General features: G+C 71.2%; 91 protein-coding genes and 2 tRNA genes (1 of these 93 running past the window's edge). 42 read left to right on the forward strand and 51 right to left on the reverse strand.

The window, feature by feature from the left end:
* Nucleotides 1-653: 653 nt before the first annotated feature.
* Genes ACTOQ2_RS29570 through ACTOQ2_RS29580 form a run of 3 tightly spaced genes read left to right on the forward strand, consistent with a single transcriptional unit; the run spans nucleotide 654 to nucleotide 3925 of the window.
* Nucleotides 654-1769 carry a sensor histidine kinase gene (locus ACTOQ2_RS29570; protein ID WP_440103973.1) on the forward strand — a complete coding sequence of 372 codons (1116 nt, stop codon included), beginning with the start codon at nucleotides 654-656 and terminating at the stop codon, nucleotides 1767-1769.
* Between the two features lie 5 nt (nucleotides 1770-1774).
* Nucleotides 1775-2461 (forward strand): response regulator, encoded by a 687-nt coding sequence (locus tag ACTOQ2_RS29575; RefSeq protein WP_440103974.1) that lies wholly within the window; start codon nucleotides 1775-1777, stop codon nucleotides 2459-2461.
* Nucleotides 2462-2497: 36 nt separating this feature from the next.
* The gene (locus ACTOQ2_RS29580) at nucleotides 2498-3925 is read left to right on the forward strand and encodes a nitrilase-related carbon-nitrogen hydrolase (protein WP_440103976.1); all 1428 of its coding nucleotides are present in this window, start codon (nucleotides 2498-2500) and stop codon (nucleotides 3923-3925) included.
* Between the two features lie 53 nt (nucleotides 3926-3978).
* Here the strand turns inward: ACTOQ2_RS29580 and ACTOQ2_RS29585 are convergent, their stop codons facing one another.
* Nucleotides 3979-4341 carry a hypothetical protein gene (locus ACTOQ2_RS29585; protein ID WP_440103977.1) on the reverse strand — a complete coding sequence of 121 codons (363 nt, stop codon included), beginning with the start codon at nucleotides 4339-4341 and terminating at the stop codon, nucleotides 3979-3981.
* Between the two features lie 230 nt (nucleotides 4342-4571).
* Nucleotides 4572-5561 (reverse strand): NADPH:quinone reductase, encoded by a 990-nt coding sequence (locus tag ACTOQ2_RS29590; protein ID WP_440103978.1) that lies wholly within the window; start codon nucleotides 5559-5561, stop codon nucleotides 4572-4574.
* A gap of 518 nt (nucleotides 5562-6079) precedes the next feature.
* On the opposite strand from ACTOQ2_RS29590, the gene ACTOQ2_RS29595 reads away from it, so the two are divergent.
* Nucleotides 6080-6760, forward strand: a complete 681-nt coding sequence (locus tag ACTOQ2_RS29595) for an NADPH-dependent F420 reductase (RefSeq protein ID WP_440103980.1) — start codon at nucleotides 6080-6082, stop codon at nucleotides 6758-6760.
* Between the two features lie 140 nt (nucleotides 6761-6900).
* Nucleotides 6901-7188: a hypothetical protein gene (locus ACTOQ2_RS29600; protein ID WP_440103982.1), complete on the forward strand. Its 288-nt coding sequence runs from the start codon at nucleotides 6901-6903 to the stop codon at nucleotides 7186-7188.
* A 253-nt stretch (nucleotides 7189-7441) separates the two neighbouring features.
* Here the strand turns inward: ACTOQ2_RS29600 and ACTOQ2_RS29605 are convergent, their stop codons facing one another.
* The 6 genes from ACTOQ2_RS29605 to ACTOQ2_RS29630 all read right to left on the reverse strand — a co-directional run bounded on the left by ACTOQ2_RS29605 (nucleotide 7442) and on the right by ACTOQ2_RS29630 (nucleotide 14636).
* Nucleotides 7442-9586, reverse strand: coding sequence for a CotH kinase family protein (locus ACTOQ2_RS29605; protein ID WP_440103984.1), 2145 nt, complete (start codon nucleotides 9584-9586; stop codon nucleotides 7442-7444).
* Nucleotides 9577-10422: a polyphosphate polymerase domain-containing protein gene (locus tag ACTOQ2_RS29610; RefSeq protein WP_440103986.1), complete on the reverse strand. Its 846-nt coding sequence runs from the start codon at nucleotides 10420-10422 to the stop codon at nucleotides 9577-9579. The genes ACTOQ2_RS29605 and ACTOQ2_RS29610 overlap by 10 nt, the downstream gene beginning before the upstream one ends.
* A complete protein-coding gene (locus tag ACTOQ2_RS29615) occupies nucleotides 10419-11024 on the reverse strand; it encodes a DUF4956 domain-containing protein (RefSeq protein ID WP_440103988.1) in 606 nt (201 codons plus the stop codon). The genes ACTOQ2_RS29610 and ACTOQ2_RS29615 overlap by 4 nt, the downstream gene beginning before the upstream one ends.
* Nucleotides 11025-11409: 385 nt before the next feature.
* A complete protein-coding gene (abc-f, locus tag ACTOQ2_RS29620) occupies nucleotides 11410-13032 on the reverse strand; it encodes a ribosomal protection-like ABC-F family protein (protein WP_440103990.1) in 1623 nt (540 codons plus the stop codon).
* 415 nt (nucleotides 13033-13447) lie between these two features.
* Nucleotides 13448-13969 (reverse strand): phospholipase, encoded by a 522-nt coding sequence (locus ACTOQ2_RS29625; protein ID WP_440103992.1) that lies wholly within the window; start codon nucleotides 13967-13969, stop codon nucleotides 13448-13450.
* 304 nt (nucleotides 13970-14273) lie between these two features.
* Entirely contained in the window at nucleotides 14274-14636 is a 363-nt protein-coding gene (locus tag ACTOQ2_RS29630; RefSeq protein WP_440103994.1) for a YybH family protein, read from the reverse strand.
* Between the two features lie 164 nt (nucleotides 14637-14800).
* On the opposite strand from ACTOQ2_RS29630, the gene ACTOQ2_RS29635 reads away from it, so the two are divergent.
* Complete coding sequence (locus ACTOQ2_RS29635; protein ID WP_440103995.1) at nucleotides 14801-16303, forward strand: phosphoesterase; 1503 nt, start codon at nucleotides 14801-14803, stop codon at nucleotides 16301-16303.
* 203 nt (nucleotides 16304-16506) lie between these two features.
* Here the strand turns inward: ACTOQ2_RS29635 and ACTOQ2_RS29640 are convergent, their stop codons facing one another.
* Complete coding sequence (locus ACTOQ2_RS29640; RefSeq protein ID WP_440103997.1) at nucleotides 16507-18765, reverse strand: ATP-binding protein; 2259 nt, start codon at nucleotides 18763-18765, stop codon at nucleotides 16507-16509.
* 341 nt (nucleotides 18766-19106) lie between these two features.
* Between ACTOQ2_RS29640 and ACTOQ2_RS29645 the strand changes: the two genes are divergently transcribed.
* On the forward strand, nucleotides 19107-23369 hold the full coding sequence (locus ACTOQ2_RS29645; protein WP_440103999.1) for an nSTAND1 domain-containing NTPase: 4263 nt from the start codon (nucleotides 19107-19109) through the stop codon (nucleotides 23367-23369).
* Here the strand turns inward: ACTOQ2_RS29645 and ACTOQ2_RS29650 are convergent.
* The 3 genes from ACTOQ2_RS29650 to ACTOQ2_RS29660 all read right to left on the reverse strand — a co-directional run bounded on the left by ACTOQ2_RS29650 (nucleotide 23366) and on the right by ACTOQ2_RS29660 (nucleotide 31876).
* Complete coding sequence (locus tag ACTOQ2_RS29650; protein WP_440104001.1) at nucleotides 23366-26260, reverse strand: TIR domain-containing protein; 2895 nt, start codon at nucleotides 26258-26260, stop codon at nucleotides 23366-23368. The genes ACTOQ2_RS29645 and ACTOQ2_RS29650 overlap by 4 nt on opposite strands.
* Nucleotides 26229-29444, reverse strand: coding sequence for an ATP-binding protein (locus ACTOQ2_RS29655; protein ID WP_440104002.1), 3216 nt, complete (start codon nucleotides 29442-29444; stop codon nucleotides 26229-26231). Before ACTOQ2_RS29655 ends, ACTOQ2_RS29650 begins: the two co-directional genes overlap by 32 nt.
* A gap of 173 nt (nucleotides 29445-29617) precedes the next feature.
* Nucleotides 29618-31876 carry a hypothetical protein gene (locus tag ACTOQ2_RS29660; RefSeq protein WP_440104004.1) on the reverse strand — a complete coding sequence of 753 codons (2259 nt, stop codon included), beginning with the start codon at nucleotides 31874-31876 and terminating at the stop codon, nucleotides 29618-29620.
* A 398-nt stretch (nucleotides 31877-32274) separates the two neighbouring features.
* Between ACTOQ2_RS29660 and ACTOQ2_RS29665 the strand changes: the two genes are divergently transcribed.
* The 5 genes from ACTOQ2_RS29665 to ACTOQ2_RS29685 are packed head-to-tail and all read left to right on the forward strand — an operon-like array spanning nucleotide 32275 to nucleotide 38109.
* A complete protein-coding gene (locus ACTOQ2_RS29665; protein WP_440104006.1) occupies nucleotides 32275-33498 on the forward strand; it encodes an OmpA family protein in 1224 nt (407 codons plus the stop codon).
* A 24-nt stretch (nucleotides 33499-33522) separates the two neighbouring features.
* Entirely contained in the window at nucleotides 33523-34746 is a 1224-nt protein-coding gene (locus ACTOQ2_RS29670) for a hypothetical protein (protein ID WP_440104008.1), read from the forward strand.
* A gap of 17 nt (nucleotides 34747-34763) precedes the next feature.
* Nucleotides 34764-35579, forward strand: coding sequence for a hypothetical protein (locus tag ACTOQ2_RS29675; RefSeq protein ID WP_440104010.1), 816 nt, complete (start codon nucleotides 34764-34766; stop codon nucleotides 35577-35579).
* A complete protein-coding gene (locus tag ACTOQ2_RS29680) occupies nucleotides 35576-37174 on the forward strand; it encodes a hypothetical protein (RefSeq protein ID WP_440104012.1) in 1599 nt (532 codons plus the stop codon). Before ACTOQ2_RS29675 ends, ACTOQ2_RS29680 begins: the two co-directional genes overlap by 4 nt.
* The gene (locus tag ACTOQ2_RS29685; RefSeq protein ID WP_440104014.1) at nucleotides 37171-38109 is read left to right on the forward strand and encodes a hypothetical protein; all 939 of its coding nucleotides are present in this window, start codon (nucleotides 37171-37173) and stop codon (nucleotides 38107-38109) included. Before ACTOQ2_RS29680 ends, ACTOQ2_RS29685 begins: the two co-directional genes overlap by 4 nt.
* 73 nt (nucleotides 38110-38182) lie before the next feature.
* On the opposite strand, the gene ACTOQ2_RS29690 is transcribed toward ACTOQ2_RS29685, so the two are convergent.
* The 13 genes from ACTOQ2_RS29690 to ACTOQ2_RS29750 all read right to left on the reverse strand — a co-directional run bounded on the left by ACTOQ2_RS29690 (nucleotide 38183) and on the right by ACTOQ2_RS29750 (nucleotide 55375).
* Nucleotides 38183-40726: a tetratricopeptide repeat protein gene (locus ACTOQ2_RS29690; RefSeq protein ID WP_440104016.1), complete on the reverse strand. Its 2544-nt coding sequence runs from the start codon at nucleotides 40724-40726 to the stop codon at nucleotides 38183-38185.
* 20 nt (nucleotides 40727-40746) lie between these two features.
* Nucleotides 40747-41028 carry a hypothetical protein gene (locus ACTOQ2_RS29695; RefSeq protein WP_440104018.1) on the reverse strand — a complete coding sequence of 94 codons (282 nt, stop codon included), beginning with the start codon at nucleotides 41026-41028 and terminating at the stop codon, nucleotides 40747-40749.
* 14 nt (nucleotides 41029-41042) lie between these two features.
* The gene (locus ACTOQ2_RS29700) at nucleotides 41043-43166 is read right to left on the reverse strand and encodes a TRAFAC clade GTPase domain-containing protein (protein WP_440104020.1); all 2124 of its coding nucleotides are present in this window, start codon (nucleotides 43164-43166) and stop codon (nucleotides 41043-41045) included.
* Nucleotides 43166-45409: a GAP1-N2 domain-containing protein gene (locus ACTOQ2_RS29705; protein ID WP_440104022.1), complete on the reverse strand. Its 2244-nt coding sequence runs from the start codon at nucleotides 45407-45409 to the stop codon at nucleotides 43166-43168. Before ACTOQ2_RS29705 ends, ACTOQ2_RS29700 begins: the two co-directional genes overlap by 1 nt.
* A gap of 4 nt (nucleotides 45410-45413) precedes the next feature.
* The gene (locus ACTOQ2_RS29710) at nucleotides 45414-46583 is read right to left on the reverse strand and encodes a TRAFAC clade GTPase domain-containing protein (RefSeq protein ID WP_440104024.1); all 1170 of its coding nucleotides are present in this window, start codon (nucleotides 46581-46583) and stop codon (nucleotides 45414-45416) included.
* A 3-nt stretch (nucleotides 46584-46586) separates the two neighbouring features.
* The gene (locus ACTOQ2_RS29715) at nucleotides 46587-49103 is read right to left on the reverse strand and encodes a hypothetical protein (RefSeq protein ID WP_440104026.1); all 2517 of its coding nucleotides are present in this window, start codon (nucleotides 49101-49103) and stop codon (nucleotides 46587-46589) included.
* 4 nt (nucleotides 49104-49107) lie between these two features.
* Complete coding sequence (locus ACTOQ2_RS29720; protein WP_440104028.1) at nucleotides 49108-50691, reverse strand: Hsp70 family protein; 1584 nt, start codon at nucleotides 50689-50691, stop codon at nucleotides 49108-49110.
* Nucleotides 50692-51258, reverse strand: coding sequence for a nucleotide exchange factor GrpE (gene grpE / locus ACTOQ2_RS29725; RefSeq protein WP_440104030.1), 567 nt, complete (start codon nucleotides 51256-51258; stop codon nucleotides 50692-50694).
* A gap of 119 nt (nucleotides 51259-51377) precedes the next feature.
* Nucleotides 51378-52046 carry a vWA domain-containing protein gene (locus tag ACTOQ2_RS29730; protein ID WP_440104032.1) on the reverse strand — a complete coding sequence of 223 codons (669 nt, stop codon included), beginning with the start codon at nucleotides 52044-52046 and terminating at the stop codon, nucleotides 51378-51380.
* Nucleotides 52047-52440: 394 nt separating this feature from the next.
* Nucleotides 52441-52737 (reverse strand): hypothetical protein, encoded by a 297-nt coding sequence (locus ACTOQ2_RS29735; protein WP_440104213.1) that lies wholly within the window; start codon nucleotides 52735-52737, stop codon nucleotides 52441-52443.
* Nucleotides 52695-53924 carry a Dyp-type peroxidase gene (locus ACTOQ2_RS29740; RefSeq protein WP_440104033.1) on the reverse strand — a complete coding sequence of 410 codons (1230 nt, stop codon included), beginning with the start codon at nucleotides 53922-53924 and terminating at the stop codon, nucleotides 52695-52697. Before ACTOQ2_RS29740 ends, ACTOQ2_RS29735 begins: the two co-directional genes overlap by 43 nt.
* A 20-nt stretch (nucleotides 53925-53944) precedes the next feature.
* Nucleotides 53945-54625, reverse strand: a complete 681-nt coding sequence (locus tag ACTOQ2_RS29745) for a copper chaperone PCu(A)C (protein ID WP_440104035.1) — start codon at nucleotides 54623-54625, stop codon at nucleotides 53945-53947.
* Nucleotides 54626-54817: 192 nt separating this feature from the next.
* On the reverse strand, nucleotides 54818-55375 hold the full coding sequence (locus ACTOQ2_RS29750; protein ID WP_440104037.1) for an MFS transporter: 558 nt from the start codon (nucleotides 55373-55375) through the stop codon (nucleotides 54818-54820).
* A 339-nt stretch (nucleotides 55376-55714) separates the two neighbouring features.
* On the opposite strand from ACTOQ2_RS29750, the gene ACTOQ2_RS29755 reads away from it, so the two are divergent.
* The 3 genes from ACTOQ2_RS29755 to ACTOQ2_RS29765 all read left to right on the forward strand — a co-directional run bounded on the left by ACTOQ2_RS29755 (nucleotide 55715) and on the right by ACTOQ2_RS29765 (nucleotide 58341).
* Complete coding sequence (locus ACTOQ2_RS29755) at nucleotides 55715-56407, forward strand: DUF998 domain-containing protein (RefSeq protein WP_440104039.1); 693 nt, start codon at nucleotides 55715-55717, stop codon at nucleotides 56405-56407.
* Between the two features lie 78 nt (nucleotides 56408-56485).
* Nucleotides 56486-56860 (forward strand): YciI family protein, encoded by a 375-nt coding sequence (locus tag ACTOQ2_RS29760; protein ID WP_440104041.1) that lies wholly within the window; start codon nucleotides 56486-56488, stop codon nucleotides 56858-56860.
* Between the two features lie 212 nt (nucleotides 56861-57072).
* On the forward strand, nucleotides 57073-58341 hold the full coding sequence (locus tag ACTOQ2_RS29765; RefSeq protein ID WP_440104043.1) for an RNA polymerase sigma factor: 1269 nt from the start codon (nucleotides 57073-57075) through the stop codon (nucleotides 58339-58341).
* 169 nt (nucleotides 58342-58510) lie between these two features.
* Here ACTOQ2_RS29765 and ACTOQ2_RS29770 read toward each other — a convergent pair whose 3' ends face one another.
* Nucleotides 58511-59020 carry a winged helix-turn-helix transcriptional regulator gene (locus ACTOQ2_RS29770; RefSeq protein ID WP_440104044.1) on the reverse strand — a complete coding sequence of 170 codons (510 nt, stop codon included), beginning with the start codon at nucleotides 59018-59020 and terminating at the stop codon, nucleotides 58511-58513.
* A 97-nt stretch (nucleotides 59021-59117) separates the two neighbouring features.
* Here ACTOQ2_RS29770 and ACTOQ2_RS29775 point away from each other — a divergent pair, with 97 nt between their 5' ends.
* Nucleotides 59118-59795 (forward strand): DUF899 domain-containing protein, encoded by a 678-nt coding sequence (locus ACTOQ2_RS29775; RefSeq protein WP_440104046.1) that lies wholly within the window; start codon nucleotides 59118-59120, stop codon nucleotides 59793-59795.
* Nucleotides 59796-59865: 70 nt separating this feature from the next.
* Complete coding sequence (locus ACTOQ2_RS29780; protein ID WP_440104047.1) at nucleotides 59866-60387, forward strand: pyridoxamine 5'-phosphate oxidase family protein; 522 nt, start codon at nucleotides 59866-59868, stop codon at nucleotides 60385-60387.
* A gap of 16 nt (nucleotides 60388-60403) precedes the next feature.
* On the opposite strand, the gene ACTOQ2_RS29785 is transcribed toward ACTOQ2_RS29780, so the two are convergent.
* The gene (locus ACTOQ2_RS29785) at nucleotides 60404-61636 is read right to left on the reverse strand and encodes an FAD-dependent monooxygenase (RefSeq protein WP_440104049.1); all 1233 of its coding nucleotides are present in this window, start codon (nucleotides 61634-61636) and stop codon (nucleotides 60404-60406) included.
* Nucleotides 61637-61813: 177 nt separating this feature from the next.
* On the opposite strand from ACTOQ2_RS29785, the gene ACTOQ2_RS29790 reads away from it, so the two are divergent.
* The 3 genes from ACTOQ2_RS29790 to ACTOQ2_RS29800 all read left to right on the forward strand — a co-directional run bounded on the left by ACTOQ2_RS29790 (nucleotide 61814) and on the right by ACTOQ2_RS29800 (nucleotide 63273).
* Entirely contained in the window at nucleotides 61814-62365 is a 552-nt protein-coding gene (locus ACTOQ2_RS29790) for a TetR/AcrR family transcriptional regulator (protein ID WP_440104051.1), read from the forward strand.
* Between the two features lie 215 nt (nucleotides 62366-62580).
* Nucleotides 62581-62934, forward strand: coding sequence for an STAS domain-containing protein (locus ACTOQ2_RS29795; RefSeq protein WP_440104053.1), 354 nt, complete (start codon nucleotides 62581-62583; stop codon nucleotides 62932-62934).
* A 141-nt stretch (nucleotides 62935-63075) separates the two neighbouring features.
* Entirely contained in the window at nucleotides 63076-63273 is a 198-nt protein-coding gene (locus tag ACTOQ2_RS29800) for a hypothetical protein (RefSeq protein ID WP_440070509.1), read from the forward strand.
* A gap of 119 nt (nucleotides 63274-63392) precedes the next feature.
* Here the strand turns inward: ACTOQ2_RS29800 and ACTOQ2_RS29805 are convergent, their stop codons facing one another.
* Nucleotides 63393-63875, reverse strand: a complete 483-nt coding sequence (locus ACTOQ2_RS29805) for a MarR family winged helix-turn-helix transcriptional regulator (protein WP_440070510.1) — start codon at nucleotides 63873-63875, stop codon at nucleotides 63393-63395.
* A 131-nt stretch (nucleotides 63876-64006) separates the two neighbouring features.
* Here ACTOQ2_RS29805 and ACTOQ2_RS29810 point away from each other — a divergent pair, with 131 nt between their 5' ends.
* The 4 genes from ACTOQ2_RS29810 to ACTOQ2_RS29825 all read left to right on the forward strand — a co-directional run bounded on the left by ACTOQ2_RS29810 (nucleotide 64007) and on the right by ACTOQ2_RS29825 (nucleotide 66950).
* On the forward strand, nucleotides 64007-64375 hold the full coding sequence (locus tag ACTOQ2_RS29810; protein ID WP_440070511.1) for an HGxxPAAW family protein: 369 nt from the start codon (nucleotides 64007-64009) through the stop codon (nucleotides 64373-64375).
* 691 nt (nucleotides 64376-65066) lie between these two features.
* The gene (locus ACTOQ2_RS29815) at nucleotides 65067-65399 is read left to right on the forward strand and encodes an STAS domain-containing protein (protein ID WP_440104055.1); all 333 of its coding nucleotides are present in this window, start codon (nucleotides 65067-65069) and stop codon (nucleotides 65397-65399) included.
* Nucleotides 65400-65582: 183 nt separating this feature from the next.
* Nucleotides 65583-66266: a hypothetical protein gene (locus ACTOQ2_RS29820; protein ID WP_440104056.1), complete on the forward strand. Its 684-nt coding sequence runs from the start codon at nucleotides 65583-65585 to the stop codon at nucleotides 66264-66266.
* Between the two features lie 51 nt (nucleotides 66267-66317).
* Nucleotides 66318-66950 (forward strand): hypothetical protein, encoded by a 633-nt coding sequence (locus ACTOQ2_RS29825; protein ID WP_440104058.1) that lies wholly within the window; start codon nucleotides 66318-66320, stop codon nucleotides 66948-66950.
* Between the two features lie 107 nt (nucleotides 66951-67057).
* Here ACTOQ2_RS29825 and ACTOQ2_RS29830 read toward each other — a convergent pair whose 3' ends face one another.
* The 4 genes from ACTOQ2_RS29830 to ACTOQ2_RS29845 form a co-directional block, all read right to left on the reverse strand.
* The gene (locus ACTOQ2_RS29830; RefSeq protein WP_440104059.1) at nucleotides 67058-68191 is read right to left on the reverse strand and encodes a hypothetical protein; all 1134 of its coding nucleotides are present in this window, start codon (nucleotides 68189-68191) and stop codon (nucleotides 67058-67060) included.
* 161 nt (nucleotides 68192-68352) lie between these two features.
* Entirely contained in the window at nucleotides 68353-70596 is a 2244-nt protein-coding gene (locus tag ACTOQ2_RS29835) for a heavy metal translocating P-type ATPase (RefSeq protein WP_440104061.1), read from the reverse strand.
* Nucleotides 70597-70846: 250 nt separating this feature from the next.
* Nucleotides 70847-71869, reverse strand: coding sequence for a hypothetical protein (locus ACTOQ2_RS29840; RefSeq protein WP_440104063.1), 1023 nt, complete (start codon nucleotides 71867-71869; stop codon nucleotides 70847-70849).
* A 286-nt stretch (nucleotides 71870-72155) separates the two neighbouring features.
* The gene (locus ACTOQ2_RS29845; protein WP_440104065.1) at nucleotides 72156-74645 is read right to left on the reverse strand and encodes a GcvT family protein; all 2490 of its coding nucleotides are present in this window, start codon (nucleotides 74643-74645) and stop codon (nucleotides 72156-72158) included.
* A gap of 75 nt (nucleotides 74646-74720) precedes the next feature.
* Between ACTOQ2_RS29845 and ACTOQ2_RS29850 the strand changes: the two genes are divergently transcribed.
* Nucleotides 74721-75674, forward strand: coding sequence for a phosphotransferase (locus ACTOQ2_RS29850; protein ID WP_440104067.1), 954 nt, complete (start codon nucleotides 74721-74723; stop codon nucleotides 75672-75674).
* The gene (locus ACTOQ2_RS29855; RefSeq protein ID WP_440104068.1) at nucleotides 75671-77251 is read left to right on the forward strand and encodes an amino acid permease; all 1581 of its coding nucleotides are present in this window, start codon (nucleotides 75671-75673) and stop codon (nucleotides 77249-77251) included. Before ACTOQ2_RS29850 ends, ACTOQ2_RS29855 begins: the two co-directional genes overlap by 4 nt.
* Before the next feature lie 179 nt (nucleotides 77252-77430).
* On the opposite strand, the gene lipB is transcribed toward ACTOQ2_RS29855, so the two are convergent.
* Nucleotides 77431-78069 (reverse strand): lipoyl(octanoyl) transferase LipB, encoded by a 639-nt coding sequence (lipB, locus tag ACTOQ2_RS29860; RefSeq protein WP_440104070.1) that lies wholly within the window; start codon nucleotides 78067-78069, stop codon nucleotides 77431-77433.
* 15 nt (nucleotides 78070-78084) lie between these two features.
* Nucleotides 78085-78270: a PspC domain-containing protein gene (locus ACTOQ2_RS29865; protein WP_344743060.1), complete on the reverse strand. Its 186-nt coding sequence runs from the start codon at nucleotides 78268-78270 to the stop codon at nucleotides 78085-78087.
* Nucleotides 78271-78485: 215 nt separating this feature from the next.
* Between ACTOQ2_RS29865 and ACTOQ2_RS29870 the strand changes: the two genes are divergently transcribed.
* Entirely contained in the window at nucleotides 78486-80048 is a 1563-nt protein-coding gene (locus tag ACTOQ2_RS29870; RefSeq protein ID WP_440104072.1) for a M28 family metallopeptidase, read from the forward strand.
* A 96-nt stretch (nucleotides 80049-80144) separates the two neighbouring features.
* Entirely contained in the window at nucleotides 80145-81650 is a 1506-nt protein-coding gene (locus tag ACTOQ2_RS29875; RefSeq protein WP_440104073.1) for a M28 family peptidase, read from the forward strand.
* Nucleotides 81651-81858: 208 nt separating this feature from the next.
* Here ACTOQ2_RS29875 and ACTOQ2_RS29880 read toward each other — a convergent pair whose 3' ends face one another.
* The 3 genes from ACTOQ2_RS29880 to ACTOQ2_RS29890 all read right to left on the reverse strand — a co-directional run bounded on the left by ACTOQ2_RS29880 (nucleotide 81859) and on the right by ACTOQ2_RS29890 (nucleotide 84060).
* Nucleotides 81859-82491 carry a mycothiol-dependent nitroreductase Rv2466c family protein gene (locus ACTOQ2_RS29880; RefSeq protein ID WP_440104074.1) on the reverse strand — a complete coding sequence of 211 codons (633 nt, stop codon included), beginning with the start codon at nucleotides 82489-82491 and terminating at the stop codon, nucleotides 81859-81861.
* Between the two features lie 259 nt (nucleotides 82492-82750).
* A complete protein-coding gene (locus ACTOQ2_RS29885; protein ID WP_440104076.1) occupies nucleotides 82751-83572 on the reverse strand; it encodes a hypothetical protein in 822 nt (273 codons plus the stop codon).
* Nucleotides 83569-84060, reverse strand: a complete 492-nt coding sequence (locus ACTOQ2_RS29890) for a SigE family RNA polymerase sigma factor (protein WP_440070527.1) — start codon at nucleotides 84058-84060, stop codon at nucleotides 83569-83571. The genes ACTOQ2_RS29885 and ACTOQ2_RS29890 overlap by 4 nt, the downstream gene beginning before the upstream one ends.
* A 173-nt stretch (nucleotides 84061-84233) precedes the next feature.
* On the opposite strand from ACTOQ2_RS29890, the gene ACTOQ2_RS29895 reads away from it, so the two are divergent.
* From ACTOQ2_RS29895 to ACTOQ2_RS29905, 3 genes are all read left to right on the forward strand, one after another.
* The gene (locus tag ACTOQ2_RS29895; protein ID WP_440070528.1) at nucleotides 84234-85064 is read left to right on the forward strand and encodes an undecaprenyl-diphosphate phosphatase; all 831 of its coding nucleotides are present in this window, start codon (nucleotides 84234-84236) and stop codon (nucleotides 85062-85064) included.
* A 253-nt stretch (nucleotides 85065-85317) separates the two neighbouring features.
* Entirely contained in the window at nucleotides 85318-87123 is a 1806-nt protein-coding gene (locus tag ACTOQ2_RS29900; RefSeq protein WP_440104078.1) for a glycoside hydrolase family 15 protein, read from the forward strand.
* Nucleotides 87124-87330: 207 nt separating this feature from the next.
* Entirely contained in the window at nucleotides 87331-87798 is a 468-nt protein-coding gene (locus ACTOQ2_RS29905) for a DUF417 family protein (RefSeq protein WP_440104080.1), read from the forward strand.
* 198 nt (nucleotides 87799-87996) lie between these two features.
* Here the strand turns inward: ACTOQ2_RS29905 and ACTOQ2_RS29910 are convergent, their stop codons facing one another.
* Nucleotides 87997-89214 carry an extracellular catalytic domain type 1 short-chain-length polyhydroxyalkanoate depolymerase gene (locus ACTOQ2_RS29910; RefSeq protein WP_440104082.1) on the reverse strand — a complete coding sequence of 406 codons (1218 nt, stop codon included), beginning with the start codon at nucleotides 89212-89214 and terminating at the stop codon, nucleotides 87997-87999.
* Between the two features lie 319 nt (nucleotides 89215-89533).
* Here ACTOQ2_RS29910 and ACTOQ2_RS29915 point away from each other — a divergent pair, with 319 nt between their 5' ends.
* Together ACTOQ2_RS29915 and ACTOQ2_RS29920 are read left to right on the forward strand one after the other, a co-directional pair.
* Nucleotides 89534-92215 (forward strand): ATP-dependent RNA helicase, encoded by a 2682-nt coding sequence (locus ACTOQ2_RS29915; protein ID WP_440104084.1) that lies wholly within the window; start codon nucleotides 89534-89536, stop codon nucleotides 92213-92215.
* Nucleotides 92216-92333: 118 nt separating this feature from the next.
* Nucleotides 92334-93740, forward strand: a complete 1407-nt coding sequence (locus tag ACTOQ2_RS29920) for an amidase (protein WP_440104086.1) — start codon at nucleotides 92334-92336, stop codon at nucleotides 93738-93740.
* A 173-nt stretch (nucleotides 93741-93913) separates the two neighbouring features.
* Here ACTOQ2_RS29920 and ACTOQ2_RS29925 read toward each other — a convergent pair whose 3' ends face one another.
* From ACTOQ2_RS29925 to deoC, 3 genes are all read right to left on the reverse strand, one after another.
* Nucleotides 93914-94888, reverse strand: coding sequence for an aldehyde dehydrogenase family protein (locus ACTOQ2_RS29925; protein ID WP_440104088.1), 975 nt, complete (start codon nucleotides 94886-94888; stop codon nucleotides 93914-93916).
* A 182-nt stretch (nucleotides 94889-95070) separates the two neighbouring features.
* A complete protein-coding gene (locus ACTOQ2_RS29930; protein WP_440104090.1) occupies nucleotides 95071-96498 on the reverse strand; it encodes an aldehyde dehydrogenase family protein in 1428 nt (475 codons plus the stop codon).
* Nucleotides 96499-96507: 9 nt separating this feature from the next.
* A complete protein-coding gene (gene deoC / locus ACTOQ2_RS29935; protein WP_440070536.1) occupies nucleotides 96508-97446 on the reverse strand; it encodes a deoxyribose-phosphate aldolase in 939 nt (312 codons plus the stop codon).
* A gap of 365 nt (nucleotides 97447-97811) precedes the next feature.
* Between deoC and ACTOQ2_RS29940 the strand changes: the two genes are divergently transcribed.
* The 3 genes from ACTOQ2_RS29940 to ACTOQ2_RS29950 all read left to right on the forward strand — a co-directional run bounded on the left by ACTOQ2_RS29940 (nucleotide 97812) and on the right by ACTOQ2_RS29950 (nucleotide 102365).
* On the forward strand, nucleotides 97812-97973 hold the full coding sequence (locus ACTOQ2_RS29940) for a hypothetical protein (RefSeq protein WP_440104092.1): 162 nt from the start codon (nucleotides 97812-97814) through the stop codon (nucleotides 97971-97973).
* Nucleotides 97974-98097: 124 nt separating this feature from the next.
* Nucleotides 98098-100974, forward strand: coding sequence for a helix-turn-helix transcriptional regulator (locus ACTOQ2_RS29945; RefSeq protein WP_440104094.1), 2877 nt, complete (start codon nucleotides 98098-98100; stop codon nucleotides 100972-100974).
* 227 nt (nucleotides 100975-101201) lie between these two features.
* Nucleotides 101202-102365, forward strand: a complete 1164-nt coding sequence (locus ACTOQ2_RS29950; protein ID WP_440070539.1) for a cytochrome P450 — start codon at nucleotides 101202-101204, stop codon at nucleotides 102363-102365.
* A gap of 124 nt (nucleotides 102366-102489) precedes the next feature.
* Here ACTOQ2_RS29950 and ACTOQ2_RS29955 read toward each other — a convergent pair whose 3' ends face one another.
* From ACTOQ2_RS29955 to ACTOQ2_RS29990, 8 genes are all read right to left on the reverse strand, one after another.
* Complete coding sequence (locus ACTOQ2_RS29955) at nucleotides 102490-103059, reverse strand: TMEM165/GDT1 family protein (RefSeq protein WP_440104096.1); 570 nt, start codon at nucleotides 103057-103059, stop codon at nucleotides 102490-102492.
* Nucleotides 103060-103455: 396 nt separating this feature from the next.
* Nucleotides 103456-104493: a UDP-N-acetylmuramate dehydrogenase gene (locus tag ACTOQ2_RS29960; protein ID WP_440070541.1), complete on the reverse strand. Its 1038-nt coding sequence runs from the start codon at nucleotides 104491-104493 to the stop codon at nucleotides 103456-103458.
* 43 nt (nucleotides 104494-104536) lie between these two features.
* A complete protein-coding gene (locus ACTOQ2_RS29965; RefSeq protein WP_440104098.1) occupies nucleotides 104537-105868 on the reverse strand; it encodes a CysS/YqeB C-terminal domain-containing protein in 1332 nt (443 codons plus the stop codon).
* A 282-nt stretch (nucleotides 105869-106150) separates the two neighbouring features.
* Complete coding sequence (locus ACTOQ2_RS29970) at nucleotides 106151-106579, reverse strand: MaoC family dehydratase (RefSeq protein WP_440104203.1); 429 nt, start codon at nucleotides 106577-106579, stop codon at nucleotides 106151-106153.
* A gap of 1 nt (nucleotide 106580) precedes the next feature.
* A complete protein-coding gene (locus ACTOQ2_RS29975) occupies nucleotides 106581-107027 on the reverse strand; it encodes a MaoC family dehydratase N-terminal domain-containing protein (protein WP_440070543.1) in 447 nt (148 codons plus the stop codon).
* A gap of 319 nt (nucleotides 107028-107346) precedes the next feature.
* Nucleotides 107347-107511, reverse strand: a complete 165-nt coding sequence (gene rpmG / locus ACTOQ2_RS29980; RefSeq protein ID WP_030921771.1) for a 50S ribosomal protein L33 — start codon at nucleotides 107509-107511, stop codon at nucleotides 107347-107349.
* Between the two features lie 80 nt (nucleotides 107512-107591).
* Nucleotides 107592-107665: transfer RNA gene (locus tag ACTOQ2_RS29985), tRNA-Met, on the reverse strand.
* 212 nt (nucleotides 107666-107877) lie between these two features.
* Nucleotides 107878-107950: transfer RNA gene (locus ACTOQ2_RS29990), tRNA-Thr, on the reverse strand.
* Between the two features lie 595 nt (nucleotides 107951-108545).
* Here ACTOQ2_RS29990 and ACTOQ2_RS29995 point away from each other — a divergent pair.
* From ACTOQ2_RS29995 to ACTOQ2_RS30015, 5 genes are all read left to right on the forward strand, one after another.
* Nucleotides 108546-108857, forward strand: coding sequence for a hypothetical protein (locus tag ACTOQ2_RS29995; protein ID WP_440104100.1), 312 nt, complete (start codon nucleotides 108546-108548; stop codon nucleotides 108855-108857).
* Nucleotides 108858-109202: 345 nt separating this feature from the next.
* Nucleotides 109203-109451 (forward strand): hypothetical protein, encoded by a 249-nt coding sequence (locus tag ACTOQ2_RS30000; RefSeq protein ID WP_440070545.1) that lies wholly within the window; start codon nucleotides 109203-109205, stop codon nucleotides 109449-109451.
* Nucleotides 109452-109770: 319 nt separating this feature from the next.
* A complete protein-coding gene (locus tag ACTOQ2_RS30005) occupies nucleotides 109771-111063 on the forward strand; it encodes a PP2C family protein-serine/threonine phosphatase (RefSeq protein ID WP_440104101.1) in 1293 nt (430 codons plus the stop codon).
* Between the two features lie 110 nt (nucleotides 111064-111173).
* Nucleotides 111174-111578, forward strand: a complete 405-nt coding sequence (locus ACTOQ2_RS30010; RefSeq protein ID WP_440104103.1) for a YciI family protein — start codon at nucleotides 111174-111176, stop codon at nucleotides 111576-111578.
* A 27-nt stretch (nucleotides 111579-111605) separates the two neighbouring features.
* Complete coding sequence (locus ACTOQ2_RS30015; RefSeq protein ID WP_440104204.1) at nucleotides 111606-112844, forward strand: RNA polymerase sigma factor; 1239 nt, start codon at nucleotides 111606-111608, stop codon at nucleotides 112842-112844.
* A 137-nt stretch (nucleotides 112845-112981) separates the two neighbouring features.
* Here the strand turns inward: ACTOQ2_RS30015 and ACTOQ2_RS30020 are convergent, their stop codons facing one another.
* A complete protein-coding gene (locus tag ACTOQ2_RS30020; RefSeq protein WP_440070548.1) occupies nucleotides 112982-114043 on the reverse strand; it encodes an LLM class flavin-dependent oxidoreductase in 1062 nt (353 codons plus the stop codon).
* 209 nt (nucleotides 114044-114252) lie between these two features.
* Nucleotides 114253-114855: a TetR/AcrR family transcriptional regulator gene (locus ACTOQ2_RS30025; RefSeq protein WP_440104105.1), complete on the reverse strand. Its 603-nt coding sequence runs from the start codon at nucleotides 114853-114855 to the stop codon at nucleotides 114253-114255.
* 61 nt (nucleotides 114856-114916) lie between these two features.
* Here ACTOQ2_RS30025 and ACTOQ2_RS30030 point away from each other — a divergent pair, with 61 nt between their 5' ends.
* Nucleotides 114917-115343, forward strand: partial view of an FAD-dependent monooxygenase gene (locus ACTOQ2_RS30030; protein ID WP_440104107.1) — the 5' portion only. The gene runs 719 nt beyond the window's last position; only the first 427 of its 1146 coding nucleotides appear in the window; the start codon lies at nucleotides 114917-114919; its stop codon lies beyond the right edge, outside the window.

Below are 115343 nucleotides of genomic sequence, written 5' to 3' on the forward strand. Positions count from 1 at the left end.
TTGTGCGCGCTTCTGTTCACCCAGGCCGGAATGGGGCCCACCCGGGCCCATCCCTGCGGATTCATCACTTCCAACGAAACGAACCCCTCACGCCAGGCTCGGTCGGACCGACGATCACCTTCCCGTGGCCGGCCGTCGTTCATGATCGGGGGCGATCGGAGCCCCCGAGGGTCAGGGCGAGGTGGGCTCGTCCAGAGGGCTCACCCGGTTGCGTGCCACGACGGCCAGGGCGATGAAATCGCGAAAACGCGCGAACTCCTCCCGGTCCATCTTCAGTCTCACCCCGCCCACGACTGGTCGTCGCTCCGCCTGGCACCGAGCCGAACCTTGAACCCGTCGCCGTGCGGCTGGACGTCCCCCCGAGAAACGCCACGTGGTAGCGGCTGCTCTCGGAGAGACCCCGGTGAAAAATTTCAAGGGTCCTGCCGTCACGCACCAGGATGTAACTCATCGAACTGAAATTCCGCTGCCATAACTCCCACTTCGAACCCGTATGGATAATAATGATGCCGACTGTCCCATACGAGCGATGGCCGCACACCGGTGCGCGGCGTGACCACACCCCTTGAGGTGAGACAGGTACGGGCCGCATGACCGGAATGGTCACTCTTGAGAGTGAGGGCAGCGGGCGGACACATCCGGATAATGGACGGATGTTCGCGGCGGGCCGGGCCGGTAGGGCGGTCGACGGGGTGCTGGCGGCGGGCGTGGTCCTGGCCACGGTGGTGCCGCTCCTTCTGCCCGATCCCCCTCCGTGGTGGATCATCGGGCTGGGACTGCTGGCCTCGGCGCCGGTGGTGTGGCGCAGGCGGGCGCCAATGGTGGTGGCGGTGGTGGTCGGGGCGGCGATGTCGGTGCTGGTGACGTGGGAGAAGCCGTTCCTGCCCTTCGGGCCGCTGCTGGCCGTCTACACGATCGCCGACCTGAGTCCGGCGTGGAAGAGGCTGGCGGCGATTCCGGTGATCGTGGCGGCCGTGGGTCTCTCCCTGGTGCTGCCCAGGGAGAACGACGAGACCTTCCGTCTGGTGGGGACCGCCTTCGTCGCCGCCTACGCGCTGGGTACCAGTGTCAGGGCGAGCCGCTCGCGAGCCGCCGAGCTGACCGAGCGGGTACGGCGGCGGGAGCAGGAGCACATCGCGGCGGCGGCCGAGGAACGCACCCGGATCGCGCGCGACATGCATGACATCGTCACCCATTCCGTGGGCCTGATGGTGGTTCAGGCCGAGGCCGGGCCGGTGGTGGTGCGCGACGCCCCGGACAGGGCCGAGGAGGTCTTCGACGCGATCGCCGACACGGGAAGGGGCGCGCTGGCCGAGCTCCGGGGGGTGCTCGCCGCGCTGCGGGCCCCGGGCGAAGGTGACGGACCGGTGCGGGGCCGTACCGGCGAGCGCCTGGGCGAGTCACTTTTCCAGCCGCGTCTGGCCAACCTCCCCGCGCTGCTCGATCGCAGCGGTCTCGATGTGGTGAGCACGACCGCCGGTCCCCCGCGCCCGGTCGCCGGAAGCGTCGAGGCCGCCGTCTACCGCATCGTTCAGGAGGCGCTCACCAACGTGCGCAAGCACGCCGGTACGCATGCCGTGCGCCTCACCCTGACCTGGGGGGAGAGCCTGACGGTGGAGATCGCCGACGACGGGCGAGGGCCGGGTGAGGGCGGCGGGTACGGGCTGGCCGGGATGCGGGAACGGGCCGCGGCGTGCGGCGGGACACTCACCGCCGGGGCGGGACGCGACGGAGGATTCATGGTGAGAGCCGAGTTTCCGCTTGAATGACCCGCATGTTACGGGTACTCATCGCCGACGACCAAGACCTCTTCCGCGCGGGGTTCGGGCTGATCCTGGGGGCGCAGCCGGACATGGAGGTGGTCGGTGAGGCCGCCGACGGCGAGGAGGCGATCGCCGCGGCCAGGCGGCTCCGGCCGGACGTGGTCCTGATGGACGTGCGCATGCCGGGCACGAACGGCATCGAGGCGACCAGGGAGATCTGCGCCACCACCGACGCCAAGGTGCTCGTGCTGACCATGTTCGACCTCGACGAGTACGTCTACGACGCGGTCCGGGCGGGAGCGAGCGGTTTCCTGCTGAAGGACATCCGGCGCGACGAACTGGCCCACGCCGTGCGTACCGTCGCCTCGGGTGCGGCCCTCCTGGCCCCGGCGGCGACCAGGAGGCTGCTCGAGGACCTGGTGCGCAGGCCCGTCCACGGCATCGCCCCCCGGCTGGCGGCCAGGCTGGACGCGCTGACCGAGCGCGAGCGCGAGACGCTGAGGCTGGTCGCGCACGGCCTGTCGAACGCGGAGATCGCCGCCGCGCTCGTGGTCACCGAGCACACGGTCAAGACGCACGTCAGCCGCATGCTCACCAAGCTGGACCTGCGGGACCGGGTCCAGGCAGTGGTGTTTGCCTACGAGTCCGGGCTGGTGGTCGCCGGTGAGAGTGACAGCGGAGATCGCATCCGCGAGTGACGCGCCGGAGGGGTGCGGGCAAGCACGATCGTCGGCATGGAACGCATCCTCCTCCCCCTCGCCCTCACCCTCGCCTCGGCCGTCCTGACGCACCTCGGCACCGGTCTGCACCCCGTCTGGTGGCTCACCTGGCTCGCGCCGCTGCCCGTCCTGTTCCTGGCCCGCCGGGCGGGCAGGGGTACGACCCTCGCCGCAGGGACGCTCGTCTGGCTCGCCGGCCAGGCTCAGATGTGGCCGTACTTCACCGGGGCCCTTGAGATGCCGCCCCCGCTGGCCGCCGCCCTCATCGCCGGCCCCGCGCTCTGCTACGGCCTGGGCGTGCTGCTCTTCCGTACCCTGCTCACGCGCGGCAGGCCGCTCCTGGCGGCGTCGGCCGTACCGGCCGTCTGGGTCACCGCCGAGTACGTCATGAACCTCGCCGGGCCGCACGGGGCCTGGTGGAGCCTGGCGTACACGCAGGCCGACTTCCTGCCCGTGCTGCAGACCGCCTCGGTCACCGGGGTCTGGGGCGTCACCTTCCTCCTGCTGTTCGTACCCGCCTCCGTCGCGGTCCTGCGGCCACGCGCGGCGGTGGTCTCGGGGGTGCTGGTCGCACTTACGCTCGGCCATGGTCTCGTACGGCTCTCGACACCCACCGACACCGGAGGACGGAAGGTCGCGCTCGTCGCGACGGACGCCTCCGAGGATCTCGTCCGCCGGTACGGCGAGGCCGTGGACACCGCGGTGGCGCACGGCGCGGAGATCGTGGTGCTGCCCGAGAAGGTCTTCAGGACCGCCGACCTGCCGTTCGCCCGGCCGGGCGTGGAGGTGGTCGCGGGGATCGCCATGGAGACCAACAGTGCGGTGGGCTACCCCTCCGGCGTGCGCTACGACAAGCACCACATGATCCCCGGGGTGGAGCGCGGGTACCGGCCCGGCACCGGCCTGGCCTTCCTCGACGGCGACCGGCTCGGCCTCATCATCTGCAAGGACCTGGACTTCCCCGGCCTGGTCAGGAAGTACGGCAAGGCCGGCGTCGCCGCCCTGCTCGCACCGGCCTGGGACTTCGATGAGGACGCGTGGCTGCACAGCCGCATGGCGGTGGTGCGCGGCGTGGAGAACGGCCTGGCGGTGGCCCGTGCCGCGCGCGAGGGGCGGCTGACGGTCAGTGACGACCGCGGCCGGATCGTGGCCGAGCGCCACAGCGGCAGAACGGGCATGACCACGGTCACGGCCTCCCTGCCCCGGGAGGGCTCGGCCACTCTCTACACCGCCCTGGGGGACTGGGCCGCATGGGCCTCGGCAGGACTGCTGTTACTCGCACTCGGTGCGGCGGCCCGTACGAGATCCTCCGGCTCGGTCAGCGGGAGCCCGATCGGCGGGAGCGCGACGAGCCTGTCGACACCGAGCCCGGTGCGCGGGCCGGCGAATCGACCGTCCACCCCGGCGTCCGCCGTCATCGGCACGCCCCGGGAGGAGGGATGAGGCGGCGGTCCGCGCCCTATCCCGTGTCTCGCGGAAGACCGTCAGGACCACGATCACCTTGCTGGACGGCTTCCGGAAGGCCGGCCGCCAGGTCGTGCGGCCGAGAGCGACACGCGGCCCGTGCACACCTTCGGGTTGTTCACGCGGTCCCCGTCAAGGATGCCATCGGAGCGGAACGTCAGCGGCTCGTCGCCGCAAGGAAAAGATTCCACACTTCGAGTACTTTCGAGGTTGTCCCGCGCATTCATCGCAGTCATGGTCGCCGCCACGGTCGTGCTCGCCCCGGCCGGGCCGACGTCCGCCGGGATCTGGCAGCTCGCCGGCAGCTTCGAGCCGTCGACGAACCCGGCGTCCCGGCGGACCCTCACCACGCACGGCACATGCACCGGCCCCATCTTCAGCAACTCGACGAGCACGCTCCGTACGGGCAGCGGCCTGGTCTCCATCAGGGCCCACAACGGCGGCGACCGGTGCGATCGGCCGGACCATCCGCCTCACCCCGGTGAGCGTTCATCCCGGAGCCCGCTGCAGCGCCGGCGTCTGGACGGAGATGTGGAACGAATCGACCTCGTTCAATATCGAGGTCATCGACCCCGACACCGGGACGTACATCCCCCGCCTCGCGTCCCGTGGGAAACGGGTCCCGCTACGGAAGGACGACGATGCGCCCGCGGGGGTGGTGAGGTTCGGCGCCTTCCTGGAGACGGTGAGATCGGGCGGCCTCGGTGAGCGGCAGCCGTGTCCCGATCCGGGAGACCAGGGTGCCGCGGGCCAGGAGGTGGTTGATCGCCGTTGCCGCCGTGGCGAGCTCGGCCACGGTGGCGTTGCTGATCGCGAAGCCGCGGAGGCTGGCGTCGCGCGTGTACAGCTGTCCCACCGGCAGCACGGGGGTGGCGCCGAGACCGGCCAGGATGATCATCCGGCCACCGCGGGCGAGCAGGGGGACGGTCCGCTCCAGGTGGTGTCGGCCGGCGTTGTCCCAGAAGACGTCCACCCCGCCGGGAGCGAGTTCGGCGATCTTCCCGTACACACCCGGGTCGCGGTAGTCGACGACCTCGTCGGTGCCGCACCGCCGGCACCAGTCGAAGTCGTCCGGGCGCGCGGTCGCGACGACCCGCGCCCCCGCGGCCGCGGCGAGTTGAACGGTGGCCGTGCCGACCCCGCCGCCCGCGCCGGTCACGACGACCGTCTCCCCGATCCGCAGGCCCGCCTCCCTGAACAGGCCGATGTGCGCGGTGGCGGCGGTGTGCAGGCAGGCGACCGCGTTCTCCGGATCAACGCCGGCGGGCAGGTGGTAGAGCCGGTCGGCGGGCACGACGGCGTAGTCGGAGAAGGACCCCTGGCGACCGTCGAACCCCAGGCTGTCGCACCACACCGTGTCGCCGGGGGCGAACCCCGGCGCCGCCGTGATCACGGTCCCCACCAGGTCGCGGCCGATGACGAACGGGTACGGCAGGCGGGTCCGGTAGGCGCCGGAGCGGACGAAGGTGTCGACGTGGTTGACGGCGAGGGCCCGCACCCTCACCAGGACCTCCGACGAGCCGGGTTCGGGCACGGGGAACCGGCCGATCCGTATCTCGTCCGCCGGCCCGGGCCACGTGATGTACGCCGCGGTCATGGTCTCCGGGACGCTCATCATTCCTCCCCCACGTCGGCTTCCGCGTCGGCCTCCACGTCGGCCTCCACGTCGGCTTCCACGTCGGCTTCCGCGGCGGCGAGGTGCGTACGCGCTCACCCCCGCCTGCGATCACCCTCCTCGGCGTCGCCGAAGGCGCGGGCCGGAGACGAGATCGGCAGTGGCCTCTCGGGTTCCTCGAGAAGACGTGCGCGTGAGACATGGTGCCTGCCGTCTCGATCGACGACAGCGATCACAGGGCCGGTGTCCGCGAGCGTGGCGGTCACGCCGGCCGATCGAACCCCTCCACCAGGTGGTGAAGCTCCTCATGCGCATGCCCGGCGCTCATGACCACGAGTCTATGCAAGCCCTTCCGCTCGCGGCAGCGGCACCACACCCATGGGCTTCGGTACGGCCGGGATCGCCGCCCTTCGGCCCGCGCAGGTCTCGGCATCGAGATTTCGCGCCGGACGCGTTGCCCGCGGTCCATGGAAAAGCGGCGGGGAATGCCGGGTGCGGCGCGGAAGTTGGTGGTCGTCATGACAACTGTTGGATTCATCGGCAGCGGAAACATCGGTGGCACGGTCGCCCGGCTCGCCGTCGCGGCGGGCTACGACGTGGTGCTGAGCAACTCACGCGGCCCCCGGACACTGAAGGAACTGGTCGACGAGCTCGGGCCGAGGGCCGCCGCCGCGACCTCCGCCGAGGCCGCCGCGGCCGGCGACCTGGTGGTCGTCAGCATCCCGCTGCGGGCTTACCTCGACGTTCCGGTGGAGCCGCTCGCCGGCAAGACCGTCCTCGACACCAACAACTACTACTCCGAGCGGGACGGGACCTTCCCGGAGCTCGACGCCGGATCCGTCACGTCCAGCGAACTGCTGCAGCGGCACCTGACGATGTCCAAAGTCGTCAAGGTCTTCAACAACATCTACTTCCAGCACCTGCGGGCGCTGGCCCGGCCCTCCGGTGCGGCGGACCGCAGTGCCCTGGCGATCGCGGGCGACGACGGCGGCGCGAAGGGAGAGGTGACCGCGTTCCTCGACCGGATCGGTTATGACACCGTCGACGCGGGAGCACTCGCGGAGGGGTGGCGTTTCCAGGTGGGAACCCCCGCGTACGGCTTCGTCTACGCGGGAGGGATCGAGAACTTCTGGGAGTCGCCGGGAGTGCCCGTCGACGCCGCGACGCTCCGCGCCAAGCTCGCCGACGCTCAGCGCTGACACCCGGCCTGACGGCGTGGTCGCGTGCCGTCAGGCCGGCGCCGCGATCTCCATCGACCCCTTACAAGCGCGAGAGGACCAGCGCCCCGCCAGAGGGAACCGGCCGGGATGTACGGTGCGATGAAGGAGGATGACGCCATATGGCAGATGAGCAGATGACGACGATCGGCAAATGCTACGTATGCAAGCGCACCTTCGGTTTCATCCCCGCGAACGTGACGACCGTCACGATCGACCCTGAGAGCGGCCTTCCTCCCGGCATGACGGTGTTGGGCACCCTCCGCGAACCGACACCGGAGGCGACGGCCAGATCGGTCGAGGAACCCCTCTGCCCCAGCTGCCTGGACAGGGCGAAGCAGTTCCTGGAACTCACCCGTTCGCCCGCTCCCCCCTTCGAGAAGTGGCACAACAACCCTGATCCCGGCTGATTCCCGGGCATGGTCGAAGGCGTCTCGGGGAACGGCCGGAGATGATCGAGGGCTCCGAGCACGGCGAGGCCGAGTACGGGCCCACCCGGGCCGGGTGGGAGCGGCGTCGGCCGGAATGTTCGATTCCCTCCACCCGCTCCAACGCCGGGGCCCAGGCCCAGGTCGGGAAACGATCCCCGACCTGGACCCCGAGGTTTCTCGGACTCTTCGTCCCCACGGGTCGCCGGCGTTCAGCCGGTCGTGACCGATGCGGTCACGGGCCGGCGCAGGTCATCACCGGGGTGGCGGAGGACCCTCCGGCGGTGAAGCCGAAGGTCGTGCTCGCGCCGGCCGCGATCGAGCCGTTCCACGACTCGTTGCGCACCGTCACGTTCGAACCGGAGCCCGAGCGCACACCTCCCCACAGCTGGGTGACGGTCTGCGAACCGGGCCAGGCCCAGTTCACGGTCCAGCCGCTGATCGGCGCGTTGCCCGCGCGCACCGTGACCTCACCCTGGAAACCACCGGACCAGGAGTTGACCACCCGGAGCGTCGCCGAGCAGGCGCCGCCCGGCGTGGGCGTGGGCGTGGGAGTCGGAGTGGGAGTCGGAGTGGGAGTCGGGGTCGGGGTCGGGGTGGTGGTCGTACCGCCCCACCCCGCCGTCGAGTCCAGCCAGGCCGTGCGGCGCAGCATCCAGTCCCGCATGTACTGCACCTGGCCCTGCCACGTGGGCGCGGTCGGGGTGTTGAAGAAGCCGATGACCGGCGTCGAGAGGTTCGGCCAGCGTTGGAAGTTGCGCTGCGCGGCGTTGGGCAGCGGCCTGGCGAGAGCGTCGATCCTGCTCTGCAGGGCGGTGTCGGAGAGCAGGCCGCGGCGTAGGGTCTGCCAGCGCGACCTGACCTGGTTGACGAAGGCCGGATCCCGTAGGAGCTGGGTGAACCAGTCGTTGGCCAGCGGCTGCCGGGTCTGCTGGTACTGCCAGCCCGCGATCTGGTCGTTCTGGAAGAATCCGCCCACACCGAACGTGAGGTCGAAGTCCCACAACGGACCGGCGAAGATCTTGGTATCCCGATCCTTGTAGAAGTGGGAACTGCGGACGTACGCGTCCATGCTCCGGCTCAGCTCGTTGACGATCAGGTGGTCGATGAAGGAGTCGACGTCGATGTACGCCCGGTAGCCGGTGGCCGGGTCGGCGAAGTTCGGCGCCCGCAGTACGTTGTGGAACTCCTGGATGTGGTTGCGCAGCCAGTCCCGCTGCTGGGGCTGCAACGGGGACGGGTCGACCACTTCGAGGTAGTTCCAGCAGGTGGCCGCCGGCCCGCCGCACGGCAACGTCGGCTCCTCGGCGGCCATCCACTCGAACTTCCAGATGTATCCGCCCGTGATCTTCGGCAGGGTCGTGTCGTCCTCGTCCAGCTGCTTGAGGTCGAGACGGTCCTTGGAGTTCTTGATCGTCTCGACGATCATGTAGACGCCCATGTAGTCGCCGGCGCCCACCGGGCCGGCGTCGGTGTTGAGGTAGAGCTCCGCGAACGCGTACCGCGGGGCCTGCAGGCCCATCTCCCTGCCGAGGTCGTAGACGAATGCCTCCCGGATCAGCGACTTGTCGGTGAACGGCCCGCGCAGCACCCAGTCGGAGTCGGCGGGCATGCCGAGCACCGGATAGTCGGCGTCGTCGTTGTCGTTGTCCCAGAACTCGACGCGGTAGGGCGTCTTCTCGAACGTGGCCGACGACTGCCCCCGCAGCCGGAATCCGGCGCGGGTGGCGACCGCCGGAGCCGCGGCCAGCGACGTCGTCCCGCCGCCGCCCGGCTGGAAGATCATGGTGGTGGCGTCGAAGTACTCCCGGGCGGGCTTGCCCGCACCGTAGGAGTCGATCATGATCACCGGCAGGTCGTGCGCCGTGGCGGTGTCGCGGGCGGCGTACATCGCCGTTCCCGGCGCCCCGGACGCCGTCTGGCCGACGAAGGCCTGTGCCCGCAGCTGGGTGGTGCGGGTGAACCGCAGGGGTGTGCCCTGGTAGAGCGCCGACTGCGCGGTGGGCAGCCGCCCGTCGGTGGTGTAGCGGATCTGGGCTCCGCTGATCGCGGTGCTCAGCGACACCGTCACCTGTCCCTGGAAGGTGCCGCTCGGCACGGAGAAGGCGATGTCGCCGACCAGGTCCTCCGCCGCGGCGGCCGCGGCGACGGCTCCGGCGCCAGCGTTGGCGCTGGCGCTGGCGCTGGCGCTGGCGCTGGTATTGACGCTGGTATTGGCGTTGGCGGCCAAGGTGTCGGCGGCCGCGGTGCTCGCGATGTGACCACCCGGCCGGGCGCCGGAACCCGACTCGGCGATGGCCGGCAACGGGTGCGGGACGAGGAGCCCGGCGAGGAGCACCGCGGTGGCCGCGGCGCGGGTGCCGCGGAGGGTCAGACGCACGATGTCTCCTGTTCGGGTCGGGGGGAGGCGGGCAGATGGAAGATGGTGGGCACCGGATCCACCGACGACGCGGTGTCCCGGAAGTGGCGACGCAGCGTCCGCCGCCACGGCGCGTCGGGCAGGTCCAGGCGGAGAGCGGCCAGGCCGGTGGCGTACTTGGAGATGCGCGCGGGCCTCGTCCCCGCCTGCCACAGCATGCGGTCGACCGGCGTGGCGGCCAGGGTGGACTTGGTCTCGACCACGGCGAGGCCGGACAGCCTCAGCGTGGAGCCGGCGTCCCGCCAGACGAGCCCGGTGTCGATGGTGACCCGGCTCGCGGTGTCCGGCAGCAGCAGGGTGGCGCGGTGATACTCGGTGACCAGGATCGGGTCGAGGGGGTTCCCGGCGGCGGGAACGATCGACTCGCGGGCGAGCGCCTCGTCGACGAAGTCGCGCCCCAGGTGCACGGTGCCGCAGTCCTGCGGGTGGTACGGCAGCCGGTGTTTGGTGACGCTCCCCCGCGCTCCGCTGATCTTGACCTCCAGCCAGCACTGGTCGGAGTCGAGGTAGGTGCGGGTGCGCACCTTGAAACGCCGGCGCCTGCGATACGCTGCGCAGTGGTAGCTGGCCAGCCGCGGGGTGTCGAAGTACACCGACCTGTAGCGGAACGTACGCTCGCCGGCGATGTCCAGTGCCTGGGCGTACGGCGTGAGCCGCCTCAGCAGGCCGGGCAGTGTCTCCGCCGGGACGAGATACTTGCGGTCCACCCTGGTCTGCAGCGCGGCGCGGTCGATCAGTTCGGCGAGCCCGACGGGGGCCAGTCCCGCCAGGGCCGGCATGAGGGGTGCCGTGGTCATCGGTACGCTCCGGAATGGGCGGGGGCGACGGATTCGGTGGTCAGGTCGCGTCCGGTCAGCGCGTACCGGACGTCGACCACGGTGGTCTCGTTGACCATGTCGATCCGCTGGACGGTGACGGCGTGCACCCGGGCGTCGAGCAGTTGTTCCAGGTGCGCGACGAGCACGGCATGGTCGGTGATGGCCGAGTCGAGCACCAGGATCTGATGCCGGTAGTGCCGGAACAGCCGCCTGTGGTCGCCGAGGTACATCACCACGAGGATGAGAACCATCAGGCCGCCGCTGAGCCACACCGAGGTGGTGCTCAGCGCGCCGAGGATGCCCATGGCGAGGGCGGAGAAGTAGTACGCGACCTCGTGCTGGTCGAGTTCCGTCGAGCGCAGGCGAATGATGGACAGCACGCCGAACAGCGCCATCCCCAGCCCGAGCCCGGCACCGGCGTCGCTGGCGCTCAGCGCGCTCGCCACCGCGAGGACGCCGACGTTGACCCCCAGGTAGGCGACGACCAGATCGCGGCGGCGATGTCGTGGGAAGTAGAGCCCGAAGACGAGCAACATCACCGTGCAGATGTCGATCGCGAACAGGATGAGCTGTGACCTCACGTTCGTTCCTCCTGAACCGCTGCCGGGGTTGGCCGAGCACCGCCCGCTTCCTCGCAGGATCCGCAGGGCGGTCGCCGAAACTTTCAAAGTTTCAGATAAACTTTCGGGAACCCGGCCGGAACGATAAGTGCACTAAAGGTGTCGAGTCAATGAACTCCCCTGGCACACAGCACAGCCACCACAGCGCCGTTTCTTGTCGCCCTCGCGTCGCCGCGCACCGAAGAAAGAGTTTCTCCCTGTTCAAGGCCAATCACAGATCGGCACTACCGCTATCAGGCGAGAACAAAGGGCGACGCGGACCATGGTGCGCCCACATCATCCAGACTTGAAAGTTTCGGCGACACCTGTTCGAAAGGCGAGGGCAAAACCACCGCGCATGGCACTGTCACCGACTCTCCAGCAGTCGGCCCTCGGAGAGCCGCAGCCAGCGGTCGACCTTGATCTCCGCGAGGAAGCGTTCGTCGTGGCTGACCACCACGAACGCCCCTTCGTAGGCGCTGAGCGCGCTCTCCAGCTGGCCGACGCTGACCAGGTCGAGGTTGTTGGTGGGTTCGTCCAGCAGCAGCAGCTGGGGCGCCGGTTCCGCGTACAGCACGCAGGCCAGGGTGGCGCGCAGCCGCTCGCCGCCGGACAGCGCGCCGACCGGCAGGTGGACGCGGGAGCCGCGGAACAGGAAGCGGGCGAGCAGGTTCATCCGCTGGGCCTGCGGCATCGCGGGGGCGAACGTGGCCATGTTCTCCGCCACGGTGCGGTCGAGATCGAGCAGGTCCAGCCGTTGGGACAGGTAGGCGACCCGCCCGTCGGCCCGCCTGGCCCGGCCGCCCTCCGGTTCCAGATCGCCGTTGATCAGACGCAGCAGGGTCGACTTGCCGACGCCGTTGGAGCCGGTCAGCGCGATCCGCTCGGGTCCCCGGATCGTCAGATCGGCGCCCTCTCCCGCGAACAGGGCCCGCTCACCGTAGTGGACCTGCATCCGTTCGCCGAGGAAGACCGTGCGTCCGGCCGGGACGTTGGTACCGGGCAGTTCCAGCGTGATCCTCTGCTCGTCGCGCAGGGCGCGGCCCGCCTCGTCGAGCCGGGCCTTGGCGTCGTTGACCCGAGCGGCGTGGACCTCGTTCGCCTTTCCCGCCGACTCCTGGGCGTCGCGCTTCATCGTCCCGGCGAAGATCTTCGGCAGGCCGGCGTCCTTGAGGTTGCGGGAGGCGTTGCTGGCCCGCCGCGCCGCCCGCTCGCGGGCCTGCTGCATCTCCCGCCTCTCCCGCTTGACCTCCTGCTCGGCGTTGCGGACGTTCTTCTCCGCGACCTCCCGCGCGGCGCGCGCGGCCTCCTCGTAGGCGGTGAAGTTCCCGCCGTAGGAGCGGATCTCGCCCCCGTCGAGCTCGGCGATGCGGTCCATCCGGTCCAGCAGCGCCCGGTCGTGACTGACCAGCAGCAGGCAGCCGTTCCAGTCCTCCAGCACGCCGTAGAGCTTGCGGCGCGCGTCCAGGTCGAGGTTGTTGGTCGGTTCGTCGAGCAGCAGGACGTCGGGCTGCTTCAGCAGCTGCGCCGCCAGGCCGAGGGAGACGACCTGGCCGCCGCTGAGGGTGTGCAGGGGCCGGGTGAGGGAGAGCTCCCCGAGGCCGAGCCGGTCCAGCTGGGCACGGGTGCGCTCCTCGATGTCCCAGTCGTTGCCGATCGTGGTGAAGTGCTCCTCGCCGGCGTCTCCGGACTCGATGGCGTCCAGGGCCCTGATCACCGGAGCGATCTCCAGGACCTCGGCCACGGTCAGGTCACCGGCCAGCGGCAGGCTCTGCGGGAGGTAGCCGAGCACGCCCTGGACGGACGCGGTCCCGCCGCCGGGCCGGTACTCGCCGGCGATCAGCTTGAGCAGGGTGCTCTTACCTGCGCCGTTCGGGGCGACGAGGCCGGTACGGCCGCCGCCCACGGTGAAGGAGAGATCCTGGAAGACCGGGGTGTCGTCGGGCCAGGAGAAGGAAAGGTTCGAGCAGATGATGAACGCATCGGACATGCGAGAAAACCTCGTGTGGGACGCGGGCGCGCCGAAAGCCGCCCGGCAGGGGAACAGGAATCAGTGAAACGACGGCATGGCCACGGCGACGGCGCTCCTACGCGCCGGCCGGTGGCCGATCACTTCCGGTATCACCCGGAGATGTCGTCGTCACCTATCACTTCTGGTCTCCCTTGTGTCCTGTCACTCGCAGCCCATCATATTAGGTACGAACGGGTGCGAACGCGAGCCCCGGGGAGGCCCGCGAGGCGGGCGGCTCCCGCGGCGAGCCCGATCGTTCACATGGGCGAGGTGTCCCGCCGGGGCGAGACGGTCAGAGGGCGCGGACCGTCGTCGCGGTGCGGGCCGGCACGAGGCCGGCCCGCCACGGATCAGTGAGGGGAAGTGATCCAGCCCTCGCGGGGAGCGGGACGGGTCACGCCTCCGCTTCCTGGGTGGCCTGTTCGGCCGCCTGGCGGATCCGCTCGATCTGCGCCCCGGTGACGTTGAGCGTGCCGAATTCCTTGACCGCCTGGTAGTAGGTCCAGGCGAGGCTGTTGCAGGTGCCCCTGGGGATGGTGGAATATCCCGCGCAGACCTGCCTCATGTCGAAGTAGAACGCGTCGTCGATGCGTGCCTTGTTCGCCGGGAACTGGCTCACCGCCTTGTAGTTGCGGTAGCCGAAGTCGTGACGCCGGCACGGCGTCCTGAAGTCGAAGCCAAGTGGCTGGTCGGGGCTGCTCGAACACAGATCGGTCGACCAGTCGAAGGCGTAGTCTCCCCAGGCTCCCTGGTTCTGCCAGGCAGAAAGCCAGCTCGCGGCGCTGGCCGCGGTGGGCTGGCTGAAACTCGAAAGTGCGGCGAGCTTTTGCTCCAGTGTCACCGCATAGGCGGGCGGAGTTAATCCGAGTAGTGCGGTGAGGGAGAGGGCGGCGGTTGCGAGGGCGCGTTTGACCATGGACTCTGCCTTTGTCCGGGGGATACCTCTCGCGGCAGGACTCTGCCACGGCCTAACAATGAGGCGAAATACCCGGTGACGCCGGAACAGATCTTCGTCAACATCGGCGCGGATATTCGTGCACGGCAGCTCTTTACAATGTTTACAGATTCAAGTAAGAACCCCTTTCCTGCTTGGCGCGGGCAGGCGGCGGCCCGCTCCGCCTGGAGAGGGCCTGGAGAGGATCACCCGGTGGGGTGACCGCCCGCCGCCCGGAGCCCGCCCTCGCTCAAGGACGTTCGGCGCCGCTGCCGCCGCGCCTCGCTCAGGTGTCGAGGTGCGTGGCGTGTCCCTCCACGACGAGGGGACCGTCGAAGACGAGAACCTCGTTGACCAGGCGGCCGCTCGCCGTCCGGTTGCGGTAGTTGATCACCAGGGTGTTGATCCCGACGTAGGCGGCGATCATCTCGAACCGCAGGTCCGGGGCGCTCCTCAGGCCCGCGGCCCAGTACTCGCGCAAGGCGGCCTTGCCCCGGACCACACCTCCGGAGCCGGGGACCAGCGCGGCCGCGGTCGGGGAGGTGAAGAGCACGTCCTCGGCGAAGTGCGACAGGACGGCCTCGACGTCGTGGGCGTTCCAGTCCTCGATCCAGCGGTCGGCGAAGGCCCGAAGCTCTGCGTGGTCCATGGCCGTCATGGTGCCACGCGGCCGGCGGTTACCGCGCGGGGATGATTTCTAACCTTCTGAGGCAGTTGTTCTTCGTTGTCCCGTTCCCTGTTCATGTCGCGTTCAGCGCGACCTTCGAGACTCGCGGGTCGGGACCAAGTTGAAGATGACCGAAAGGCTTCATTGTGAAGGACCAGAACATCGAAGACCCCGAGCGCTCGTCGATCTCGCGGCGTCGATTGGTCAAGTACGCCGGCCTCGGGGCGACGCTGGTCGCCGCGAGCCCGCTGGCGACCGGCAGCCCGGCGTGGGCGGAGGCGGACCCCGAGCGCGGGAGCGAGAACCGCGGCAACTCCCGTGACCGGGTGTGGCGCGCCGGTGACCACCACGTGCACTCGGAGTACAGCGGCGATTTCGACACCTCGACGAACCCGCCGAAGTTCACCAAGGGCGGCGACGCCGTGTACCCGATCGTCACCAACGCGATCATGGCCAAGTACTTCGGTCTGAGCTGGGCGATGTGCACCGACCACGGCGGGCCGACGCACTCGAAGGTGAACCTTGAGCAGGCCTACCCCGACCTCCTGCGCTCGCGCGTGCTCGTGCCCGAGGTCCTCCAGTTCTGGGGGATGGAGTTCGACGCCCCGGCGCTGGACCACCACACGCTGATGATCCCCCACCACTCCGGTGAGGCACAGCAGCTGTTCGAGCTGGAGAGCCGCTTCGCCAAGCACGACGCGTTCCCCGCCGACCCCGGCCGCGACACCGAGGCCAAGATGGTGGAGTTCCTGAAGGCCGCGAAGGACATGCGGCAGAAGCCGCTGGTGATCGCCCACCACGCCTCGCGGTCGGCGCCCGGTCTCGGCGTCTACGGGCAGGACACCCCCCGGGAGTTCCGCAACGGCAACAACGTCGCACCGGAGATCTACGTCGGCTTCGAGGGTGCTCCCGGCCACCAGGCGGGCCCGCTCAACGGCGGCGCGCGCGGAGGGTACGGCAACCACCCGACCTACGGCGGCTTCGACCAGATGACGGCTCGCGTCGGCGGCCTCTGGGACTCGCTGCTCGGCGAGGGGCGTCGCTGGTGGATCACCGCGACCTCGGACTCCCACGTGCACTGGACGCGCGGCGGCGCCGACTTCTGGCCGGGCGAGTACAGCAAGACCCACGTGCTGGCCAGGCAGGACTACGCCGACATCATGGACGGCCTGCGCAACGGGCGGATCTGGGTCGGCACCGGCGACCTGATCACCAGCCTCGACGTCACGGCGAGCACCCAGGGCCGCCAGGCCACCACGGGTGAGACCCTCACCGTGAGCCGCCGCAACCGCACCGACGTCGACATCGAGATCAGGTTCCGGCCGCTGGAGGGCAAGAACGCCAACGGCGACCACCCGGAGGTCCGGCGCGTCGACCTGATCACCGGCCAGATCACCGGCCCGAGCGCCAACCTCGACGCCGACACCAACCCCACCACGAAGGTCGTGGCCCGGTTCGGCCCGCGCGACTGGCGCAGGTCGGGACGCGAGTACGTCATCCGCCACACCCTGCGCGACGTGCAGGGCGACTTCTACGCCCGCGTGCGCGGCACGAGCACCGACGAGGCCGAGCCGCTCGCCGACGGCAAGGAGAGCCCCTGGGAGGACCTGTGGTTCTACTCGAACCCGGTCTTCGTCCACTACCGCTAACCCGCCGTCCGGACGACCTCTTCCCAGAGGAGAGGCCCGCCCTCTTCACCGTGTCCGGCCGTTCAGGACCGCCGTGGTGGTGGTCCTGAACCCGTTCCCTTCGGAGCGGACCTGGCGAAAGGGCGGTTCCCGGGGCAGGGGCCCCCGCCCGATTCCCCGGCTCTGGGCCGCCGCGGTCGCCCGCGGCCGGTCCGGTGTCCCGCTCAGGATGCCACCGAGGGAGTGTGATCCTCCAAAGTCTCAAGCCGGGTACGCAGCAACCGGGCTCTCCCCTTCGCATGCACGGTGGAGTAGTGCGCGAGAGCCACCGTCCAGTGAATCCGTGCCTGTGCGTCGTCCCCGGATCGCGCGGCGAGGCTGCCGAGGTGGTCGTGAGCGCGGGCCTCCTCGAAGAGGCTGCCCCCGGATCGGCCGGATTCGACCGCGGCGGAGAACGCCTTCTCCGCCGCCGTCCATTGGCCGAGAGGGAGATACGCCTCACCGAGGCAGTTGAGGGTCATCGCGGCGTCGACGTGCAGCCCGAGGTCCTCGAAGATCTGCAATGCCTCCGGAAGGCGGCCGACGGCCGCGTGATACCTGCCGAGCTTCGTCTCGATGAAAGCGATGTCGCGAAGCATGATGGCTCTTCTGCGTCGGCTACCGTGGGCGCCGACGAAATCGAACGCCTGGAAACTCTCCCGGAGAGCCTCCTCGTGATCTCCCCGGTAGTGGTGGATCCAGGCGTGATGCGCCAGTGCCGTGCTCGCTCCGTACGCGTCGCCCAGTTCCTCGAAGAGGGTCATCGCCCGGTGGTAGTGCCCCGCCGCGGTGTCCAGGTCCCCGGTGTGCATGACCGCGAGGCCGAGATCGTTGAGAGTCCTCGCCTCGGCCTGCCGGGCGCCCGCGCGGCGGGCGGCGGCCAGAGCCCACGTGTGCGTCTCGATCCAGTCGTCCACCGGCTTGGTGATGAAAAAGAAGCCCCGCAGGCCGTAGGCGAGTTGCCAGCACCGATCGTCGAATCCGTGCCGCCCGGCCGCCTGGCAGGCGGCAACCGCGTTCCGCTGCTCGGCGACCATCCAGCCGAGCGCCGCTTCGTAACCTGAGAGGTCCGGTAGACCGGCGGGTTCGGGTGAGGGAAGCGGTTCCCGGTACCGTTCCGGCGTGATCACCCGATCCGCGCGGTCGACGGCGTGCAGGTAGTAGTCGATCACGCGGAGAAGTGCGCTCTCGCGCTCACCTGCGTCGAGTTCGGTCGTCGCCACCTGTTCGGCGAACGTCCGGACCAGGTCGTGGAAGCGGTGGCGGCCGGGTGCGTGGCGAACGAGAAGATTGGCGTCGACCAGGCGCCCCAGCGACCTCTCGGTTCCCTGCGGGCTTTCGCCGAGCAACGCCATCGCCGCACCGACCCCGAATTCGTTGCCGGTGTGCAGTGCCAGGGCCGTGAACGCCCGCTGGAGGCCGGGCGAGAGCGCTTTGAACGAGACACGGAACACGGCGGCCGCGTCGCGCTCGCCGTCGTCGATCTCCTCCAGGCGCTGCCGTTCGTCGGCGAGACGGTCATCGAGATCGTCCAGGCCGGTGACCGAGCCGGACCGTAACCGCGCCGAGGCGATGCAGATCATCAGGGGAAGCCGTCCGCATCGTTCGACGATCCGTTCCATGAGCGCGTCGGTCGCGGTGTCCGGGGTCGCGGTCGCGACGGCCCCCGAGAGCCGCAGGAGTTCCTTCGCCTCGTCGACCGGAAGCGGCGCGAGTTCGAGCCGCCATTCGCACTCCAGCGCGTTGAGCGTGTTCCTGCTGCTGACAATGATGTCGCAACCACCAGGCGACGACAGGATGGGGGCCACGTGCTGGGCGTCGCGGACGTTGTCCAGGACGATGAGCATCCTCTTGCCCGCGACACGGTCGCCGAACATCGCGGCACGCTCCTCGACGTGCGCGGGTACGAACTCCCCCGGCACGCCGAGTCGCCCCAGGAACCGGCCCAGCACCTCGCCGGCCGAAACGGCACGCGAACCGGCCTGACCGTGCATGTCGATGAAGAGAACCCCGTCCGGATAGGCGGTTTTGAGACGGTGGACCACCTGAAGCACCAGAGTGGTCTTGCCCACTCCGCCCATCCCGGTGACCGCGCAGACCGTTCCGGATCCGGAACGCCGCCCGGCGAGCAGGCGTTCGAGCTCGGCGACCTCCCGCGTACGGCCCACGAAGTTCGTCGGGTTCCTTGGCAGCCCCGACAGGGGCGCTCGCCTCGCCGGTTCCGGGGGCACAGGACGGTTCGCCCGAAACTGGTCCTCGGTCAGCACCACGATCACCGTGGCCATGCCGACGACCACGACGAGACCGGAGAACAGCCACCAGTTCCACGCGGTGGTGATCAGATTCGTCAGCACGCCGGCGACGGCGCCCAGCACGGGACCGCTCGCGAGAATCACGACGCGCTGCCGCACGCTCCGTGCGGCCGGCTTACCACCGTCATCCATGGCGGCGATCCCCCTGGTGGTTTCGCACTCGCTGACATCTCCCTCAACTGTAGGAGCCGGTGACTTCCGCGCCCAGACGACGGTGCCATCACCCGTCGCGCCTCGCCCGGTCCGCCCGCGCAGCAGGCCGTCGGCCCCGGATGACCACGCGAGCGCCGGCGGTGGAAACGCCTGCCCGGTGCGGAGCGATGTCAGGCTATATCTGCCTTCGGAGGTCCTGCTCTGTGTCGTCCACACCGAACCCCCTCTCCCCAACGGCCGCGCACGGCGGAGCGTCCGATCCGACGGAAGCCCTCGGAGAGAGAGCCGAGAACGGACCGGCGGGGAGACGACGGGTCTTCGTGTCGTACGCCCACGAATCGGAGAGGCACAAACGGCTGGTCAGGGACTTCTGTGACTTCCTGTCGGATCAGGGGGACCTCGACGTGGTCGCGGACGTGTTCGTCCCGGACGTCCGGATAAATTGGGCGAGCTGGGCCGAGGAGCAGATTTTGCTCGCCGACTTCGTCGTCGTCGTGGCGTCGCCGGTGTACCACCAGGTGGCGTCCCCCGTTTCGCCGCCCCTCGTCGACCATCGCGGGGTCAGGTACGAGATCGGGCTGCTCAAGGACAGGCTGACCGACGACGACGCCTGGGTGCGCCGGATCCTCCCCGTGGTGCTCCCGGGCGGGAAGGTCGAGGAGATCCCCGGTTTTCTCCTGCCGAGGGTGAACACGCACTATCTGGTTTCGAGGCCCTTTTCACGAGGAGCGGACGATCTGCTCGCGGCGTTGCGGTACAGGCACGGCGAGCCGTCAACGGCGCGGAGACCGCTCTCACCGCCCGCGCTCAAGGAGCACTGGTGGCCCGCCGTGCGCGGGTCCAGCACCAGCACCACCGAGTGGTACTTCACCGGCCGCGACCGCGCGATGTCCAAGGTGGCGGAGTTCACCCGGACGAAGGAGCAGGGACTCTGCGTGGTGACCGGCATGCCGGGTGTCGGCAAGTCCGCCCTGCTGGCCGCCGTGGTGCTGCGCAGCCTGCGGCCCAGCGACCTGCCGGGCGAGCTGCGAGCCGGCGTCCCGGACTGCGGTGTCGACGCCGCCCTGTTCGCGAGCGGCAAGAACGTGGGGGAACTCGTCTCCGGCCTCGCCGACGCGCTCGGCGCGCCGCGCCCGGATCCCGGCAACGCGGTGGAGACGCTGATGTACTGGCTGGAACAACAGCAGCCCCGCCGGTACACGGTCGTCATCGACGCGATCGACGAGGCCAAGACGGCTCCGACCGGCCCCGACGATCCGCCGTCCGGTCGTTTCGAGCTGATGGGACTGCTGAGCAATCTGGCGCAGCGGGTCCGGCTGGTCATCGGGGTCCGGCGGGAGCCGCAACGTACCGACGACCCGCTGATGGCCGTCCCCCCGCCGCTGCGGAGACTGTGGCCGCACGTCGTCGACCTCGACGACACGGAGAAATATCTGACCGCCACCGACGTGGCCCGCTACATCGCCCGCCTCCTGCGCGCCGACCCCCGGCCGAACGGCTACGGCCGGGGTGGGGGCTGGGACGACGAGGAACTACTGGACGTCGTCGGCCGCGAATCGACCCGCAAGGCCCGGGGAAACTTCCTGATCGCGCAGTTCATCGCCGAGGAACTGCTGGCGATGCCGCCGATCCAGGTCATGGTCCGCGGCTGGAGCGCTTCGCTGCACTGGCCGGACCGCCTGGAGGACTGGCTGGAGCACGACGTCGAGCGCCGCCTGCGCGGATCGGACCCGTGGATCAAGGAGCTCCTGGAGCCGATCGCCATGGCCGAGCGGGGCGGCCTGCCGGACGACCTCTGGCTGGCGGTGGCGAGTGCCTTCCAGAAACCGCGCGAGGTGACCGAACGCGATCTCGAACAGGCGCTGCGGATCCTCGGGTTCTTCCTCGATCAGACCGGCGGTGCCGCCCCGGCGTATTCGATGCGGCACGAGTCGTTCGTCAGGTACTTCACCGGCAGATGGCGCGAACGACGTGACCGGATCTTCTTCGAGACGCTGCTGGACAGGGTGCCGGTCGTAGACGGCGTACGGCAGTGGCACCGGGCCCGCGACTACGCACGCGCCAACCTGCTGACCCACGCGCGCAACGCCGGGCAGATCGAATCGCTGATCACCGAGGAGCCCAGGTGCCTGGCCGCGGCCGACCCGGACAGCGCCGTGGCGCCGCTGACCGGGCTCGCGGACCCTCAGGCCCGCCAGGTGGTACGGGTCTACCGCCGCGCGGCGTACGCACAGGACGGAACGTTCCCGGAACGCGTCGCGGCGCTGCAGTTCCACGCCGGCCTGCTCGGCGCCGTCACCGTCGCGCACGCCCTGGCCGCGGCGGAGCCGCCCCTGCCCTGGATCACCCCGTGGCGTGCGGGCGGCCCGCCGAGCGCGATCCCCCTTGGCGGTGCCGACCTGTCCTGGTGGGTCCTTCCCGTCGACGGCCCGCACGACGCCCCCGCCGCGCTGCTCGTCCGGCCCGACGGCCGCGGCCTGCTCGTGGACGCCGCGACCCAGGCGCCGCTCGGGCCGACGTTCACGATCCGCCCCCCGGGGACGGAGCCGCCGGACGCGGTCACGGCGTGGACCGAGCCGTCGCGGGACGTGCGGATCGCGGTGGCCGCCTCCGACGGCACCATCACCATCTGGACGGCGGCCGGGCAGGGGGCCTCCACCCACCCCACCGGCTCGGTGCGACCTGCGCATCCGCCGAACCGGCTGCTGGTGATCGGCGGGCCGCGCGGGCTGAAGCTGATGTGCCTCATCCGGGACGCGGACCCCGGCCTGAGCGTCCGGCCGCTGAACGAGACGGCCGCTCCCCTGGAGACGCCCGGCGCGGGGGTGGACTTCGTGGCACCGCTGGCGGCCACGGCCGCGACGGGTGCCGTGCTGACCGGAACGCGGACGGGTGTCGTCCGGCTGTGGCGGTTCCGGTCCAACGCCCTGCCCGAGGTTCACACCGAGCACGTGGGGGGCGAACTGCGCGGCCTCAGGAGCGCGGGCACCGCGGAGAGCGCGTGCGTCGTCGCGGACGTCGACGATGGCAGGCGGGTGTTCTGGATCGGCGCGACCGGCTCCCTGATCGATGAGGGCCTGCGCCTGGGAGCGGCCGGGCAGGTGTCCGCGATGGCGCTGACGGGTTCGGGCGACGGCGCCCTGGTGGCCACGGCGGCGAGTTATGGAACCATCACGATCAGGTCGCTGCGACCGGGCCACCCGCCACGGGAGATCGCCACGATAGACCTGGGCGGCCCGATCAAGAAACTGGTCTTCCTCGACGAGGCCGGGACGCTGATCGCGGGCGTGGGCTGGTCCGGCACGGTTCAGGTGTTCACCGTCGGCGGCGCCGTGGAGAGCCGTCTGGTGACCAGGCTGCAGTCCGGCGAACAGGTCGCGCAGTTGCTCGGGCTGGGGACCGGCGAGGACGGCCCGCTGCTGGCCACCCGCGGTCTGAGCGGGCTGACCAAGTTCTGGCAGGTGGACGTCGCGGGAGGAGCGGAGGACGGGGCGGACGCCCCCGCCGTCCGCGACGTCGTCTGTGCCGGGGTGGACGACGGGCGCGGGCTGGTGGTGGCGTCGGCCGATGGTCACGACGAGGCCTGGGTGTGGCACGCCGACCGGGCCGCGTCCACTGCCCACCCGATCGTCCTCGCGCACGGTGAACCCGTCGAACAGATAGCCGCCGCCGCGACAGGCCACGGCTCCGCGCTGGTATGCGCGGCGGGCGACGAACGTCTCACGCTCTGGTCGCTGGGGGCCGCCGGACATGTCGGCACCCCGCGCACCTGGCCCACCGACGAGAACCTCGTCGAGCACCTGGCCGTCGTCGCGACACCGGCGCTGCGGCTGGTGTGCGCGGCGGGGCCGGAGTTCCTGCGGATCTGGGACGCCCGGGGCGAGGAACTGTTCGCTCTTCCGGACGTGCCCGTGACCTGCCTGAGCCGGCTGCCCGCCCCCGACGGCGGGGTGAGCGTCGTGGCGGGCACCGATGACGTGGTCCATCTCGTGTCGGTGGGGCCCACCGGCGAGATCGACCACCGCGTCCTCGACCACGCCGAGGACGGCGAGCAGGTAGAGCGGGTGGAGGAGGTGGCGGTCGCACCGGTCACGATGGGCCGCCGGCTGCTCTCCGCCGTCGGTGATCTCGGCCGTGTCGTGGTCTGGGACCTGGACGGAGCGGACGGTCCCGAACGGGTGACGGCCCTGCCGCTGAACGTGCCGGGCGTCAGGACGGCCTGGGTGTCCGCGGCGGGGCGACCCGTCCTGGTCACCGTCGGGGCGGCCGGGCCGATCCGGTTCTGGGACGTACTCGGCCCCCACGGCCCCCGCCCCGTCCGGGAGGTGCCGGGCCCCGGGGGGCGGGTCAGCCATCTGGTGGTCGCGGAGAGCGCGGCGGGCACAGCGAGCACAGCGGGAACCGTGGCCTGCGCGTTCTCGTCCGGAACGGTGGTCTTCGTACGTCCTGACAGGTCACCCGCGGTCACCGCGAGGCTCAACTGCGACCTGGCGGGCATGGCCTTCCTACCCGGGCCTGACTGGTTCGTCGGCGCACACGGATCGGCGCTTGTCGCGCTGCGCCCAGGCCAGGCCCTCCCCTAGCCGGGCTCCTCCCCGTCGCCGCCTTTCCGGTCGAACCAGCGGGCGGCGCGCAGACCTCCTCGGATCATCCAGGCGGGCAGGCGCAACACGCCCTCGGCTATCACGGCCCTGCCGTACAGGTCGTTGTTCCGGCCGACCTCCCTGGGCAGGTCCCGGCGAACCTCGCGGATCATCTGGGTGGCGCGCGCATGCTGCCCGGACACCAGCAGAACGGCGGCGTGGTCCAGCTTCGACTGGAGCGTCTCGGGATGCACCGGCCCCAGCAGCGGGAGCTGCCGCTCGAACGCGCTTTCCAGGAGCATCGCGGCGCGGTCGAGCTCCGACAGCTGGAAGTGCGCCATCCCGAGCGCGTAACCGGCCCGCGCCGTCACCGGGTGTTCCGGCCCCAAACCGGCGCGGCAGTCGGCCTCGATCGGGGTGAGGAAGTCGCGGGCGGCCCGGGAACGGCCGAGGCGGACGAGGGTGAGCCCGCGCTGGACCGCGAGGGTGAGGGTCAGCGTGTTGTACGGGCCCAGCGACGCCGCGTGCCGGGTGTGCAACTCAGCCAGCCGCCGCTCCGCCTCGGCCCAGCCCTTGGTGTTCGGCCGCAGTTCCCACAGCTGGAGCGAGACGGTGGCATAGGCGAGCACCTCCTGGGCGGCCAGTGCCGTGACGTGCTCGGTCAGGCCGCGTTCGCGGTAGGCGTCCACGACCCGCTCCGCCGTGCTCCGGGCTTCGCCCTCCGCACCGGTCATCTGCTGCAGCCGGGCCAATTCGAGGGTGGCTTCCAGGAGGGTATCCGTCATCCGCGCTGTGGAACGGGCGGGGACGATCTCCCGGGCCAGGGTGAGCGCGTCCCGCAACCGGCCGCGCAACCGCAGGCTCCGTACCCGGGCGACTCGCGCGGCCACCGCCTCCGGCGTGGACACACCGGCAAGGCCGGAATCGGCTTCAACGGCCCGCCAGTGCTCATCCGCGTCACCGTAGCCGCCCAGCCCGTCCAGCGCCTGCGCGGCCAGGCGATGGGCGCGCAGCCGGTCCACGGACCCGCCGGGCAGCTCGCGCACCCGGTCGAGGGCCTGGAGCGCGTCGCCGAGGGCGCCTGAGTGATCGCCCGAGTCGTTCCTGGCTCCGGCGCTCATGAGGAGGTCGTCCGTCGTCATCGCGCCGGCTGTGGCGATCCGCGCGAGAAATCCCGCGGCGGCGGCGGCTTGGCCCAGGTCGAGGCGGAAGGCCGCGAGCGCGCGCAGCAGCGGCATCCCCAGGCCGTCGGGCAGATCCCGGCGGTCGGCGAGCGCAAGGGCGTGGCTCATCAGATGGGCTTGGCCCCGGGCATCGGCGGTCGCGGTCAGTACCGGGATCTGCCTGGCGGCCTCGAAGGCGAGTGCCCGGCCATCACCCGTGGCACGTCGGCGGGTGGCGTCCAACACCAGCGGGTGCACGCTCCACAGGCTGCCCGTCCGGGTCGCGAGCAGGAAACGCCGCAGCGTGCCGAGCGCGCTCCCGGCCCGCTCGGCCGCGTCGGCGGGCGAGGTGCCCGCGGCGGCGCCGAGGACGGCCGCGACCAGCTCGGCGGGCACCGGCGCGGGGCCGAGCACGGTGATGAGATCGAGCACGTGGCGAGCCGGGATGTCCAGGCGATCGAGTGTGTCGTCCAGCACCACCCCCACCCCGGTGGATCCGGGTGGCCCCGTCCGCAGGCGGCTCACCAGGTCGGCGGCCGACACGAGGCCCTCGCGGTCGCGCAACGACCGGCCCGCCATCCGGATCGCGTACGGGTGGCCGCCGAGCAGGTCGATCACCCGGCCGGCGGCCTCCTTCTCTCCCGCCGACACCGTGTCGCGCTCCAGGGAAAGGTCACGCTCCAGGGAGAACAGGTTCATCGCGTCGGCACGGTCCATCGCGCCCAGCGGTACCAGACCGGCGACCTCGCTGTGGGCGGTGTCACGGGTGATCAGTACGGTGCGTACCGAGGGCGAGGGGATCACCAGCCGGCGGACGGCGTCCGCCGGCAGCCCGGTGGGGATCTCGTCGACGATCCAGAGGCTCAGGCCGGGGCGTGCCCGCAGATATTCGCCCGCCAGCGGGAGGAGACGCGAGCGGGGCACAGTGCGGCCGACCAGGTCCCTCAGCTGGCTCTCGTACCAGGAGGCGACGTTCTCCGGGTGGGGAGAACCGCCACCGGAGGCGTCCGTCCAGTAGATTCCGCCCGGGTAGAAGGCCCCGAACTGGGCGGCGTACTCGGCGGCGAGGGTGGTCTTCCCCATGCCCGCCATCCCGGCCAGCACGGCCACGCCGCCGGAGCGGGTGGCAGCGGTCAGCGCGTGGTCGTCGGCGCGCAACCGCGTGTGCAGAAGCCACAGATCCCGGTAGCGGCCGACGAACCCCGGATGTCCGCGCATCCCGTCGGGCCACTGGGCCGGAGGGGGCCGGTCGGCAAGGGCACCCAGGCCGCCCGACAGCAGGTCCACCCGTTGCCGGATGGCGGCGGCCAGCTTCTTCCGCTCGCCCGCCGAATCCGGCCATCGCGCGAAGCAGGCGTCGGCCAGCTCCCCCGGGGCGATGTGGTCCTCGCCGGTCTCCGGGTTGATCACCATGATTCGGTCGGCGGGGCTGCCGGAATGGGACGCCGCGAGAAACGCGGCTGTGAGTTCCCACTGGCAGGCCGAACGGGTCGGGTAGTCCCGCGAATAGCACACGAGCAGGGCCTTTGACCCCGCGAGTGCCTGCCTGATCCTCTCGGTGATGCTCTCGAACGGGCGGATGTCGCTCTCGTCCAGGAAGACCTTCAGGCCCGCCCGTTTGAGGGCTGGGATCATCTGCCGCACCCGTGGCTTGTCAGGGCCGGCGACGCTGACGAAAACATCGAAGAGCGATCCGTCAGGCCGTCGCAGGTGGTGCGTTCCCGCCATCTGACCGCCTTCTGCGATAGGGCGTCCCCGTGATGGACGCCGTTTGATCGGCCGTGCCGGCCGACAGGCCGGGCTGCTGTGCAAGTGCCTGGGCCCGGGCCCAGTGGTCGCGTGCCCCGCCGGGATCGCCGGCGTCGAGTGCGAGCCGGCCCAGCCGGTGGTGCGCCCGCGCCTCCTCGTGCCGGCTGCCGCAGGAGCGGGCGGCCGCCAGTGCGCGCTGGTGTGCGGCCACGGCGTCACGCGACTCGTCCAGCGCGGCCAGGACCTCGCCCAGCGCGTTCCATGCCATGGTCTCGTCCAGTCCCAGGTCGAGTTCGGCGAACACCTCCAGCGCCTCTCGCAGATGCCGTACGGCGTCGCGGTGGCGGCCGAGGGCGCATTCGAACAGGGCCATCCCGCGCATCGTGATGGCCGCGTTCCGCGAGGAGCCGGCCAGCCGGTAGAAGTCCAGGGCGGCCTGGCCCTGCCGCAGCGCCTCCCCGTGCCGGCCCCGGTAGTGCGCGATCCAGGAGAGGTTGGCGAGCGCGGTGCTCTCGCCGTGACGGTCGCCGCTCTCCCTGAAGCCGAGCAACGCGAGCCGGTAGTGCTCCTCGGCGTCCTCCTCCTCGCCGTTTTCGAGCAGGCCGAGGCCCAGGTTGTTCAGGGTGAGCGCCTCCGCGTGCCGGTCGGGTATCCGCCGGGTCGCCGCCAGGGCCGACCGGTGGGTGCGTATCCACATCTCGCACCGCTTCGTCAGGAAGAAGTATCCGCGCAGCGTGTAGGCGAGCTGCCAGCATTCGCGGTCCGTGCCGGGAACACTGGAGCGGCAGAGCGCCTCCAGGTTCTGGCACTCCTCGTCGAACCAGCCCAGCGCGGCGGCGTAGGTCGCGACGGCCGGGCCCCCGCGCGCCCACTCGATGTCGATGTCGAGCGGTACCCGGTACCGGTGCGGGGTGAGAACGCGGTCGGCGCGGTCGGCCATCCCGAGGTAGTAGTCGTAGAGCCGCCTCAGGACCGCCACGCGCTCGGCCGCCCCGACGAGCGCGTCCGCCAGCCCCACCGCGTACGCGTAGAGGAGGTCGTGCAGGACGTACCGGCCGGGAGTCGCCTCCTCCAGCAGGTTCACCCGCACCAGCGTCTCGATCCCCCTGCGCGCGGTGACGAGGTCGACGCCGCACAGGGCCGCGGCGACGGGAACGGTCACGCTCCGGCCCGGGTGTACTCCGAGCAACCGGTAGAGCAGGGCCGCCTCCGGCGGCAGCCGGTGGTAGGACCAGGAGAACACCGAGCGCAGGTCCAGGTCAGGACCGCGCGCCAGCATGAGGAGCCGGGTGCGTTCGTCGCGCAGTTCTCCGGCCAGCCGTTCCACGGACGAGGAGGCGGTGGCGCCGGCCGTCGCGATGGTCAGCGCCAGTGGCAGGCGCGCGCACAGCTCGGCCAGTTCGGCGGCGGCGCCGGGATCCGCACCGGTGCCGAACCGGGCTCGGACCAGCTCGACGGCCTCGGACCGTTCCAGCCGATCGAGTGCCACCCTGAGGCCGCCCTCCCTGGCCACCAGCGTGTCGAGCCGGTCCCTGCTGGTGATGACGACGGCGCAGGCGGAGGACCCGCCGGGGAGAAGCGGGCGGACCTGCTCTCCGTCGCGCGCGTTGTCCAGGAGGACAAGCATCCGCCGCCGGGCCAGCAGGCTGCGGTAGAGAGCGGCCTTCGCGTCGAGGCCCCCGGGCACGTCGGGTTCGGCCACGTCCAGCGCCCGGAGGAATCCGTGCAGCACGTCTTCTGGTCCCCTGGGCGCGGAGGCGTCGAACCCCCGGAGGTCGGCGTGGAGCTGGCCGTCGGGGAACCGCCCGGCGGCGGCATTGGCCCAGTGCAGCGCGAGGGTGGTCTTGCCGACTCCGGCGGTGCCGTGCACCACGACGAGGGCGGGGGGCGGGCCGGCCACAAGCTCGTCGAGCTCCGCCAGGCTGCGGCCCCTGCCGATGAACAGACGGGTGCCGGCCGGTAGCTGGCGCGGCACGACCAACGGTTCCACCGGCCCGCCGGCCGGGGTCCCGGAGCCCGGCGACCGACTCTCCAGGTACGTGGCGGCCGACCGGACCGCCAGCCGGGCCAGCCAGGGCCGGTGCGCGGCCGTGGTCGACCGGCGCCCCAGCAACCGTACGGCCACCGCCAGTGTGGACAGGTGCGCCTGCGCCCGCCAGTCGCCGTCGAATCCGCTCTCCTCGATCCACCGGTCCACACCATCGTGCACCCGCGTCAGGATCTGGTGGTACCAGCGGGGTAGCAGCGCGCTGCGCGGGGTCGCGGGGTCGGACACGGCTTCCACGAGCGCGCCGCCCGCCCAGATGCCCTCGCCGCCGAAACGCACCGCCAGATGCAGCAGGAACAGGATCGGATCGCGCGCCAGCGGCCCCTCGGCCTGGTATTTGGCCAGATCGATCAGGCGGAAGTCGGTCGGCTCCAGTTCCGGTCTGACCCTGACCAGCAGGTTCTCGACGGTCAGGTCGGCATGGCACCTACCCAGCAGGGCGGGCACGGTGAGCCCGGAATCGAGCAGCTCCGCGACCGGGCCCGCGGCCTCCAGACCGGCCAGCGGCTCCAGCAGCGTCGAACGCAGTGGCCTGCCGGGCCCGGTCCTGCCGTGCAGGTGCAGCTCCAGGAACTCGGGCACCGGGAGCTCCACGCGGTAGGGCGCGATCGTCCAGTCGGAGAGGATCGCGTTGAAGATCCGGCCGCACGCCCCGGCCAGCGCCTCCGCGTCGCACGCCACCGCCGGGCCGCCCGCCGGGGCGGCCCCGATCACGCCCCGCACCAGAGAGCTCATGACATGGAACTTCTCGACGCTGCGGCCCGCGATCCTCTGGAAGACGATCCATCCGCCCTCGCCGACGGCGACAGGGTCATGGATCAGCTCGGCGAGGTGGCGGCGGGCGAACTCCGGCGCGTCCAGGACCGCGCGCCGCTGCCTGCGGTACTCGCTGGACCCAGCGTGGTCTGGCACGTCGAACTTGAGGACGAGCTTGCGAGATCGCCGCCGCAGCGTGTCGCTCTCGTTGACGAGCGCCACCACGGCCGAGGTCGCGCCGTTGACGAACCAGCGGTCAAGCGTGTACGCGAGGTCCCGCTGCCCGGCCCACCGGGCGAGGGCGGCCGCCGCCTCGGGCCCCAGCCCCTCGGCGAGCCCGCCGTCCACGGCATCGGCCATCCCGTCCTCCCCACCGGCGGCTCGCACGCGCCCGGACACCGGCCGCGCGGGCATGACATGCGGTTCACCCGGCGGATTGTCCCATCCCGCGCTTCCGACAGCCAGCGCGCGAGCCCCCGCCCGCTCCGGGCCCGCCGTCCACACCGGACCCGGCGCCCGGCCCGAACCGGGCATCACTGGCCGAACCGGTAGCTCATGCTGGCGTCGTACGCCCCCACGTCCAGGAATGCCACCGTGTCACCGGCGGCCAGCGACGCGGGCAGCGCCACGTCCCCGGCGATCGTGTCGTTCTCCATGCACAGCCTTCCGAGCAGCGTGTCCGGTCCCGGCCCCAGACGTGACCAGTGCCGCCGGCCGGCGGGCCGCCACAGCACAGGACGTACGTGCCCGGAGTCGGGGAGCTCGGCCACCGAGGCGTCCAGCACGGCCGCCCGGCCCTCCTGCCGCCGCAGGCCGAGGACCGTGGCGAACAGTGCCATGGACGGCTCCGCGATCGACTTTCCCGGTTCGATGAGGATCCGCTCCAGACCCGGCAGGATTCGCGCGGCCAGGTCGGAGGCGGCACCCACGAAGCCCTCCAGACGACCGTCGGGCAGCGCTCCGGCCGGCCAGCCACCCCCCAGGTCGGCCGTATGGATCCCGACCCCGGCGCCGGCACCCAGCCTGGCCGCCAGGTGCAGGACGGTGGCGACCTCACGGAGCCAGGCCGGGCCACCGACCTGACTGGCCGCCAGGTGGAAGTGAACGCCCCACGGCCCGTTCCAGCCACCGTCCGCGACGAGGCCGAGCAGTTCCCCGAAAGTCTTCCCGTCATCGAGCCGCACACCGAACCTGGAGGAATGGCACACCGGCGCGATCCGCACTCCGAGGAGGTCGGTGCCGACCACGCCCGCCCGGATCAGGGAGAGCGCCCGCTCCAGGTCGGGGATCGAGTCGCACAGGACCGCGCCGACCCGGCAGCGGGCCGTCCGGGTCCACGGCCACCACTTGCCCGGCCCGGTCAGCACGATCCGGGACGGGTCAAAACCGAGGCGCAGGCAGCGCCGCACCTCTCGCTGCGAGATCGCCTCGACCATGAGCCCGGCCTCTCGCACGGCTCCGAGCAGGCGCGGGGCCGGATTGGTCTTGACCGAGTAGGCGATGTCCAGCGGCACTCCCACGTCCGCCCTCACCCGCGCGGCGACATCCGCCAAGGCCGCCAGGCGTGACTCCAGGACATCCGGCAGGAGCAGCCGCACCGGCGTCCCGATGCCGCGGCGGAACACCGCGTCCAGCGAGCGCTGGAGTTCGGGTTCCACCGGCGGCCGATCCGGCCCCGGAGAGTGACCGGCCGCGAGCAGTCCGGACAGCAGCGGCATGCCGGACGGGTGTCCTTTCGCTCCCGGCCCGCGCACGACCGGCGGGCGTTTCCCTCCGGAGCAGCGGAGGTCATCGACGTCGTGAGAGTCACCGGCCGGCACGGGTCCAGCGGGAATCTCAGTGACGATCCGTACGAATCGTCCGCCGGCCATGGACGGCTCGGTGGCCCGACGACCCACGGCGGCCGCGAGGAGCAAAGCGGGCAGGTTGACGCCGAGCAGCGCGGCCCCATAGATCCACGCGGGGAACCGAGGGTTGACCTCCAGGAGGTGGCGTTCCCCCGCCCGGTCCCTGACGATCTCCACCTCGCCCCCGCCGGTCCAGCCGGTCGCAGCGGTCAGCCGCCCGAGCGCGTCGAGGTCCTTTCCCGAGACCGGCACGACCCGGCCGGCCCAGGTCTTGCCCTCGGAGGTGGTGAGGGTCTTCGCCATGTGACACGCCCCGACCAGACGCCCGGCGACCGCCGCGAAGGCATAGGACTCCTCGGTCCCGGCGACGTGCTCCTGGACCAGGACCTCCCGCTGGTGCCAGGTGCGGCGGACCGCGCGGAACGCCTCCCGCAGGGCGGGGAGATCTCCGACCGGATGGGCCTCGTGATGCGGGCCCTTCACCCAGACCGGCCAGCCGTGGCGGGTCGCGAATGCCGCGGCCTCCGCCACTCCGGGGGCCAGTTCGTACGCCGGTAGCCGCAGTCCAAGCAGCGCCGCCGCTCCGCTGCCCGGCTTGCGCACCGTGGGAAAGGCCCGCGCGGGCGGCACCAGCAGGGCCGGATGGCGACCCCCTCGCTCCGCCAGAAGCTGCGCCTCCAGGTCGAGCCCGGACAGGAAACACGACCGGGCGCCGCCGAGCAGCCCGACGAGAGCGCGTACGGCCGAGCCCGGGTCGGTGCCGGCCCAGCGGGGCAGCACGTGCACCGCGGCGAAGACAGGGTCACTGAGGCCGGTGCAGTCGGGAGAGTAGTCCACGCCCTCGATGCGCAGATCCGGCCATTCCAGCCGGAGTGACCGGGCCGTGCCGAGCCCGGGTGACGGGTTCGCATCACTGTGCAGGCCGGAGAGCAGAACCCTCGACAAAGGCCTGCCTTCCATCGCGGTCCGGTTCATGGAGACAGCCAAACCTGATGTGGCGCGCGAGAAAAGACATGAACCCCACGTCCGTACAAGTCAGTACAAGGCCGTACGGGGCAGAGGAAATAAAACCGGTCATTACATATTTGATATTTCGGACTACATTCTTCGCCGCAGCGGCAGGATGGCGAATGATCCCAAAGGGACCGAAATTCGCTCCACCAGTCACAACGCGCCCCGAAGGATAATAAAAAAATATAAAATTAAATATGCCTGCTATATTCCTACATCGGGCAAAAGCGCATTCCGGAACCATTACGGGGCTCACCATTGGGGCGCGGACATGGGTGCCGATCACGCATGCCCTTACCACCGTAAGGCCCCTCGATGATCGGAAAGACGTAATGAGCACCACGAAATCCCAGAACAGTGACAGAAAGCACAGGACCACTCTGGGCCATCCCATCCTGATCGGTCTGGTCGTGCTCGCACTGATCGTGGCCGCGGGACTCACGTCCTGCGCCAAATCGCCGGACTGCGGGTCCATCAAGACCGCCCCGACCGGCAAGGAGCGACTCTTCGACATCGTCTACGACGTCACCGCGGACGCGGTCAATGGAACGTTCCCATCACCGCTTCTCACGAAGATCTACGAGGGAGCCCGCCGTTCCGACGTGTTCGCCGCCGGCGCCGTCCAGGGCACGGCGTCGAGCGACTTCTGGAAGTTCGAGGGCTATACCGCGCACCCGGTCTCGGACGATGAGAGCCGCCGGGTGCGACTGGCCCGCATGCTCGCCGAATGCGTGGTCAACCGGACCAGCACGATGCGCGCCAAGACGCCTGACACCAACCTGCTCGCCGCCCTCCAGCGGGTCGGCGACCACATCGCCAACCGGCCCCGGCCGGCCACGGTCGCGGTCATCTCCAACGGCCTGAACAACACCGCCCCGCTGGACCTGCGGCAGCTCATCGCGCGGAGCACCAGCGTCGACGAGATCGTGACCCAGCTCGCCGCCGGGGGGCACCTCCCCTCCCTGACCGGGGCGGAGGTCACCTTCTACGGGCTGGGCGACTCGCACCCGGACGACCCGCCGCTGCCCAAGCCGTACCAGGACTGGGTGGAATCGCTCTGGACGGCGATCTGCTTCAAGGCCGGGGCCGTCACCTGCGAGAAGGAGCTGGGGGTGGCCGGTAGCGGGAGGCCGTCGGATCCGCCGTCCGACGCGCCGTTTCCCGAGCTGGTACCGGCCGCCATCACCAACCCGGAACACCCGGTGATCGGCGACGCCATGTTCGAGCCGGGCTCCGCGCGGCTCTCCCCGGACGCCGACGCCGCGCTCGAACCGGTGGTCGAGTGGCTGCGGGCACCCCACCACACGGTCTCGGTCGTCGGCCACACCGCGAGCTGGGGAACCGAGGACTACCGGTTGAGCCTCAGCCGGGAGCGTGCCCAGGCGGTCGCGAACCGGATCGCCGGGCTGGGGGGCGACCCCACCCGGATCGCGGACGACGGGGTCGGCAGCAGGCAACCGAAGACACCCGACACAGACCCGGTCACCGGGGAGCTGGTGACCGCCGCGGCCGTCGCCAACCGACGGGTCGAAATCTTCCTCAACGACGCCCGATGAACGTCCCCAGGAAGGAGGAGCCGGATGCTTGACAGAGTGCGGCGGTGGCTGGGCCACGACGGCGAGCCGTGGCGGCGGCCGCCCACCGGACACAACGGCCCGGTGGAGGTGCACCGCGCCACCCATCTGGAGATCGCGCTGCTGCGCCGGGCGATGGCGATCCCGCCCCGGCTCGCCGGGCGGTACCGAAGAGAGATCACCGGTAAAATCCTGCGGCTTCAACGGGCGGACCGTGACTACCGGATGCACCAGCTCGCCGGCGAGGAGCGGCCGGGGGCCCGTGGCGCCTCGGCGCGGCGGCTGTCGACCCGCCAGGTGCTGCTCCTCGACGTCCTGATCATGTTCATCGACTCCGTCTTCTACTACAGCACGATCTTGGGAGTGATCCCGGACACGGGCCTCCTCAAGGTGGCGGTGGCGGCACTGGCGGCACTGGCCGCCCCGCTCATCGTCATCGTCGCGGCCCGCCACCTCGGTGGCGAGCTGCGCGAGCTGCAGGACAGCAGGAAGGCCGGCGGCCCGGCGGAACGCGCGCCCCGCGGCGTTCTGCGGAAGGCCCCGCTGAGCGTGCTCACTCTCGTCCTGATCGCCTTCGTCAGCCTGTTGCTCGTCGTGATGTCGATCACCCGGTTCACCCGCGACGCTGCCTGGGACGGCGGCCTGGACCCCCTCCAGACGGCCACCGCTCTCGCACTCGGCCTGGTCTTCGTCGCGGTCCCGGCCTTCGCCGTGACCGTGCACGCCATGCACGACCCCCAGCACCGGGCCGACACCCTGCGCCACAGCCGCAAGACGGTCAGGCTCGCCGCCGCGCACGAGCACGCCTGGGACGCGTTGCTCGGCGTCGCCCAGAAGATGATGCGCGAGACCACCGACATCCAGCTCGCCATCGACGAACACCTGTCCGTCGGGCGCGCGGGCGACCCCGCGATGGGCGCCCATCCACCCGCCCGCGCCCCCGGCCGGGCCCGGCCCGGCTCGTCGATGTACGAGCGGTTCGCCAAGGTCTGGCCCATGGTCGGGCAGGAACCCGACCCGATCGTGGAGAGCGATCCACTGGCGTACAACTGGACCGCCTTCTACGAGATCCTCACCGCGCTCGATCACTACCCGCCGCCGCCGCGGAGCTCCGGCCCTGAGCAGACCTCCAGCCTGCCGCCGGGCCCGGCCTTCGTGGTGCCGCCGGTTCCCAACGGCATCAGGAAATCCGACGACGACCGGCCCTCCGCGGCCGGCCCGCAAGCCTGAGGGAGACGAACGCCCACATGTCCGTCCCACGCCGATCCCGCGTTCCCCGTGGCCGCCGGATCCCCTATCTCGGCCGGGGGGTGCCGGAGAGCGATTCGGTGCCCACCGGCGACCCCCTGCAGCCCGCGCCCCGTTACGCGCGGCGGCGGCGCGCCCTGCTCGGCGCGCTCGCGCTGACGTTGGTCACCCTGCTCTTCCTGCCGTTCCTGATCGGCTCCGACGAGCCCATAACGCTGGGCGACAGCGAGCTGCGGAACGACCGGCTGACGCACGGCCCCGTCTGCCTCGACCTCGCCGTGGACTACTCGTCCTCCATGACCGAGGAGGCGCCGATCCGGGACGCCGCGCTCGCCGAGCTGAGAACCTTCATCGACCGGAACCTGGATCCCGGTGACGTGCTCGCCTCCGTGGCCTTCACCGACCAGGCCAGGCTCGTCCTGCCCCCGACTTCCCAGAGCGCCCTGGCCGGGGTCTCCATCACGGCCGACGGACCGCCGAACGGCAAGGACACCCGGCTGCTGCCCGCGCTGGCGGAACTGAACCGGGCCTATGCCGCGCGGGACGGCGCCTGCGCCGCGCACGCGCTCATCATGATCACCGACGTCCAGCTCGCCGACAGCGCTCCAGAGGTGCGCGACGCCCTCACCGGGATGCGCCTGCAGCGCGCCTACTGGGCCGTGCCCGGTGGCGACGACGACGACCGGCCCGGCCTCGCCGGCAGCCCCGAGCTCGCCTCTGTGGTCTCCCGCGGGTTCGACGACGCGCGCGGCCTCAGCCTCCTGTACGGCCGGGCCCTGGCCACGCTGACAGGGCAGGAGTTGGTGAGACGGTGAGCCCCTCCGCCGACCGGCCCGGAGCCGGCGAGACGGTGAGCGGCACGTGCACGCAGTGCCCACCTGGCCGGACCGCCGCCACCGCGGTGTTGTTCGTGCACGGCATCGGCATGCAGCGGCCCGGCCACACATTGGACAAGTTTGCCGGACCGCTGCTGGCACTCGCCGGCGAGCTGCCGGGCGGCCTCCCCCTCGAGGGCACGGTGACCGGTGTTCGCCGGGTGGAACGGCACGCGCCGGATCCCGGGCGTGAACGGGCCTTCTCCCGGATCGCCCGGACGCTGTGGGGCACCCCTCGTTCGGTGGCGCCGAGCTCCTGGCCGGTGCACGAGATCTGGGAGGTGACCGCGCACGTACGCGGCCGGACCCTCCGTTACCGGTGGCTGCTGGCCGAGTCGTGCTGGGCCCGCAGCTTCCCGCTGCCCGGTCCGGTGCGGTTCTCCCGGCTGCTGCTCCTGGTCGTGCCGTGGTTGGCGCTCTACCAGATGGGGGCCGCCTGGTTCAGCATGTCGCCGACCCTGTTCTCCGGGCCCGCGACACCGCGCCGGACGGGGCGGATGGCGACGATCGGGCTGGCGAGCTACTTCGGGTTCGCCCCCCGCTTGCTGGCCATGGTGACCACGGTGCTGCTCTGCCCCGTGCTGGCACTGATCGGAAACGTGCCGCTGCTCCGCGCGCCGGTCACGCTGCTCATCGACTTCGTCGGCGACTCGTTGGTGGCGATGGGCCTGCCCGAGGAACGCGCGCGGATGACCGCCGTGATCCGCTCCGATCTCCACTGGTGCCAGGACCGGCTGCCGCAGGACGCCCAGCAGCTCGTGGTGGCGCACAGCCAGGGAGCGATGCTGACCCGCGAGATGCTCGCCGGCGAGCGCCCACGGCGACGTACCGTCTTCTTCGGGCTGGGATCCGGGCTCGGCCTGCTGCACGGGGTCAACCGCTCGCTCTCGATACGGACCGGCGTGCTCGGGTGGATCGCCGCGATCTGCATGACGTCCATGCTGGCGCTGCTGGCCACGGCCGCGGTGACGTCCTGGCCGTTGTTCGTCGCGAACGTCTCGGCGGCCGCGCGCGATCCGTTCGGCGCCGGGCTGGACGCGGCCCTGTCAGGGCCCACCCGGCCCGAGCAACTCGTGCTCGTCTCCACCGTGCTGACGTTCGTGGGAGCGGTGGCCCTGCGCGCCTCCGGACTCACCGACCTGATCTCCTCCTGGCACCGTGACCTGCGCCTGCCCGCCGGTTCGGTGACGCACTGGCGGGAGTTCTCCAGCGCCTACGACCCGGTCTCCTGCGGCTCCCTCTTGGAAGGCGTGGCCGACGTGGTCGTACCGGTGGTCAACGGCCCGCTGCTTCCGGCCGAGCACGGCGGGTACCGGCGCAATTCGCGGGTGCGGCTGGAGATCCTGCAGGCCATGGCCGACGCGTCCGGGCTCCGGCCTCACGACGCCTTCGTGGCGCGGGTCTGGGCGAGGGCCTCGGCGGAGTTCCGGCGGCGGCGGCGGATCGCCCGGTTGTCCACTCTCGCCGTCTGGTGCCTTTCGTTCGCGGTGGTCGTCCACGTCTATCACCTGCTGGGAGTGGGGGAGTTGCTGTGACCGGCCTCAAGACGATCGACGTCGTCAACCGGCCCGGACACGGCGTCCGGAACCGCTACACCGCCTCCCGGGTGGTCATGCTGCTGGGCGTCTACTGGCGCATCCACGGGGACCTGCGCTCGATCGGCGGCCATGACCCGTCCACCGCAGATGTGATCACGGATGGACTGGCCGCGGCCTGGGAGAGCCTGCAGGGACGTCGGCCCGACACCCTCGCCGCGGCCGGATACCTCTCCCTCGCCGACCGTCTGCTGTTGCGGCTGATGCCGGAGGAGATGCTGACCGCCCGCTGCAACGCGACGCTCGCCGAGCTGGAGACGGCCGACGGGCGCGAAACGCTGACGGCGGCGCGAACGACCCTGCGGGCGGCCTGCGCCGCCGGCGTCTCGATACAGGAGCGCCGGACCGCGCTGGAGGCCGCGTTGACCGCCACGCACAGCGCGGACGCGAAGGAGGCGATCGAGGACAGCCTCCAGGTCCGGCGCCTCCAGCATCTGCTCGGCTACTGCGGCGTGTTCACCGTGCTCCTGCTCGCGGTGTCACCGTTCCTCAGCGCCAGAACCCCGCAGCCCGCGTGGGCGATCGCCTTCCCCGGCTACGCCGGGCTGCTCACGGTCTCGGCCACGCTGATGCTGGTGGGCGCGGTGGGCGGCCTGTTCAGCCGGCTGCTCCAGGTGCGCGACGGCCGGACCAGCCTGGTCACCTACCGCACCGACATGCTCAAGCTGGCGCTGGGCCCGCTGGTGGGGGCCATGGCCGCGCTCATCGTCCAGCTCCTGGCGGGCTGGAACATCATCGTGGTGCTGGAGTCCGCGGGTCCCGGCGGCCTGATCCTGCTCACCTTCGCCGCTGGTTTCTCGGAGAAGTATCTGCTCCGCCTGCTCCGGTTACCGAAGGAGGCCGCCGGCAACCGGACGCGCGGCTCGGCACTCTGACCGGGTCCCGGCCGATCCCGCTCGGGCGAGCCGGACCCGCCGCCGTCACGGCGGCGTACGGCCTGCCCCCGGCTCAGCCCGCCTCGGCGAGACGGGTCAGATCCGCCACCGTCACGGCGACGTCGGGATGCTCGGGACCCAGGTGGCGCCGCCGCCCGTCCAGCACCTGCGAGAGCTCCGCGGAAGCCCGCCGCCGGTCGCCCAGCGCGGCCCACGCGAGCGCCCGCCGGTGCCGGGTGCCGAGCGTGGCGGGATGCTCGGCGCCCAGCACCGAGACGCTCACCTCCAGCACCTCCGTGAGGAGGTCGGCGGCCTGTCCGGGCCGGTCGAGATCCAGCAGCACCGCCCCCAGCCTGTCACGCACCCGCAGTGTCCGGGGGTGCCGCTCGCCCAGGATCCGGACGCAGTCGGCGGCGAGCCCGACCAGCAGCAGTTCGGCCTCCGCGGTCCGGCCTCGGTCACGGGCCACCTCGGCGAGGTAGTGCCTGGTGATCAGGGTCGCCGGGTGCTCGGCGCCCAGGATCTCGACCCTCGTCCGCAGGACCTCGCCGAGCATCGCCTCGGCCTCGTTCAGCCGGCCCGCCGCGCGGAGCATGTCCCCCACATTGTTCATGCTGGTCAGCGTGTCCGGGTGGCGGCTGCCCAGGGTCGCCTCGCGCGTCCGCAGCGTCTGCCTCATTATTTCCTCCGCCAGGGCGGTGCGGCCCGCCTCGCGCAACGCCCTCGCCAGGTAGTGCCCGGTGCCCAGGGTGTCGCGGTGCAGGGGGCCCAGCGTGCGGACGCGATCGGCGAGCACCTCGCGCAGGTCGCGTTCGGCGAGCGCGGGCCGGCCGAGCGCCAGCCGCAGCCGGGAAAGGTCGTGCCTGAGCTCCAACACGACCGGGTGATCATCGGCCAGCAGCCCGCCGCCGTCAGCCACCAGAGCCTGGTAGGCGCGTTCCGCCTGGGTGAGGTGGCCGGAGGCGCGCAGGTAGCGGGCCGCCAGGATGGCGGGCTCCAGGTGCTGCGGCCCGCCGAAACCCGGCAGGTCCCGTACGAGGTCGACCGGGCTCGCGCAGTGCGGGGCCAGCACCCGCCATCTCGGCCACGACGTGGGCGTGCTCGGGTCGAGCTCGCGCGCGGCCATGGAGAGCAGGCGGGTCACCAGTTCGGCGGCGGCCTCGCCGTCCTCCCGAGATCCACGCCGGCGGCGACCGGCGTCACGAAGCACGGGGTGGAGAGTGAGGAGCCCGATCTCCGTCCGGACGGGCCCCTCCTCGACCGAGAGCTCCAAGAGGCTGAGGTCGGCGAGCGCGCGCAGGACGCGCATCAACGACCGCCCCGTGATCCCGGAGAAGGAACGCGTCGTCGCCAGCACCTCGGCTCGCAGCACCAGCCCGTACGGGATGGGTGCGGGACCCAGCAGGCAGAGCAACCGCAGGAGTGCCCGGGCCTCCCCCATCCCGCGCTCGGCCAGCAGGTCCAGCGACAGCTCCCAGGTCCGGCCGATGATCGACCGCTCCGAGTCGTCCGCTTCCCCGGGCTGCCCGTCGAAGAACTCGGCCGGTTGGCCACGATCCAGTGCCGTCCGGTAGCCGTCGTACGTACGGATCTCGGCCGGATCCTCGACCTCGGCGGGAAGCCGGGCGCTCTCCGCCAGGTAGTCGCCGGCGACACGCAGAGCCAGTGGCAGGCAGCCCAGCCGCCGAGCCAGCGCGGTGGCCTGCCCCAGCCCTCCCGCGCCCGTCCCGGCGAGTTCACGCAGGACGAGCCCGGCGTCCCGGACACCCAGCCGGTCGATCCGATGGAGGCGACGATGGAAACCGGCGCCCCACACCGTCTCCGAACCGTCCCGCGTGGTGACCAGGACGGTGCCGCGCGGACCCGGACGTCGTATCAGCCCGTTGCCGTCCAGCACGCGCCCCGGCGGTACCGCGAGGTCACGGACGGGTGCGTCGGCCCCGTCGACGATGAGCAACCACGGCCGGGGGTACGACGTCAGGGCACCCCACAACAGGTCGGGCAGGCTGCCCATCAGCAGTTCCCGATGATCGACGCCCAACTCCACCGCCAGCGCCTGCATCCCGTGGAGCAGGCTTTCCCGGTTCTCCCCCGCGATCCACCAGGTGCGAACGCCTCGTTCCATGGCGGTCTGGGCGACAAGGAGGGCGGTCGTGGTCTTGCCCTCACCGCCCAGACCGTACAACACGTGGACCAGGCCGGCGCCGTGCGCGATCTTGGCGACCAGCCGGGATCGGCCGCGGACCCTCGGCCCCCGGGCAAGCCGCTCGACCGGCGGGACGGTCGAGACGACCGGCAGACTGTGCGCTTCGGCCCCGGAGAGCGCCGAATCACCCGGCGGCGGGGAGGCCCGTGCCCGTACCAGGGCCCGCTGCCACTGCCCCACCTCGTCACGCGCAAGGACACCGCAGGCCCTCAGTAGTCTCAGCAGCAGGTCCGGTGGTTTGACCGCGGGCAGGTGCGTGCCCGCGAAGTAGCCGCCGAGCGTGCTGACCGGAATATCGGATGCCGCCGCGATCTCGCGAACCGTCAGCGACTTGGCCGCCTTCAGCTGATTCAGCGCGTCGCAGAAGTCCTGCCGCGTGACGATCTCTTCCGGCCGCCGTATCGGATCCACCAAGTTCCCGTACGCCTCTCTCAGCGGGGAACTTTCAGTATGCCGTCAAGCCTGGTCGAACCGGCCGGTTTCGCGGGACTACCGGGAAACCGGGCCGGCGCGAGCGCCGTCCGACCGCCGAGGCGGCATCGGTGCAGGTGGGCGCGGACCACGAGTTCGCGCATGTCACAACGCACCGCCGGCGACGCCGGGGTCGCGACGAGCGCGCCCGCCCGCTCCCGGTCGTCGCGGTCCAGGGCGACGGTGATCGCGGCGTCCAGCGCGTAGGCACGCACCCACTGGTAGCGGCCGGGAGTCCCCACAGGTCGGCGTGTTGTCACCGGCGAACCAGCACGGCCGTGGCGAATGGTTCGCTGCTACCGGGGTTGATGTAGAGGCGGACGTCGAGCCTTCCCCCGGCCGTCCTGGTCAGCGAGGCCCACACCGTCTTCTGGCACTTGTTCCGAGGATCGTCGGTGATCGCCTCGAAGAGGTGGATCCGGTCCGCGAAACCGCCGTCGCCGTGCACCGTGGCGGATCCGGAACACCCCAGCTCGGGGTAGCCGAAGGTCACGGTTCGCCGGCCGGCCCGCAGCACCATGTCCATGGTGAAGGCGGGGGCGCCGGGCTGGTCCACCGGTCCCGTCCAGTGCCCGGCGAACGCCGCCGGTGCCGAACTGGGCGCCGGGACCTGGACCGCGACGGCTGGGGAGGCGGGCCGCCCGGCCGATGAGCCGCCGGGAATCCATGCGGTCAGCATGAGCAGGCTCAGCATGACGATCACCGTGGTGGACAGTGCCACGGTGATCGCGGCGATACCGCGCCGTGAGATCAGGTAGCTCAGCGGCAGCCTTCCCTCGGGGCGGGCCTTGGCGTCCCAGGGTCTGCGCGCGTCGCCGGCGGTGAGTTCGGCGGTGGTGACGGCGGCCGGATCGCCCTTGAGCCGCAGTCCCGTCAACCAGCCGAACAGCTCGACCACCTGCGCGGTGACGGGCGGCAGACCCGAGGTGAGGTAGCGCGTCTGCACGCCCTGGTTCCTCAGCTCACGGACGAGGTTGCCCAGCCCCATGAGGGTGAGCCAGCCTGGCAGGTCGTTCTTCACACCGCGCCCGGAGGTGGTGCTCTCGAGCAGGTCGGCCTTGGTGAGGACGACCGCGACCCGCCGCTGCCTGCCTCCGTCGGAGCGACCGGCCAGCTCGTTGCGCAGGCGGGTGAAGGTGTCCGCGGGATCCTCCCGGGACAGGATGACACCGCGGGCCTTGAGCAGGCGCGACTCGGATTCGAGCAGGTGGTCCTGGACCGCGGGGAGCGCGAAGGGGTCGATGACCAGGATCAGTGCCTCGCCGTGGGCGAGGTAGTGCATCTCCTCGACCTTGCTGGCCCCCGTGTAGTGCTCGCCTGACGGGTCGAACAGGTAGAGGATCCGGCTGCCCTTCTCGGACCCTCCCGGCAGGGTGATGTCGAGCATCACGGCCCTGGGCAGGTCGGGAAGCGTCTTGCTGATCTTTCCCGCGGCCAGCTCGCGGCGCAGTTGCCGGAAGGCGGCCTCGTCACCCTCGTCGGCGAACAGCACCGTCCCTCCCGCGGCGGTGACCGCGCCGTGCAGGGCGTCCACTGTCAGCGCCATGAACGTGGTCTTACCCGCGTCAGGGCCTCCCACCAGGGGGACGGGTTCGATCCGCACCCGGCCGATGCGAGTCGGAAGCCGGCGGTCGCATCGGGGACAGTGGGCCTGCAGCCGGAAGCGGCCGAGCAGGATCGTGGTGGGCAACCGGGTCCCGCACTGGCACACGTGCCAGAACGCGCCGTCCAGATCGGGCCGCAGGTGCCGGTGCTTGGCACCGCAGGTCGAACACGAGTAGACGGGTAGCGTGAACTTCGAGTAGCAGCCCGGGTAGGGGCAGGTTTGCAGGATTCGCCGGGCGAGCATGAGGACCTGCTCGATCGTACGGAGCACTCCCACGCAGACGAGCCAGGCCAGCAGCCCGGTCGCGACGGTCGCGAGGTAAGCGGTGGCGATCAGTAACACGGTGACGGCGACGGGAAGGGTCGCGGACACGATCCCGCCGCACACACCCAGCCAGATCGGGAACAGCACCCATCCCTGTTTGCCGCCCAGGAGGATCGCGGTGCTCCGGCTCAGCCCGCGCGCCGCCCCGGCACTCATGCGCGAGCTCGCCAGCCTGATGATCGATCGCCAGTCCTGCCAGACCTGGGAGGCCAGATAGTGCCGGTAGGCAGGGTCTCGTCTGTGGTCGCCGCCGGGCCTGGACACGGGCGACGGGCCGTACGCGGTGTCCGGCAGCAGGATCGCGCTCGCCTGCACGCAGTACAGGCCGACCAGTACGGCCGTGGTCACCAAGAGGGCGACGGGAAAGAGCACCACGCCCGCCAGGGTGGCCAGCCAAACCCCCAGCATCCACGCGAACAGGCCGAACAGCATGGCCACCACGGAACCCATCAGTGGCCTCCTCGTAACCGATGCCACCGTTTGGGCCGGATGAACTCCTTCAGCCCGGCGGCGAGTTCGGGGTCGTTCTTGAACCGGTTCTCCATGGACCCGAATCGCGTCCAGCCGTTCACCAGGGCGCGCGCCCACTCGTCCAGCGGCGCGATCTCCATCCCGGCCAGCCGGACCCTGATGGCGATCTCCAGGAGGGCCGCCTGCTCATCCCGGTTCGGCTTTGCGGCCAACCAGGTTTCCAGCAGCCAGCACAGGGAGGGATCGGGTAGCTGAAGCAGCAGAGTGGTACGGAACCGGGGGTCTCGCCCGGCGAGTGTCTTCGCGGCCCGCCTGCGAATCAGGCTCGCGAGAGCGGCATCGGTCTGACCGGTCAGGCCGGTGAGCCGTTCCACGGCCGCCGCGACGGACCGCGGCGACTCCAGGTTCGCGAGCCCAATCGCAACCAGGACGGCATCGGCGTCATCGGCAGGGAAGCCGGGTATCCCCGCGGACCGCACCCGCTCGGCGATTCGGGCGGTCTCCGTCGCCTTAACCCCGTATCGGACGAAAGCCCGTCCGGGCAGGGCGCACAGCGTGAAGGATGTCTGCATCGCGGCGCCCAGTTCGTCGATGAGCCGCAGGCAGTCGTCGTCGGTCGGCTCCCGCCGCCAGATCTCGGCAAGGGTCGTCTCCCGCTCGTCCGGCACCTCGTTTCCCCGCCCGTACCGGAACAGGCGAATGGTCGCGTCCACCCGCCCGATCCGGCCGGCGGCGAACCGCCCCCGGACCACGGCCACCCCGGTGAGCGGCGCGTCCCGCAGATCGTGACCGGCGAGCAGGTCGCAGAGTTCTGCGGACATCACCCGGGTGCGTACGCCCGGGGCGGCCCGTTCGAGTCCGGCGACCAGTCCGGCCAGCAGCACTTCGCGCCAGCCGAGCGGGGATCCGGCGACCTCCCCGGCGGCCACGGCTCCGGTGAGCCCTTCCCCGACCTGAGCCGCGACAGCGCGCTCCACTCCGGCCGCGGAAAGCGAAAGGCCGGTCAGGTCGGCGACGCGCAGAACGGCGATCAGATGCGCCAGCCCCGCCGCCCCATCCAGCTCGGCTCCGGCCGCGGCCGACAGCTCCCGGAGGTATCGGCCGGGGAGGCGCCCGACGGGTGGCGCCAGGGAAGGATCCCGCAGGGCCAGCCGCACGCACCGTGCCGCGCACGGGTCGGCCGCCTCCGGCGGGCCGTGCGCGACGACGGCGGCGGCCAGCTCGTAACCGAGCCGGTCGGCTCGGCGCCCGATGGCCGGCCATACCCATTCGGGGAGCTCGCCGCCGATCAGCGAGGTGATGGCCGACTGCTCCTCCTCAGACACCGAGGCACCCGACAGGCACAGGGCGACCAGCGCCGCGACCGTCTCGGGATCCGCCTGACCGAATGTGCCGAGTTCGTCGATCCCGGCCAGGTTCATCCGCCGCCAAAGTTCGGTGACGGTGTCCGCGAACCGTCCCCACCCCACCCGCTGGACGGGCTGGTCGAGCGGCAGCACCGTGGCGTCCAGATCCGAGGGGAGCCAGACGTCGGGCGTAGTGCCGACGATCGTCTGGGCGGTGGCGGCCGGGTCACCGCTGTAGGTGACGAACGACAGCCGTTTGACCACCTCCCACGGCAGCGAATAGGAGATCACGGCTATCCACCGCACGATCTCCTCGGAATCGGAACTGACCAGCAGGAGCCGGCCATGCCCTGTCGTGAGGGCCTGCCGGGTGAGTTCGAGCAGGGTCCCGAGCCTGTCGTAGGCGCCCGGCCCGCCCGCTCGCAGCCACAGCCCCAGTGACTCGGGGTCCAGCGTGGGGCCGGGGGCGAGGTCGGTCAGCTCGGGCAGCGCCGAGCCGGGCGCCGCCGGCGCGTCCGACCAGATCGGGGCGCGCCACAGCTCGATCGGGCGCAGCCCGACGAGGTCGTCGTCATCCAGCACGAGCGCGTGCCCGAGGAAGTTGCCGAATCTCCCGGAGTAGTCCTGTCCAAGGTAGACGCAGCGGGTCAGGGCGATCCGGTCCCCGGCGGGACCGTATGCCATGGCCACCGGCATCGCGCCGATCTGCTGGGCGGAGGGGGCTGTCGGCAGGCCGGGCGGCGGCCGGTAGGTGAGGTAGGGCGCGACGTGCGTGCTCAGTCCCGCGGGCACTCCCGGCGACTCGGCCACGAACTGGAAGCCTGCGCGGCCGGTTGGACCCGCCTCGGCCGATGTGTAGTGGAACTGCCAGGCCATCGGACTACCTCCGGATGCCGTCGAGGATCTTGAACCGGTAGAGCAGCCACAGCAGCGGGTCCTCGACGCGGTAGGGGCGGATGCCGCTCGGCGAGACCGTTTTCTCGTCCGGTGGTATCGCGCCGAGAGCCGAGAGGCCGAACAACGCGTAATGGGCGTACTGCTGGCCGAGATACCGGTCGATCCGGCTCTCTTGCCATTCGTCCAGCAGCCCGCGGATCTGCTCGTGGACCGCGTCCCTGTCGTCGAGATCCAGGGCTCGGATGGGGTCGCGGGCCCGATGCAGCGCAGACTGGCGGGCCATCGCGGGCCGCAAGACGTCGATCTTGCTGAGCGCCACGGCCACCGGGACGGTCAGCGGGCCCCGGTCCTTGCTGCGCAGTAGTTCGGTGACCCGGGTGATCACGTCCATCGGGTCGCTCATCAGGTCGTCGTCCAGCGCGCCGCTCCGCTCCCTGGCGGCCCCCTCCAGCGCCTTGTGCGCGCCGGGCAGCCCCAGCGGGTCGAGCAGGAAGATGACGGCGTCGGCCGCGCCGAGGTAGCGCAGGTGCAACTCGCTCATGTCGCGATGGCGCAGGTCCTCGCCCGCGGTGTCGAAGAGGACCAGCGTCAGCGACTCCACGCGGCTGCGGAATCTGCCGCGGGCGGTCCTGGTGAGCAGGTAGACGAGGGGGTCGCGCGGTCCCGCCTCGGCCGACTGCGTGCTGACCAGCAGAGTCCGCTCGCCGTACAGGGGGCGGGCGAAGTCCTGCTTGTAGCGTTCGATCGTCCGGTCGTCGCATGCTACGAGAGAGACGTCGAGTTCCTCGCCCACCCGGTTCATCAGCTCGTGGATCAGGACCGCGATGTAGGTGCTCTTGCCGGCCCCCTTCGCCCCGACCAGGGCGACGATCTTGCCGGGGTTGGCACAGTACTCGGCCGGCAGCCTGCTGTGGCAGGACGGGCAGACGCGCCAGCCCGTCTCACGAGAGCACCCCGGGCACACCGCACGCCGCCCGGGTTTCCTGACCGCGAAGACCGGGGGCAGGACCGGCGCCGTGGCGTCGCCGCGCAGGGCACCCATGGCCTCGTCGGGCACCGGGTCACAACCCGGCATCCGGTTGCTCTTGCCCATGCAGCGGAACGCGATGCGCCTGCGTGCCACTTTCGCGAAGCAGTACGGGCAGCTGATCATGGTCTACCCCTTTTTCAGTACCCGGACGGGCGGGTCGACAAGTTCGACGGAGCCCTCGGCGAAACAGCGCAGCCAGTAAGGCCTGGCATGGCGCGGTGGAGGCAGGGTGAGCCTGGCCGGTGTGGTGACCGCCGACCACTCGTGCAGCACGAACCCGTCGTCGGCCGAGCGTGGCTGGATCCGGCCCGCCTTGAGCACCAGCACGAACCGGTCGATCCGTACGGGCCGATCCGAAGTCAGCTCGACGACCAGTTCCCTGCGCCAGGGGGACCCGGCCGTGAGCAGGTCGTAGCGGACCGGCACCACGGCGTCCAGCCGGACGGAGACGGGTGTTCCCCGCACCCGCTCGTTCCGCACGGTCACGGTGGGCGCCACCTCGATGACCGGGGCCTCGTTCTCAGGGACCTCCAGCCGGATACCACCCTGGGACCGGTAGGCCGCCGCGCTGACCAGCAGTCGCCGCTCACCCCAGCGGACCTCGACCTCGGGTACGTCCTGTGGCCATTCGAGGCCGAGATACACGACCTCGCCGCGCCGCTGGACGGTCAACCGCCGCGGCGCGGCGAGATTGAGGTGCTCGCGGTGCGCCCCGATGATTGCCAGGTCGCCCGCGACGGTGACGGCCAGCAGCACGCTGGAGGCCCGCTCGGGCCGGATCAGGAACCCGCCCTCGGCGGGCGCCGCCCGCAGCGGGTGGCCCACCGCGCGCACGTCGGCGACCGGCACGCCCGCCCCGTACGGCCAGGGTGGCGCCTCGGACAGTGAGAAGAACTCCAGGCCCCCTGCCTGTGGCTCCGCGCAGCGCACCAGCAACCGGTCCTGACCGTGGGGTTCCACGGCGAAGTCGGCGACCGGCTCCGGCCTGGCCCGCGGGGTGACCACGTGACGCAGCCCGGGTGTGGTGACGTCGCCCTCGGCGCTCCGATAGACGGCCGCCACGACGTACTCGTGGCCGGTCCCGTTGCGCACGTCCCGATCGCGGAAGCCGGAGCCCGTCACGGCGACCGGCACGCCGTCACGGGTCACGAGGACCCGGACCGCCTCCGGGGGAACCGTCCATCGGCCGACGACCACGCCGTCCTCCGCGGTCAGCGTCAGCGCGCCCGGTTCCGGACGCGACACCACGGACGCGGCGGTGACCTGGGCGGAGGCGGCCCGGCCGCGGCGGGCCGCCACCGCGTACGTCACGGGCTCGTTGACCGGAGGCCCGTCGTCCCGTACACCGGACCGGGCCGACTCGGCGAACGGGACACCGTCGCGGTACACGTCGTAGGTGATGTCACCCGCCCTGGAAGGGGAAGCCGTCCAGGTGACCACCACCGCGTTCCCCTGGATCCGCGCCACGACCCTCGACGGCGGATGGGGAGCCAGCCCCGCCAGCAGGTCTTCCGCGCCGGGAAGATCGGGGACCCGGCGCAGGGCGTCCTCCAGCATGATCCACGCCTTGTCCCCATCGTTCTCGGTGCGAGCCAGGTCGCGCAGCCGCACGGCCTTGTCCAGCCGGGCCCAGATCTCGGTGGCCAGTTCCGCGGCCTCTCCGCTGAGCGCGTCCGGCGGCAGGGCCTCGGCGAAGTCGGCCGCCGCCTGGATCTCACCCCCGTCGACCAGTTCGCGGAGCCGCGCGGCGGGCCCGCCCGCCACCCCCGTCTCGTGGCGGATCGCGAAGATCAGCCGTTTGGCGTCCCCGGGATCGACGTGAAGGTCGTCGACGGCGTGACGAAGCAGCGTGTCGTCGTACGGGTGCTCGCGGACACGCTCGCGGAGCCGGACAACAACGTCGTACAGCACCAGGGCCGCCGGATCGGCGATGGCGCGCAGGGCCGAGCACACCGTCTCGGCACCGGCCGTCGCCGACCCCCTGGGCTTGCGACGCGTCGCCTGCTCCACCTCGGCGACCCGGTCGAGGATCCCCTCCGGAGGGCCGAGGACCCGGATCCCCTCGCCCTGATCCGTGAACAGGAACATGGCCAGGTTGCCGGCCCGCAGCGTGTCGAGCGCCTCTCTGACCTTGCCGTAGGCGGCGTAGGGCGCCGAATGGGGGAGCCGGTCCGGCTCGCGCACCTCGATGCCGAGCTCGCCGGCGAGGCCGGTGGCCTGCCCCTGTCCGATCTCGGCCGACGTGGCGATGCCCGCCACCACGTCGGGGGGCAGCAGGCGCAGTTTGCCGGCCGCGTCGTCCAGCCGCCGCCGCGCGTCGTTCAGGCGTCGCCTGTCCCGCTCCCCCGCCTCCTTGACCTCCGCCCGCAGCGGGCCCAGGTCCCCTCCTTCGGCCGCCTGGAAGATCGCCGCGAAGCGGTGTGCGTGGTCGGTCTCCAGCAGGCCGATGATCTTTCGGTATTTGAGCATCTGCCTGCTGCGCCGCCAGCACTGGCGGACCTGCCGCACGGTCTCCGTGATCTCGGCGGCGCTCACCGTCTCCTCCAGCTGGTAGCGCTGCCGCAGGTCCGCGGGGAGCGTGCCACCGGCCTGTCTGGCCGGGTCCAGGACCTCACGGATGTAGCGCGCCTCGTCGAAGGCCATCCGGTCAGCTCACCTGGATGCGGGCGAGCGAGGTCCGCGACGACGCGACCTCCTCCTCGGACATGCCGCCGATCTGGATGTCCAGGTCCAGCCGCTGCCCCGTCTCGTTCTCCCGCGCGGTGACGTGCAGCAACCCGGAGGAGTCGAGGGCGAAGGTGACCTCGACCGGGAAACCGGCGCGCTTGCGCGGCGGGATGCGCAGGTCGCCCTCCCCGATCAGGTTGTTGTTCTCCAGATCCTCCGACTCCTCACTACCCGCCTGCTCCATCACCCTGACGGCCACCGTGTCCTGGTAGTCGTCCAGGGTCGAGAATCCCTCCGTGACGGCGGCGGGCAACGGGTCGTTCGCGTGCACCAGGTGGGTGACGAGTTCCCGGCGGGTCTGCTTGTTCCTGGTCACTATCCCGAAGGACCTGGAGGCGACCGTCTTGATCGTGCGGTTGGCGATCTCCTCCTGGTCGGCCCGTGACAGTCCTGCCTCCAGGGCCATCTCCTCGGCCTTGGCCTTCCTCCCCGAGCTGAGCAGCTGCCGGTAGGTCTCCTCGAACGCGTACAGAGCGGCGCCCTTGGCGACGGCCAGATCCGGGTCGTGCAGCCGGGGGGCGAGGCCGAACTCCTTCTCCAGGGACTCCGCCACGACCGGCATCTTGGACGAGCCGCCCACCAGAACCAGGTGGTCGAAGCGGGCGACTCCCTTCTGCCTCGCTGTTTCGAGGGTCGCACGAGTGATCGAGATCGTCCGGTCGAGCAGCGTGCGCGTGATCGACTCGAACTCCTCACGGGTCAGTTCGACCGTGGTGACGCGGCCCTCGTGCATCACGCGAACCGTGTGCTTGACCGTGGAGGAGAGCGCCATCTTGGCGTTCTCCGCTATCTTCCGCAGGTCCTGCTCGGTCTGCCTGTTGTCCAGGGGTGCGCCGACGTCGGGGTGCTCGCTCCGGAAACGGTCCGCGAGATGCTCGACGAGCGCCGAGTCCCAGTCGGTCCCTCCGAGTTCGTGGTCCCCGTCGGTGCAGACCACCTCGATACTGCCGCCCCTGAGGGTGATGGCCGTGGTGTCGAAGGTGCCGCCGCCGAGGTCGTAGACCAGGATGTGGCAGTCCTCCGCCGGATTGAGCACGCCGTACGTGATGGCGGCCGCGATCGGCTCGGAGATGACGTCGATCACGTTCAGCTGGGCGAGCCGGCCCGCCGTGCGGGTGGCCTCGCGCTCGGCGGCGCCGAAGTAGGCCGGGACGGTGATCACGACGTCCGAGACAGCCGTGCCGCTGGCGACGTACGCGTCCTCGGCCAGCTTCCTGAGGATGAACGCCGAGATCTCCTCAGGGTTGTACTCCCGCCCGTACAGGGTTCGGGTGGTGTCGTGGCCCATGTCACGCTTGATGAGGCTGACCACCTCGCCCGGGTGGATGACCGCGTTGTCCTTCGCGGTCTGGCCGACGACGACGTTGTCCGCCGTCTCGAAGAAGACCACCGAGGGCGTCGTGTCCGAACCCTCCCGGTTGCGATGCACCTCTGGGCGCCCCACCTGGCCGATGCTCGCGATGCACGAGTATGTGGTGCCGAGGTCGATTCCGTGAACAGCCATCTACTCGTCCTCCGTTTTCTGCTTCCGCTGGTCGTCCACGAACGTGCCGACGGTCACCTCGGCCTTGCGCAGCACCTGCTCGCCGAGCCGGAAACCGTCGGAGAGCACGGTCACGACATGGCCGTGCGGACCGTTTGCCGTCCCGACCGGCCGGTGGCGGGCCGAGTCGTACGGGTCACCGGGCACCGTTTCGAGAAGTTCGGCGCCTGTCCGGGCCAGGACCTCGGCCACCTCGTCGGCGATCGCCGCCAGCAGCGAGGCGAGGTGCACGTTCCCGCCCGGCTCCTCGCGCAGGCGCGCCGCCTCACGGCCGGCCATGTCGTACAGGCGGTAGAGGCCCGCCCTGACCGGGGTCAGGGCTTCCTGGAGCAGGCCGTGGCGCAGTTCCAGGTTCTCGGCGTGCAATCGGTCGATGATCTCCTCGCGGCGGGTCGCCCGGTCGTGTTCGCGCCCGACCTCGGCGGTGAGCCGGTCGAGCGCATCGGCGACCGGGGCCATGTCCGGGAAGGGGGGCGGCGGGTCGTGGATTATCGACAGGTCATCGGCACGGGGAGGAATCTCAGTCATTTGACGTCCTGGAGGGGTTGTGTGCTGTTCTCGAGGGCGGATTTCCCGGGTGGCGCCGTTCTCTCTGCGGTTCTGGTCCCGGGACGGATTTGTTCTGGAGGAATGGGGCGGGAATCGTATTAGCGGGAGACCAGCTTCTGGCCGGTCGCCGTAGCCAGGGCCTCGCCGTACAGCAGCCCCAGTTCTTCGGCGTCGGTGAATCCGCGGGTCACGACGGTTCGCAGGTCGCGGTGATAGGCGAACGTGGGCCGATAGGCCCGGTCCCGGTCGGGGAGAGCCAGGTAAATTCGATCGAAGCGGCGGGCGAGCGGAACGAGCACGTCCATCTCGTCGGAGAACTCGCCGTCGGTGATCGCGACCAGGACGCGCTTGACGCAGTCGGTGCCTGCTCGCCCGTGGGCACGATCAAGTTCCTTGAGGGCGGGAGCGAAGTAGGTGTGCTCCCCCTCTTCCGGCAGTTCGGGCCGCTCACGGACCTCGCCGAGGCTCGCCGCCCTGGTGGGCGGCAGGGCCAGCGACGCCGACTGCGCGAACCTGACGGAGGCGAAGAGGTCGCCTGCCCGCATCTCCCTGGCCATGAAAGGTGTCAGCAACGCCAGTGCCTCGTCACGGGCTCCCACGCTGTCGCGCATCGAACCGGAGAAGTCGCCGGCCACGTCCAGGCAGACCGTCCCCGCGGTCTGCCGCGTACCGGTCAGCGTGGCCTCGGCCAGCGACGGGCCCTGCCCACCGCCCCACAGGAACCACAAGGCGATCGCGGCGGGCACAGCGAGGACGATCAGGCTCATGACCGCGAATCCGGCGAGCCTCCCTGAGGGTCGCGCCCTCGTGACGACCTGGCCGGGCAACTGTCCCGATGGATTCCTGGCCCCGGGAAGTCCGGGGGAATTGTCAGACACAACGGACCTCCAGTGGACCGTTCCCATGCGGTGAGGAGAATGAGCTTACGGAGCCAATCAGCCACAGGCTATAGATTTATCAAAATACCGCAATAATAGTGAAATTTATTGTTTTCCAGCCAAGAGAAATAAGCTAAATGTGGCAATTAATACTTTTGTCCAGTTTTGGAGAAATATGGCTTTGACGGGCATATCGCATAAAATAGGCGGCGAGTACGGTCATCCCCGCCGGATCCAGGAAGATGGCCATCCGTCCGTGGGCCGTCAGTGAGATTCGCACCACTCAATCAGAGGGTCCGGTCACTTTTCCCGTGACGGCAACGCGTTCGCCGGACGGGATCTCCAGGCTGCGGGCCAGGCCACCGGACGGGCGCGGCAGCCTGAGCCGGCCGGTCACCGCGCTGATGCCGATGACCGCCGGGGTGCCGCCCGGCACGCCGGCCCTCCGGACGGCCACTCCCACGGTGGGCGACCACGGCACCACCGCTCGCGCGCCCGCGACGACCATGGTCGTCGCGGGCGCGCGAGCGGTCCCTCTCAGCTCAGGAGGCCCTCCCCGATCCAGCCGTTGGGGGAACATCCCGGCGGGATGGCGAAGACGGCCGAGCCGATCGGGGTCGTCCACTCGTTGAGCAGGTCGGCCTCGGCCAGCCTGCGCTGGATCGGTACGAACTGCCGGGAGACGTCCGCCTGGTAGGAGGCGAACAGCAGCCCGGAGTCGGCGTGCCCGTCCGGGGTGAGCCCCTCGTCGTAGTTGTAGACCCTGCGCATGATCCGCAGGTTCGGGTCGGCCACATGGGCCCGGCGGATGTGGGCCTGCTCGGAGATGACGGGGAAGCCGATCGCGTTGAGCTTCTCGAAGTCGGCCATGTCATGCTCGTCGCGTCCGGTGAGCGGGGCGCCGTTGTCCAGACGCCGGCCCACGGTGAACTCCTTGGCGACCCGGTCCACGGCGTCCCAGGTCTCCATCTCCGCCCGGATGCGCCGCAGCACCAGCGTGGTGCCGCCGCGCAGCCACTCCGGACCGCCGCTCACCCACACGGCCCGGTCGAACTCAGGAGTGCCGGGTGCCGGGTTGACGGTCCCGTCGAGCTGGCCCATGACGTTGCGCTGGGTCAGCCCGGCGGGCTGGGTGCCCGCGCCGCGCCGGAAGCCCCGCTGGGTCCAGCGGACCTTCGCGAAGGAGCGCGCGTCCTTGACGACCATGCGCAGGGCGTGGCTCAGGGTGAGGGCGTCGTCGGCGCAGATCTGCAGCAGCAGGTCCCCGTCGCTCCACTCCTTCCTGAGCCTGTCGATCGCGAAGGCGGGCAGCGGCGCCGCCGCCTCCGGACGGCGGCCGGCCAGCCCGGCCGCCGTGTACAGGCCGGGGCCGAACCCGAAGGTCACGGTCAGCCTGGCGGGCAGGACGGCCAGCTCCGGTTCGGTGTCGGCCAGGGCCGGCCTGCCCTGGGTGAGCCGCCGGGCGTCGTCGGTGAGCAGTCGCATCATCCGGACCAGCGCCTCACGGTCGGTGTCCGGCAGCAGATCCAGGCCGACGAACACCCCGTACGTCTGGGGCGCCGTAGCGATCCCGGCCTGGTGGACCCCGTCGAAGGGTTCCGTCAGGGAACCGCCGGAGACGGGGGACGCGGCCGGAGCGGTCCGGGGATCGGCCTGGGGGGCGACTGGGGGGACAGCCTGGTCGGGGGCGCACGCGGCGAGGGCGCCGACCGCGGTGGCGGCGCCTCCCGCGAGCAGGCCCCTACGGCTGAGTCGGGGTTCCCGCATGAGTTCTCCTCCGTTCCCGCTCAGCCGTCGCTCTCGCCCATGTCTGTGCTTTTGTCGCCCTTGTCACCGTCTCCCATGTCCATGCCGGGCCGGTAGTCCTCCTTGCCTCCGGCGAAGTCCTTGCCGACCGCGGTGAACTCCACGGTCTTGCCGTCCTTGAGGGTCAGGGTGAAGGGAATCTGCGCGCCGGGCTTCACCGCCTTGGTGAGACCCATCAGCATGATGTGATCACCGCCGGGCTGGAGCAGGTGGGTGCCCCTCGCGGGGATCACGATCCCGCCCTCCTTGGGCCGCATGATCATCTTTCCCTTGGAGTCGACGACCTCGTGCAACTCGATCTTCGGGGACAGCGGCGAGGCGCCGGAGACGACCGTCACCTCGGCGTCGGTGTTGTTGACCAGGGTGCCGAAGGCGGCGCTCATCCCCTTCTTCGCGGTCTTCACCCACGGATCTGTGATCGTCAACGCGACGGCGGCCACGGCGGCGGTGGAGGGGGCGGCGGGGGTGGCGGCGGGTGCGGCGGTACTCGGGGCGGCGGCCGGCACCGTGCTGTCCTGGGAGCCACATCCGCCCAGGACCATCACGGCCGCGAGCAGGACGCCCGCGGGGGCGGTACGCCGGATTCCGGCGTGGGTGACGCAAGTGACGCGAGTGACTCCGTAACGGCTGATTCCGGCACGGTTGATACGACGAGCAGACACGTTGACGCCTTTCTTCTGGCCGGACCGGCAGGCCGCGGCCGAACGCCGCCTCGATGGGGCCATGCCGGCCACGCGGCCGGGATTGTCACGCTGATTCGGTCCGCCGGGCAGCTGGAAGGCCGCGTCGGCGCAGGCCCGCGCGCACGTACCGCGGGCTGGGGAACGAGTCACGCCCCCGGGTGACCTGGGCGGTCAGCCGGGGGTGACGGTGACGATCCGGGGAGGGCCGCGCCGGCTGACGACGTGGCGCAGCACGGCCGGGCGCAGGACGCCCGGCTCGATCGCGCCCGCGGTGAGGAAGGACGTGTACGCCGGGGTCACGACCACGATGAGCACGCGGCGCAGCCGGACGCCGAGCCGCCGGAGCAGTGCCCACAGCACCGCCTCGCCGCGCGCCAGCCACAGCGCGGTCAGCCCGACGGCCCAGCCGTGCGCCACCAGCATGCCCAGGCCGGGCAGCAGCCCCGAGTGGACATGCCCGATCATCTCGGCGGGGGACGCGGCGTGCGCAAGAGAGAACAGCACGTGCAGTCCGGCCTGCGCGCCCGCCAGAACCGGCAGGATCACCGCCAGCGTCCGTTCGCGCCCCGACACGGCGAGGGCCGCGGCGAAGGCGAGCACCAGGGCCACGGTCGCGGTCGGCACGGAGACCGCGCCTCCCGCGAGGACGTGTGCCATCACGCTCAGCCCCAGGCAGACCGCGGCGAAGGCGGCCGCGCGGGCGAGGCGGAAGGGCAGCGTCGCGGGCATGATGGGGAAATCATCCCACGCCACCCCGGAGGTGCGCCGTCCGAGGCTCGCGGGCGGTTCGCGCCCGCGCCACCGCCGCGTGTCTCCCAGGCGCCGGGAGTGTCTCGCCCTCCGCGGATCACGCTCGCTCCGCCCGCGCCGGCCCGGACTCCTGTTTTCGCAGCTCAGAGGGGAATCAGAGGGGAATAGGTCACTCCGGGGACATCGAGATGATCCGCGCCCCGAAAAATCTTGAAAGAAATCCGGCCGCCGTGTCGAATCCGGCGGGGCCCGTTCGAAGTGTGGTCAGAGGGCCGGAAGGAGCACGGGAACCGGCCCAGGACGCGTGAGGAGAAGACCATGACCCAGCAGACGACGAGGACCGCCGGCACGGTGGCCCGCGACCCGTGGCCGAGCCTCACCAGGCCACTCCTGGGCTACGGGGTCGTCGCCGGGCCGGTGTACGTCGCGGTGTCCCTCGCTCAGGCGCTGACCCGGGAGGGCTTCGACCTCACCCGCCACGCGTGGAGCATGCTCGCCAACGGCGACCTCGGCTGGATCCAGGTCGCCAACCTCGTCGTCGCCGGGCTGGCGAGCGTCGCCTGCGCGATCGGCCTGCGCCGGGCCCTGGTTCCGGGGCGCGGGGCGACCTGGGCTCCCCGGCTCGTCGGCGCGTACGGGGTGAGCCTGGTCGGCGCGGGGATCTTCCGGGCGGACCCGGGGATGGGCTTCCCCGCCGGGACGCACGAGGGGCCGGGACCGGTCAGCTGGCACGGGATCCTCCACTTCGCCTGCGGCGCCGTCGGCTTCCTGTGCGTGATCGTTGCCTGCTTCGTCATCGGCCGCCGGTTCGCCGCGGAGGGCCGTACGGGATGGGCCGTCCACTCGTGGCTCACCGGCGCGGTGTTCCTCGTGACCTTCGCCGCCATGGCGAGCAGCGGGGGCGCCGTCTGGGCCAACCTGGCCTTCGTCGCCGGAATCGTGGCCGTCTGGGGCTGGCTCTCGGCCCTGTCGCTCCATCTCCGCCGGCGCACCGCGTCCCGGCGTGCCTGACCCGGCCCGCCCCCCGGCCAGACCGTTCGAGAAGACCCGACCAGACCGTTCGAGAAACAGGACCAAGGAGAAAAAGCGATGCGATACCTGGCCACCCTCAAGGTCACCAAACGGCCCGACACCCCGCCGCCCGCCGAGCTGATGGAGGCCATCATGAAGCTCGGCGAGGAGGCCACCATGGCGGGCGTGCTGCTCGACAACGGCGGGCTGGCGCCGAGCGCCCAGGGCGCGCGGATCGAGCTCACCGGGGGCAGGCTGAGCGTCACGGACGGCCCGTTCGCCGAGACGAAGGAGCTGATCAGCTACGCCCTCTACCAGGTCAGGTCGAAGGAGGAGGCGATGGAGTGGGTCTCCCGCTTCATGAGGCTCCACCGCGACCACTGGGAGGGCTGGGAGGGTGAGGGCGACCTCCACCGCGTCTTCGGCCCCGAGGACTTCGCCGCCCCCGCGTGAAGCCGTCGCCGGCGGCGCCCCGGCCGGGATCCCGTCGGGAACCCCGGCCGGGGCGCCGCGTTGGCCCGGCGCCCCGGCGCTCTGGCGCCCCGATCCAGGTGCCCTGTTTCGCCGGCCTCACCTGGATCGGGGCGCTCCTCGTCTCCCGGCATCTTCCAGGGCGGCGCCCCCTGCCGCCCTGGCCCGGGGGCGACGTGCTTGGATCGGGGAGCATGACGGTCGTGGATGCTCACCGGGTGGTCGAGGCGGTCTGGCGGATCGAGTCCGCGAGGGTGATCGCCGGGCTCGCCCGGATGGTGCACGACGTCGGGCTGGCCGAGGAGATCGCGCAGGACGCCCTGGTCATCGCGCTGGAGCAGTGGCCCAGGACGGGCGTACCGGATAATCCCGGCGCCTGGCTCATGCTCACCGCCAAGCACCGGGCGATCGACATGCTGCGCCGCAGGAACCGGTACGAGCGGAAGCTCGAAGAGGTCGGCCGGGACATGGAGAGCCGCCGGGAGTCGGCCGAGGCCGAGCTGGACGACACCCTCGACGATCACATCGGCGACGACGTGCTGCGACTCCTCTTCACGGCCTGCCACCCCGTGCTGCCCACGGAAGGACGACTGGCGCTCACCCTGCGCCTGCTCGGCGGCCTGACGACGGAGGAGATCGCGCGCGCCTTCCTGGTGCCCGAGCCGACCGTCGGGCAGCGGATCTTCCGGGCCAAGCGCACCCTCACCGACAAGCGGGTGCGGATCGAGATGCCCACCCCGGCCGAGCTGGGCGACCGGCTCTCGTCGGTCCTGGAGGTCGTCTACCTCATCTTCAACGAGGGCTACTCGGCGACCGCCGGCGACGACTGGATGCGTCCCTCGCTCTGCGAGGAGGCGCTGCGCCTGGGCCGGGTCCTGGCGGGTCTCATGCCGGAGGAGCCCGAGGTGCACGGCCTCGTCGCCCTGATGGAGATCCAGGCGTCCCGCACGCGCGCCAGGACGGGACCGGACGGCGAGCCGGTCCTGCTCCTCGACCAGGACCGGGGGCTGTGGGACCGGCTGCTCGTCCGCCGCGGGCTGGACTCGCTCGCCCGCGCCGAGGGGCTCGGCACGCTGGGCCCGTACGGCCTGCAGGCCGCGATCGCCGCCTGCCACGCCCGCGCGCCGTCCGCCGGCGACACGGACTGGGAGCGGATGGCCGCCCTGTACCGGGTGCTCGCCCATGTCGCCCCCTCACCCGTGGTGGAGCTGAACCGCGCGGTCGCGGTGGGCATGGCGTACGGCCCGGAACGCGGCCTGGAGATCGTGGACGGCCTGGTGACGGAGCGCGCACTGAAGGGCTATCCGCTGCTGGCGGCCGTACGGGGTGACCTGCTCGTGAAGCTGGGCCGCCTCGACGAGGCGCGCGAGGAGTTCGAGCGGGCCGCCGGGCTCACCCGCAACGAGCGCGAGCGGGCCCTCTTCCTCGCCCGCGCGACCGCCGCGACCGCCGCGGGCGGCTGACGGGCACCGGACCGGCACCGGACCGGCACCGGACCGGCAGGGCTCGGCAGGGGAACGGCAGAGGAACGGTGGAGGCTCGGCAGTGGATCGGCAGTGGATCGGCACCGCGAGCCGGGGCTCCGCCTCGCCGGTAACCGGCCGCGTCCGGCGCCGGGGGCGGGCGCACGTCTCAGGGCTCGGCGTGCTCGTACCGGCCCGTGCCCGCCTGATCGTGTGACGGGGTCGGGGGTTCGGCCCCGGGGCCGGGCAGCACGTCGACGTCGGCGGCGCCCATCTGCCGGTCGCAGACCGAGCAGTGCAGCTCGACGTGGCTGATCTCGCCGCAGGCGTGGTGGCGGTAGAGCACCGGCGGACCGGCCTCGCCCGCCGTCCACCGGTCGCCCCAGCGCACCATCACCAGGAGCAGGTCGCACAGCTCCAGGCCCTTGGCGGTGAGCGTGTACTCGTGGCGGGGCGGCCGGCTCGAATACTCCCGCCGCTCCAGCACGCCGTTCTCGACCAGCCACTTGAGCCGCTCGGTGAGCACCTTGCGTGAGATGTCCAGGCTCTGCTGGATCTGGTCGAAGCGGCTGATGCCGACATAGATGTTCCGCAGGATCAGTGGCGACCACGGCTCCCCGATGACATCCAGCGTGCGGGCGATCGAGCAGGCCATGTCACCGAATCGGGTTCGCTGCATGGGAGCAGTCTAGGCGAGAGGGTTCCCTTAAGGAACGATCCCCTGCTAGCGTCTCCCCAGTAAGTTCCTTTAAGGAACCAACCGAAGGGAGCGCACCATGAACCACCCCCAGGTCGTCTCGGCCGAGGATTGGCGGGCCGCACGGGAAGCGCTGCTGGTGAAGGAGAAGGAACACACCCGCGCGCTGGACGCGCTGGCCGCCGAACGGCGCAGGATGCCGATGGTTCGGATCGGCGAGGAGGGGGACGGCGGCGGGTACGTGTTCGAGGGCCCGGACGGGCCGGTGAGCCTGGTCGACCTGTTCGACGGGCGGCGCCAGCTCATCGTCTACAGCTTCATGTGGCTGGGCGGTGACGCCTTCTGCTCGGGGTGCTCGATGTTCACCGACAACGTCGGGCATCTGAGCCATCTCCACGCGCGCGACACCTCCCTGGTCCTGGTGTCCCGGGGTCCGCTGGCCGAGATCATCCCGTTCAAGGAGCGCATGGGCTGGACGATCCCGTGGTTCTCCTCGCTGGGCACCACCTTCAACGACGACATGGGAGCGGGCGACGGGTTCGCGCTGAACGTCTTCCTTCGCGACGGCGACACCGTCTACCGCACCTACTTCACCACGGGGCGGGGAGTCGAACGGCTCGGCAGTGGCTGGACCTTCCTCGACCTGACGCCGTTCGGCCGCCAGGAGACCTGGGAGGACTCCCCGGAAGGCCGGCCGCAGAGCCGGCCCTACGCGTGGTGGCGCCTGCACGACGAGTACGACGAGCACGGGGTGTGAGCACCGCCCGACCCGCCATCGCCCGGCGAGGGGCAAGACCCCGAGGACCCCGAGGACGAGGAGACCCGTGATGACCGAGACGACCCCCGTCGCCGAACTCCTGTTCGGTGAGGCCGACGCGACACCGTTCAGCACGGACGAGGCGACGGTCGAACCGTGGGACGAGGCGCGGGCGTGCCTGGAGTCCGCGCCGAAGGCCTGGCTCTCGACGGTGCGGCCCGACGGCCGCGCGCACGCCGTGCCCGTGCTGCTGGTCTGGGCCGGCGACGCGCCCTGGATCACCACCCGCCCGACGTCCCGCAAGGCCAGGAACCTCGCCGCCAACCCCCACTGCGTCATCACCGTCGCCGGCGAGACCCTCGACCTCGTGGTGGAGGGGAACGCCACCAGGGCACGGGACGAGGACGAGCTCCGGCGGGTGGCCGCCGCCTTCAGGGCGAAGTACGAGTGGGAGCTCGCGGTGCGCGACGGCTCCGCCCACGAGGACGGCCTTCCCGGCTCGCCCGAGTACGGCTTCTACCGGGTCACCCCCACGCGTGCCTTCGGTTACGGCGCGGACGGCAGGACGGCGACGCGCTGGCGGTTCGGGTGACCGGGACCGACCGGTCTCACGCCCGCTCACGCCCGGTCCGCTCCCTGCCGGAGTAGTCCTTCGGCTCGATCGTGTCGTGCATGCGCACGCTCGTGCGCCGGAGACCGGCCAGGGCGCGGACCAGGCCGCGGGGAAGGCGGGCGAGCAGCCATGTGCCCCGCAGGGTGGCCCACAGCTGGAACCGGCTGTCCGGCACGAGGGTCTTCGCCATCCTGCGCCCCAGCTCCCAGCTGTATCTCACGTAGTCGCCGAGCTCGCTCTCGTACGCGCGGAAGGCCCGCTCGTGGTCACCACCGGCCGCCGCCAGCTCTCCCGCGAGGATGTAGGCGCCGACCACCGCGAGGCTGGTGCCGCCCCCGACCGCCGCGCCCGGCGAGTAGCCCGCGTCGCCGACCAGGCTGATCCGGCCGCGCGACCAGGAGTCCATCCGGATCTGGGTGATCGAGTCGAAGTAGAAGGCGGAGCTCGCGTCCATCTCGTCGAGCAGCCTCGGCATCTCCCAGCCCGCCCCGGAGAACGCCTCCCGCAGCAGCCGCTTCTGGCGCGGGACGTCGCGGTGGTGGTAGTCCAGTTCCTCGCTGCGGAACAGGAGGATCGCCCGCGCCTCGTCCAGATGCGCCGCGCTGTAGAACGCGGCCATCCTGCCCACGTCGCCGTACGCGAGCATCTCGGCGTCGAGGTCGCGGTGGTCGGGCAGGGAGAAGACCCCGAGGTAGGTGCCGACGAACTCGGCGAACCGCGACTCCTCGCCGAAGGTCAGGCCGCGCACGTTCGAGTGGACGCCGTCGGCACCGATCACCAGGTCGAACCTGCGGGGCGCGCCCGTCTCGAAGGTGACGTCGATCCCGCCGTCGTCCTCCCTGAGGGACGCGATCGAGTCGCCGAACACGTACTCCACGCGGTCGCGGGTCGCTCCGTGGAGGATCTCGCTCAGGTCGTCGCGCATGATCTCGACGTGCCGGTCGGAGAACGCGACGATCAGGCGGTCGACGTCCACGCGCACGGGCCGTCCGCTCCCCGCGCCGGTGAGGGTGATGCGCCGGGTGCCCGTCTCCCTCTCCTTGACCGCGGGGAGCAGGCCCATCCGCTCCACGATCTCCAGGGCCGGTTTGAACAGGTCGACCGCGTGCCCGCCCGTCCTGCGCGGCGCCGGTGCCCGCTCGACCACGGTGACCTCGAAGCCGTGGTGGTCCAGCCAGTACGCCAGGACCGGCCCGGCGACGCTGGCTCCGGAGACGAGGATTCGCATGCCCTTCCCTCCCGCTCAACTGTTTTACTTAACGGAAGGTAAGTCATCCGAACGACCTCGCACAAGTACTTACCTATCGTTAAGTCAGTCGCCTTCGCCATGCCGGTACCCTTGGTCCGAGCACGAGGACGCCCGCGCGTACGGGAGGTCCGGCGCGAGGACAGGAGAGAACACCAGGTGGCGAGGCCGTCCGACACCAAGGCGCGCATCCAGGCGGTCGCGCGGGAACTGTTCGCCGAGAAGGGTGTGCAGCAGACGAGCCTGCGCGACATCGCCGACCGGCTCGGGATCACCAAACCCGCGCTCTACTACCACTTCACCTCGCGGGAGGACCTGCTCCGCAGCATCGTCCAGCCGCTGATCGACGATGTCGACACCTTCCTGGCCGACACCGAGGCGAACGCTCCGCAGAGCCCTCGCGATCTCCTCCAGAACTACTTCGACATCACCTTCCGACACCGAGAGGTGACCGTGATGGTGGTGCGCGACCTGTCCACCCTGGCCTACCTCGATCTGGGGACCCACATGGGCCACTGGCGGCGGCGGCTCATCGCCCTGCTGCTGGGCCCGGACCCCGACCTGGCGGCCCGCACCCGCGCGGTCGTGGCCATCGGCGGTCTCTCGGACTGCACCGTGGAGTTCGCCGACGTGCCGGCCGCGACGCTCGGCCCCCTGGCGGTGGCCGCCGCGCTGGCGGCGCTCGGGGCCGACCCGCCGACGGCCGGGTGAGTCCCGCGCGAAACGACCTCACCGGGCCGGGTGCCGGCGAAAAGCGGATTCGCCGCCCCGGACACCTCGGTGATGACGAACAGGCACCGCGGAAACGCACTCCGATGTGGCACACTTTCGACATCGCCACAGCGGCATCGATCGGTCACACCGCCCGCCCCATTCCAACGGACGCTCCACGGGCTGATGCCCGCGGTCGCCGATCGGAGGTCCACATGGACCTGTCCACGCACGCCCACCCGGACTGGATGGTCTGCGACGTCGCAGGGAAGATCGACATCTTCACCGCCAACGCGCTCCGCGAGCACCTGCTGGCCGCGCTGGGCCGTCCGGGATACCGGCTCCTCCTCGACATGTCCATGGTCACCGCCATGGACGCCAGCGGGGTTGCCGTGCTGCTCTCCACCCTGCGCAGGGCCGTGCGACACGGTGGCACGCTGCGGCTGATCGCGCCCGCACCGGTGGTGCGCGGGCTGCTGAAGGTCAGCGGGCTGTCGGGGAAGTTCGCCGTCAGCGCCGATCTGGCCGGCGCGCGGATCGCGGAACCGCTGCCCGCCGACGTCCGGTGAACCACCGCCCGCCCCCGCCGTTCCGGCCCTGAAACCCTCCGCGCCGGAGGGCGGGACGGTTCCCGGCAAGCCTCGATTGATTCATTAGTAAAAAGAGCGAGGAAATATCATAAAAGCGTCAAACGAGTCTAAAGTTAGCTCATGGTGACTCACCGCACGGCGGTCGTACCGGTGGATTCCGGAACTCCCGGTAAGTGTCTCTGCGGCCATCCGGCCGACTACGTGATCGAAACGCGCTGGTTCTCCGGCAGGCACTCCCGCGACCCGGTCTGCGCCCCCCACGTCACCGAGGTCCTCCAGGGAATCGCGAAGCAGAACGCGCGCCGCGACGGAGGATGAACGCCCGGCGGGAACCGGCCGCGAGCTCGCCCGCGCGCCGGCGATCGGCGCCCCGGCCGGCGCCATCACCATAATCAACACCATGACCCGTGGACACTCCGGGTCACGGACGCCCGGCCTCAGGGAGCCGGAGATTCGCGGATCTCGGCCAGGGAGGTCCGCATGGCGTCGGCGGCACGCGTGAACCAGTCGGAGATGGCGGCCAGCTCGTCCGGGCCATAGCTCTCGAAGAGCTCGGTGAGCCGCCGGTAGGTGGGCTCGTACGCCGCCGCGATGCGGGCGGCCGAATCCCCTTCCGGGACGATCCGGACACGGCGCCGGTCGTGAGGGTCGGGAACGCGCCGGGCGTAGCCGGCGCCCTCCAGACGATTGACCACCCCGGTGACGGCCCCCGTGGTGAGACCGGCCAGCTCGGCGAGGCGTCCCGCGGTGAGCGCCTCCTCCCCCGCGCCGAGGACGAAACCCAGGCACGTCAGGTCCGTGACGTTGATGCCGAGGCGCTCGGCGAGCGAGTGCTGCCCGACCAGGCTCAACGCGATCAGCTGGTCCATGCGGGCCAGGACCTCCGGCGGCGAGGCGCCGGCTTCCGGTTTGCGTTCCACCGCAGAGTCTCCTTATCATCTAAGAAACTTAGCTCGTGAGATAAATGATACGGGCGGACTCAACCTAGTGCCTGCCACCCGGCGATCCGCCACGGCCCGCGGAGGGCGGCGCTCCAGATGGAGGAGACATCGTGGGGATAAGAAAAGACCTCGCGGAGCTGGCGGAGATCCACGAAGAGCACGACATGGGACACACCGTGGCGGGCTGGACCGGCTCGATCGTCTGCATCACCGGCTTCGCGATCTCCGGGATGGCGATGGTGGCCGCCAGCGTCCCCTTCTTCTGGGTCGGCGCGGGCGTCGTGGCCCTGGGCGGCGCCCTGGGGTGGCTTCTCCACCGGATGGGACTCGGCAAGGAGATCGGACCACGGCCGGCGTCCGAACGCGGCATGCGCCGACGCCCGGCATCGAGCGCACGCGGTGGGGCCGTCCGTCAGGAACGAAGGCCCGCCGGCCAGGGGCTTCGAGCGGGTGGTCCTCCCCCGCCATCCGCCAGATAGGACGAAATCTCGCAAGTACACTGTAATTCCCCCCCATTGGGGCGACCAGAACTGCATACCTGGTAAGACGGAGGGAACGCCCGCCCTGTGAACTGCGGGTCTAAGGAGTCTTTCCATGCCACCCGAAGGTGTGAACACGCTCTCGATCTCGGCCGATGCGCGCGGAAGCGCCATCGTGGTCCGGGCGATCGGCGAGCTCGACTACGACTATGCACCGACCTTCCGGAGAGAGATCGTCAGGGCCCTGAGCCTGAGCGCAGGCAACTCGCCGTCCGAGCTCCCGGCTTCTCCAGCGCTCGACTCGCGGTCCGAGCTCCCGGCTCCTCCGTCACTCGACTCGCCGTCCGCGTTCCCGACGTTTCCGACGGTGTTCTCCGGTCCGTCACCGCTTCTCCCGGAGACGCCGTTCCGCTCCGAGACGCCGTTCCTCTCGGAAGTCCCGCTGACCTCGGGGGCTCCGCTCCCCTCGGATCCGCCGTCACCGCTGTCGCCCGAGCCCCCTTCCCCGTTCTTTCCCGGGAGCCCGCCTCCCCCCTCCCCGGAAAGCCCGCCACCTCCGGGAAGCCCCCCACCGATCTTCCCCGATGACCCCTCTCCCCTCTCCCCGGACAGGCCGCCACCGGACGCGCCACCATCGGACGCGCTGTCACCGAACGCGCTGTCACCGGACGGGCTGCCATCACTCTCCCCGATGGCCTCGCTCTCTCCCTCGCCGCAGATCCTCTCCTCCTTCGAGACGTCTCCGGAGACCTTCGAGACGTCTCCGGACACGCGGGCCCAGGCTGGGCCGCGGCTCATCCTCGACCTGGAGGGGCTCACCTTCTGCGACTCCACCGGCCTCGCGGAACTGCTGTGGCTCCTGCGCAGGAGCCAGGAGACCCGGACCCGCCTGGTGCTGGCCGGAGTGAGCCGGACGCTGCGCCACATGATGGCCACCACCGGGCTCCTGGCCTACTTCACGATGGCCGCCTCCGTGGAGGAGGCCCTGCTGGACGAGGAGTTCAGGGCGGCGGAGGGGCACTGACGTACGGGCGGACGACGGTTCCGTTCTCCAGAGAAGAAGCGCCGGTGAGAGAGGCCGCGCAGAACTCTGAGACGTATGTCGTTAAAACACACTCATTCGCCTGACAAGTGAGTCAATATCTTCTTACGGGAAAATCCACTATCCGGCGAAAGTGGGGTCCCGATGCGGAAGATGTCACCGCGGATGACCGCGGAAGCACTACCCGAGACCCTGGACGGGCTGCCCGTGGCACCGGGGGAATTCCTCGCCCTCGTGTCCGTGGACTTCAGCGGGACGTACCAGGTCTATCTCGCGGCCAAGGACGAGCGCATCAAGATGACCAGGCTGTCCATGAGCCTGCTCGCCGCCCCGTTCGCCGCCGCGGTCGCGCTGGCCAGCGCGAAGGTGGTCAGCCCGGAGACGCTGACCACCTGGCTCACCGTGCCCTGGCACCTGTTCGCGATGGTCGCCGCGTTCGGGCTGCTCAGCGTGCTGCCCTTCCTGCGACTGATCGAGGCCGTCAACGCTCACATGAGGACCGCGCGGGCGCTCAACAACTTTCGCCTGCTCTACGCGGTCCACCTCAAGGACCAGTTCTCGGCCCTCGGCTGGACTCCCAACCTGCCGGTGGATCCCCGGTATCCGGAGACGTACGCGCCGATGGCCTGGCCGGGGATCAACGTGATGATGCTGGCCCTGGTCAACAGTTCCTACATCGCGGTGGGCGTGCTCGGGATGATCGGGGCGGCGCCGACCACGGCGCTGCTCCTGGTGATCATCGGCCTGCTCGCGCTGGTCCACTATTTCGTCTACTACGTTCGCGCCAATGTTTCCCGGCAACGCCGGCTCCCACACAATCCCTTCCATTTTCCCAACGTGGAGACCTGAATGTCCGACCTCCTTAGATTCGCGTCTTGTGGGGAGACGTGGATCTGGCTGATGCGACACGTGACAGACAACGGCGGGCCCGCCCTGGACGACCGCGGCCCGATCATCGAGGCTCCGGCGGTGCTGTTCGAGGTCACCGGCCTGGCCTGGGACGATCCGGTGCTGAAATGCTACGGCGACGCCGGGAAGATCCCGCTGTACTCCAGCAAGTTCAGCGAGCGGTCGGTCGTCCCGCCGTTCAAGTACAGCTACGGAGGGCGGCTCCGCCAGTTCCTCGGTGTCGACCAGCTCGGCTGGATCGCCGACGTGCTGCGCGCCAAGCCGTACACCAAGAGCGGCTGGATCTCGCTCACCGCTCCCGGCGAGCCTTTCGACGCGGTGCCGTGCCTGACCAGCCTGGCCTTCAGGCTTCGTGCCGGGCGGCTGGTCATGACCGCCGCCTTCCGGTCGCAGAACGTGTTCACCTCCTACCTGAACTACGTACCGCTGCGCGGCATCCAGAGCGAGGTCGCGGACGGCCTCATGGTGGGCTGCGGGTCGATGAGGGTGTTCGTCGACGTGCCTCACATCTACACCGCGGACGAGGCGACGGTCGGGGAGATCCTCCAGCTGTCGGAACGCGACGGGCCCGGCGCGGGAGTCCCCGTACCGGGCCCTGATCATCGGCCCTGTCCCATCCCCTGACCCGGCGGACCGGCTCTTCCGACCCGACGACCGGCGGCGCGGTGACCGGCGATGACCGACGATGACCGGCGACGACCGGCGACGACCTGCGACGACCGGTCGGCGCGTCAGGGGGAGATCCTCGCCCCGGCCTCGGCGAGCATCCCGGCCAGCTCGGGGTGCCCGCCGAGCACGGCCAGCTCGTAGGGCGTACGGCCCTCGAAGATCGGATGGCCGGTGCCGGGGCCGTCGAGGCCCGCGCCGTGCTCGATCAGGAGCCTCAGGCGCCGGGGCCGCCGCCTGATGACCGAGGCGAGCACCTCGTCCTGGAGCATCTGCTCCGGTGTCGCGTGGGTGGGACCGAGGCGCCGGTGCCACGGCCCGCCGTCCCCCCGGCCGAGACCGTACTCGAAGAGCAGCTCCAGATGCTCGGTGTCGTCGGAGCCGAACCCGCAGAGCCCCCGGTTGTAGAGGGTCTGGCTGTCGTTGGGATCGGCGCCCGCCTCCAGCAGGAGCCTGGCCAGCTCGGCGGAGCGCGGGTGCGGCGGCTCGCCGCGCTCGCCACCGCCGAAGGCCCCGGTGAGCGCGGTGAACGGCGAGGTCAGCCCGTCCCACAGGTATCCCGCGTCCGGGTCGGCACCGTGTCGCAGCAGCAGCCGGGCGGTCTCCGGCGCGTCGCCGCCCTCGACCCGCGAGTACGCCAGGTAGAGCAACGGCTCCCACCGGTACGGCCCGCCCTCGGCCCTCGCCTGGGCCGGGTCGGCCGCCAGCGTCGCGGCCATCGCCTCCACCTGACCGGTCGCGGCCATGGTGTGGACGCTCGCGACCGCGAGTCCCGGGTCCAGGGCCAGCGCCCGCGCCGCCTCGCGACGGCGCGACGGGTCGTCGTTCCCGTACGGCAGGCAGGCCAGCCGGAGGAACTCCGCGACCGGGTCCGCGCTCCGGGGTACCAGGTGGGGTGAGCGGGAGTGCCGGGCGAGGACGTCGAGGTGGGCACGGAGCCGGGGCCAGCTCGCGAAGCCGTACGCCCTCGCGACCGTCAGCTGGGCATCGGCCAGCGTGAACCCCTCCGGCGAGCGCGGGTCTCCCCCGGCCGGCGGCGACGCGGGCCGCGCGGGAAGACCGGGGAGCGGGCGGGGGTGGAACTCGGCGACCAGCTCCAGCGCGGCGGTGTCGGCGGCACGAACCGCCCTCTTGAGGCGCTTGGCCTGATTTCTCAGGTGTTCCAGGCTGGGGTTGTCGGGAAGACGGCGAACAGGCACGGAGGCCTCCCTTTCGTCGCGCCCGACGTCCGCGTGATCGGGCCGAAAAGGAGGTCGGCCGATGAGCAGTGTGGTGCTCAGGTGGGCTCTGCCCTTCCCGCGGACCGGGTGCGCCCTGCCGCGCGGACTCCACCATAACGCCCGCGCCGCAGGGGCGCCCCTCACCTGAAGCGGCGCAACCGCAGGCTGTTGCTGACCACGAACACCGAGGAGAGCGCCATCGCGCCGCCGGCGATCATCGGGGTGAGCAGCCCGAACGCGGCCAGCGGGATGGCGGCGACGTTGTAGGCGAAGGCCCAGAACAGGTTGCCCCTGATGGTGCGCAGCGTGCGGCGGGACAGCCTGATCGCGTCGGCGGCCACCCGCAGGTCGCCCCGGACCAGGGTGAGGTCGGAGGCCTCGATCGCGACGTCGGTGCCGGTGCCCATCGCCATGCCGAGGTCGGCCTGGGCCAGAGCGGCGGCGTCGTTGACCCCGTCGCCGATCATGGCCACGGTACGGCCCTCGGACTGGAGCCGTTTGACGACCTCCACCTTGTCGGCGGGCAGCACGTCGGCGATCACGTCCTCGATGCCGACGGCCTCGGCGACCGTGCGGGCCACCGTCTCGTTGTCACCGGTCAGCAGGATCGGGCGCAGGCCGAGCGCGCGCAGCGCGGCGACCGCCTCGGCCGAGGTGGGCTTGATCGCGTCGGCGACGGTGAGCACCGCGCGGGCCTTCCCGTCCCAGCCGACCGCGACGGCCGTCTCCCCGCGCGCCTGTGCCCGCTCCAGCTCCTCCTCCAGCTCGGGCGGCAGGTGCTGCGACCGGTCGGCGAGCAGCCGGGGCCGCCCGACGAGCACGGCGTGCCCGTCGACGACGCCCTGGACGCCGAGTCCCTCGACGTTCGCGAAGTCCTCGACCTGGGCGGTGGAGTCCGCCGCGCGGGCGACGGCGCGGGCGACGGGGTGCTCGGAGGCGCCCTCCAGCGCCCCGGCCAGCCGGAGCACCTCCTCGCGCTCCTCACCGGCGGCGGGGAAGACGTCCCTGAGGGTCATCGTGCCCGACGTCACGGTGCCGGTCTTGTCCAGGACCACGGTGTCGATGCCGTGGGTCGACTCCAGCGCCTCCGGCCCCTTGATCAGGATGCCCAGCTGGGCGCCCCGGCCGGTGCCGACCATCAGCGCGGTCGGCGTGGCGAGGCCCAGGGCGCAGGGGCAGGCGATGATCAGTACCGCCACGGCGGCGGTGAAGGCCGCGGCGGCGCCGGAACCGGTGCCGAGCCAGAAGCCGAGGGTGGCCACGGACAGCGCGATCACGATGGGCACGAACACCGCGGAGATCCGGTCGGCCAGCCGCTGCACGGCGGCCTTGCCGTTCTGCGCGTCCTCCACCAGCCTGGCCATCTGGGCGAGCTGGGTGTCCGAGCCGACCCGGGTGGCCCTCACCACGAGGCGCCCCCCGGCGTTCACGGTGGCGCCGGCCACCGCGTCACCCGGCCGCACCTCGACGGGGACCGACTCGCCGGTCAGCATGGACGCGTCCACGGCCGAGGACCCCTCCTCAACCACGCCGTCCGTCGCGATCTTCTCCCCCGGCCGTACGACGAAGAGGTCGCCCGCCGTGAGCCTGCCGACCGGAACGACCTCCCCGGAGACCAGCGTGACGTCCTTGGCGCCCATCGTCAGCAGCGCGCGGAGCGCGGCACCGGCGCGCCGCTTGGAGCGGGCCTCGAAGTAGCGGCCCGCGAGGATGAAGGTGACCACCCCGGCGGCGGCCTCGAAGTAGATGTTCCCCGAGCCGTCACCCCCGGACAGGGTGAACTCGAAGCCGTGCCGCATGCCCGGCATGCCCGCCGTGCCGAAGAACAGGGCCCAGAGCGACCAGGAGAAGGCGGCGATCGTCCCCAGCGAGACCAGCGTGTCCATGGTCGCGGCGCCGTGCCGCAGGTTGGTCCAGGCCGCCCGGTGGAAGGGCCACCCTCCGTAGACCACGACGGGACCGGCCAGGGCGAGGGAGAGCCACTGCCAGTAATCGAACTGCAGCGCCGGGATCATCGCCATCGCGACGACCGGCACCGACAGCACGGCCGAGGTGATCAGTCGCTGCCTGAGGGGAACGAGCCCGGCGCGCTCTCCCTCCTCCTCTTCCTCGTCCGTCCCGTCCCGCTCGGCGGACACCGGCGGAGCGGGCGGCTCGGCGGTGTATCCGGCCTTCTCCACCTCCGCGACCAGATCGTCGGGGGTGACGCCGGCGGGGTAGGTGACCTTCGCCTTCTCGGTGGCGTAGTTGACGGTCGCGGTCACGCCGTCCAGCTTGTTGAGCTTGCGCTCGATGCGGGCCGCGCAGGAGGCACAGGTCATGCCGCCGATGGCGAGCTCGATCTCGCCGTGGACAAGCGCCTCGCCGGTGGTCGTGGACGTCACGGCATCTCCTCGTACCTTCTCCGTCATCATGCGTGGCTCTGTCGTCGTGCGTGACTCTGTCGTCGTGCGCGGCCCGGCACCGGTCCGGCGGCCGGAGCCGGCGTCGGCCGGCCGGCCAGGACCGGAAACCTCGCCGCCGCCAGGGAGCGGGCCCGTCCCTCGACCCGGCACGGGCCGTCGTCCCCGCGGTGGGTGTGTCCAGGCATGTGTCTCTCCTCGCTATCAGAACGCCTAACCCCTATGGGGTATTTCACGGCTGGTGGCCGTGCCCGTGGCCGTCTCCGGACGGCGCCGTGGCCCCGCCCCCCTCGGGATCCGGGCTCGTGGCGGCGGTGAACACGGCGGTGCGGACGGTCCCGGCGTGCTTGAAGTCCAGGTAGAGCCCGTAGGTTCCCGCGCTCGGCACCTCGGCGTAGAAGGTGATGTCCGGGCCGGGCGCGCTGCGCCCGTCACCGGGCGCGCCGTCGGGGTGCACGTGCAGGTAGGCCAGGTCGCCGTCGCGCAGCGCGACCAGGTGCCCGTACGCGGCCAGGTAGGGCTGCAGGTCGGTGACCGGCTCGCCGTCCTTGGCGATCGAGAGCGTGAGCATGCTCGTACGGCCGGGGATGAGATCACCCTTGAGGGTGACGGTGTAGTCGCCCACCTTGGCGGTCTCGGCCGGGACGGCGGGCGGCTCGGGCCGGTAGTCGCCCGCCACCGACAGGTCCATGCCGAGCGTCAGGGGCTGCGCCCCCTCGGGGGCGAAGTCGGCGAACGCGCGGTACTCCCCGGCGTCGGGGAGTTCGAGCGGGACCGACCACACCCCGCCGCCCAGCTGGGTGGGATGCAGGTGCTGGAAGCCCGTCAGGTCGCGGCGGACCACGATGAAGTGCAGCTTCTTGTCGTGCTGGGTGGTGAACCCGGTGACGGGGGAGCCGTCGGGGCCGATCACCGTGAAGCGGAAGTCGGTCCGCTTGCCCGCCTTGACCTCGTCGGTCTCCGGCATGAGCATGTATCCGCCCTGGGAGATCTGGAGCCCCGCGGGAACGGCCGGCGCCTTCGCGGCCACCGTCTCCTGCCCCGTCTCCTGCCCGGTCTCCTGATGGGCGCCGTGGTCCGCGCCCGCCCCGGCGTCCTGACCCGCGCCCCGCTCGGTGCCGGCGCCGGGAGATCTCTCGGCCGCCGCGCTTCCCACAGGACCGGCCAGCCGGCCCGCCCCCAGGGCTCCGCCGAACAGCACGGCCAGCCCCAGCGCGTACGCACCCACCTTGATCGCGCCGTTCATCTCGACCATCCCTTCTCAATACCCATAGGGGGTATCTGTTCGCTCGCCCACAGTGCCACACCACCACCTTTTCAGCAACCCCGGGGGGGTATACCTGACGCCGGTCTCCAGGTCACAGGATGGCCGATACGCGGGTCCATGACGGGACCTATGGGAAATCAGGGACGGGTGACGGCCGCTCGCCGCCGGGCCCGCGAAGGGCCGAGAGGCCACGAAGGGCCCATGAAGAGCCGCGAAAGGCCGCGAAACCGAGCGAACCCCAGCCGACCGGCGGGGCCCGCGCCTGCCGGGGCGGTCAGGACGGCAGGCGCCTGACCCGTTCCGAGGACGGGTCGTAGAGGGGTTCCGCGGTGACGACGGCGCCCGTCCAGGTGCCGGTGACGCCGACCTCCACGCGGTCGCCGGGGGCGGTGTCCCCGGGCAGGTAGGCGTAGGCGATCGAACGGTCGACGCGGTGGCCGTACCCGCCGCTGGTCACCCGCGAGGTGGGCAGGCCGCCGGCGCGGACCGGCTCCCCGCCGAGGCAGACCTGGCGGGGGTCGTCCAGGACCAGGCAGAACAGACGCCGCGCCCCCGCTCCGGCACTCGCACCCGCGTCGGCACCCGTACCCGCACTCGCGCCGGCGCCCGCTCCTGTGCCGGCCTCCAGGGCCGAGCGGCCGAGGAAGTCCTTGTCGCGGGCGACCGCGAAGCCCAGGCCGGCCTCGTGGGGGGTGGTCTCCGGGGTGATGTCCATGCCCCAGACGCGGTACCCCTTCTCCAGGCGCATCGAGTCGATCGCGCGGTACCCTGCCGGGCGCATGCCGTGCGGCGTTCCCGCCTCCGTGAGCGTGTCCCACAGCGTCAGCCCATACTCCGACGGGCAGTACAGCTCCCAGCCGAACTCGCCGACGAACGTCACCCGCTGGGCCAGTACCGGGACGTTCCCGACGCTGATCTCCCTGGCCTTCATGTAGCCGAAGGTGAGGTCGTCGCCGGAGACGGAACCGAGGATGTCGAGCGCCCTGGGACCCCACAGGCAGTAGCAGGCGTGCGCCGAGGTGACGTCGCGGACGTCGAGGCCCCGGCCGCGCAGCCAGGCGGCGTCGTGGACGCCGAAGGCGGTGCCGGTGACCAGGCGGAAGCGGTCCTCCGCCAGGCGGGTGACGGTCAGGTCGGCCTCGATGCCGCCGCGCTCGTTGAGGAGCTGGGTGTAGACGATCGAGCCCACCGGCCGGTCGAGCTGCCCGGCGCACGCCCGCTGCAACCCCTCCAGGGCCCCGGGCCCCGACACCTCCAGCTTGGAGAACGAGGTCTGGTCGAAGAGACCGGCGGCGTCGCGGGTGGCCAGGCACTCCTCGCGCACGGCGGGCGACCAGACCCGGCCCGCCCAGCCGTCCGGGCGGGGGCTCCGGTCGTCCGGGGGAAGGTCCCGGCCGGGCTCGTACCAGTTGACCCGTTCCCAGCCGGACTTCTCGCCGAACGCCGCTCCCAGCTCCACGTGCCGTACCCAGGCCGGGGAGCGGCGGAGCGGCCGGGCGGCGGCGCGCTCCTCGCCGGGGTAGACGATGTCGTAGTACTTCGAGTACGAATCGAGGGCCTTGGCCCGGGTCCACGACGCGGAGCGGGCATGAGCCCCGAAGCGCCGCAGGTCCATGCCGAACATGTCGTACTCGGGCGAGCCATCCACGATCCACTCAGCCATGACCTTGCCCACGCCTCCGGCCGCGGCCAGGCCGTGGACGCAGAAGCCGGCCGCCGCCCACAGCCCGCGGACCGGGGTCTCGCCGAGGAGGAACTCGCCGTCGGGGGTGAACGCCTCGGGGCCGTGCACGACCTTCGTGATCTCGGTACGGCCCAGCTCGGGAACCCGTCGCACCGCCGATTCCCACGATTCCCGAAATTTCGGCATATCCGGGGGAAAGACGGTTCGCGGCTCGTCCAATGGAGCAACCGTGTCCCAGATTTCTGGATCGCGAATATATCCGCCCACCAGAATCCCGCCATTCTCTTCCCGGAAATAGACAATGTTGTCCGGATCCCGCACCGTGGGCATGGACGACGGAACCCCGAATGATTCGGTGGTGACATATTGGTGCTTGATTGGCACGACCGGAATATCGACACCGGCCAGCCGCCCGACCCGCCCGCTGGCCGCGCCCGCCGCGACGACCACGGTCTCCGCCTGGACCGACCACTCCTCGAAGCCGTCGGAGCCCCCGGCCCCCGACGCGAGCCGTACCCCGGTGATCGCGCCTTTCGCCACGTCGAGTCCCGTCACGCGGGTCCCGGTGTGAATCCGCACGCCCAGCTTCCGCGCCCCGGCCGCCAGCGCCCTGGCCAGCAGCGCCGGGTCCAGCCAGCCGTCCCCGGGCAGCCAGAGCGCGGCCCGCACGTCGTCGGCGCGCAGCAGCGGGAGCATCTCCTTGGCCTCGGCGCCGGAGACGACCTCCAGGCCCAGGCCGTAGGTCTCCCCGGCCCCGGCCAGCCGCAGCGACTCCTCCACCCGCTCGGGCGTGGTCGCCAGGCGGAGGCCGCCCACCCCGCGCCATCCCGGGTCCAGCCCGGTGAGCTCGGCCAGCTCGGGGTAGAGGCCGGCCGAATACATGATCATCTTGGTCTGGGTGACCGTGGAGCGGAGCTGGCCCACGAATCCGGCCGAGTGCCAGGTGGTCCCCTCGGTGAGTTCGTGCTGCTCGACGAGGATCACCTCGGTCCAGCCGAGCCTCGCCAGGTGGTAGGCGACGCTGCAACCGGCCACCCCGCCGCCGATCACGACGGCCCGCGCGGAACTGGGAAGTTTCAAGGCGCGCAACCCCTCTGTAACACCTAGTCCACAGAATTGGATCAATGGTATGAAGGTAGGCCAAAGGAGGGCGGCATGCCAGATCCTCTAGCGGACGTCCGTAAATGGGCTGACCAGCCCGTGACCGAGACTCTGATCAAGGGTGGTCTCAGCCACCGGATCTCCCGGCTCACCACGGCCGACGGGCAGCGATGGCTGCTGCGCGTGCTGGATCCCCGGGTCTCGGAGGCCGGCCTGGGCATACCGCTCGACCAGGAGATCGCCAACACGCTCCACGCGGCGGACGCGGGAGTCGGCCCCAGGGTGCTGCACCGACTGCCGGGCGCGCTGGTCCTGGAGTATCTCGACGGCGCCACCCTGGACGCCCACGCCGTACGGACGATTCCCGGCCCCATCGCGGCGGCCTGCCGCCGGCTGCACGCCGGACCCAGGTTCGTCAACGACTTCTCCATCTTCCGCAAGCTCGACGAGTTCCTCGCCCTCTGCCGTACCCACGAACTGAGCACACCCGACGGCTACGAGGACCGTCTTCCCGCGGCGGCGGAGATCGAACGGGCGCTGGCCGCCGATCCGCTGCCCACGGTGCCGTGCCACAACGACCTGCTGCCGGAGAACTTCATCCGCTGCGGCGCCGAGGTCAGGATCGTCGACTACCAGCTCTCCGGGAACAACGACCCGGCCTTCGAGCTGGGCGACATCGCGGCCGAGGCGGACTACGACCCCGACCTGACCACCCGGCTGGCCCGCGCCTACTTCGGCACCGACGACCGGCGGCTCACCTCCAGGGTCCGGCTCAACCTGATCATGTCCAACCTGACCTGGACGCTCTGGTTCGCCGTGCACCACGGGCTGCTCAAGGAGCAGGCGGCCGACGCCGACTTCGACTACGAGGCGGAGGCGGCCGACAAGTTCTCGCAAGCCGTACGGGACCTGGACGACCCCGGGTTCGGACGGCTCGTCGACGACGTCCGGGGCGCGAGCGCCGGATCTCCCCACCCCCCGCACCACCACGCAAGGAGGCTTGAGTGACCAAGCCAACATCGGTCGGCTCCGTCGACGAGGACGCGAAGCGCCTCGCGGAACTCGGTTACAAGCAGGAGCTCTCCAGAACCTGGAGCGGCTTCTCCAACTTCGCCATCTCCTTCTCGATCATCTCCATCCTGGCCGGCTGCTTCACCACGTTCGGCCAGGCCTGGAACAACGGTGGCCCCGTCGCCATCGCGTGGGGGTGGCCGCTGATCTCGATCTTCATTCTGATCATCGGGCTGTGCATGTCGGAACTGGTCTCGGCCTATCCGACCGCCGGCGGCATCTACTGGTGGGCCGCGAAGATGGGCAGGCCGATCCACGGCTGGTTCACCGGGTGGTTCAACCTCATCGGCCTGATCGCCGTGACGGCCTCGGTCGACTACGGCTGCGCGACCTTCCTGAACATCACCCTCAGCCGGTTCTTCGCCGGCTGGGACCCCAGCCTGACCAACGCGTTCATCCTGTTCGCGGTCATCCTCGTGCTGCACGCCCTGATCAACATCTTCAGCCACCGGCTGATCTCGACGCTGCAGAACATCTCGGTGTGGTGGCACGTGTTCGGCGCGGCGGCGGTCGTGCTGATCCTGGTCTTCGGCCCCGACTCGCACCAGTCGATGTCGTTCGTCTTCACCGAGACGATCAACAACTCCGGCTTCTCCGACTCGTCGTACTGGTTCTACGTGCTGCCGCTCGGCTTCCTGCTGACCCAGTACACGATCACCGGGTTCGACGCGTGCGCGCACGTGTCGGAGGAGACCCAGGGCGCCTCCACCGCCGCCGCGAGGGGCCTGTGGCAGTCGATCTTCTACTCGGCGATCGGCGGCTGGATCGTGCTGCTCGCCTTCCTGTTCGCGGCCACCGACGTGGACGCGGTCAACGAGGCGGGCGGCTTCGTCGGCGCCATCTTCGACAGCGCGCTCCCCGGCAACCTGGCCACGGCGATCTTCGCGATCTCCACCATCGGCCAGTTCTTCTGCGGGATGAGCTGCGTGACCTCGATGTCCCGGATGACCTACGCCTTCTCCAGGGACGGCGCCATCCCCGGCTGGCGCCTGTGGTCGAGGGTCGACGCCAACCGGACCCCCGTCAACGCGATCGTCTTCGGCTGCGCGGCCGCGCTGATCCTCACCCTGCCCGCGTTGTACGAGGCCCCCGGCGGCCTGCCGCTGGCCTTCTACGCGGTCGTGTCGGTGGCGGTCATCGGCCTCTACATCGCCTTCGCGATCCCGATCTGGCTCCGGCTGCGGATGGGCGACCGGTTCCAGCCGGGGCCCTGGACGCTGGGGCCGAAGTACAAGGTCATGTGCTGGATCGCCATCGTCGAGATCTTCATCGTCTCGATCTACTTCATCATGCCGCTGGTCCCGGCCGCCGTGCCGTTCAGCGACGACTTCACCTGGACCGCGGTCAACTACGCGCCGATCGTGGTCGGCGTGATGGTGCTGGCCGTGGGCCTGTGGTGGACACTGTCGGCCAGGCACTGGTTCACCGGCCCGCGCCGCACGATCGACATGGCCGAGGCGTTCGACCCGACCGGCACGGCCGCCGACCCGACCGGCAAGGAGCCGATCGGCTGACCTCGGCCCCGAGATCCCAGAGGGGCCCCGAGAGCACGAGGTGACCGGCCCGCTCCCCGAGACCGGGCCGGTCACCGCTCGAACCCGTACCGCCCCGAGCGCCGGCCCGCGAACCCGCACCGTCCCGACGACCGGCCCGCGCGGATCCCGACCGGCTCGGAGATTCCCAGGAAGGCCGGTCAGCTCGCCTCGAAGGCCTCCGCCACCGCCGCGCGGACCCGGTCCATGGCCGCGGCGGCGGGGGCCTCCCGCCCCATGGAGGTCATGTCGACGTCGGGCATGCCACAGGCCACCGCCCAGCCCCACGGGGTCAGGTCGCCGTCGACGTTGAGGGCGAACCCGTGACTGGTGACGCCGCGGCTCTGCCGCATGCCGATCGAGACGATCTTGCGTCCCGTCCCGGTCGTCCACACACCGGTCAGCAGCTCAGAACCCGGCGGGGTGTCGCGGCGCTCGGCCGGGACACCCAGCGCGCCGAGCGCGCCGACGAGCCTCAGCTCGACCTCGCGGACGTAGTCGACGATCCCCTCGTCCTCGTCGAGCTTGACGACCAGGTAGCCGACCAGCTGGCCGGGGCCGTGGTAGGTGAGCTGCCCGCCACGACCCGTGCTCACGACCGGGATGCCGTGAGCGGGGTCGGGCAGGTGCTGCTCAGGGGTTCGCCTGCCCACGGTGTACACCTGCGGGTGGCTGAGCAGCCAGAGCGTGTCGGGGCGCTCGTCGCGCTGCCGCTGACCGACCAGGTCGGTCATCCGCTCCATTGCCTTCTCGTAGTCGACCAGGTCGTCCTGGACCAGGGACAGTGGGCGTCGCCTCATGCCCCCAGCTTATTTTCAGTAGCGGACTGCGGGCGCCTTGGGGACGAAGATCCACATGAGCACGTAGGCGACCCACAGAGGTCCCGGGATGAGCGAGAGCAGCAGCCAGAACACCCGGACAAGGGTGGGCGGCATGTTGAGGGTCTCCGCGATCCCGCCGCAGACTCCGGCGATTATCTTGTGGTTTCTCGAACGGTGCACGATACCTCTCCCCGAATCGGTGTTCTTCGTCTCTTCAAACGAACGACCGGAACTCACCCGTTCCCGAGACATCCCTGAGAAAACCCTGTCAGGGTCGGCTTGATAACTTTTCGTGCACCTGAGCGTCAGCGCATCTAGGCGAAACCGGTTGATCACGGTACGTTCCGCCATGTACGTAATAGGGGATCCCCCTCCGTTCCACCCCGAGGAGCGCTATGCGCCTGAGGTTACGACGCAGCATGGTCCAGGCCGCCACCCTGGTCACGGCCATCGCTCTCCCTCTCGCCTTCACCGTCCCGGCGAGCGCGACCATCGCGACCACCACGTCCCCCGGCGTCACCGACGTCCTCGCCAACGTGTTCGCGACGCAGATCAAGGGCAGCAACGTCAAGAAGCACCTGGACAGGTTCCAGGAGATCGCGACCGCCAACGGCGGCAACCGCGCCGCGGGCACGCCCGGTTACGACGCCTCCCTCGCCTACGTGCAGGACAAGCTGCGCAAGGCCGGGTACAAGACCTCCACGACCGACGTCGAGTTCCCGCTGAGCTGGGAGGAGGCGAGCCCCTCCGTCCTGCAGCAGACGGCTCCCGAGGCGAAGACCTACGCCAACCCGGCCGACTTCGTGACCGTGGTCTCCTCCAGCGGAGGCGACGTCACCGCGCAGGTGCAGGTCGTCGACGCCGTCATCCCGCCGGCGCCGACCCCGAACACCTCGACGGCGGGTTGCGAGACCTCTGACTTCGCCGGGTTCGTCCCCGGCCGAATCGCGCTGATCCAGCGCGGCACCTGCCCGTTCGTCGACAAGGCCACCAACGCCAAGGCGGCCGGCGCGGCCGGTGTGATCTTCTTCAACGAGGGCCAGCCCGGCCGTACCGACCCGCTCGTCTTCGACATCATCGAGTGGCGCTTCGGCTTCCCCATCGTGATGGCGAGCACGGCCGTCGGCCTTGACCTGGCCGACAGCCCGAACACCACCGTCCGCCTGAAGGTAGACGCCGAGACCACGGTCGGCCGTACCAAGAACCTGATCGCCGACACCCGCTGGGGCAAGTCCGGCGAGATCGTCGCGGTCGGCGCCCACCTGGACAGCGTGCCCGAGGGCGCCGGCATCAACGACAACGGCTCCGGCAGCGCCGCCGTCCTGGAGACCGCGCTGAAGCTGGCCCACGTGCCGACCAAGTACAAGGTGCGCTTCGCCTGGTGGGGCGCCGAGGAGCTGGGCCTGCTCGGCTCCGACCAGTACGTCGCGGGCCTGTCGCAGTCCGAGAAGGACAAGATCAGGCTCTACCTGAACTTCGACATGGTCGCCTCGCCGAACGACGCCACCTTCCTGTACGACGGTGACGACTCCGACGCCGAGGGCGCCCCGGCCGGACCGGCGGGCTCCCCCGAGATCGAGAAGCGCCTGGAGGCGTTCTACGCCAAGCGCAACCTGCCCTTCGAGGGCACCGACTTCAGCGGCCGCTCCGACTACGGCGCGTTCATCGCCAACGGCATCCCGGCCGGCGGCATCTTCACCGGCGCCGAGGGCATCAAGACGCCCGAGCAGGCCGCCAAGTTCGGCGGGACCGCGGGCATCGCCTACGACCCCTGCTACCACTCCGCCTGCGACGGCATCGACAACATCAACGCCGCCGCGCTCGAGCGCAACTCCAAGGCCGTGGGCTACTCCACCGCGTACTTCGCCTACGACCTGACCGGCATTCCCGACCGCAACGCCGCGGTGGCCAAGTCCGCGGCGAGGACCGCGGCGGCACACGAGGGCGCCGCCCGCTAGGGACCGTTCCGCAAGCGCACCACCACGCTGTACGGCGCGCACCCGCCACGGGTGCGCGCCGCTCGGGGGACCCACACACCCTCAAACCCGAGGAGCATGATGCGCAGTCTGTGGACCATGGGCATGGCGGCGATCCTGGCCATCCCGTTGGCGTTCACCGCACCGTCGGCGTCGGCCGCCGTCCCACCGGACATCTCGCTGACCGCCCTGAAGGCACACCTCACCCAGCTCCAGTCCATCGCCACCGCCAACGGCGGCAACCGCGCCCACGGCCGCCCCGGCTACCTGGCCTCGGCCAACTACATCAGGGGCCTGCTGGACGGCGCGGGATTCACCACCTCCCTGCAGTCGTTCACCTACAACGGCGCGACCGGCTACAACGTCATCGCCGACTGGCCGGGCGGCGACCCGAACGACATCCTGATGGTCGGCGCCCACCTCGACAGCGTGACCGCCGGACCGGGCATCAACGACAACGGCTCCGGCAGCGCCGCCATCCTGGAGACCGCCCTGGAGGTCTCCCGCCAGTCGCTGGCACCCACCAAGCACCTCCGCTTCGCCTGGTGGGGCGCCGAGGAGCTGGGCCTGCGCGGCTCCCAGTACTACGTGAACAACCTCCCGGCCACCGAGCGGGCCAAGGTCAAGGGCTACTACAACTTCGACATGGTCGGCTCGCCCAACGCCGGATACTTCGTCTACGACGGCGACAACTCCGACGGTGTCGGCTCGGGCCCCGGCCCGGCGGGTTCGGCGCAGCTGGAGTCGACGCTCCAGGCGTACTTCACCTCGATCGGCGTGGCCACCCGGGGCACCGACTTCGACGGCCGCTCCGACTACGGGCCGTTCATCGCCGTCGGCATCCCCGCGGGCGGCACCTTCACCGGCGCCGAGGGCATCAAGTCCAGCGCCCAGGCCACCCTGTGGGGCGGTACGGCGGGGCAGGCGTTCGATCCCTGCTACCACCGGGCGTGCGACACCACGTCCAACATCAGCGACACCGCGCTGAACCGCAACGCCGACGCCATCGCCTACGCGGTGTGGACGACCGCGACCGCCGTACCTCCGACGGTCGTCTGGCAGGACACCTTCGAGACCGCGACCGGCTGGACGACCAACCCGTCCGGGACCGACACCGCCACCTCCGGCCAGTGGGAGCGCGGCGACCCGGCGGCCACCACCTCCAGCGGCGCCAAGCAGCTCGGCACCACCGTCAGCGGCACCAACGACCTGGTCACCGGCAGGCTCGCGGGCGCCTCGGCCGGTGAACACGACATCGACGGAGGCATCACCAGCGTCCGGTCGCCGGCGGTCACCCTGCCGTCGACGGGAACGCTCAAGCTGGCGTTCTCCTGGTATCTGGCGCACGGTTCCAACGCCTCCAGCGCCGACTTCCTGCGGGTGAAGGTCGTCGGCTCCACCACCACCCAGGTGTTCCAGCAGCTCGGCGCGGCCTCCAACCGCAACGGCGCCTGGGGCGCGGCCAACGTCGACGTCTCCGCCTTCGCGGGGCAGAGCGTCCGGATCCTGATCGAGGCCGGTGACGCCTCCGGCGCCTCCCTGGTCGAGGCCGGGGTGGACGACGTCAAGCTGACCAGCCAGTGAGCGGGACGGTGACCCGGCTGCGGTGAGAGCGAGACCGGGTGCGGCCCGCCCTTCCTCTCCACGCCCCTCCCCGCCCCTCCACGGGCCGTCCGGAACCTCTCCGGACGGCCCGGCACGCGGGTCGCACCCCTCTCGGAAGAACCGCTCTCGGAAGAACCGCCTTCGAAAAGGACCGCTCGCGGAAGGGCCCTCCGGGGCCCGCGGTCCGTCAGCTCGGATCGTCGAGCCGGGGCTCCTCGTGCGGGGCTCCCTTGAGCTCGTGGAACCCCGGGGTCGCGGCCACCAGCAGCGTCCCGTCCCACAGGCGGCCCGCCTGCTCGCCCCCGGGGGTCCGGGAGATCACCGGGCCGAAGAACACCACGCGCTCGCCACCGGTGGCGGGGCCGGTGGCGGCGACCACCGGGGTGCCGACGTGCTCGCCGATCAGGCCGATGCCCTCCGCGTGCGAGGCGCGCACCGCCTCGTCGTAGGCCGTCGACGTCCCGGCCTCGGCGAGTTCCGGTGGCAGGCCGGCGGCGACGAGGGAGTCGTGCAGGGAACCGGCCCAGTCATCCCCGCGAGCGCGCCCGACGGTCCACATCGCGGTGTGGAGCCTCCCGAGCGCCTCCTGGCCGTACTCCTGCCGCACGGCCATGCAGACGCGCACGGGCACCCACAGGTACCCCTCCGTGTCCCCCTCGGGATCCTCGTCGCGGCCCTCGTTGAGCACCGACAGGCTCATCAGGTGCCGGCGCACCTCGACGGGCCGCACCCGCTCCACCTCCGCCAGCCACCGGGAGGTGATCCAGGTGTAGGGGCAGGAGGGGTCGAACCAGAAGTCCGCGATCGTCCTGTCCGTCATTTCCCGTTCTCCGATCGTCGTCCTCCGGGCCGTGCCCAGGCAATATGCCACCCTCGCCGGGCCGAGCGCCACAACCGGCCCGCTCGCCGGCCCCGCGCTCAGCAGCGGGACGCACGACCTGCTCCACGGCCGGGACATCACCCGCAGGGTGTTCGGCCCCGACGCCGTACGGATCTCCAGTGGCGATCCCGCGCGGCCGAGCCGTCTGACGGGAGTCGTCCCGAGGGCCGGGGGATCGGGGGGGGATCGGGGGGTCGGGTCAGGAGGACGGGCGGTCGTAGACGCCGATCGCCCAGCGGCCGGGCTTGCTGCCCACGTTCGCCAGCACCCGCTCCAGCACCCGCGTGTCCATCCGCGGGCCTATCAGGTCCGAGATCATGTAATGCCCGCGGCACATCCCCGTCCTCTCCACTTCCTTCTCCGGGCACTTCAGCTTTTTGAGCGCTTCACGGGAGATACGCGGCCTGGGGGGAAGCACCCAGACCGTCGCGCTCTGCTCGCGCGACGTCCAGCCGGGGGGCGCCGACTCCTTGTCGTGCTGCGAGGTCAGCCCCGGCCAGCCGCTGCCGCATTCGCGGGCGGAGCCCGATCTGTGGATTCCCGTCCCGGTCATCTTGACCACCACTGCCTTCGGGTCCTCGCAGACGACCCGGAATCCGGTGAAGACACTGGTCGGGGTGAACTTCAGGGTGCGTTTCACACCCAAGGTATTCGACCGGTACGCGTGAATCAGCCGCATTTCATGGCGATTCCGCAGGTCGTTGACGGTCGCGGGAAGGTCCTTGCCGGGGACAGGTGGGACGGCGGTGGGAACGGGCGGGGGAACGGGCGTGGGGTCGGCGGCGACGGCCACGATCGGCGCCTCCGCCCCGCCTCCGGCGGACAGCGACGGCGCCACCACGGCGACCGCGAGCGCCCCGGCGGTGACGACCGCCGCGGCCGTGGCCGCCGTCCGCCGCCGCCGGATCGCCCGGCCCCTGGCGAGGATCGCCTCCAGCCGGGCCGTACCCCCGCCGTCCCTGCAGCCGCCCGCGCCGCGCTCCTCCAGGAGCGTCCTGAGGTCGTTCTCGGTGTTGCTCATCCGCGTACTCCCGTCGTCGCCTGGATCCCCCGGTCCACCCTGAGCCGGGTGAGAGCCCTGTTGAGCTGGCTCTTCACCGTCCCGACCGAGCATCCGAGCACCCCGGCCACCTGGGTCAGCGGCATGTGCTCGAAGTAGTGCAGGACGACCACCGCGCGCTGGCGCCCCGACAGGGTGCCGATCGCCGTCCACAGCGCGTCCCTGTCGCCGACGTCGCTCGCGAAGTCCCGCCCGTCCGGCCGGTCGGGCAGCTCCCCCGTCGGGATCTCCCGCCGCCAGCGCCGTCGCCACCAGGAGGCGTGGGTGTTGGCGATGATCCGGTAGACGTACGGGTCGGGATCGCCGTCGATCCGCTGCCAGGCGAGCCAGGCCCTGGCCAGCGCGGTCTGCACTAGGTCCTCGGCGATCGCCCAGTCCCTGGTGAGGAGATACGCCGCTCGCAGTAACCGCTCATGGCGCTGCTCGACGTACTCCGCGAACTCGGTCATCGTGCCTCCGCCTCGGTGCTCCGATGATGACTACCGTCTGGCGGGCGGGTTCGGTTTACGGCCGATCACGAAAGAAGAGCGGCCGGCATCGGCCGAACGGCCGGGTCACAGTTGCTCCGCCGCTCCGCTAGCCTCGCGTAGGTTACGCACGCGCTGGTACGGAAGGTGCTGAAGTGATCGGCTGGTTCGAAGCGGTGGTCCTCGGGCTGATTCAGGGATTGACGGAGTTTCTGCCGATCTCCTCCAGTGCCCACATCAGGGTCGTGTCGGCGTTCTTCGGCTGGCCGGACCCGGGAGCCGCGTTCACCGCGGTCGTCCAGCTCGGCACCGAGGCCGCGGTGGTCATCTACTTCCGCAAGGAGATCTGGGAGATCATCTCCACCTGGACGCGGTCCCTGTGGACCCCCGACCTGCGCGGCCACTACGCCGCCCGGATGGGCTGGTACGTCATCGTCGGCACCATCCCGATCGTGGTGCTCGGCCTGCTCTTCAAGGACTCCATCGAGGGCGCCTTCCGCGACCTGCGCCTGATCGGCACGACGCTGATCGTCTTCGGCCTGATCCTGTGGTTCGCCGACCACACCGCCCGCAACAGGCTCACCCTGGAGCGGCACCTCAGCTTCACCCACGCCCTGATCTACGGCTTCGCCCAGTCTCTCGCCCTGATCCCCGGCGTGTCCCGCTCCGGCGGCACCATCAGCGCCGGGCTGCTGCTGGACTACCGCCGCGAGGAGGCCGCGAAGTACTCCTTCCTGCTCGCCATCCCGGCCGTGCTGGGCGCGGGCTTCCTGGAGCTGTTCAAGATCGGCGAGGGCGCGGCGCCCGAGTGGGGCCCCACGATCCTGTCCACCGTGATCTCGTTCATCGTGGGCTACCTGGCGGTCTCGTGGTTCCTGAAGTACATCAGCACCCACCGCTTCACCGGCTTCGTGATCTACCGGATCGCCCTCGGGATCATCATCATCGCCCTGGTGAGCTTCGGGGTCCTCGACCCCTCGGCCTAGAGCCTGTCCGGCAAATGATCACGGCTGGTCCGGAGGAGCCGGCCGTCACCGCGCTCTTCCTGGCCATCTCTTCACCCGGGAAAAGAATTTCACCCGTCAAGTGAGCGGTCTTGGTGAAAAGCGGGAAGAGACAGGGCAGGCCCCCTTCCCCCACGCCCGAACCACCCGGGCCGCCCGAACCACCCGGGCCGCCTGGGCCGCATGGCTCGCCGCGAACTCCACGATCCTTCCCGGGGGATGGACGAGGTGCCCATTGAGTACGCGACCGATCAACGACTACGCCCTGCTGTCGGACTGTCGATCCGCCGCGCTGGTCACCTCCGACGGCTCGGTGGACTGGCTGTGCCTGCCGCGATTCGACAGTCCGGCGCTCTTCGCCCGGCTGCTCGACGAGGACGCCGGGTACTGGTCGATCCGCCCCACCGGCCCCACCGAGGTCACCCGCCGGTATCTGGAGCACACCCTGGTGCTCGAGACCACCTTCCGCTGCCGGGACGGGACCGTGGTGCTCCTCGACGCGCTCGCCCTGGGCGGCCGGGAACGCGGGCACTCGCTGGGCATGTCCTCGCCCGGCCTGCTCCTGCGTCAGGTGACCTGTGTCGAAGGTCGCGTGCCTGTGGAGGTGGCGTACGTGCCGCGACCCGAGTTCGGGCTCGTCCACCCCCTGATGCGGCCTGTCCGAGGCGGCCTGATCTCGCGTGGCGGGGCCAACGTCCTCGCCCTGTCCAGCCCCGTCGAGCTGCGGGTGAGCGGCTCGGTCGCGGACACCGCCGTCACCCTGCGCGCCGGGCAGAGCCTGGGGTTCGCCCTGCAGGCCGGCTGGGCGTGGGCGCCCGACCCGTCGTGCCGCACTCCCTCGTACATCGCGCGCCGGGCGAAGGACACCGTCTCGGGCTGGCGCTCCTGGTCACGGCATCACGCCGACTATGAAGGCCCATGGCGTGAACAGGTGAACCAGAGCGGCCGGGTGCTGCGTGCGATGACGTACGCCCCCACCGGGGCCATCGTGGCCGCGGCCACCACCTCCCTGCCCGAGAGCATCGGCGGGGAGCGAAACTGGGACTACCGCTACACCTGGATCCGGGACGCCAGCTTCACCCTGCAGGCCCTGTCCACCGCCACCTGCGAGGTCGAGGAGACCGCCTTTTTCACTTTCCTCGCCAACGCCTGCGCCACCCAGCTCGACCGGGGCATCGACCTGCAGATCATGTACGGCGTGGGCGGCGAGCGCGACCTGAGCGAACGGCACCTGCCGCACCTGCGCGGCTGGCGGGGCAGCGCGCCGGTGCGGGTCGGCAACGACGCCTGGCGCCAGCGCCAGATCGACGTTTACGGGGAGCTACTCGACGCGGCCCATCAGATCTATTGCGACACCGGCCCTCTCGAGCCGTTCACCTGCGCTTTTCTGGTCGGGGTGGCTGAGACCGCCGCCCGTCGCTGGCGGGAGCCGGACCAGAGCCTGTGGGAGGTCCGCGGGCCCGGCCGCCACTTCACGCACTCCAAGCTGATGTGCTGGGTGGGACTGGATCGGGCCATCGCGCTGGCCCCGATGCTGGGGGCCGACGCCCGGATCGCCGACTGGACGAGCACTCGCGAGGAGATCCGCGCCGCGATCCTGACCCGGGGCTGGAACGAGCGTGCGGGTGCCTTCACCCAGACGTTCGACGGCACCGACCTCGATGCCGCCGTGCTGGTGATGCCCATGGTCGGGTTCCTTTCCCCGGACGATCCGCGGGTGCGGTCCACCGTGCACGCCATCGCCACCCACCTGACCGACGACCGAGGCCTGGTGCACCGCTACCACGCCGCCGACGGGCTCCCCGGCCAGGAGGGCACGTTCCTGCTGTGCACCTTCTGGCTCGCGCAGGCCCTGGCCCTCACGGGAGAGGGTGCCGCGGCCAGGCGGGCGTTCGAGACCGCCGCGTCGTACGCCAACGACGTCGGTCTGCTCGCCGAGGAGGTCGACTCGGCCACCGGGGAGCCCCTCGGCAACTTCCCGCAGGCTTTCAGCCACATCGGCCTGATCAACGCCGCCCGCGCCATCGGCGACACCACCTGACTCCCGACGCCGGTGACGAGCCGGGCGTGCCGGGCAGGTGCCGGCACACCAGAACGATCGAGCCGACGGAGCGCTCCATCGGCTCGTGGGCCGATGCCCCCGCACTCCCCGTCCGGCATGCGGTCCTGCTCGGCGGCCCTGAATACAGCCCGGCGTAGACTGGCCACACGCAGGACATTCGCGACGCACATGCGAGGGGATACCTGTATGAGAACGCGATCCACGGCCGCCGGCAATCTCCAGATCGCGGGGGCCTCCACGCTTCGTTTCGGGCTGGCGCTCAACCTGGTGATGATCGGGCGGCTCAAGTTCGAAGACTACGAGGTCGAGAACATCCGCCCCTTGATCACCTCGAGCCCGCCGTTCTCGCGACTCGCCACCATGCTCGGCGAACGGCGGCTGGCCAGGCTCATCGGCGTGGCGGAGATCGTCATCGGATCGCTGATCGCGGCGAAGTCGTTCGCCCCCAGGGCCTCGGCGCTCGGCAGCCTGGCGGCGGCGGGGATGTTCACCACCACGCTCAGCTTCCTGATCACCACGCCGGAGGCCTGGCAGGAAAGGCGCGGGGAGCCGAAGCTCTCCCTCGCGGGCCAGTTTCTGGTGAAGGACGTCGTCCTTCTGGGAGCCTCCCTGTTCACCGCCGCCGAATCCCTGCGAGACGCCTCGCGCCCGTAGCCCCCGATTCCGGCCGGGGTCGATGATCTCGGATGGTTTCGTCCTCGATCGGCGCGGGATGGTCGCACGCGCCGTGGACACACCGAGGCGCATCGGCCGCTGCGCGCCCGCGACGCGGGCGATGTCGCGAACGACCGGCCGGTCGGCTGATCAGCCGGTCGGCCGGTCGCGTTCGGGTTCCCGCCGTCCGCAGGATCGCTAGCACTCGCTGTCGGCGACGACCCAGTGGTTGGGACCGGTCTGCTTGAGACCGTGCGTGACGAGGACGTTCCACAGGCCCATGGCGTTGTCGGACCCGTTGGCGTAGGTGTAGCCGCCGGACTGGTAGGCCCGTCCGGCGACGGTGTGGGCGTAGTTGCTCGCCCTGACGCAGGTCTGAGGCCCCGTCGGGGTTGGGGTCGGGGTGGGGGTCGGGTTCGGGGTCGGCTGCGTGCCACCGGTCAGGCCGAAGAACTGCGCGTCGTGGTAGGCCGAGCAGATGGTGTCGAGGAAGTAGGCCGCCGCGCTGCCGCACTGGTCGGCGGCGCCGCCGGGATCGATCGGCAGGCCGTGTCCCATGCCGGTGATCTCGTACACGCGCACCACGTCGTTCCCGTACACCTTCAGGGAGGTGCCGCCGGTGAGGCCGCGCGTGGAGGTGGGGCTCTGCGAGACGCCCCGCACGTTCGTCCACTGGTCGCGCAGCTGGGCCGCGTTGGCCGGGACGACGGTGTAGTCGGACAGCCCCTGCCAGATCGCGACGCGCGGGTACGGTCCCGAGTAGCCGGAGTGGGCGTTGCGCACCAGGTCGCCCCACTGCTGCGGGGTCTTGCCGACCGGTCCGTACTGGCAGGTGGAGGCCTGGAGCAGGCTGGCGGCGCACCGGTAGGCGAGCCCCGCCCCGATCGAGCCGCCCGCGAAGACGTCCGGGTACGTGGCGAGCATGACGGCCGACATCGCCCCGCCCGCCGACAGGCCGGAGACGTAGACGCGCGCCGGGTCGGTCCCGTAGGTGGAGACCGCGTAGGCGACCATGGCGCGGATCGAGGCGGCCTCGCCCTGGCCCCGGGTGGTGTCGCCGGTCTCGAACCAGTTGAAGCAGCTCGATGAGTTGTTCGCGCTGCCGGTCTGCGGCAGCACGAGGGTGAATCCCGACTGGTCGGCGTACTTACGCCATCCCGAGTTGGCGAAGTAGCCGCTCGCGTTCTGCGTGCAGCCGTGCAGCAGGACCACCAGCGGGCGTCCGGCGGTCGAGCCGTCGGGCCGGTAGCTGTACATGGTGAGGTTGCCGGGATTGCTGCCGAACGAGCCGACCTGGACGAGCGACGCGGCCCGGGCGGGAGACGTCGTCGCGGTCGCCGCGCCGAGGAGTCCGAGCAGTCCGAGCGACAGGGTGAGAAGGATGCGGAGAAGACCCGCCGGAAGGGATGCTGCCATGAGGTGCTCCTTTGTGGCCCTGTGACCTGTATCACCGGCCCTTACCAGCGCACGTTAAAACCGTCGTAACCCGTTTGACATGTTCCCGAGACACACTCTTCGCCCCCGCGTTATGGATCACACGGTGGCGGGCGGGCCTCCCCTTCCCCGGATCTCACGAACCTCCGGACCGCGGACCGACCGGACCGCCTGGGCCCCACGGCTTCCGCTGGCTCCACGGGCTTCCCGGGCTGTCCGGTCTCCTCGGGTTCCCCGGTCTCCACGGGCTCCAGGTGATCGCCGCGTCTCACCCGGTACCGGACTCGGGGACACTGGACGGGTGCGTTCCGACTGGTCCGGCCTGCCCGTACGTCACGTTCTGCCCGAGTTGCTCGCGGCGCTGGACGGGCGGGGCGTCGCCGTGCTCACCGCTCCCCCGGGCACCGGCAAGACCACGCTCGTCCCGCTCGCGCTGGCCGGGCTCCTCGACGGCTCGGCGCCCAGGCGGGTGATCGTGGCCGAGCCGAGGCGGATGGCGGTACGGGCGGCGGCGAGGCGGATGGCGTGGCTGCTGGAGTCCGAGGTGGGGGTGGAGGTCGGGTTCTCGATACGCGGCGAGCGCAGGGTGGGTCCGAGGACGGTCGTCGAGGTCGTCACCACGGGAGTCCTCCTGCAGCGGCTCCAGCGCGACCCCGAGCTCGAAGGAGTGGACGCGGTCCTGCTCGACGAGTGCCACGAGCGCCACCTGGACGCCGACACCGCGCTGGCGTTCCTCCTCGACGTCCGCGCCGCGCTCCGCCCCGACCTGCGGATCGTCGCCACCTCCGCCACCGCCGACGCCGCCCCCTGGGCCCGTCTCCTCGGCTCCACCGGCGATCCCCCCGCGCCCGGCGACACCGCCCCCTCCGATGCCTCCGGCGAACCCGGCGAACCCGGCGAACCCGGCGAACCCGCGCCGATCGTGCACGCCTCCGGCACCATGCACCCGGTCACGCCCGTCTGGGCACCGCCCACCGGGACCATCGCACCGCCCCACGGCATGCGGGTGGACCCGGCGTTCCTGGCCCACGTCGCCGGTGTCGTACGGCGCGCGCTGGCCGAGCACGAGGGGGACGTGCTCTGCTTCCTGCCGGGCGTCGGCGAGATCGGCCGGGTGGCCGCGATGCTCCCTGGCCAGGCCGGCGTCGAGGTCCTCCAGGTGCACGGCCAGGCCCCGGCCCGCGTCCAGGACGCGGTCCTGTCCCCGGGCGACGGGAGGAGGGTGGTGCTCGCCACCTCGGTCGCCGAGTCGAGCCTGACCGTGCCGGGCGTGCGGATCGTGGTCGACTCCGGCCTGGCCAGGGAGCCCCGTACCGACCACGCGCGCGGTCTCGGTTCGCTCACCACCGTCCGCGCGTCCAGGGCCTCGGCCGTCCAGCGGGCGGGGCGGGCGGGCCGCGAGGCGCCGGGCGTGGTCTACCGGTGCTGGTCGCGGGCCGAGCACGACCGGCTGCCCGAGCACGCGCGACCCGAGATCGCGCTCGCCGACCTGACCGGCTTCGCCCTCCAGGTCGCCTGCTGGGGCGATCCGGCCGCCACCGGCCTGGCCCTGCTCGACGCGCCGCCGGCCGCCGCGATGGACGCCGCCCGCCGCACCCTGTACGCCCTGGGCGCGTTGGACTCTCCCGGCACGCCGCGGCCAACGGGCGCGCCGGAGCACTCGCCCGATCTCCCCCCCGCGGGCCGGGTGACCGACCGGGGACGGCGGATGGCGGGGGTCGGGGTCCATCCGCGCCTGGCGCGTGCCCTGATCGACGCCGGCACGGACACCGGCGCGGACGGGATCGGCGCCGGGTCCCGGGCCGCCGAGGTGGTGGCGCTGCTGTCGGAGCAACTGCCCAGGGACGCGGGCGACGACCTCGTGGCGGTCTGGCGCTCCGCGCGCCGGGGCGGTGACGGTTTCTCCGCCCGCTGGCGCCAGGAGGCGGGACGCCTGGCGCGGGCCGTGCCCGGCACCGCCCGGCGTGCGGGCCGGAAGGCGGCGGGTGCCGTCCGGCCGGGGGACGGCGGGGCGACCGGGGGCGACGACGCCGTGGCCGGGACGGTCGTGGCGCTGGCCTACCCGGAGCGCGTGGCGCGGCGGCGCGGCGGCTCGTACCTGATGGCCTCGGGAACGGCCGCGGAGCTGCCGCGCGGGTCGCGGCTGGAGACGGCGGAGTGGCTGGCCGTCGCGGTCGCCGACCGGCCCACCGGAGCGGCGTCCGCCAGGATCAGGCAGGCGGTGGTGATCGACGAGGAGATCGCCAGGCTCGCCGCGGCCTCCCTGTACAGCTCCGGTGAGGAGATCACCTGGCGCACCCCGCCGGGAGGGCGGCGCGGCGACGTGTCGGCGCGGCGGGTGGAGCGGCTGGGCGCGATCGAGCTGTCCAGCGGCGCGCTCCGCGGCGCCGACGTGCGGCCCGCCGTCCTGGAGGGCCTGCGCGCGGAGGGCCTGTCGATCCTGCGCTGGACGCCCGAGGCCGTGGCCCTGCGCGAGCGGCTGGCCTTCTGCCGCCGCACGCTCGGCGACCCGTGGCCCGCGACGGACGACGACGCGCTGATCGGCGCGGCCGACCGCTGGCTGGAGCCCGAGCTGTCGCGAGTCCGCCGCCGGTCGGATTTGGAGCGCCTCGACGTGGTCTCCGCGCTGCACCGCCTGGTCCCGTGGAACGCCCGGCTGGCGGAGGTGGCCCCGGAGCGGGTCGAGGTGCCGAGCGGGTCGCGGGTCAGGATCGACTACTCGGGCGAGCGGCCGGTGCTGGCGGCCAAGGTGCAGGAGCTGTTCGGCTGGGCCGAGGCCCCGCGCGTCGCCGGGGTCCCGCTGGTGATCCACCTGCTCTCCCCCGCGGGCCGCCCGGCCGCCGTCACCGCCGACCTGGCCTCCTTCTGGCGCGAGGGCTACCGCGCGGTCCGCGCCGAGCTCCGCGGGCGCTATCCCCGGCATCCCTGGCCCGACGATCCCCTGTCGGCCACCGCCACCCGCCGTACCAACCCCCGCCGCTGACCCCGGCGGGCCGGAAGCCCGGTCGCGCCGGGCGAAATAACGCCGATGAGCCGGACAAGTCATCTGATTGAGACGTGGGACGCTTCCCCTTACGCACTCGCCAGACCACACTCGGTGCATGTCGTGGGTGGGAAGTTCCGCAGTGGAGATCGCGGATGCCGTGCGACGGGGGAAGGTCACGGCACCCGTGGTGGTCGCCGAGCACCTCGACGCCATCGCCGAGCGCGACGGGCGGGTCGGGGCGTTCCGCGTGGTCCTCGCCGAGCGGGCGCTGGCCGAGGCGCGGGCCCTGCAGGAGCGGGAGGACCTGTCCGTGCTGCCGCTCGCCGGCGTGCCGATCGCGATTAAGGACAATGTCGCGACCCGCGGGGAGGCGTCGCGCAACGGTTCGGCGGCGACGTCCGACGTGCCCGCGGACGAGGATCATCCCGTGGTCGCCAGGCTGAGGGCGGCGGGCGCGGTGGTCGTCGGCATCACCAACGTGCCGGAGCTGTGCCTGGCCGGATTCTCCGACAGCGTGTACGGCGTCACCCGCAACCCGTGGGATCCGAGCCGCACCCCCGGCGGCTCCTCGGGCGGGAGCGCGGCGGCCGTGGCGGCGGGGATGGTCCCGCTGGCCCACGGCAACGACGGGCTGGGCTCGCTGCGCATCCCCGCCGCCTGCTGCGGCCTGCTCTCGATCAAGCCGGGACACGGGCTGGTCCCGCCGCCGGAGCACGACTGGTACGGGATGTCGGAGAACGGGCCGCTGGCCACCACCGTGGCCGACCTCGCCCTCGCCCTCGCCGTCATGGCGAACGACATGTCGCTGGCGACGCCCGGGGAGAGCGAGGCCCTGGGCGTGGGCCGCGCCATCGACGACTATCCGGGCGGGCTCACCCTGTCGGAACCGCTGAGGCTGCGGGTCGCGGTCGCGCCGATGCCGCTGCCGCCGGGGCTCTCGGTGGACGCCGAGTTCCAGCGGGCGGTGACCGGGGCGGCGGAGGCGCTGGGCGCGGCGGGGCACACCGTGGTGGACCACGCCGAGCGGATGTCCCTCCGGGTCGGCGCCGCCGCCGTGGCCACCTGGTTCGCGTGCGCCAGGGGCGACGTCGAGGGCCTCGACCCGCGCGGGATGGAACGGCGCACCAGGTCCCTGGCGAGGATGGGCCGGCTGCTCGCCAGGTTCGGGGCGGACGGCGCGGCGGGCCGCGACCGCTGGCGCGCGTACGGCGCCGACCAGTGGTTCGGGAACGCCGACGTGCTCGTCACCCCGACGCTCGCCGCCGTGCCGCCGCCCGCCGAACGCTGGGGCCGCCGGGGGCTGCTGGCCAACGTCCGCGTCAACCTGGCGTACGCGCCCGCCACCGCGGCGTGGAACATGGCCGGCTGGCCGGCCATGAACGTCCCTTACGGCAGGCACTCCAACGGCATGCCGATCGGGGTCCAGCTCGTCGCGGCACCGGGCGGCGAGACGCAGCTCCTGGCCCTGGCCGGCCAGCTGGAGGCCGCCCACCCCTGGACCCGCCACGCCCCGCTCCCCTGACCACCGGCCCCGCCAGGCCCGGCGGGACCGGACGCGGCAGGCCGGACGCGGCAGGCCGGACCTGGCAGACCAGACGTCGCGGACCAGGCGTCACGGACCGGACGCCGTGGAGCCTGGCGCGCCGGAGCCCACAGGGCGGACCTGGCGGGGCCGGACGCGGCAGGCCGGGCGTGTCAGACGCCGGTGGGGTGCCAGACGGTCTTGGTCTCCAGGAAGGCCGTCAGGCGCCTGGTGCCGGGATCGGCGGACCAGTCGGTCGCGGTCGTGGCGGGGCGGAAGACACGCTTGAGGTTCTCCGCCGCCGCCTCCTCGCACGCGACCGCCAGGCCCTCGTCGGCGACCCCGGTGAGGTCGAGGGCGTTGACGTCCATGTGCGCGGCCAGCCAGGGGGCGATCTCGGCGACCGAGCCGGTGAGGATGTTCACCACCCCGCCGGGCAGGTCCGAGGTGGCGAGCACCTCGGCCAGGGTGATCGAGGGCAGCGGGGCGCGCTCGCTCGCGATCACGACGCAGGTGTTGCCCGTGACGATCACCGGGGCGATCACCGAGACGAGCCCCAGCAGCGGCTCGTCGGGGGCGACCACCGCGACCACGCCGGTCGGCTCCGGCGAGGAGATGTTGAAATAGGGCCCCGCGACCGGGTTGGAGGATCCGGCGACGGCGGCGATCTTGTCGGACCACCCGGCGTACCAGACCAGCCGGTCGACGGCCGCGTCCACGACCTCCCCGGCCTTCCTCGTCCCGGTCTCCGCCAGCTCGGCGGCGAACTGGGCCCTGCGGCCCTCCAGCATCTCGGCGACGCGGTAGAGGATCTGCCCCCGGTTGTACGCGGTGGCGCCCGACCAGCCGCCGAAGGCCTTGCGCGCGGCCGTCACCGCGTCGCGGGCGTCCTTGCGGGAGGCCTTGGAGGCGTTGGCGAGGAAGTCGCCCCTGGAGGAGGCCACGGCGTAGGACCTTCCGCTCTCGGAGCGCGGGAACGCCCCGCCGATGTACAGCTTGTACGTCTTGCGCACGGCGAGCCGTGCGGACCCGCGGCTCGCCTCGCCCTCGCCGGTACGGTTCCCGGCGTCCTCGCCCGTACCGTCCGCCGCGGGGGCACCCGCCTGCTTGCCCGCCCTCGCCCGGCCCGGCCGCTCCGCCTTACTCATTTCCCAGCCCTCTCCACGAGCTCTCCTGCTGCGCCAGCCGGGCCGGCACGAAGATCTGACCGCAGCGGCTCACGCCGCACCGGTGGGCGAACCAGCCCCGCAGCACCGGCCGTCCGGCGCGGGCGAAGCCGTGGCCCCGGGTGCTCTGGGCACGGCGGGGGCGGCGTCTGGCCCTGTGATGCTCACACATCGAGATACGCCTCCAGCCCGTGCCGTCCGCCCTCGCGCCCGTATCCGGACTCCTTGTAGCCGCCGAACGGCGAGGTGGGGTCGAACCGGTTGAAGGTGTTGGCCCAGACGACGCCGGCGCGGAGCCTGTCCGCCATCCACAGGATGCGCGAGCCCTTCTCCGTCCACACGCCCGCCGACAGGCCGAACGGGGTGTTGTTGGCCTTCTCCACCGCCTCGGCCGGGGTGCGGAAGGTCAGCACGGAAAGGACGGGGCCGAAGACCTCCTCGCGGGCGATCCGGTGCGACTGGGCGACGCCGGTGAAGATGGTCGGCGGGAACCAGAAGCCCTTGTCGGGCAGCGAGCAGGCCGGGGACCAGCGCTCGGCGCCCTCCGCCTCCCCCAGGTCGGACAGCTCGCGGATCTTGGCGAGCTGGGCCGCGGAGTTGATCGCGCCGATGTCGGTGTTCTTGTCCAGCGGGTCGCCCAGCCGGAGGGTGCCGAGCCGCCGCTTCAGCGCGTCGAGCAGCTCCGTCTCGATCGACTCCTGCACCAGCAGCCGGGAGCCCGCGCAGCAGACGTGGCCCTGGTTGAAGAAGATCCCGTTGACGATGCCCTCGACGGCCTGGTCGAGCGCGGCGTCCTCGAAGACGATGTTCGCGGCCTTGCCGCCGAGCTCCAGGGTGACCTTCTTGCCGGTGCCCGCGACCGACCTGGCGATCTGGCGGCCGACCTCGGTGGAGCCGGTGAAGGCCACCTTGTTCACGTCGGGGTGGTTCACCAGGGCGGCGCCGGTCTCGCCCGCGCCCGTCACGATGTTGACCACGCCGGGCGGCAGGTCGGCCTGCGCGCAGATCTCCGCGAACAGCAGCGCGGTCAGCGGGGTGGTCTCCGCGGGCTTGAGGACGACCGTGTTGCCGCAGGCCAGCGCGGGCGCGATCTTCCACGCGAGCATGAGCAGCGGGAAGTTCCACGGGATGACCTGGCCGGCCACCCCGAGCGGGCGCGGGCTGGGACCGTACCCGGCGTGGCCGAGCTTGTCGGCCCAGCCGGCGTAGTAGAAGAAGTGGGCCGCTACCAGGGGCAGGTCCACGTCGCGGGACTCGCGGATCGGCTTGCCGTTGTCCAGGGACTCCAGGACGGCCAGCTCGCGCGAGCGCTCCTGGATGATGCGCGCGATCCGGAACAGGTACTTGGCCCGCTCCGAGCCGGGCATCGCCGACCAGACGCCGAACGCCTTGCGGGCGGCCTGGACCGCCCGGTCGACATCGGCCTCGGTGGCCCAGGCGACCTCCGCCAGGACCTCCTCGGAGGCCGGGTTGACGGTCTTGTTGCGGTTCTCACCCTGGGAGTCGACCCACTCGCCGCCGATGAACAGGCCGTAGGACGGCCTGATGTCGACGACGTCACGCGACTCGGGCGCCGGTGCGTACTCAAACATGTGAACGCCTTAGTCGAGAGTGAAGTAGTCGGGACCCGCGTACCTGCCGGTGGCCAGCTTCTGGCGCTGCATCAGCAGGTCGTTGAGGACGCTGGAGGCGCCGAGCCGGAACCAGTCGGGGTCGAGCCAGCCGTCTCCGACGGTCTCGTTGACCAGGACGAGCATCTTGATCGCGTCCTTGGTGGTCTTGATGCCGCCCGCGGGCTTCACCCCGACCTTGCGGCCGGTCGCGGCCAGGAAGTCGCGGACCGCCTCCAGCATGACCAGCGTCACGGGGAGGGTCGCGGCGGGCTGCACCTTTCCGGTGGAGGTCTTGATGAAGTCGCCCCCGGCGAGCATGGCCAGCCAGGACGCGCGGCGCACGTTGTCGTACGTGGACAGCTCGCCGGTCTCCAGGATCACCTTCAGGTGGGCGTCGCCGCACGCGGCCTTGATCGCGACGATCTCCTCGAAGACCTTGAGGTAGTCACCCGAGAGGAACGCGCCCCGGTCGATGACCATGTCGATCTCGTCGGCGCCGGCCGCCACCGCGAAGGTGGTGTCGGCGATCTTGACGTCGAGCGAGGAGCGCCCGCTGGGGAAGGCGGTCGCGACACTGGCCACCTTGACACCGGAGCCCTTCACGGCCGCCGCGGCCTCGGCGACCATGTCGGGGTAGACGCACACCGCGGCCACCCTGGGCACGGAGGGGTCGGCCGGGTCGGGGTGGACGGCCTTGGCGCACATCGCGCGGACCTTACCCGGGGTGTCCGCGCCCTCCAGGGTCGTCAGGTCCACCATGCCGATGGCGAGGTCGATGGCCCGGGCCTTGGCCGTGGTCTTGATGGATCGGGTGCCGAGCATCGCGGCGCGCTGGTCGGCGCCCACGCGGTCGACACCGGGCAGGCCGTGCAGGAAGCTTCGCAGCGCGACGTTGGACGTTGCAACGTCGGTGAGCGAGGTCGTCATAGTTGACACCTCTCCAGCATGCCTACTGGTGTGATTACTTCCAAACTGGACCCTGCCCAGCGGCCCCGCCGGTTTTCGTCAACATCCGCCGACCGCCCCCGCGCGCGGGGGCGCCCTGCCGCCCGGGGGCCCGGCGGTGGCGCGGGGTCGTTCCGGGGGGCACGGGGGCCGGGGCCCCTGCCGGAGAGGCGAATCGGTGCCGTCTAGGTAGTGCCGGGACGGCCTAGGCGTGATCTAGGTAGTGCGGGGGCGGGAAGCGTCCGGGAGATAGGACATCCTCCCGATGTGGGACCGGGGGCCTTAGGACGAACCTTGAGTCTGTAAGGAAAGCGCGCCGCGAGGCGCCACACCAGGAAGGAACCCTCATGGGTCCCGAGTTCCACCTTCAGATGATCGCCCACCGGACCAGCGAACTCCGCGAGGAGGCGGACAACTACCGCCGCGCCCTTGAGGCGCAGGAGGACAGGAAGGCCCACTCTTCCGAGAAGCGCCGCAGGGGCTTCTTCGGCAAGATCATCCCGGCATGACCCCGCCCCGAGCGCCCGGCCGTTCCCATCTGCCCGGCCGGGCCTCACTGCCCCCCTGAACCACCGATTTCACCGAGCGAAAAATAGGGAGATCACATCTTTAAGGCATGACATGCTGGCAGACATGGTTGGTCGGGCGGTAAGTCCCGTCTTTGTGGGGCGGGAGCGGGAGCTTGCGGACCTGACCGAGGCGTTCGAGCAGGCCCGGAAGGACGCGGCGGTGACCGTGCTGCTCGGTGGCGAGGCGGGCGTCGGCAAGTCACGGCTGCTCGGGTGTTTCGCGGAACGGGCCACGGCCGACGGCGCCCACGTGCTCAACGGGGGCTGCGTGGAGCTGTCGACCGAGGGCCTCGCCTACGCGCCGTTCACCGCGGCGATCCGCCAGCTCGTCCGCGAGTGCGGCGCCGAGGTGGTCGCGGCCCTGCTCCCCGAGGGCGGGGCGCGCGACCTGGCCCGGCTGCTCCCCGAGTTCGGCGAGCCGAGCGGCGACACGGAGAGCGACACCGCCCGCGCACGGCTCTTCGAACAGATCCTCACCCTGCTGGAACGGCTCGCGGAGCGCCACCCGGTGATCCTCCTCATCGAGGACGTCCACTGGGCCGACAGCTCCAGCCGCGACCTGATCGCCTTCCTCAGCCGGAACCTCCGCACCGCTCCCGTGCTGATGGTCCTCACCTACCGCTCCGACGAGCTCCACCGCCAGCACCCGCTCCGGCCGGTGCTCGCCGAGCTCGGCCGGCTGGACGGGGTCCTCCGGATGGACCTGCCCCGGCTCACCCGGCCCGAGGTGGCCGCCCAGATGGCCGGCATCCTCGGCATCGCGCCCGAGTTCGCCCTGGTCGACAAGGTCTTCCAGCGCAGCGAGGGCATCCCGCTGTTCGTCGAGGCGCTGATGGAGTGCGGCGGCGACTGCACCTTCCCCGACTCCCTGCACGACCTGATCATCGGCTCCGTGGAGCGGCTCCCCGAGGAGACGCAGCGGGTGCTGCGCATCGCCGCCGCCGGCGGCATCCGGGTGAGCCACGCCCTGCTCGCCGCGGTCAGCGCGCTGTCGGACGTCGAGCTCGACGACGCGCTGCGCACCGCGATCGCCGCCAACGTGCTGCAGGTCGCCGACGGCCGCGCCTACGTCTTCCGGCACGCGCTGATCCGCGAGGCCGTGCACGACGAGCTCCTGCCCGGCGAGCACGTACGGCTGCACGCCCGCTTCGCCGAGGAGATCGGCAACGACCGCACGCTGGTGCCTCCCGGCCGGGCCGCCATCGAGATCGCCCACCACTGGCACTCCGCCCGCGACGACCTCTGGGCCCTCATCTCCGCCTGGGAGGCGGCGGGCAAGGCCGCCAAGACCTTCGCCCACCGGGAGATGCTGCAGCTGCTGGAGCGGGTGCTCACGCTGTGGAGCAAGGTCCCCGACGCCGCCGAGCGCATCGGCGTGGACCACACCACCGTCCTGGAGCAGGCCGCCGAGGCCGCGAGCGCCTGCGGGGAGGTCGACCGGGGCAGCAAGTTCGTCAAGGCCGCGCTGAACGAGCTCGACGAGCGGACCGAGCCCGCCCGGGTGGCGAACCTGGTCGTACGGAGATCGCAGTTCAAGAAGGCCAGGCGGCGGCCGGGAGTGCTCGACGATCTCCGCTACGCCGAGCGGCTGGTCCCCGAACCGGGGCTGGAGCGCGCCGAGGTGCTGTCCAAGCTGGGCTCGTACCTGATATTCAGCGGCGAGCTGGCGGAGGGGACGGCGCTCACCGAGGAGGCGCTGCGGATCGCGCGCGAGCACGGCGAGGAGACCCTGGAGGCGGAGCTGCTGCTCAACCTCGCGCTGGGCCACTCGATCGCGGGGCGCATCGAGGCCACGATCGAGCTCAACGAGGCCGCGCAGGCGATCGGCGAGCGCGTCGAGTCCGGCCGCAGCGTCCTGCGCGCCATCGCCAACAACGTGGACGCGCTGAACAACATGGGCCGCTCCGCCGAGGCGATCGAGCTCGCGCTCGAAGGGGAGCGGCTGGCGAGGAAGTACGGCCGCTACCGGGACCAGGGCACGTTCATCGCCAACAACCGGGCCGAGGCGCTGGAGGCGCTGGGCAGGTTCGACGAGGCCGCCCGGCTGATCGAGCAGATCCTCGGCAAGGACCCCACCCTGCGCACCCGCCACCACCTGCGACGGGTCCGCGGAGACGTGGCGGTCGCCCGCGGCGAGACGGACGTGCTCAGATCCGTCCTGGACGAGGTGGGCGCGTTCGGCACCGTCCCCGAGGAGTTCACGCAGGAGCTGACCGCCAACGCCCGGCTCATGATCGGCCTGCACATGCTCGGCGGGGAGCCGCTGGCCGCACTGGAGGTCGCCGAGCGGGTCGCCCGCGAAGCGCAGATCACGAGCAAGCCCATGCTGGGCTGGCGGACGCTCGGCCTGCTCGGCGGCATCTGCGAGACGGTCGAGGAGCTCGCGCCGGAACGGGTGGCGGCGCTGCGCGCCCATGTCGGCAAGGCCGCGGCGGCGATGGCCGTGGACAGTCCCGTCGCCGAGGCCTACCGGCTTGCACTCACCCGCGACCACGACGCCGCGGCCGCCGCCTGGGAACGGCTGGGCCGCCCCTTCCCCCAGGCGAAGTCGCTGCTGCACGGGGGACGGACGGCGGCCGGCGCCGGTGACCGCGACGGTGCCGCGTCCCGGCTGCGCGCGGCCCACCCGATCGCCGTGGCGCTCTCCGCCCGGCCGCTGGCCACCGAGATCGAGGCGCTCGCCCGCCGGATCGGGATCTCCCTCACCGAGCAGGCCGGCACCACCGGGCAGGCCGGGAGCGAGGAGTCTCCGCTGACCCCGCGCGAGCTGGAGGTGCTCCGGCTGGTCGCGCTGGGACGGTCCAACCGCGAGATCGCCGCCGAGCTGTTCATCTCGGTCAAGACCGTGAGCGTCCACGTCTCCAACATCCTCGGCAAGCTGGGCGTCTCCACCCGGGGCGAGGCGGCCGCGGCCGCCCGCCGCCTCACCCTGATCGGCTGACTCCCGCTCCCTCGCCGAAGGCGATCACCGGACGACGGTACGGCTGGGCGGGGCGCTGCCCGTATCAGGGGCCGGCCTCCTCCGGGACGGCTCGGGCGGCGGCGTCACGACCGCCGGCGCCGATGGTCGTTCCGTCGTTCCCGGAAGCCGTGACCGGCGGGGGGGGTTGCACAGGGCGGGTCAGGACGGGATCTTGCTGGGGTAACCGATTCCCCCAGGAGACGACCATGTTGCCCCTCCATATGCGCCGCCGGGAGTTCGATCCCGATCCCGAGCTGGCCGCCGTCCGCGAGCAGCCGGGCCTGCAACGGGTGCCGACGCCCTACGGCCGCGAAGCCTGGCTGGTCACCCGGTACGACGACGTGCGTGAAGTGCTCAGGAACGCCGAGCTGTTCAGCTACGCCAGCGGCATCACCCTGCCGCCCATGAGCGAGGAGCAGGCCAGGCGGCTACGCGCCGGCGCCCTGCTCCTGATGGATCCCCCCGACCACACCCGCCTGCGCCGCATGCTGACCCCCGAGTTCACGATGCGCCGCATCCGCCGCCTGGAGCCCCGCATCCGCGAGATCGTCGCCGACCACCTGGACGCGATGGAACGCACCGGTGCCCCGGCCGACCTGATCTCCGAGTTCGCCACACCGATCCCGTCGCTGGTCATCTGCGAACTGCTGGGCGTGCCCTACGAGGACAGGGAGGCCTTCCAGGCGCGCACCCGGTCGATCCTCGACTTCAACCAGCCACCGGAGGCACGCGGGAAGGCCCAGATGGAGGCCTCCATGTACATGGCCGAGCTGGTCGGCCGGGCCCGGGTCGAACCGGGCGAGGACCTGCTCGGCATGCTCATCCGCGAGCACGGCGAGGGGATATCGGACGACGAGCTGGCCGGCATCGGCGGCCTGCTGCTGGTGGCGGGCCACGAGACGACGGCCAGCATGATCGGCCTGGGCACACTGGCCCTGCTGCGCCACCCGGACCAGCTCGACCTGGTGCGTGCCGCCCCGGACAGGGTCAAGGGCATGGTCGAGGAGCTGCTGCGCTGGCTGACGATCATCCACCAGGGCGCCACCAAGGTCGCCTCGGCCGACACCGAGATCGCGGGCGTGCCGATCGCGAAGGGCGACGTGGTGGTGGTCTCGCTCCCGGCCGCCAACCGCGACCCGGCGCTGGCCGAGGACCCCGACCGCTTCGACATCCAGCGGCCCGACATGCCCCATGTCGCCTTCGGCTACGGCGCGCACCACTGCATCGGCGCGCCACTGGCTCGGATGGAGATGCAGATCGCCTTCCCCGCCTTGTTCGACAGGTTCCCCGGGCTGCGCGAGGCCGGAGAACCGGAGTTCCGTTCGTTCAATGTCGTGTACGGCCTGACGACCTTCCCGGTCGCCTGGTGACACCCCGGCCCGCTCAGCCGCCTGGCTGAGCGGGCACGTCAGCCACCGGCCGGTGCGGGCCCAGGCCGGCGTACTCGCCGAGCGGGACGCGGTCGCCGCCCCGTGCCTGACAGCGCCGTACTGATCAGACGAACAGTGGTTCGAGCAGCAGGATCACGCCGAAGACGGCGAAGGCCGCGGCGGCACCGTAGCGGATGATCTTCTCCGGCAGATGCTTGCCGAGCATCCGTCCGACCACGATGGCCAGGGCGTCGGCGGCGACCATGCCCACCGTCGAGCCGACCCAGGTGCCGAACCAGCCGTGCTGGGTGGCGAGGGTGATGGTCGCGAGCATCGTCTTGTCACCCAGTTCGGCGAGGAAGAAGGCGACGGTCACGGCGATGATCGCCGACCGGGTGGTGCGCCGCGCCTTTCGCGACTCCTCCTCGGTCAGCTCGTCCCCGCGCAGCGTCCACAGCGCGAAGCCCAGGAAGGCGATGCCGGCGATGATCGTGATCGCCGTGGTGGGGAGAAAATCGCCGACCAGCCCGCCCAGGGCGACGCTGAACAGGTGAACCACCGCGGTGGCCAGGGTGATTCCGGCGAGGACCGGCCACGGTTTGAACCGGGTGGCGAAGGTCATGGCCATGAGCTGGCTCTTGTCGCCGAGCTCGGCGACGAAGATCACGGCGAGACTGATCCAGAACGCTTCCAACGAGGGTGCCCTTCCCGCATACGCAGCCGGGCGGAAGGGCGGAACCCGGGGAGTCTCGGGCACGTCTTCGGCCCGGCGGCATCCATCAATGCCTGCCAGGCCGAAGGTCTCGTCCGCCACGGAGCCGAGCCGAACCGGCCGGATCCGAGGCCCGCGCGACCGGGCGCCTCAGGCGCCAGCATGTCGATCACGCGATTGGGACTACTCCCCTTCGGGTCTTTCCATCAGACCATATCAGCAGAAATCGGATGGCCATTCCCGCCTCAGAGAACCGCCGAGGTCCTCGGAGGACGTCGGAGGACGTCGGAGGACGTCGGAGGACGTCAAGGCGAGGAGCCCCGGAGGGCCTCGGGGAGCCTCGGGAGAATTTCGAAAGACCCCGGAATCCCGAGAGCCTCAGAGCCGGGTGCCGACCATCACGGGCTCGTTGACCAGGGTGACGCCGAACTTCTCCAGGACACCGTCCCTGACCTCGCGGGCGAGGTCGAGGAGTTCCTCCGTCGAGGCCACCATTTCCGGATTTGTCATGGCAAGGGTGTGCTTGGTGGAAATGCGGGCCGGGCCGCGCCGGTAGCCCTTCGGGAACCCTGCGTTCTCGATCAACCACGCCGCCGGGACCTTGACGGCCCCCTCCGGCATGTCCCAGCGAGGAAACCCCGGCGCCCGCAGCTCCAGCTCGGCGGCCTGCTCGGCGGTCAGGACCGGGTTGGTGAAGAACGACCCCGCGCTGCGGGTGTCCGGGTCGGCGGCGTCCAGGACCATGCCCTTGCCCGCGCGCAGTTCCAGCACCGCCGCCCGGGCCTCCGCGAGCGGCACCCGGTCGCCCAGGGCGACCCCCAGCCGGGAGGCCAGCTCCCGGTAGGCGACCGGGCCGGACAGCGCGTCCCCGGCCAGCTCGTAGGTGACCGCGAGCACGACGTACCGCCCCAGGTCGTCCTTGAACGCGCTGTGCCGGTAGGCGAATCCGCACTCCCGCGCGGCCAGGTCCCGCACCTCACCGGCCCGGCGGTCGTAGGCCCTGACGGCGGTGATCGTCTGGGAGACGTCCTGCCCGTAGGCGCCGACGTTCTGGATCGGCGTGGACCCGACCAGCCCGGGGATGCCGGACAGGCACTCCACGCCCGACCGGCCCTCGTTCACCGCGCGCTCGACCAGGGCGTCCCAGTCCTCGCCCGCCTGCGCGGTGACCAGGTCCCCCTCGACCTCGACGCCCCGGGAGGCGACGCGCACGACCAGGCCGTCGAAGCCCTCGTCGGAGACGACCAGATTGCTGCCGCCCCCCAGCACGAGCACCGGCTCGCCCGCCCGGTCGGCCGCCGCCACCAGCTCGACGATCTCCTCGGACGACCCCGCCTCCACGAACGCCCCGGCCGGTCCCCCCAGCCCCAGCGTCGTGTACGGCGCCAGCCGCACCCCCGCCATCCGCTCCGTCATGCGCTTTTCCCCACCCGCGACCCGGCCGAAATCCGCGACCAGCCTACGGGGAGCGCAGCAGCTTCAGCACCCGGTCGTAGGTTCGCCGGGACTCCCCGTCGCGGTATTCGGGGTCCACGCCGTCGTCGCGGCGGTGCCGCTCCTGGTGGACCGGGAGATCCTTCCCCAGGGCGACGAGAGTGCCGGGCAGCCTGAGCGAGAACTCCAGGTCGGCGTTGCGGTAGTAGCGGGCATCGGCGGGGAAGCCGCCCGCGGCGAGCGCGGTGTCGCGCCTGACCGCGAACAGGTGGCCGAGCAACCCCCGGACCTCGCCGGGTTCGGCCTCCAGCCATTCCTTGCAGTCCTCGCGGGGATTCATCCCCTTCCACCCGGCCGCGGTCACGTCGTCGTCCAGCGCCTTGACCAGCGGGGTGACGGCGTCGCCGTCCAGGACCACGGAGGTGTCCATGACGACGTGCACGTCCGAGGTGTCGAGGCGCAGCAACCTGTCACGGCTCTCGCCCCACCCCGCGGAGCCGCCCTGCCAGTGCGGCGTCTCGGCCACGTGCCAGGCCTCCACCCGGCGGGGGAACTCCTCCACCAGCTCCTGCAGGACCGCTCCCGCGCCTTCCACGTCTCCCAGGTCGAGGGCGAGGATCCTCGCCTCCGTACGGGCGACCAGGGCGCGTACGCACTCGCGCAGCTCATCGGGACGGCCGTCGACCAGCAGCGCGACGGTCACCGTCGGCCGCGCGGCCTTCGGTTCCTCGACGCCGGCCGGGGGAACGATGGTCTCGTCGAGCCGGGAGACCGACAGGCTGCCGTCCCACAGCAGCTGGGAGGAGACCATCCGCTCGGGATGGCCGCCGAGATCGTCGGCCCGGCCGACCAGCTCCGACCCCTCGGGCGTCTGCTGGGGCGCCGCCTCGGTCTCGGCGACCCGCTCGGCGTCCAGGTCACCGAGCCGTCCCGGGTGGCGTCCGGGATCCGCGGCCTCGGCGACCCGCCCGGGGTCGGCCGAGTCGTCCCGTCCGGTGGCTGCGTCCCTCGCGTCCCTCGCGTCCCTCGCGTCCACTCTGCCCTCGGCATCACCGCCGACCCCGGCGGCCCCGCTCGTGGTGCTCACCCACCCGGGGGCTGTGGACGCTCCCGGCTCGCCACTCGAACCGCCTCGTTCCGCTCCCGGGGAGCCCCCCTCGGGCAGGGAACTCAGCGTGGGCCACACGTCGAAGGAGGGAGAGGGGATGAGCTCGAAGCCGTCCGCGGTGTCCCGGACGAGCCAGCCCTCGGTTCTGATCTCGTCACGGAGCGCGTCGGAGGCGGCATGATCGTGCTCGGCTCGCGCCTTGGCCCGCCGCTCGGCCAGGACGGTCACGTTAGGAGGTACTTCGCTCATGCTGGGGAGCTACCCCCGGACGGGGAGAAGATTCGGCCCCGGCCCACGAGCATGCCGCGAGCCACGGCCAGGTCGGCGAACCGCACCCTGATCCGCCGCGAGCCGTACCGGCGGAGCACCCCCCGACCCCGCCGTGGGCCGTACCGGCGGACCGGCGCGGGCCGCCCGGGTGAACCCCTCCCGACCCACCGCACCCTGAACCGGCTCCGGGCCGGGCCGGAGCCGAGCCGGAGCCGGTTGGGCACCGGCGGCGCCCGCGACAGGGCCGCTACGGCAGGGCGCCTACGCCAGCTGGACCACCGCGCGGGCCTTGGACAGGACCCGGGAGTCGTTGGACCTGGCGGTCAGGGCGATCACCACGCGCTTGTCCTCGAGCTTCTCCTCGACGATCCCGCTCACCGTGATGACGGCTCCCTGGTCGTCGTCGGGGACGACCACCATGGAGGAGAACCGCACCCCGTAGTCGACGACCGCGCCGGGGTCGCCCACCCAGTCGGTGACGAACCGGCCGCCCTGCGCCATGGTGAACATGCCGTGCGCGATGACGTCGGGAAGGCCGACGGTCTTGGCGAAGCGCTCGTTCCAGTGGATGGGGTTGAAGTCACCCGAGGCCCCGGCGTACATCACCAGGTTGGCGCGGCGGACCGCGTATTCGGCGGGCGGGATCTGCTGGCCCGTCTCGACCTCGTCGTACTTGACCGTCGCGGCCATGTCAGCCCGCCCCTCCACGCTCGACGATGGTGTTGTAGGCCGTGCACACGAACTCGCCGTCGACGGTGCTGACGTCGCTCCTGACGGTGATCAGCTCGTTGCGGCCGATGCTGCGGATGTCAGTCACGGTGGAGACGCTGACCAGCTCGTCCCCGGCGTGGATCGGCCGCCGGTACTCGAAGCGCTGCTCGCCGTGGACCACCATGGCGAGGTTCAGACCGAGCTCGGGGTCGGTCAGGATCGACCCTCCGGCCAGGCTGAACACGATGGGGAAGGTCGGCGGCGCGATCACGTCGGGGTGCCCCGCAGCCTGGGCGGCCTCCCTGTCCCGGTAGATCGGGTTGTTGTCGCCGATCGCCGTCGCGAACTCTTTGATCTTCACGCGACTGACCTCGTACGGCGAGGAGGGCGCGGACGCCCGCCCGACGAAGTCACGGTTCAGAGCCATCGTGCTCCTTTGCGGATATCGAACCGGTGGGGCCGACACCGGCGGGTCGGACGAGACATTGACAGAACAAGATTCCAGTATGTGCCCTCATGGGGGACATCGGGCGGCGAGCTACCGGAAAGCGGTTCACCGGTAGGCGAGCCACCAGGAAACCGTAGCCCGGCCCGTTCTCGCGCCGGATCTCTTCCGTGGTCAACGCTCGTGCCAGAAAACTGTACGGATACGACAAACCGGCGCCTCGTCTGAGGACGCCGGTTCTCGTGGAGTGTGTGCGTGCCGAAGCACTCATCTCCCGCCGCGGCGGAAGGCTTCGCGCAGACTAACGAGTCTCGCGGTGCGCCTGGTGCGTCTTGCAGTTCGGGCAGTACTTCTTCAGCTCAAGCCGATCCGGGTCGTTGCGCCGGTTCTTCCGCGTGATGTAGTTGCGGTGCTTGCACTCCTGGCAGGCCAGCGTGATCTTCGGCCTAACGTCGGTGGCAGCCACTTGGGAGTGCCTTTCTACGTTCTGGACAGTGGACAACCCACGACAGGACCTCTCTGGTGGGAGAAGCCCCGGATGGGTAGTAGCGGAGGCCGGACTTGAACCGGCGACACAACGATTATGAGCCGTTTGCTCTGCCTGGCTGAGCTACTCCGCCTTGAGGCCGACGAAATCGACCGACCCCGCAAGGATACCCGACCCGCAGAGTGCCTGCGTACTTGTGCAGGTCAGGGCGATCTCTTCTGGGTCGCCCCAGTATGCCCGCTCGCGCGTCAGGAACCTTGAGTATTTTCTGGCCCGCCTTTACCCGCCTTCAAGGCCAACCAAGCCGAAAGCCCTAACCAGGAGGTTAGGGCCTTTAGGCTGTCGAGCCCCTTTACGGAATCGAACCGTAGACCTTCTCCTTACCATGGAGACGCTCTGCCGACTGAGCTAAAGGGGCCTGTCCGTGTCGCTCTCGCTTGCGGACAGGTGTAACCATACACGGCTCCGCAGCGGGATGCGAAATCAATTGAGGTCCACCCGGACCACCACACGTCCCCCCTCGAAGCGCCCGCGCCGTCCCCCCGCGCCAGACCTCCGCCGGCCCCCGCGCCGCCCCTCCTCGCGCCGCCCCTCGCGCCGTCCCTCGCCCCGGGCCCCGCGACAGGCCCCGTCCGGGATGAGGAGAAGCGGCCCCCCTTCCCGGTCGCCAGGAAGTACGGGCCCGTGGCGGACGTACGCGGCGGCCGTCCGGAGCCGGATACCCGCCGAGGGGTGGCCGGCGCCCCGGGCGGCGGTCGCCCGCACCACGGGTCATCAATGAAACGATCGGCGGAGACCACGTGCCCGCCCGCCGCGACGAGCCTGGCCGCCGCTGTCCGCCACAGTCCGCCACCGGAGGCGCCCAGGTCCCCGTACGGCCGTCGATCTCCGCCTGGAGCGGTACCGAGAACACACACCACAGCAAAAGGCAGGTTATGCGCCTTTTAGCCTTTTTTGGCGGCAGCATGCCTTTTGAGGAACGCCGAGCCTTTTGCCGAACACCAAGGAGCATGATGCTGCAGGATCGTCGCAGGGACACGATCCGGGCGCTCGACGAGAGCGACCGGCCGCACCTGTACTGGCACGGAGTGGACGGCGACGGCCACGTGTGGTTGTTCGAGACCGTCCTCGACAGCGGCGGGGAGTACTGGCCCGTGAGGCACGCCGAACTGGGTTCGGACGGCCTCGCCCGCAGATACTCGTGGCGCCACATCGAGGACGAGCACGGCTTCCTGGCCGAGGGCCCGATCTACCCCGGCGACTTCGGCCTGAACGCCCTGACCTCCGAGGAGTTCGACACCCTGTGGGCCGCGCTCGACAGGTGAGGGTGCCCCCCGCACCCCCTGTCACGCGCCCCGGCCGCCCCGCCACGCGCGCCTCGCCCCGGCCGGCAGTGCCCAGGCGGCGCCCCGGCAGTGTCCCGGCAGTGTCCCGGCAGCGCCTCTGCAGCGCCTCTGCAGCGCCCCGGCCAACCCGTCCCCGAGCCACGGGACGGCCCGGTCACCGACCGTCCCGCATCGACACGTGAATGGCATTCATCATCCCTTTCCATCGATTTTCGACTGTTTTCGACCACTGGTCGGCCCCTGTTTCGGCCGCGCCATAAGATCGCTGCATCCGGATGACAAAGTGGGTTATTTCGCATATATGCATAGGGGTAAGTTGCTCGCATGAGCGGAACGCCCGGCCTGAGGATGGCAGCCTCGGACATGACCGCGCTGAGCCTGTGGACCGCCGACGCGGTGGTGCTGTTCGACTGGCTCCTGAGCGTGGATCTCGACCAGCTTCCCGTCCAGCACATGGCACAGAAACAGGCCCTGATGGCTCTTCTCCAGCAGCTTGACCGGAGCGTTCCCGGCTACACCTCCGAGGACATCGAACAGGCGCACCTGCTGCTGACCCGCGAGATGGGCCTGTGATCACGCCCGGCCCGCCACGCCGCGACGGTGAGAGCCCCCGGCGGAGCCCGATGATCCGTGCCGCGATGAGCGTCCACGGCGCGACCACGTGATCCACGGCGGGACCGTGCGTCCCGGCGGAGTCACGTGGCCCGGGACAGACCGTGTGGCTCGGGACGGGGTGGGGAGCGCTGTCTCAGGGACGCTGGCCTAGAGTTTGATCTGTAGTGGTTTGTACTGCTCTATGAGGCACAATCGTCTGCCCCGGGCTGATTCCGGTGGCTCCGGGTATGAGCGGCGTGATCGTGGATGACGTACCCGGAAGAAGGCAGTCGCGCACATGGGCGTTGAGATCCCGGCGGCGGTGTTCGAGCCCAAACGCCTGTCGGCGGTGTGGGCCACCGGCCTGCTCGACTCAGAACCCGAGCCGTCGTTCGACGACCTCGCCCGGCTGGCCGCGCGGGTGACCGGAACGCGGCGGGCGTTCGTGACCCTGGTCGACGACCGGCGGTCGTTCTGGAAGAGCGCGATCGGAATGGGCGAGCCGTCCATGTCCGAGCGGCAGAACGCGGTGGCCGACAGCCCCTGCCACATCCTGGTCGCCACGAACGAGCCGCTGCTCGTGGGCGACGCCGCCACCGACCCCCGCGTGCGCGACCTGCCGGCGGTGGAGCGGCTGGGGATCGGCGCGTGGGCCGGGTATCCCATCCACGGCCCGGACGGCGAGGTCCTGGGCGGGCTCTGCGTGGTGGACTCGGTGTCGCGCGCGTGGTCCGACGCCGACGCGCAGACGCTGGCCATCCTGGCGCGCGCCGTGTCGGGTGAGATCCGGCTCCGGGCCTCGCTGGCCGGTTCCGAGCGGCACGTGCTGGAGCTGCAGGCCGCGAACAAGGTGTCCGAGAGACTGGTCAGGACCCTTCAGGACAGCCTGCTGCCGCCGATGATGCCGACGGTTCCCGGCCTGCAGGCCGCCGCCACCTACATCCCGGCCACGGGCGAGGTGGACGTCACCGGTGACTTCTACGACCTGTTCCTGGCGAGCGGTTCGCGCTGGTGCGCGGTCCTGGGCGACGTGTGCGGGCACGGAGTGGAGGCCGCGCAGATCACCGCCCTGGCCCGGTACACGCTGCGGGCCGACGCGCCCCGCCACGTCTCGCCCAGCAGGGTGCTGGAGCAGCTGAACCGGGCTCTGCTGGCACAGCGGATCAGGGACGGGCGGTTCCTGACGGTGGTGTGCGCGATCTTCCGCCCGGACGGGGACGGTTTCACGGGAATGCTGTCCACGGCCGGGCACCCCTCCGCCCTGCTGCGACGGGCCGACGGAAGCGTGGAGTCCCTGAGAACGCCCGGCGTCGTGCTGGGCATCATGGAGGAGACGAGGCTCGGGAACATCCGTTTCGATCTGAGGCCCGGCGACACGCTGGTGCTGTACAGCGACGGCGTCACCGAGGCGCATCCGCCGAGACAGCAGGACCTGTTCGGCGACGAACGCCTGATCACCCTGCTGGCCGAGTGCCGGGATCTCGACGCCGGCGACATCGTGCGGCGGATCGGGGACGCCACGATCGCTCACAGCCGAGGACACATGACCGACGACATGGCCATCCTGGCACTTCGCGTTCCGGCTTCGTGACCGGACTCTTTTTTCGCCGGATGCCCGGCAGAATGTCGAGAACGCGGTCGCCTGCTTCTACCTGTGGGTGAGAGCCTCGACGAGGGCGCTCGAACATGAGGAGCGAAGACATGAAGTACATGATGTTGATGCAGTTCGGCGGGCAGACGCAGGACGAGGTGCCGCCGATCCACACCTGGCCCGTCGAGGACGTCCAGGCTCACATCCAGTTCATGCACGACACGAACAGGAAGCTCGTCGACGCCGGGGAGTTCGTGGACGCCCAGGGGCTGGCGGCTCCGGACCAGGCCAGGATCGTACGGGCCGGTGAGGGCGGTGCCGCCGTCGTCACGGACGGCCCGTTCCCCGAGACGAAGGAGTTCCTGGTCGGCTACTGGATCATTGACTGCGACAGCCCGGAGCGGGCGGTCGATCTCGCCGCGCACGTCTCGGCGGCGCCCGGCCCCGGCGGCAGGCCGCTGAACATGCCGATCGAGCTGCGCCAGGTGATGTCGGCCCCGTCCGAGGAGCTGTGACCGCTGGATAGCCCGGCCGCCGACGACCTGCTGCGCCAGCTGGTGCCGCAGGTCGTCGGCGTGCTCACCCGGCGCTTCGGAGACTTCGCCGCCGCCGAGGACGCGGTCCAGGAGGCATTGATCGACGCCACGGCCCAGTGGCCGGAGGAGGGCGTCCCCGCCAACCCGCGCGGGTGGCTCATCCATGTCGCGTACCGCCGGATGACCGAGCAGCTCCGCAACGAGCAGGCGCGGCGCCGCCGGGAGGAACTGGTGGCCACCCAGGCGCCCCCCGACCGGCGGACGGCGCCGCCGGCGGACGACGCGTACGAGACGGACCGGGACGACACGCTCACCACGCTGTTCCTGTGCTGCCACCCCGCGCTCACCCCGGCGTCGGCGATCGCCCTCACCCTGCGGTCCGTGGGCGGCCTGACGACGGCCGAGATCGCCAGGGCCTTCCTGGTGCCCGAGCCGACCATGGCGCAGCGGATCAGCCGGGCCAAGCAGCGCATCAAGGCGTCCGGTGTCCCGTTCCGCATGCCGGCTCCCCCGGAACGGGCGCGACGGCTCGGCTCGGTGCTGCACGTGCTCTACCTCATCTTCAACGAGGGCTACGCCAGCAGCGCCGGTCCCGACCTGCAGCGCGTGGAGCTGGCCCGCGAGGCGATCCGGCTGGCCAGGACGGCCCACGGCCTGCTCCCCGACGACTGCGAGGTGGCCGGGCTCCTCGCGCTGATGCTGCTCACCGACGCCCGGCGCCCCGCCCGTACCGACGCGAACGGCACCCCGATCCCGCTGGCGGACCAGGACAGAAGCCTGTGGGACGGCGAGGCCGTCGCCGAGGGGATCGCGCTCATCACCGGCACCCTGGCCAGGGGCACGGTCGGCCCCTACCAGCTCCAGGCGGCGATAGCCGCGGTCCACGACGAGGCGGCGACGGCCGGGGACACCGACTGGCCGCAGATCCTGGCGCTGTACGGCCTGCTGGAACGCATGTCCGACAACCCCATGGTCTCGCTCAACCGCGCCGTCGCCGCCGCCATGGCGCACGGCCCCGCGACCGGCCTCGACATGCTCGAGGCGCTCGCCTCCGACGGCCGGCTGGCGGGCCACCACCGCTTCTACACGGCCCGGGCCCACCTCCTGGAGATGGCCGGTGACCTGCGGGCGGCCGTCGACGACTACCGCGCGGCGGCGAGCCGCACGACGAGCGCTCCGGAGCACCACTACCTCACCACCCGTGCCGCCCGGCTCACCACGCCGGGCCGGCCGGAGCGAGGATGACCGCCTTCCACCACCGCCGGGTCGAAGACCTCCGCGACGCCCTCTCGCCCCTCCTCGACACGGCGGCCGCGTACGCGCGGGAGGGGCTTACCTGATCACGGTCGGCGGCCTCGTCGCCGCCTTTCTCCCCGGTCCGATCATCCGGCCGGCGCCGCGGCCGGGGTCTGGGCCAGCAGCTCCCTCACCCGCGGCACGACCTCCTCTCCGTAGAGGCGGATCGTGTTCATCAGCTTCTCGTGCGCGAGCGTCCCGGAGCTGTACTTGAGCTCGAAGCGGTCGACGCCGAGCGCACCGACGGTTTTCGCGATCTTCGTGGCCACCGTCTCGGGCGATCCGACGTAGAGCGAGCCCTCGTCGGCCTCCGACTCGAAGCGGCCGCGGGTCGTGGGGCCCCAGCCGCGCTCGCGGCCGATGCGGTCGTGCATCGCTCGATAGTGCGGCCAGAGTTCGTCGCGGGCCTGGCGGTCGGTCTCGGCGATGTGACCCGGCGAGTGCACGCCGACCGGCAACCGCTGGAACTCGAACTGGTCGAGAGCGCGGTGGTAAAGGTCGACGTACGGCGCGAAACGCTCCGGCGAACCGCCGATGATCGCGAGCATGAGCGGCATCCGGTAGCGCGCCGCGCGCACCACGGACTCGGGGCTGCCGCCGACGCCGATCCAGGTGCGCAGCCGGCCGGACTCCGTCTTCGGATACACGTGCTGGTCCTTCAGCCCGGGGCGGAGGCGGCCCTGCCAGGTGACCGGGCCCTCCTCCAGGAGGTGGGAGATCAGGTCGAGTTTCTCCTCGAACAGCTCCTCGTACTGCGCCAGGTCGAAACCGAACAGCGGGAACGACTCCGTGAACGAGCCGCGGCCGAGAATGATCTCCGCGCGGCCCTGGGACACCGCGTCCAGGGTGGCGAACCTCTCGAACACGCGCACCGGGTCGTCCGAGCTGAGCACGGTCACCGCGGTGCCGAGGCGGATGCGTTCGGTGCGGCCGGCGATCGTCGCCAGCACGATCTCCGGTGCCGAGACGGCGAAGTCGTCCCGGTGGTGCTCCCCGATCCCGATCGCGTCGATCCCCACGCTGTCGGCGAGCACGGCCTCCTCGACGACGTTACGGATCACCTGCGCGTACGACAGCCGGTTTCCGTCCGCGTCGACGGTGACGTCCCCGAACGTGTCGATCGCGAACTCCAGCGATGCGGACATCATCTCCCCCTCTTTCCAACGACTTCCCGACCGCTTCTCAACGGCGTCGGCAGTAGACGGAAACCATGGCGACGCGGTGAGAATTCCGGTCACCTCGGAGGCGCCCTTCAGGGCGCTGCCTCGGGAAAGGCCCGCTGTGCCGTACCGAAGGGATCGGTCGACGAGGTGGCGCCAGAGGGCTGCCCATGACGGGCCGTGGCCCGGAAGCCGCGCTAGGTGTGGCGGTCCTGCCGTACCGATTCAGGATTTTCCTCGTGCGGGGCACAGCCGTGCACGATGACCTGAACCATGCTCTGGACGACGTCTCTGCTGACGCTCCCCGGCGGCGCGGTGACCAGTGTGAACAGCGCACCCCCGTAGAGCGCGATCAGCGCGGGGATCTTCTCGCGTGGGATGGCGAGGCCGAGTTCGTCGTGGTGCCCGGCGGTGATCCGCACCGACGCGTCCCGCAGGCCCGCGAGCGCCGAGGCGAGCAGCGGCCGGCGCACGGCCTCCAACTGGAGTTCGAAGATCGCCACATAGCGGTTGCGCAGGGTGGTCGCCGCGGTGAGCAGCGATTCCGTCAGCAGGTCGGCCAGCGTCGCGGGCTGCCCGGTGGCCCGGTCGGTGTCGGCGTGATGCAGCTCGGCGATGCGCTCCGCGGCGGCCACCAGCAGCGCTTCCCGGCTGCGGAAGTAGTTCGAGGCCGTTCCCGGGGGAAGGCCGGCTTCCTTCTCCACCGCGCGGTGGGTCAGTCCGTGCACGCCCGACGACGCCAGTAGCTCGATGGCGGTGTCGGCCAGGGCTCGGCGACGGGCCGGATTGGTGGGCGGCATGCGGCCACGCTATACCAGTATCCGTACTAGTACGTTCGTAGTGAATCGGTGAGGAGGTCCCATGAGGATCGTGGTGGTCGGTGCCGGGCTCGGAGGAGTGGCGGCCGCAGTGGGGCTGCATCGCCTGGGCCACGAGGTGACACTCTTCGAACGGGGTGCCGAGCTCCGGGAAGCGGGCACCGGGATCGTGGTCATGCCCAACGGGCTCCGCGCGCTGGACGCGCTGGGGCTGGCCGAAGACGTTCGCGGGCACGTCATGCCCGCGGCCCGCGCGGGATTGCGGGACTGGCGCGGGCGCCCGCTGCTGGTCACCGACGCGGTCCAGGCGCGGCAGGAGGTCGGAACGCCCGCCATCATCGACCGGGCGGAACTGCACCGGGCGCTGCGCGCCCCGCTGCCCGCCGGCCTGGTGCGAACCGCGACCCCGGTCGAGCGGCTGGAGCCCGACCCCACCGGGGTGACCGTGATCAGCGACGGCACCCCCGTCG

The sequence above is a fragment of the Streptosporangium sp. H16 genome, assembly GCF_051918855.1.
Classification (GTDB): Bacteria; Actinomycetota; Actinomycetes; order Streptosporangiales; family Streptosporangiaceae; genus Streptosporangium.

Excerpts from the sequence above, each read along its gene's own strand:
- lipB (WP_440104070.1), bottom strand. The coding sequence starts at position 78,069 with ATGAGGCGACGCCCACTGTCCCTGGTCCAGGACGACCTGGTCGACTAC.
- ACTOQ2_RS29780 (WP_440104047.1), top strand. The coding sequence starts at position 59,866 with ATGACCGAGACGACCCCCGTCGCCGAACTCCTGTTCGGTGAGGCCGAC.
- ACTOQ2_RS29885 (WP_440104076.1), bottom strand. The coding sequence starts at position 83,572 with ATGAGCAACACCGAGAACGACCTCAGGACGCTCCTGGAGGAGCGCGGC.
- ACTOQ2_RS29740 (WP_440104033.1), bottom strand. The coding sequence starts at position 53,924 with ATGCGGGAACCCCGACTCAGCCGTAGGGGCCTGCTCGCGGGAGGCGCC.
- ACTOQ2_RS29965 (WP_440104098.1), bottom strand. The coding sequence starts at position 105,868 with ATGAGCGAAGTACCTCCTAACGTGACCGTCCTGGCCGAGCGGCGGGCC.
- ACTOQ2_RS29665 (WP_440104006.1), top strand. The coding sequence starts at position 32,275 with ATGAGCACCACGAAATCCCAGAACAGTGACAGAAAGCACAGGACCACT.
- ACTOQ2_RS29580 (WP_440103976.1), top strand. The coding sequence starts at position 2,498 with ATGGAACGCATCCTCCTCCCCCTCGCCCTCACCCTCGCCTCGGCCGTC.
- ACTOQ2_RS30020 (WP_440070548.1), bottom strand. The coding sequence starts at position 114,043 with ATGATGTCCGCATCGCTGGAGTTCGCGATCGACACGTTCGGGGACGTC.
- ACTOQ2_RS29570 (WP_440103973.1), top strand. The coding sequence starts at position 654 with ATGTTCGCGGCGGGCCGGGCCGGTAGGGCGGTCGACGGGGTGCTGGCG.
- ACTOQ2_RS29730 (WP_440104032.1), bottom strand. The coding sequence starts at position 52,046 with ATGAGCCTGATCGTCCTCGCTGTGCCCGCCGCGATCGCCTTGTGGTTC.
- ACTOQ2_RS29600 (WP_440103982.1), top strand. The coding sequence starts at position 6,901 with ATGGCAGATGAGCAGATGACGACGATCGGCAAATGCTACGTATGCAAG.
- ACTOQ2_RS29930 (WP_440104090.1), bottom strand. The coding sequence starts at position 96,498 with ATGTTTGAGTACGCACCGGCGCCCGAGTCGCGTGACGTCGTCGACATC.
- ACTOQ2_RS29670 (WP_440104008.1), top strand. The coding sequence starts at position 33,523 with ATGCTTGACAGAGTGCGGCGGTGGCTGGGCCACGACGGCGAGCCGTGG.
- abc-f (WP_440103990.1), bottom strand. The coding sequence starts at position 13,032 with ATGTCCGATGCGTTCATCATCTGCTCGAACCTTTCCTTCTCCTGGCCC.
- ACTOQ2_RS29795 (WP_440104053.1), top strand. The coding sequence starts at position 62,581 with ATGGACCTGTCCACGCACGCCCACCCGGACTGGATGGTCTGCGACGTC.
- ACTOQ2_RS29945 (WP_440104094.1), top strand. The coding sequence starts at position 98,098 with ATGGTTGGTCGGGCGGTAAGTCCCGTCTTTGTGGGGCGGGAGCGGGAG.
- ACTOQ2_RS29715 (WP_440104026.1), bottom strand. The coding sequence starts at position 49,103 with ATGGCCTTCGACGAGGCGCGCTACATCCGTGAGGTCCTGGACCCGGCC.
- ACTOQ2_RS29880 (WP_440104074.1), bottom strand. The coding sequence starts at position 82,491 with ATGACGGACAGGACGATCGCGGACTTCTGGTTCGACCCCTCCTGCCCC.
- ACTOQ2_RS29700 (WP_440104020.1), bottom strand. The coding sequence starts at position 43,166 with ATGGGTTCCGTGGTGGCCATGCTGTTCGGCCTGTTCGCGTGGATGCTG.
- ACTOQ2_RS29785 (WP_440104049.1), bottom strand. The coding sequence starts at position 61,636 with ATGCGAATCCTCGTCTCCGGAGCCAGCGTCGCCGGGCCGGTCCTGGCG.
- ACTOQ2_RS29575 (WP_440103974.1), top strand. The coding sequence starts at position 1,775 with ATGTTACGGGTACTCATCGCCGACGACCAAGACCTCTTCCGCGCGGGG.
- ACTOQ2_RS29975 (WP_440070543.1), bottom strand. The coding sequence starts at position 107,027 with ATGGCTCTGAACCGTGACTTCGTCGGGCGGGCGTCCGCGCCCTCCTCG.
- ACTOQ2_RS29905 (WP_440104080.1), top strand. The coding sequence starts at position 87,331 with ATGAGAACGCGATCCACGGCCGCCGGCAATCTCCAGATCGCGGGGGCC.
- ACTOQ2_RS29765 (WP_440104043.1), top strand. The coding sequence starts at position 57,073 with ATGACGGTCGTGGATGCTCACCGGGTGGTCGAGGCGGTCTGGCGGATC.
- ACTOQ2_RS29590 (WP_440103978.1), bottom strand. The coding sequence starts at position 5,561 with ATGAGCGTCCCGGAGACCATGACCGCGGCGTACATCACGTGGCCCGGG.
- ACTOQ2_RS29940 (WP_440104092.1), top strand. The coding sequence starts at position 97,812 with ATGGGTCCCGAGTTCCACCTTCAGATGATCGCCCACCGGACCAGCGAA.
- ACTOQ2_RS29875 (WP_440104073.1), top strand. The coding sequence starts at position 80,145 with ATGATGCGCAGTCTGTGGACCATGGGCATGGCGGCGATCCTGGCCATC.
- ACTOQ2_RS29840 (WP_440104063.1), bottom strand. The coding sequence starts at position 71,869 with ATGGTCGAGATGAACGGCGCGATCAAGGTGGGTGCGTACGCGCTGGGG.
- ACTOQ2_RS30005 (WP_440104101.1), top strand. The coding sequence starts at position 109,771 with ATGGGCGTTGAGATCCCGGCGGCGGTGTTCGAGCCCAAACGCCTGTCG.
- ACTOQ2_RS29610 (WP_440103986.1), bottom strand. The coding sequence starts at position 10,422 with ATGACCACGGCACCCCTCATGCCGGCCCTGGCGGGACTGGCCCCCGTC.
- deoC (WP_440070536.1), bottom strand. The coding sequence starts at position 97,446 with ATGACGACCTCGCTCACCGACGTTGCAACGTCCAACGTCGCGCTGCGA.
- ACTOQ2_RS29630 (WP_440103994.1), bottom strand. The coding sequence starts at position 14,636 with ATGGACCACGCAGAGCTTCGGGCCTTCGCCGACCGCTGGATCGAGGAC.
- ACTOQ2_RS29910 (WP_440104082.1), bottom strand. The coding sequence starts at position 89,214 with ATGGCAGCATCCCTTCCGGCGGGTCTTCTCCGCATCCTTCTCACCCTG.
- ACTOQ2_RS29720 (WP_440104028.1), bottom strand. The coding sequence starts at position 50,691 with ATGGCTGTTCACGGAATCGACCTCGGCACCACATACTCGTGCATCGCG.
- ACTOQ2_RS29960 (WP_440070541.1), bottom strand. The coding sequence starts at position 104,493 with ATGACGGAGCGGATGGCGGGGGTGCGGCTGGCGCCGTACACGACGCTG.
- ACTOQ2_RS29770 (WP_440104044.1), bottom strand. The coding sequence starts at position 59,020 with ATGCAGCGAACCCGATTCGGTGACATGGCCTGCTCGATCGCCCGCACG.
- ACTOQ2_RS29995 (WP_440104100.1), top strand. The coding sequence starts at position 108,546 with ATGCTGCAGGATCGTCGCAGGGACACGATCCGGGCGCTCGACGAGAGC.
- ACTOQ2_RS29820 (WP_440104056.1), top strand. The coding sequence starts at position 65,583 with ATGACCGCGGAAGCACTACCCGAGACCCTGGACGGGCTGCCCGTGGCA.
- ACTOQ2_RS29735 (WP_440104213.1), bottom strand. The coding sequence starts at position 52,737 with ATGTTCCCCCAACGGCTGGATCGGGGAGGGCCTCCTGAGCTGAGAGGG.
- ACTOQ2_RS29595 (WP_440103980.1), top strand. The coding sequence starts at position 6,080 with ATGACAACTGTTGGATTCATCGGCAGCGGAAACATCGGTGGCACGGTC.
- ACTOQ2_RS29750 (WP_440104037.1), bottom strand. The coding sequence starts at position 55,375 with ATGCCCGCGACGCTGCCCTTCCGCCTCGCCCGCGCGGCCGCCTTCGCC.
- ACTOQ2_RS29800 (WP_440070509.1), top strand. The coding sequence starts at position 63,076 with ATGGTGACTCACCGCACGGCGGTCGTACCGGTGGATTCCGGAACTCCC.
- ACTOQ2_RS29650 (WP_440104001.1), bottom strand. The coding sequence starts at position 26,260 with ATGGCGGGAACGCACCACCTGCGACGGCCTGACGGATCGCTCTTCGAT.
- ACTOQ2_RS30010 (WP_440104103.1), top strand. The coding sequence starts at position 111,174 with ATGAAGTACATGATGTTGATGCAGTTCGGCGGGCAGACGCAGGACGAG.
- ACTOQ2_RS29890 (WP_440070527.1), bottom strand. The coding sequence starts at position 84,060 with ATGACCGAGTTCGCGGAGTACGTCGAGCAGCGCCATGAGCGGTTACTG.
- ACTOQ2_RS29640 (WP_440103997.1), bottom strand. The coding sequence starts at position 18,765 with ATGGATGACGGTGGTAAGCCGGCCGCACGGAGCGTGCGGCAGCGCGTC.
- ACTOQ2_RS30025 (WP_440104105.1), bottom strand. The coding sequence starts at position 114,855 with ATGCCGCCCACCAATCCGGCCCGTCGCCGAGCCCTGGCCGACACCGCC.
- ACTOQ2_RS29925 (WP_440104088.1), bottom strand. The coding sequence starts at position 94,888 with ATGAGTAAGGCGGAGCGGCCGGGCCGGGCGAGGGCGGGCAAGCAGGCG.
- ACTOQ2_RS29760 (WP_440104041.1), top strand. The coding sequence starts at position 56,486 with ATGCGATACCTGGCCACCCTCAAGGTCACCAAACGGCCCGACACCCCG.
- ACTOQ2_RS29775 (WP_440104046.1), top strand. The coding sequence starts at position 59,118 with ATGAACCACCCCCAGGTCGTCTCGGCCGAGGATTGGCGGGCCGCACGG.
- ACTOQ2_RS29825 (WP_440104058.1), top strand. The coding sequence starts at position 66,318 with ATGCGACACGTGACAGACAACGGCGGGCCCGCCCTGGACGACCGCGGC.
- ACTOQ2_RS29950 (WP_440070539.1), top strand. The coding sequence starts at position 101,202 with ATGTTGCCCCTCCATATGCGCCGCCGGGAGTTCGATCCCGATCCCGAG.
- ACTOQ2_RS30000 (WP_440070545.1), top strand. The coding sequence starts at position 109,203 with ATGAGCGGAACGCCCGGCCTGAGGATGGCAGCCTCGGACATGACCGCG.
- ACTOQ2_RS29755 (WP_440104039.1), top strand. The coding sequence starts at position 55,715 with ATGACCCAGCAGACGACGAGGACCGCCGGCACGGTGGCCCGCGACCCG.
- ACTOQ2_RS29970 (WP_440104203.1), bottom strand. The coding sequence starts at position 106,579 with ATGGCCGCGACGGTCAAGTACGACGAGGTCGAGACGGGCCAGCAGATC.
- ACTOQ2_RS29710 (WP_440104024.1), bottom strand. The coding sequence starts at position 46,583 with ATGATCAGCTGCCCGTACTGCTTCGCGAAAGTGGCACGCAGGCGCATC.
- ACTOQ2_RS29705 (WP_440104022.1), bottom strand. The coding sequence starts at position 45,409 with ATGGCCTGGCAGTTCCACTACACATCGGCCGAGGCGGGTCCAACCGGC.
- ACTOQ2_RS29625 (WP_440103992.1), bottom strand. The coding sequence starts at position 13,969 with ATGGTCAAACGCGCCCTCGCAACCGCCGCCCTCTCCCTCACCGCACTA.
- ACTOQ2_RS29675 (WP_440104010.1), top strand. The coding sequence starts at position 34,764 with ATGTCCGTCCCACGCCGATCCCGCGTTCCCCGTGGCCGCCGGATCCCC.
- ACTOQ2_RS29655 (WP_440104002.1), bottom strand. The coding sequence starts at position 29,444 with ATGGCCGATGCCGTGGACGGCGGGCTCGCCGAGGGGCTGGGGCCCGAG.
- ACTOQ2_RS29920 (WP_440104086.1), top strand. The coding sequence starts at position 92,334 with ATGTCGTGGGTGGGAAGTTCCGCAGTGGAGATCGCGGATGCCGTGCGA.
- ACTOQ2_RS29870 (WP_440104072.1), top strand. The coding sequence starts at position 78,486 with ATGCGCCTGAGGTTACGACGCAGCATGGTCCAGGCCGCCACCCTGGTC.
- ACTOQ2_RS29850 (WP_440104067.1), top strand. The coding sequence starts at position 74,721 with ATGCCAGATCCTCTAGCGGACGTCCGTAAATGGGCTGACCAGCCCGTG.
- grpE (WP_440104030.1), bottom strand. The coding sequence starts at position 51,258 with ATGACTGAGATTCCTCCCCGTGCCGATGACCTGTCGATAATCCACGAC.
- ACTOQ2_RS29815 (WP_440104055.1), top strand. The coding sequence starts at position 65,067 with ATGGCCTCGCTCTCTCCCTCGCCGCAGATCCTCTCCTCCTTCGAGACG.